At 64.2% G+C, this 112,723-nt stretch carries 112 protein-coding genes, 1 tRNA gene, 1 other RNA gene, 2 pseudogenes and 1 riboswitch (1 of these 117 cut by a window edge); of the genes and pseudogenes, 79 read left to right on the top strand and 37 right to left on the bottom strand.

Features of this window, described 5'->3' with window-relative positions:
• Together pepP and RT582_RS02265 are read right to left on the bottom strand one after the other, a co-directional pair.
• On the bottom strand, positions 1-1,311 hold the 5' portion of the coding sequence (gene pepP / locus RT582_RS02270) for a Xaa-Pro aminopeptidase (RefSeq protein ID WP_313476397.1). Its footprint begins 24 nt before the window's first position; 1,311 of the gene's 1,335 nt are visible here — the first part of the coding sequence; its start codon is at positions 1,309-1,311; the stop codon falls past the left edge of the window.
• A gap of 16 nt (positions 1,312-1,327) precedes the next feature.
• Positions 1,328-1,882, bottom strand: coding sequence for a YecA/YgfB family protein (locus RT582_RS02265; RefSeq protein WP_014818649.1), 555 nt, complete (start codon positions 1,880-1,882; stop codon positions 1,328-1,330).
• 130 nt (positions 1,883-2,012) lie between these two features.
• Between RT582_RS02265 and RT582_RS02260 the strand changes: the two genes are divergently transcribed.
• The 4 genes from RT582_RS02260 (at position 2,013) to RT582_RS02245 (ending at position 3,354) form a co-directional block, all read left to right on the top strand.
• Positions 2,013-2,222, top strand: coding sequence for a TIGR02449 family protein (locus RT582_RS02260; protein WP_003303302.1), 210 nt, complete (start codon positions 2,013-2,015; stop codon positions 2,220-2,222).
• Complete coding sequence (locus RT582_RS02255) at positions 2,219-2,533, top strand: cell division protein ZapA (protein ID WP_003303305.1); 315 nt, start codon at positions 2,219-2,221, stop codon at positions 2,531-2,533. The genes RT582_RS02260 and RT582_RS02255 overlap by 4 nt, the downstream gene beginning before the upstream one ends.
• Before the next feature lie 33 nt (positions 2,534-2,566).
• A non-coding RNA gene (gene ssrS / locus RT582_RS02250) (6S RNA) lies at positions 2,567-2,745 on the top strand.
• Positions 2,746-2,751: 6 nt separating this feature from the next.
• Complete coding sequence (locus RT582_RS02245; protein WP_023444013.1) at positions 2,752-3,354, top strand: 5-formyltetrahydrofolate cyclo-ligase; 603 nt, start codon at positions 2,752-2,754, stop codon at positions 3,352-3,354.
• 28 nt (positions 3,355-3,382) lie between these two features.
• Here the strand turns inward: RT582_RS02245 and RT582_RS02240 are convergent, their stop codons facing one another.
• Entirely contained in the window at positions 3,383-3,535 is a 153-nt protein-coding gene (locus RT582_RS02240; RefSeq protein ID WP_014818647.1) for a hypothetical protein, read from the bottom strand.
• 195 nt (positions 3,536-3,730) lie between these two features.
• On the opposite strand from RT582_RS02240, the gene RT582_RS02235 reads away from it, so the two are divergent.
• The gene (locus RT582_RS02235) at positions 3,731-4,180 is read left to right on the top strand and encodes an EVE domain-containing protein (protein WP_313476394.1); all 450 of its coding nucleotides are present in this window, start codon (positions 3,731-3,733) and stop codon (positions 4,178-4,180) included.
• Position 4,181: 1 nt separating this feature from the next.
• Here the strand turns inward: RT582_RS02235 and RT582_RS02230 are convergent, their stop codons facing one another.
• Positions 4,182-4,568: a flagellar basal body-associated protein FliL gene (locus RT582_RS02230; RefSeq protein ID WP_031297169.1), complete on the bottom strand. Its 387-nt coding sequence runs from the start codon at positions 4,566-4,568 to the stop codon at positions 4,182-4,184.
• Positions 4,569-4,799: 231 nt separating this feature from the next.
• On the opposite strand from RT582_RS02230, the gene RT582_RS02225 reads away from it, so the two are divergent.
• On the top strand, positions 4,800-5,780 hold the full coding sequence (locus RT582_RS02225; protein WP_313476392.1) for an NADPH:quinone oxidoreductase family protein: 981 nt from the start codon (positions 4,800-4,802) through the stop codon (positions 5,778-5,780).
• Between the two features lie 55 nt (positions 5,781-5,835).
• Here the strand turns inward: RT582_RS02225 and secB are convergent, their stop codons facing one another.
• The 3 genes from secB to RT582_RS02210 form a co-directional block, all read right to left on the bottom strand.
• The gene (gene secB, locus RT582_RS02220) at positions 5,836-6,330 is read right to left on the bottom strand and encodes a protein-export chaperone SecB (protein ID WP_014818643.1); all 495 of its coding nucleotides are present in this window, start codon (positions 6,328-6,330) and stop codon (positions 5,836-5,838) included.
• Positions 6,331-6,394: 64 nt separating this feature from the next.
• Positions 6,395-6,649, bottom strand: a complete 255-nt coding sequence (gene grxC / locus RT582_RS02215) for a glutaredoxin 3 (RefSeq protein ID WP_102832361.1) — start codon at positions 6,647-6,649, stop codon at positions 6,395-6,397.
• Positions 6,650-6,651: 2 nt separating this feature from the next.
• Positions 6,652-7,065 (bottom strand): rhodanese-like domain-containing protein, encoded by a 414-nt coding sequence (locus tag RT582_RS02210; protein ID WP_014818641.1) that lies wholly within the window; start codon positions 7,063-7,065, stop codon positions 6,652-6,654.
• A 140-nt stretch (positions 7,066-7,205) separates the two neighbouring features.
• Between RT582_RS02210 and gpmI the strand changes: the two genes are divergently transcribed.
• The 4 genes from gpmI (at position 7,206) to RT582_RS02190 (ending at position 12,320) form a co-directional block, all read left to right on the top strand.
• The gene (gpmI, locus tag RT582_RS02205; protein ID WP_313476389.1) at positions 7,206-8,753 is read left to right on the top strand and encodes a 2,3-bisphosphoglycerate-independent phosphoglycerate mutase; all 1,548 of its coding nucleotides are present in this window, start codon (positions 7,206-7,208) and stop codon (positions 8,751-8,753) included.
• Between the two features lie 116 nt (positions 8,754-8,869).
• Positions 8,870-10,129, top strand: coding sequence for a murein hydrolase activator EnvC family protein (locus RT582_RS02200; RefSeq protein WP_313476386.1), 1,260 nt, complete (start codon positions 8,870-8,872; stop codon positions 10,127-10,129).
• 71 nt (positions 10,130-10,200) lie between these two features.
• On the top strand, positions 10,201-11,526 hold the full coding sequence (locus RT582_RS02195) for a S41 family peptidase (protein WP_014818638.1): 1,326 nt from the start codon (positions 10,201-10,203) through the stop codon (positions 11,524-11,526).
• 2 nt (positions 11,527-11,528) lie between these two features.
• Positions 11,529-12,320: a divergent polysaccharide deacetylase family protein gene (locus RT582_RS02190; RefSeq protein ID WP_376781399.1), complete on the top strand. Its 792-nt coding sequence runs from the start codon at positions 11,529-11,531 to the stop codon at positions 12,318-12,320.
• A 3-nt stretch (positions 12,321-12,323) separates the two neighbouring features.
• Here the strand turns inward: RT582_RS02190 and RT582_RS02185 are convergent.
• The 7 genes and pseudogenes from RT582_RS02185 to hisB all read right to left on the bottom strand — a co-directional run bounded on the left by RT582_RS02185 (position 12,324) and on the right by hisB (position 17,282).
• Positions 12,324-13,069, bottom strand: a pseudogene (locus tag RT582_RS02185) (substrate-binding periplasmic protein).
• A 235-nt stretch (positions 13,070-13,304) separates the two neighbouring features.
• A complete protein-coding gene (locus RT582_RS02180) occupies positions 13,305-14,054 on the bottom strand; it encodes a substrate-binding periplasmic protein (protein WP_278397664.1) in 750 nt (249 codons plus the stop codon).
• Between the two features lie 86 nt (positions 14,055-14,140).
• Positions 14,141-14,911: an imidazole glycerol phosphate synthase subunit HisF gene (hisF, locus tag RT582_RS02175; RefSeq protein ID WP_014818634.1), complete on the bottom strand. Its 771-nt coding sequence runs from the start codon at positions 14,909-14,911 to the stop codon at positions 14,141-14,143.
• Between the two features lie 98 nt (positions 14,912-15,009).
• On the bottom strand, positions 15,010-15,753 hold the full coding sequence (hisA, locus tag RT582_RS02170; protein ID WP_313476382.1) for a 1-(5-phosphoribosyl)-5-[(5-phosphoribosylamino)methylideneamino]imidazole-4-carboxamide isomerase: 744 nt from the start codon (positions 15,751-15,753) through the stop codon (positions 15,010-15,012).
• A 36-nt stretch (positions 15,754-15,789) separates the two neighbouring features.
• Positions 15,790-16,050: a DUF2164 domain-containing protein gene (locus RT582_RS02165; protein WP_023444024.1), complete on the bottom strand. Its 261-nt coding sequence runs from the start codon at positions 16,048-16,050 to the stop codon at positions 15,790-15,792.
• Entirely contained in the window at positions 16,051-16,689 is a 639-nt protein-coding gene (gene hisH, locus RT582_RS02160) for an imidazole glycerol phosphate synthase subunit HisH (RefSeq protein WP_003282884.1), read from the bottom strand.
• On the bottom strand, positions 16,689-17,282 hold the full coding sequence (gene hisB / locus RT582_RS02155; protein WP_003303331.1) for an imidazoleglycerol-phosphate dehydratase HisB: 594 nt from the start codon (positions 17,280-17,282) through the stop codon (positions 16,689-16,691). Before hisB ends, hisH begins: the two co-directional genes overlap by 1 nt.
• A gap of 129 nt (positions 17,283-17,411) precedes the next feature.
• Between hisB and RT582_RS02150 the strand changes: the two genes are divergently transcribed.
• The 37 genes from RT582_RS02150 (at position 17,412) to RT582_RS01970 (ending at position 61,032) form a co-directional block, all read left to right on the top strand.
• Positions 17,412-18,722 (top strand): nitrate regulatory protein, encoded by a 1,311-nt coding sequence (locus tag RT582_RS02150; RefSeq protein ID WP_044314857.1) that lies wholly within the window; start codon positions 17,412-17,414, stop codon positions 18,720-18,722.
• Positions 18,723-19,079: 357 nt separating this feature from the next.
• Positions 19,080-20,411 (top strand): CmpA/NrtA family ABC transporter substrate-binding protein, encoded by a 1,332-nt coding sequence (locus RT582_RS02145; RefSeq protein WP_313476380.1) that lies wholly within the window; start codon positions 19,080-19,082, stop codon positions 20,409-20,411.
• 26 nt (positions 20,412-20,437) lie between these two features.
• Positions 20,438-21,307: a nitrate ABC transporter permease gene (gene ntrB / locus RT582_RS02140; protein ID WP_313476378.1), complete on the top strand. Its 870-nt coding sequence runs from the start codon at positions 20,438-20,440 to the stop codon at positions 21,305-21,307.
• A gap of 11 nt (positions 21,308-21,318) precedes the next feature.
• Entirely contained in the window at positions 21,319-22,101 is a 783-nt protein-coding gene (locus RT582_RS02135; protein WP_014818627.1) for an ABC transporter ATP-binding protein, read from the top strand.
• Between the two features lie 89 nt (positions 22,102-22,190).
• Complete coding sequence (locus RT582_RS02130) at positions 22,191-22,589, top strand: acetyl-CoA sensor PanZ family protein (protein WP_313476531.1); 399 nt, start codon at positions 22,191-22,193, stop codon at positions 22,587-22,589.
• A 185-nt stretch (positions 22,590-22,774) separates the two neighbouring features.
• Positions 22,775-24,997 carry an AsmA family protein gene (locus tag RT582_RS02125; protein ID WP_313476376.1) on the top strand — a complete coding sequence of 741 codons (2,223 nt, stop codon included), beginning with the start codon at positions 22,775-22,777 and terminating at the stop codon, positions 24,995-24,997.
• Positions 24,994-26,061: an A/G-specific adenine glycosylase gene (gene mutY, locus RT582_RS02120; RefSeq protein WP_313476373.1), complete on the top strand. Its 1,068-nt coding sequence runs from the start codon at positions 24,994-24,996 to the stop codon at positions 26,059-26,061. The genes RT582_RS02125 and mutY overlap by 4 nt, the downstream gene beginning before the upstream one ends.
• Positions 26,058-26,330 carry an oxidative damage protection protein gene (locus tag RT582_RS02115; RefSeq protein WP_003280779.1) on the top strand — a complete coding sequence of 91 codons (273 nt, stop codon included), beginning with the start codon at positions 26,058-26,060 and terminating at the stop codon, positions 26,328-26,330. Before mutY ends, RT582_RS02115 begins: the two co-directional genes overlap by 4 nt.
• Positions 26,331-26,422: 92 nt before the next feature.
• Positions 26,423-26,498: transfer RNA gene (locus RT582_RS02110), tRNA-Phe, on the top strand.
• A gap of 114 nt (positions 26,499-26,612) precedes the next feature.
• The gene (locus RT582_RS02105; protein WP_104098769.1) at positions 26,613-28,067 is read left to right on the top strand and encodes a class I SAM-dependent DNA methyltransferase; all 1,455 of its coding nucleotides are present in this window, start codon (positions 26,613-26,615) and stop codon (positions 28,065-28,067) included.
• Positions 28,064-29,269, top strand: coding sequence for a restriction endonuclease subunit S (locus tag RT582_RS02100; RefSeq protein ID WP_104098768.1), 1,206 nt, complete (start codon positions 28,064-28,066; stop codon positions 29,267-29,269). The genes RT582_RS02105 and RT582_RS02100 overlap by 4 nt, the downstream gene beginning before the upstream one ends.
• A gap of 24 nt (positions 29,270-29,293) precedes the next feature.
• Positions 29,294-30,286: a RhuM family protein gene (gene rhuM, locus RT582_RS02095; protein WP_313476370.1), complete on the top strand. Its 993-nt coding sequence runs from the start codon at positions 29,294-29,296 to the stop codon at positions 30,284-30,286.
• A 65-nt stretch (positions 30,287-30,351) separates the two neighbouring features.
• Entirely contained in the window at positions 30,352-32,688 is a 2,337-nt protein-coding gene (gene hsdR / locus RT582_RS02090; protein WP_044314862.1) for an EcoAI/FtnUII family type I restriction enzme subunit R, read from the top strand.
• A gap of 240 nt (positions 32,689-32,928) precedes the next feature.
• Positions 32,929-33,708 (top strand): substrate-binding periplasmic protein, encoded by a 780-nt coding sequence (locus tag RT582_RS02085; protein ID WP_023444032.1) that lies wholly within the window; start codon positions 32,929-32,931, stop codon positions 33,706-33,708.
• A gap of 161 nt (positions 33,709-33,869) precedes the next feature.
• Complete coding sequence (locus tag RT582_RS02080) at positions 33,870-34,304, top strand: thermonuclease family protein (RefSeq protein ID WP_313476369.1); 435 nt, start codon at positions 33,870-33,872, stop codon at positions 34,302-34,304.
• Between the two features lie 200 nt (positions 34,305-34,504).
• A complete protein-coding gene (locus tag RT582_RS02075) occupies positions 34,505-35,272 on the top strand; it encodes a substrate-binding periplasmic protein (RefSeq protein ID WP_313476367.1) in 768 nt (255 codons plus the stop codon).
• A gap of 156 nt (positions 35,273-35,428) precedes the next feature.
• Positions 35,429-37,486 carry a BCCT family transporter gene (locus RT582_RS02070; RefSeq protein WP_313476366.1) on the top strand — a complete coding sequence of 686 codons (2,058 nt, stop codon included), beginning with the start codon at positions 35,429-35,431 and terminating at the stop codon, positions 37,484-37,486.
• A 289-nt stretch (positions 37,487-37,775) separates the two neighbouring features.
• Positions 37,776-38,549, top strand: coding sequence for an ABC transporter ATP-binding protein (locus RT582_RS02065; RefSeq protein ID WP_313476364.1), 774 nt, complete (start codon positions 37,776-37,778; stop codon positions 38,547-38,549).
• A 14-nt stretch (positions 38,550-38,563) separates the two neighbouring features.
• Positions 38,564-39,319: an ABC transporter substrate-binding protein gene (locus RT582_RS02060; RefSeq protein ID WP_014818615.1), complete on the top strand. Its 756-nt coding sequence runs from the start codon at positions 38,564-38,566 to the stop codon at positions 39,317-39,319.
• Positions 39,320-39,382: 63 nt separating this feature from the next.
• On the top strand, positions 39,383-40,078 hold the full coding sequence (locus RT582_RS02055) for an ABC transporter permease (protein WP_044314866.1): 696 nt from the start codon (positions 39,383-39,385) through the stop codon (positions 40,076-40,078).
• Positions 40,075-40,764: an ABC transporter permease gene (locus tag RT582_RS02050; protein ID WP_313476361.1), complete on the top strand. Its 690-nt coding sequence runs from the start codon at positions 40,075-40,077 to the stop codon at positions 40,762-40,764. Before RT582_RS02055 ends, RT582_RS02050 begins: the two co-directional genes overlap by 4 nt.
• Before the next feature lie 139 nt (positions 40,765-40,903).
• Positions 40,904-41,806 (top strand): D-hexose-6-phosphate mutarotase, encoded by a 903-nt coding sequence (locus tag RT582_RS02045; RefSeq protein ID WP_313476358.1) that lies wholly within the window; start codon positions 40,904-40,906, stop codon positions 41,804-41,806.
• Between the two features lie 357 nt (positions 41,807-42,163).
• Complete coding sequence (tssA, locus tag RT582_RS02040) at positions 42,164-43,726, top strand: type VI secretion system protein TssA (RefSeq protein WP_228207961.1); 1,563 nt, start codon at positions 42,164-42,166, stop codon at positions 43,724-43,726.
• Between the two features lie 17 nt (positions 43,727-43,743).
• Positions 43,744-44,250 carry a type VI secretion system contractile sheath small subunit gene (gene tssB, locus RT582_RS02035; RefSeq protein ID WP_008567243.1) on the top strand — a complete coding sequence of 169 codons (507 nt, stop codon included), beginning with the start codon at positions 43,744-43,746 and terminating at the stop codon, positions 44,248-44,250.
• Between the two features lie 26 nt (positions 44,251-44,276).
• Positions 44,277-45,755, top strand: a complete 1,479-nt coding sequence (gene tssC / locus RT582_RS02030) for a type VI secretion system contractile sheath large subunit (protein WP_023444045.1) — start codon at positions 44,277-44,279, stop codon at positions 45,753-45,755.
• A 4-nt stretch (positions 45,756-45,759) separates the two neighbouring features.
• Positions 45,760-46,167: a type VI secretion system baseplate subunit TssE gene (gene tssE, locus RT582_RS02025; RefSeq protein WP_313476356.1), complete on the top strand. Its 408-nt coding sequence runs from the start codon at positions 45,760-45,762 to the stop codon at positions 46,165-46,167.
• A gap of 11 nt (positions 46,168-46,178) precedes the next feature.
• A complete protein-coding gene (locus RT582_RS02020; RefSeq protein WP_313476355.1) occupies positions 46,179-48,095 on the top strand; it encodes a phospholipase effector Tle1 domain-containing protein in 1,917 nt (638 codons plus the stop codon).
• On the top strand, positions 48,092-48,730 hold the full coding sequence (locus RT582_RS02015) for a DUF2931 family protein (protein ID WP_014818609.1): 639 nt from the start codon (positions 48,092-48,094) through the stop codon (positions 48,728-48,730). Before RT582_RS02020 ends, RT582_RS02015 begins: the two co-directional genes overlap by 4 nt.
• Positions 48,717-49,079 carry a hypothetical protein gene (locus RT582_RS02010; RefSeq protein ID WP_014818608.1) on the top strand — a complete coding sequence of 121 codons (363 nt, stop codon included), beginning with the start codon at positions 48,717-48,719 and terminating at the stop codon, positions 49,077-49,079. Before RT582_RS02015 ends, RT582_RS02010 begins: the two co-directional genes overlap by 14 nt.
• A gap of 57 nt (positions 49,080-49,136) precedes the next feature.
• On the top strand, positions 49,137-50,927 hold the full coding sequence (tssF, locus tag RT582_RS02005; RefSeq protein WP_014818607.1) for a type VI secretion system baseplate subunit TssF: 1,791 nt from the start codon (positions 49,137-49,139) through the stop codon (positions 50,925-50,927).
• Positions 50,891-51,898, top strand: a complete 1,008-nt coding sequence (gene tssG, locus RT582_RS02000; RefSeq protein WP_313476352.1) for a type VI secretion system baseplate subunit TssG — start codon at positions 50,891-50,893, stop codon at positions 51,896-51,898. The genes tssF and tssG overlap by 37 nt, the downstream gene beginning before the upstream one ends.
• An 11-nt stretch (positions 51,899-51,909) precedes the next feature.
• Positions 51,910-54,501: a type VI secretion system ATPase TssH gene (tssH, locus tag RT582_RS01995; RefSeq protein ID WP_313476350.1), complete on the top strand. Its 2,592-nt coding sequence runs from the start codon at positions 51,910-51,912 to the stop codon at positions 54,499-54,501.
• 10 nt (positions 54,502-54,511) lie between these two features.
• A complete protein-coding gene (locus RT582_RS01990; RefSeq protein ID WP_313476529.1) occupies positions 54,512-56,020 on the top strand; it encodes a sigma-54 interaction domain-containing protein in 1,509 nt (502 codons plus the stop codon).
• Between the two features lie 15 nt (positions 56,021-56,035).
• Positions 56,036-58,192 (top strand): type VI secretion system Vgr family protein, encoded by a 2,157-nt coding sequence (locus tag RT582_RS01985; protein WP_313476349.1) that lies wholly within the window; start codon positions 56,036-56,038, stop codon positions 58,190-58,192.
• Positions 58,165-59,019, top strand: a complete 855-nt coding sequence (locus tag RT582_RS01980; RefSeq protein WP_313476347.1) for a DUF4123 domain-containing protein — start codon at positions 58,165-58,167, stop codon at positions 59,017-59,019. The genes RT582_RS01985 and RT582_RS01980 overlap by 28 nt, the downstream gene beginning before the upstream one ends.
• Before the next feature lie 5 nt (positions 59,020-59,024).
• Positions 59,025-60,272, top strand: a complete 1,248-nt coding sequence (locus RT582_RS01975) for a LysM peptidoglycan-binding domain-containing protein (protein WP_278401266.1) — start codon at positions 59,025-59,027, stop codon at positions 60,270-60,272.
• Between the two features lie 553 nt (positions 60,273-60,825).
• Positions 60,826-61,032 carry a hypothetical protein gene (locus RT582_RS01970; protein WP_278401265.1) on the top strand — a complete coding sequence of 69 codons (207 nt, stop codon included), beginning with the start codon at positions 60,826-60,828 and terminating at the stop codon, positions 61,030-61,032.
• A 20-nt stretch (positions 61,033-61,052) separates the two neighbouring features.
• Here the strand turns inward: RT582_RS01970 and RT582_RS01965 are convergent, their stop codons facing one another.
• From RT582_RS01965 to RT582_RS01950, 4 genes are read right to left on the bottom strand one after another with little or no spacing between them, the layout of a single operon-like run.
• Entirely contained in the window at positions 61,053-61,514 is a 462-nt protein-coding gene (locus RT582_RS01965; protein WP_090520683.1) for a DoxX family protein, read from the bottom strand.
• Between the two features lie 10 nt (positions 61,515-61,524).
• Positions 61,525-62,301 (bottom strand): HvfC/BufC N-terminal domain-containing protein, encoded by a 777-nt coding sequence (locus RT582_RS01960; protein ID WP_090520681.1) that lies wholly within the window; start codon positions 62,299-62,301, stop codon positions 61,525-61,527.
• Positions 62,298-63,125: an MNIO family bufferin maturase gene (gene bufB, locus RT582_RS01955; RefSeq protein ID WP_303878934.1), complete on the bottom strand. Its 828-nt coding sequence runs from the start codon at positions 63,123-63,125 to the stop codon at positions 62,298-62,300. The genes RT582_RS01960 and bufB overlap by 4 nt, the downstream gene beginning before the upstream one ends.
• A gap of 16 nt (positions 63,126-63,141) precedes the next feature.
• Positions 63,142-63,414, bottom strand: a complete 273-nt coding sequence (locus tag RT582_RS01950; RefSeq protein ID WP_014818595.1) for a BufA1 family periplasmic bufferin-type metallophore — start codon at positions 63,412-63,414, stop codon at positions 63,142-63,144.
• Between the two features lie 191 nt (positions 63,415-63,605).
• Between RT582_RS01950 and RT582_RS01945 the strand changes: the two genes are divergently transcribed.
• From RT582_RS01945 to RT582_RS01935, 3 genes and pseudogenes are all read left to right on the top strand, one after another.
• Positions 63,606-64,175 (top strand): sigma-70 family RNA polymerase sigma factor, encoded by a 570-nt coding sequence (locus RT582_RS01945; protein ID WP_003281903.1) that lies wholly within the window; start codon positions 63,606-63,608, stop codon positions 64,173-64,175.
• A complete protein-coding gene (locus tag RT582_RS01940) occupies positions 64,172-64,813 on the top strand; it encodes a DUF1109 domain-containing protein (RefSeq protein WP_312915083.1) in 642 nt (213 codons plus the stop codon). Before RT582_RS01945 ends, RT582_RS01940 begins: the two co-directional genes overlap by 4 nt.
• Positions 64,814-64,871: 58 nt before the next feature.
• Positions 64,872-65,789, top strand: a pseudogene (locus RT582_RS01935) (LysR family transcriptional regulator).
• Positions 65,790-66,088: 299 nt separating this feature from the next.
• On the opposite strand, the gene RT582_RS01930 reads toward RT582_RS01935, so the two are convergent.
• From RT582_RS01930 to RT582_RS01845, 18 genes are all read right to left on the bottom strand, one after another.
• A complete protein-coding gene (locus tag RT582_RS01930; RefSeq protein WP_313476342.1) occupies positions 66,089-67,348 on the bottom strand; it encodes a D-amino acid dehydrogenase in 1,260 nt (419 codons plus the stop codon).
• Positions 67,349-67,508: 160 nt separating this feature from the next.
• A riboswitch (glycine riboswitch) is annotated at positions 67,509-67,596 on the bottom strand.
• A 158-nt stretch (positions 67,597-67,754) separates the two neighbouring features.
• Positions 67,755-69,677: a HAMP domain-containing methyl-accepting chemotaxis protein gene (locus RT582_RS01925; RefSeq protein ID WP_023444064.1), complete on the bottom strand. Its 1,923-nt coding sequence runs from the start codon at positions 69,675-69,677 to the stop codon at positions 67,755-67,757.
• A 79-nt stretch (positions 69,678-69,756) separates the two neighbouring features.
• Positions 69,757-70,521: a malonate transporter subunit MadM gene (madM, locus tag RT582_RS01920; protein ID WP_101276791.1), complete on the bottom strand. Its 765-nt coding sequence runs from the start codon at positions 70,519-70,521 to the stop codon at positions 69,757-69,759.
• A gap of 3 nt (positions 70,522-70,524) precedes the next feature.
• Positions 70,525-70,923 (bottom strand): malonate transporter subunit MadL, encoded by a 399-nt coding sequence (gene madL / locus RT582_RS01915; RefSeq protein ID WP_313476340.1) that lies wholly within the window; start codon positions 70,921-70,923, stop codon positions 70,525-70,527.
• A gap of 124 nt (positions 70,924-71,047) precedes the next feature.
• Positions 71,048-71,974 carry a malonate decarboxylase subunit epsilon gene (gene mdcH / locus RT582_RS01910; protein WP_313476337.1) on the bottom strand — a complete coding sequence of 309 codons (927 nt, stop codon included), beginning with the start codon at positions 71,972-71,974 and terminating at the stop codon, positions 71,048-71,050.
• Positions 71,971-72,588: a malonate decarboxylase holo-ACP synthase gene (locus RT582_RS01905; protein ID WP_313476335.1), complete on the bottom strand. Its 618-nt coding sequence runs from the start codon at positions 72,586-72,588 to the stop codon at positions 71,971-71,973. The genes mdcH and RT582_RS01905 overlap by 4 nt, the downstream gene beginning before the upstream one ends.
• Positions 72,589-72,660: 72 nt before the next feature.
• Positions 72,661-73,446: a biotin-independent malonate decarboxylase subunit gamma gene (mdcE, locus tag RT582_RS01900; RefSeq protein ID WP_313476333.1), complete on the bottom strand. Its 786-nt coding sequence runs from the start codon at positions 73,444-73,446 to the stop codon at positions 72,661-72,663.
• The gene (locus tag RT582_RS01895; RefSeq protein ID WP_090520677.1) at positions 73,443-74,309 is read right to left on the bottom strand and encodes a biotin-independent malonate decarboxylase subunit beta; all 867 of its coding nucleotides are present in this window, start codon (positions 74,307-74,309) and stop codon (positions 73,443-73,445) included. The genes mdcE and RT582_RS01895 overlap by 4 nt, the downstream gene beginning before the upstream one ends.
• Entirely contained in the window at positions 74,302-74,601 is a 300-nt protein-coding gene (locus RT582_RS01890) for a malonate decarboxylase subunit delta (protein ID WP_045423103.1), read from the bottom strand. The genes RT582_RS01895 and RT582_RS01890 overlap by 8 nt, the downstream gene beginning before the upstream one ends.
• 2 nt (positions 74,602-74,603) lie before the next feature.
• Positions 74,604-75,482: a triphosphoribosyl-dephospho-CoA synthase gene (locus tag RT582_RS01885; RefSeq protein WP_090520675.1), complete on the bottom strand. Its 879-nt coding sequence runs from the start codon at positions 75,480-75,482 to the stop codon at positions 74,604-74,606.
• Positions 75,482-77,149: a malonate decarboxylase subunit alpha gene (gene mdcA / locus RT582_RS01880; protein ID WP_042925790.1), complete on the bottom strand. Its 1,668-nt coding sequence runs from the start codon at positions 77,147-77,149 to the stop codon at positions 75,482-75,484. Before mdcA ends, RT582_RS01885 begins: the two co-directional genes overlap by 1 nt.
• A 114-nt stretch (positions 77,150-77,263) precedes the next feature.
• Positions 77,264-78,811, bottom strand: a complete 1,548-nt coding sequence (locus RT582_RS01875; protein ID WP_090520673.1) for a methyl-accepting chemotaxis protein — start codon at positions 78,809-78,811, stop codon at positions 77,264-77,266.
• Between the two features lie 113 nt (positions 78,812-78,924).
• Positions 78,925-80,244, bottom strand: a complete 1,320-nt coding sequence (locus tag RT582_RS01870) for a DUF1329 domain-containing protein (protein ID WP_042925793.1) — start codon at positions 80,242-80,244, stop codon at positions 78,925-78,927.
• A gap of 18 nt (positions 80,245-80,262) precedes the next feature.
• Complete coding sequence (locus tag RT582_RS01865) at positions 80,263-82,149, bottom strand: DUF1302 family protein (RefSeq protein WP_312966579.1); 1,887 nt, start codon at positions 82,147-82,149, stop codon at positions 80,263-80,265.
• A 42-nt stretch (positions 82,150-82,191) separates the two neighbouring features.
• Positions 82,192-84,648: an efflux RND transporter permease subunit gene (locus RT582_RS01860; RefSeq protein WP_208607451.1), complete on the bottom strand. Its 2,457-nt coding sequence runs from the start codon at positions 84,646-84,648 to the stop codon at positions 82,192-82,194.
• Between the two features lie 11 nt (positions 84,649-84,659).
• A complete protein-coding gene (locus RT582_RS01855) occupies positions 84,660-85,676 on the bottom strand; it encodes a YCF48-related protein (protein ID WP_313476327.1) in 1,017 nt (338 codons plus the stop codon).
• A gap of 120 nt (positions 85,677-85,796) precedes the next feature.
• On the bottom strand, positions 85,797-86,084 hold the full coding sequence (locus tag RT582_RS01850) for a hypothetical protein (protein ID WP_042925798.1): 288 nt from the start codon (positions 86,082-86,084) through the stop codon (positions 85,797-85,799).
• Positions 86,085-86,250: 166 nt separating this feature from the next.
• Positions 86,251-87,942: a sigma-54-dependent Fis family transcriptional regulator gene (locus RT582_RS01845; RefSeq protein ID WP_042925801.1), complete on the bottom strand. Its 1,692-nt coding sequence runs from the start codon at positions 87,940-87,942 to the stop codon at positions 86,251-86,253.
• A gap of 421 nt (positions 87,943-88,363) precedes the next feature.
• Here RT582_RS01845 and RT582_RS01840 point away from each other — a divergent pair, with 421 nt between their 5' ends.
• From RT582_RS01840 to RT582_RS01765, 16 genes are all read left to right on the top strand, one after another.
• Positions 88,364-88,633, top strand: a complete 270-nt coding sequence (locus tag RT582_RS01840; protein ID WP_042925802.1) for a phenol hydroxylase subunit — start codon at positions 88,364-88,366, stop codon at positions 88,631-88,633.
• 43 nt (positions 88,634-88,676) lie between these two features.
• A complete protein-coding gene (locus RT582_RS01835; RefSeq protein ID WP_313476323.1) occupies positions 88,677-89,678 on the top strand; it encodes an aromatic/alkene monooxygenase hydroxylase subunit beta in 1,002 nt (333 codons plus the stop codon).
• Positions 89,675-89,947 carry an MmoB/DmpM family protein gene (locus tag RT582_RS01830; protein ID WP_313476322.1) on the top strand — a complete coding sequence of 91 codons (273 nt, stop codon included), beginning with the start codon at positions 89,675-89,677 and terminating at the stop codon, positions 89,945-89,947. The genes RT582_RS01835 and RT582_RS01830 overlap by 4 nt, the downstream gene beginning before the upstream one ends.
• A 10-nt stretch (positions 89,948-89,957) precedes the next feature.
• Positions 89,958-91,511 carry an aromatic/alkene/methane monooxygenase hydroxylase/oxygenase subunit alpha gene (locus RT582_RS01825; protein ID WP_313476321.1) on the top strand — a complete coding sequence of 518 codons (1,554 nt, stop codon included), beginning with the start codon at positions 89,958-89,960 and terminating at the stop codon, positions 91,509-91,511.
• 71 nt (positions 91,512-91,582) lie between these two features.
• Positions 91,583-91,942, top strand: a complete 360-nt coding sequence (locus RT582_RS01820) for a phenol hydroxylase subunit P4 (protein WP_313476319.1) — start codon at positions 91,583-91,585, stop codon at positions 91,940-91,942.
• A gap of 10 nt (positions 91,943-91,952) precedes the next feature.
• The gene (dmpP, locus tag RT582_RS01815; protein WP_042925808.1) at positions 91,953-93,014 is read left to right on the top strand and encodes a phenol 2-monooxygenase reductase component DmpP; all 1,062 of its coding nucleotides are present in this window, start codon (positions 91,953-91,955) and stop codon (positions 93,012-93,014) included.
• A gap of 7 nt (positions 93,015-93,021) precedes the next feature.
• Positions 93,022-93,360 carry a 2Fe-2S iron-sulfur cluster binding domain-containing protein gene (locus RT582_RS01810; RefSeq protein ID WP_048512662.1) on the top strand — a complete coding sequence of 113 codons (339 nt, stop codon included), beginning with the start codon at positions 93,022-93,024 and terminating at the stop codon, positions 93,358-93,360.
• Positions 93,357-94,280, top strand: a complete 924-nt coding sequence (locus RT582_RS01805; RefSeq protein ID WP_042925810.1) for a catechol 2,3-dioxygenase — start codon at positions 93,357-93,359, stop codon at positions 94,278-94,280. Before RT582_RS01810 ends, RT582_RS01805 begins: the two co-directional genes overlap by 4 nt.
• Positions 94,281-94,313: 33 nt before the next feature.
• Positions 94,314-95,774, top strand: a complete 1,461-nt coding sequence (locus tag RT582_RS01800; protein ID WP_042925812.1) for a 2-hydroxymuconic semialdehyde dehydrogenase — start codon at positions 94,314-94,316, stop codon at positions 95,772-95,774.
• A 10-nt stretch (positions 95,775-95,784) separates the two neighbouring features.
• A complete protein-coding gene (locus RT582_RS01795) occupies positions 95,785-96,633 on the top strand; it encodes an alpha/beta fold hydrolase (RefSeq protein WP_313476315.1) in 849 nt (282 codons plus the stop codon).
• Between the two features lie 11 nt (positions 96,634-96,644).
• On the top strand, positions 96,645-97,430 hold the full coding sequence (gene dmpE / locus RT582_RS01790) for a 2-oxopent-4-enoate hydratase (RefSeq protein ID WP_042925816.1): 786 nt from the start codon (positions 96,645-96,647) through the stop codon (positions 97,428-97,430).
• Positions 97,431-97,456: 26 nt separating this feature from the next.
• Entirely contained in the window at positions 97,457-98,380 is a 924-nt protein-coding gene (locus RT582_RS01785) for an acetaldehyde dehydrogenase (acetylating) (RefSeq protein ID WP_042925818.1), read from the top strand.
• Between the two features lie 11 nt (positions 98,381-98,391).
• Positions 98,392-99,432 carry a 4-hydroxy-2-oxovalerate aldolase gene (gene dmpG, locus RT582_RS01780; RefSeq protein ID WP_009397183.1) on the top strand — a complete coding sequence of 347 codons (1,041 nt, stop codon included), beginning with the start codon at positions 98,392-98,394 and terminating at the stop codon, positions 99,430-99,432.
• The gene (gene dmpH / locus RT582_RS01775) at positions 99,429-100,223 is read left to right on the top strand and encodes a 2-oxo-3-hexenedioate decarboxylase (RefSeq protein ID WP_042925821.1); all 795 of its coding nucleotides are present in this window, start codon (positions 99,429-99,431) and stop codon (positions 100,221-100,223) included. The genes dmpG and dmpH overlap by 4 nt, the downstream gene beginning before the upstream one ends.
• Positions 100,224-100,271: 48 nt before the next feature.
• Positions 100,272-100,463, top strand: a complete 192-nt coding sequence (locus RT582_RS01770) for a 4-oxalocrotonate tautomerase (RefSeq protein WP_042925823.1) — start codon at positions 100,272-100,274, stop codon at positions 100,461-100,463.
• Between the two features lie 7 nt (positions 100,464-100,470).
• A complete protein-coding gene (locus RT582_RS01765; protein ID WP_090520667.1) occupies positions 100,471-100,893 on the top strand; it encodes a GlcG/HbpS family heme-binding protein in 423 nt (140 codons plus the stop codon).
• Positions 100,894-100,923: 30 nt separating this feature from the next.
• Here the strand turns inward: RT582_RS01765 and RT582_RS01760 are convergent, their stop codons facing one another.
• Entirely contained in the window at positions 100,924-101,688 is a 765-nt protein-coding gene (locus RT582_RS01760) for an SDR family oxidoreductase (protein WP_042925826.1), read from the bottom strand.
• Between the two features lie 278 nt (positions 101,689-101,966).
• On the opposite strand from RT582_RS01760, the gene phnC reads away from it, so the two are divergent.
• The 13 genes from phnC to phnP all read left to right on the top strand — a co-directional run bounded on the left by phnC (position 101,967) and on the right by phnP (position 112,543).
• Complete coding sequence (gene phnC / locus RT582_RS01755; protein WP_014818580.1) at positions 101,967-102,797, top strand: phosphonate ABC transporter ATP-binding protein; 831 nt, start codon at positions 101,967-101,969, stop codon at positions 102,795-102,797.
• Positions 102,798-102,844: 47 nt separating this feature from the next.
• Positions 102,845-103,849 (top strand): phosphonate ABC transporter substrate-binding protein, encoded by a 1,005-nt coding sequence (phnD, locus tag RT582_RS01750; protein ID WP_042925828.1) that lies wholly within the window; start codon positions 102,845-102,847, stop codon positions 103,847-103,849.
• Positions 103,850-103,912: 63 nt separating this feature from the next.
• Positions 103,913-104,707 (top strand): phosphonate ABC transporter, permease protein PhnE, encoded by a 795-nt coding sequence (phnE, locus tag RT582_RS01745; protein ID WP_041013869.1) that lies wholly within the window; start codon positions 103,913-103,915, stop codon positions 104,705-104,707.
• A 34-nt stretch (positions 104,708-104,741) separates the two neighbouring features.
• A complete protein-coding gene (phnF, locus tag RT582_RS01740; RefSeq protein WP_042925830.1) occupies positions 104,742-105,449 on the top strand; it encodes a phosphonate metabolism transcriptional regulator PhnF in 708 nt (235 codons plus the stop codon).
• Positions 105,450-105,460: 11 nt separating this feature from the next.
• Positions 105,461-105,907 (top strand): phosphonate C-P lyase system protein PhnG, encoded by a 447-nt coding sequence (gene phnG, locus RT582_RS01735; protein ID WP_104098721.1) that lies wholly within the window; start codon positions 105,461-105,463, stop codon positions 105,905-105,907.
• Positions 105,907-106,515 (top strand): phosphonate C-P lyase system protein PhnH, encoded by a 609-nt coding sequence (gene phnH / locus RT582_RS01730; RefSeq protein ID WP_102833583.1) that lies wholly within the window; start codon positions 105,907-105,909, stop codon positions 106,513-106,515. The genes phnG and phnH overlap by 1 nt, the downstream gene beginning before the upstream one ends.
• Positions 106,515-107,624, top strand: a complete 1,110-nt coding sequence (locus RT582_RS01725) for a carbon-phosphorus lyase complex subunit PhnI (RefSeq protein WP_313476307.1) — start codon at positions 106,515-106,517, stop codon at positions 107,622-107,624. Before phnH ends, RT582_RS01725 begins: the two co-directional genes overlap by 1 nt.
• Entirely contained in the window at positions 107,621-108,490 is an 870-nt protein-coding gene (locus tag RT582_RS01720) for an alpha-D-ribose 1-methylphosphonate 5-phosphate C-P-lyase PhnJ (protein ID WP_313476304.1), read from the top strand. Before RT582_RS01725 ends, RT582_RS01720 begins: the two co-directional genes overlap by 4 nt.
• Positions 108,487-109,299, top strand: coding sequence for a phosphonate C-P lyase system protein PhnK (phnK, locus tag RT582_RS01715; RefSeq protein WP_125940278.1), 813 nt, complete (start codon positions 108,487-108,489; stop codon positions 109,297-109,299). Before RT582_RS01720 ends, phnK begins: the two co-directional genes overlap by 4 nt.
• A gap of 11 nt (positions 109,300-109,310) precedes the next feature.
• Entirely contained in the window at positions 109,311-110,015 is a 705-nt protein-coding gene (gene phnL, locus RT582_RS01710) for a phosphonate C-P lyase system protein PhnL (protein ID WP_278401246.1), read from the top strand.
• The gene (locus RT582_RS01705; RefSeq protein WP_313476300.1) at positions 110,005-111,150 is read left to right on the top strand and encodes an alpha-D-ribose 1-methylphosphonate 5-triphosphate diphosphatase; all 1,146 of its coding nucleotides are present in this window, start codon (positions 110,005-110,007) and stop codon (positions 111,148-111,150) included. Before phnL ends, RT582_RS01705 begins: the two co-directional genes overlap by 11 nt.
• 98 nt (positions 111,151-111,248) lie before the next feature.
• On the top strand, positions 111,249-111,803 hold the full coding sequence (phnN, locus tag RT582_RS01700) for a phosphonate metabolism protein/1,5-bisphosphokinase (PRPP-forming) PhnN (RefSeq protein ID WP_278412283.1): 555 nt from the start codon (positions 111,249-111,251) through the stop codon (positions 111,801-111,803).
• Entirely contained in the window at positions 111,794-112,543 is a 750-nt protein-coding gene (gene phnP, locus RT582_RS01695) for a phosphonate metabolism protein PhnP (RefSeq protein WP_313476298.1), read from the top strand. The genes phnN and phnP overlap by 10 nt, the downstream gene beginning before the upstream one ends.
• The last annotated feature ends 180 nt before the right edge of the window (positions 112,544-112,723 follow it).

Here is a 112,723-nt window from a genome sequence, read left to right as displayed (position 1 = left end):
GGCCATCAGCGCCTCGATCTCGGCGACGCTCTTCGGCACGCCACCAGTGAGGATTTCGCAGCCGGTCCGTGTCACCACCACGTCATCCTCGATGCGCACGCCGATGCCGCGCCACTTCTTGGCGACGTTCTGATTGTCCACGGCGATATAGATGCCCGGCTCGACGGTCATCGACATGCCCGGCTCGAGCACGCGCCACTCGCCGCCGATCTTGTAGTCGCCGACGTCATGCACGTCCATGCCCAGCCAGTGCCCGGCGCGGTGCATGTAGAAGGGTTTGTAGGCCTCGCTTAGGATCAGTTCGTCGACCTCGCCCTGCAGCAGGCCCAGCTCGACCAGCCCGGCGGTGATCACCCGTACGGTGGCCTCGTGGGCCTCGTTCCAGTGCTTGCCGGGTGCGATGTGCTTGAAAGCCTCTTCGTTAGCCTTGAGCACCAGTTCGTAAATGGCCTTCTGCTCGGGCGAGAAGCGGCCGTTGACCGGAAAGGTGCGGGTAATGTCGCTGGCGTAGCAGTCGATTTCGCAACCGGCGTCGATCAGCACCAGGTCGCCATCCTTCAGCGGCGCATCGTTCTCGCGGTAATGCAGGATGCATGCATTGCGACCCGCGGCGACGATGCTGCCGTAAGCGGGCATCTTCGCCCCGCCCTTGCGGAACTCGTAATCCAGCTCGGCTTCCAGGTGGTACTCGAACAGGCCCGCGCGGCTGGCCTGCATGGCACGGATGTGCGCACGGGCGGAAATCTCCGCGGCATGCTTCATCACCTTCACTTCGTTACTCGACTTGTACAGACGCATGTCGTGCAGCAAGTGATCGAGCGCGACGAACTCGCTGGGCGGCTGCGCGCCCTGGCGCGCTTTGGCGCGAATGGTCTTGATCCACTCCATCAGCCGATGATCGAAGGCTTCGTTGGTGCCGATGGCGTAGTAGACACGGTCGCGGCCTTCGATCAGCCCGGGGAGGATGTCGTCGATGTCGCCGATGGGAAAGGCATCGTCGGCACCGTATTCACTTATCGCGCCGTCCTGCCCGGCACGCAGGCCATCCCACAGCTCGCGTTCGGGGTCGCGTTCGCGGCAGAACAGCACGTATTCGCCATGCTCACGCCCGGGAATCAGCGCGATCACCGCCTCCGGTTCGGGGAAGCCGGACAGATACTGAAAGTCGCTGTCCTGGCGGTAGACATGCTCGACATCGCGGTTGCGGATATACATCGGCGCCGCCGGCAGGATGGCGATACTGTTGGGTTCCATCTGCTCCATCAGCGCCTTGCGCCGACGGGCGTATTCCGATTTCGGGATGCGAGTCATGAGCGGAACGATTTCCTCAATGCAGGGAAGGTTTCGGAGCAGCAGGTACCGGCTTGGCGCACTCGGTGAACAGCAGCAACGGCGCCACGCGCAGGTACTCCATCACTTCCATGTAATCGGTCTCGCCGTCTTCGGACTCTTCCAGCGAGTCCTGAATCTGCGCGATGGCCGAGAGATCCTGCAGTACTTCCATGGCCTCGGCGCTCAGCGCGCGGTCGCCAGCGGTCAGACCGAAGCCGGCGAGAAAGCCCTGGCACCACTGGCCCAGCGCGACAGCGCGCTCGGCCAGCGGCGCATCATCGCTGGGCAGCAGCAGAACGACGGCGATGTCGTCGCCGGCGAGCTCACCCTTGACCATCTCCTGCAGGCCGATCAAGGCCTGACGGATATTGTCCTGCGGCGCTTCGCCAAGCAGGTCCGAGGCATCGGTCAGCCAGGGTTCGACATCGAAGCCGGCACCGGCGCAGCTACGCCCAAGCAACAGGCCATGCAATTCGGCAGGAGAAACAGTTTGCGGTGCGCCAGCCAGAAGTGTGGCGAAAGCGGCATATGGGGAATTCTGAATGGACATGGCGGCTAGGCGCACGATGGCGCAATGACTAGAATGAAGGCTTCGTATCCTAGCACCGGCGGCCGCGGCAAGACCATCGAAGCCCCCGGGCATCGCCTCCGTCTTCACTCAGTGCCCCAACAGGAATCCCATGGAAGACGCCGATCTGAAAGCGCTGACCACCAAGCTGGAGCAGCTGATTCAGCGCATCGAACAGCTCAAGGCGCAGAACCACCTGCTACTGGCCAACGAGCGGAACTGGCGTGAAGAGCGCGCTCATCTGATCGAAAAGAACGAAATGGCCCGCTTGAAGGTCGAATCAATGATTTCGCGCCTGAAAGCCCTGGAGCAGGACTCATGACCCAGCCGAACACCGTCACAGTGCACATCATGGACAAGGAATATTGCATTGCCTGTCCGCCAGAGGAACGCAGCAATCTGGAAGGCGCGGCCCGCTATCTGGATCGCAAGATGCGCGAGATCCGCAGCAGCGGCAAAGTCATCGGCGCCGACCGCGTTGCGGTGATGGCCGCGCTGAACATCACCCACGAACTGCTACACAAGCATGATCGCCTGGATGCCGAAGCCAACAGCGCGCGCGAGCACGTACGCATGTTGCTGGAGCGCGTCGACAGCGCACTGGCCACCGACCCGAACCCTTCCGGCAACTGATCAACGGCAGCCGGTTTGCGTTATACTCCGCCCAACTCCCTGGCATGTTCGCCAGTCGGCGATGACCCTCTCCCGATAAGCAACACCATGGAGGCTACACGTGGTGCCGGTGTGCATGTCCGCCTGACGGAAAGCCTTAAGGTACTCTGTAGTCGCCACCTTGAACTCTCGGGTTCAAGGGCCTACGCTGGCAGCGGCATGCTGGGGAGCCACTTCTTATGATCGTAGCCGAAGGCCTTTCGCGCCCGGCGCTACGCCGCAAGCTGCGCCACGCTCGACGCCAACTGACACCCGCCCAGCAGCGCCTGGCCGCTCGCCGTCTCTATCGGCAGCTGGCTCAGCATCCCCGGTTTCGGCGCGCCCGGCATATCGCCCTGTACCTACCCAATGATGGCGAAATCGATCCGCGCCTATTGCTGCAAGCGGCTCAGCGCCGCGGCAAGGCAACCTATCTTCCGGTACTCAACCCCTGGCCACGTACGCGCATGGTGTTCCAGCGCATCGAGCCCGGCGAACAGCTGCGCCGCAACCGCTTCGGCATTCTGGAACCCGTGATCCGGACCGCTCGGCAACGCCGCGTCTGGGCGCTGGACCTGCTGCTCATGCCACTGGTGGGCTTCGACGGAAAGGGCGGACGGCTTGGCATGGGCGGCGGCTTCTATGATCGCAGCCTGGCGTATCGCGCCATGCGCAAAAAAAGTCACAAACCGACATTGTTGGGACTGGCTCATGAATGTCAGCGCGTCGATCGACTGCCGCTGGAGAGCTGGGATGTAGCGCTTCAGGCTACGGTGACGGACCAGGGCTGGTACGCCGGGTGATGGAACGCCGCGTCCATGCGGCACGAGGTCATCGCTGCTGAGCCTGCTGCACCTGAATGACCGGGGCCATGCCGGCCGCGCCATCGTGCTGATCCCACAGACTCTGCGTATAGCCCGTGGTGACTACGCCGAGACCAAAGATAAAGACCAAAATCCACAGAATATCGGGCTTACGTTTCATTTGTGTTCGCCTCCCCCTACCAGGCGAAATGCTTGCGTCGAGTCGATATGTTTTCGTTCTAGGACTCGATAGGCCACCTTACAGCTGCGGCATTTTCCGTTAAGCGTCGGCACCGCGCAAACAGGTATTGCAGCCGATTGTCGGAGATTTTGCCATCATGGTCTGATCGAACCGCCTGATAGGAGAGCAAGGTTCATGCCTTACTGGCTAATGAAGTCCGAACCCGACGAATTTTCCATCCGGGACCTGAAAAAAATGGGTCACGGACGCTGGGATGGTGTACGCAACTACCAGGCGAGAAACTTCATGCGCCAGATGCAGGAAGGCGATCAGTTCTTCTTCTATCACTCCAGTTGCGCCGAGCCAGGAATCGCCGGCATCGGCAGGATCAGTCGCAGCGCCTATCCCGATCCCACTGCCCTCGACCCTGCCAGCCCCTATCACGAAGCCAAGGCTCGCGATGATGCGAATCCGTGGAGCGCGGTCGATGTCGAGTTCGTCGACGCCTTTGCGACACCGTTGAAATTGGCGCTTCTGAAAACCGAGCCAGCACTGCACGAACTGGCACTGGTGAAGAAAGGAAGCCGCCTGTCGGTGATGCCGGTCAGCGAAGACGAATGGCAGGCGATCCTGGCGATGCGCTGAGCTACTGGATGATCAGATTGTTGAACAACAGATCATCCACCAGCGGTTTGCCTTCTTCCTGCTCCAGCACCTCGCGCACCTGGCGCAAGGCTTCCTGACGCAACTGTTCCTTGGCTTCGGGGCCGCTCAGCGTCTCGTCGGTCTGCTGGGAAAACAGCATCACCAGCTGATGGCGAATCAGCGGCTCGTGATGCTTGACCCGATCCTCCACCTCCTTGCTGGAGATACGCAGCGCAACATCGGCCTTGTAGTACTTCAGTCGCTCGCCGGAGCCGTAGTTGCCAACCATCGCAGGCGTCAGCGCGTAATAGAGTGTCTGCGTGGCGACGGCGTCTTCGGCCGGCTCCTCAGCCAGCGCGGGCCCAGCCAGGGCGAGGCAGAAAAACATCGAGATGAGGTATTTCACGCGGTACTGCTCCAAGGGATTCCTGCGCCAGCATAACCAGTCGCCGCGGCCCACCCAAGCCTATCGCGCAACCGCCTGCCACTTATACGCCGCCATTACAGTGAACGATGCTGATTGCCTCGCCACGCAGCGCTCCTAGACTGGAAAGTCCTGAGCAGTCGAGCCATCCCATGTCGGGCGGCAAGCGTCCGACCAGTCGAACAAGGAAAAGCGATGAAAGCCGTCCTGTGCAAAAGCTTCGGCCCGCCCGAAAGCCTGGTTGTCGAAGATGCCCCCTCCCCTCAGATCAAGCCGAGCGAGATCCTGCTCGACGTGCATGCCGCCGGGGTGAATTTCCCTGACACGCTGATGATCGAGGGCAAGTATCAGTTCAAGCCGCCGTTCCCGTTCTCGCCCGGCGGCGAGGCGGCCGGCGTGATTGCCGCAGTCGGAGAGAAGGTCAGCCACCTCAAGGTCGGCGACCGGGTCATGGTGCTAACCGGCTGGGGCAGCTTTGCCGAACAGGTTGCCGTGGCCGGTACCAACGCACTGCCGATCCCGCCGAGCATGGACTTCGAGACCGCTGCCGCCTTCAGCATGACCTATGGCACATCGATGCATGCGCTCAAGCAGCGCGCCAATCTGCAACCCGGCGAGACCTTGTTGGTGCTCGGTGCCTCCGGAGGCGTCGGCCTGGCTGCCGTGGAGATCGGCAAGGCCATGGGCGCGCGAGTCATCGCCGCCGCCTCCAGCGCCGAAAAGCTGGAGGTGGCGAAGAATGCCGGCGCCGACGAACTGATCAACTACAGCGAAGTCAGCCTGAAGGAGCGCCTGAAGGAACTCACCGGCGGCCAGGGTGTGGATGTCATCTACGATCCGGTGGGCGGCAAGCTGTTCGAGGAAGCCTTCCGCAGCATCGCCTGGAACGGCCGCATGCTGGTGGTGGGTTTCGCCACCGGTGGCGACATTCCGGCGTTGCCGGCCAACCTGCCGCTGCTCAAGGGTGCCGCACTGATCGGCGTGTTCTGGGGCGCCTTCGCCCAGCGTCAACCGCAGGAAAACGCCGCGAATTTCCGTCAGCTGTTCGCCTGGCATGCAGAAGGCAAGCTCAAGCCGCTGGTATCGCAACGCTTTGCGCTGGAAGAGGCTGGCCAGGCGATCGCCACGCTGGGGCAGCGCAAGGCGGTCGGCAAGCTGGTGGTGCAGGTGCGCTAATGCGCAGAAGGGAAATGCAGGAAGCGTCAGACGCTTCCTGCATGATCCGCATGGATCAGTGGGCGGTGCTGGGGGCTTCGCCGGCGCTCTGCATGCGCGCCATTTCCTGGGCGTAGAGTGCGTCGAAGTTCACCGGAGCCAGCATCAGCGCCGGGAACGAACCGCGGGTCACCAGGCTGTCCAGCGCCTCACGGGCGTAAGGGAAGAGGATGTTCGGGCAGAACGCGCCAAGGGTGTGGCTCATCGCAGCCGCTTCCAGACCCTTGATCAGGAAGATCCCGGCCTGCTGCACTTCGGCAATGAAGGCAACTTCTTCGCCGGTCTTCACGGTGACCGAAAGGGTCAGCACGACTTCATGGAAGTCGCCCTCAAGCGCCTTCTGCTTGGTGTTCAGGTCCAGCGCGACACTCGGATTCCATTCCTGACGGAAAATTTCCGGGCTCTTCGGCGCTTCGAAGGACAGGTCGCGGACGTAGATGCGCTGCAGGGAGAACTGCGCGCCCTGTTCGTTCTGCGATGCTGCGCCGCCGTTGTTAGCTTGTTCGGTCATTTCTGCAACCTTCTATCCAGTTGTGCGTGTCGTTTGAATTGTTCGCAGACCCGCGTTGCCGGCCTCAAGCCTGCAGCAACGGGTCGAGACGTCCAGCGCGCTCCAGAGCGTGCAGCTCATCGCAGCCGCCGACGTGCTTGTCGCCGATCCATATCTGCGGCACCGAGGTGCGTCCGGCCTTGCTGGCCATCTCGGCACGCAGGGACGGGTTGCCATCCACGGGAACTTCCTCGTAGGCGACACCCTTGCGATCGAGCAGCGCCTTGGCGCGGATACAGAACGGGCACCAGGCGGTGGTATAGATGACGACGTTGGGCATGATTACTTGACCACTGGCAGATTGTCGCCGCGCCAGCTGGAAATCCCTCCCGACAACTTGGCGGCGGTGAAGCCTGCCTTCTGCAGCTCACGGCAGGCCGTTCCGGCGTGCTGCCCCATGGCGTCGACCACGATGATGGTCTTGGCCTTGTGCTTTTCCAGCTCGCCTGTGCGGCTGACCAGCTTCTCGTAGGGAATGTTCAATGCATCGACGATATGACCGGCGTCGAACTCCTTCTTGACGCGCACGTCCAACACCACGCCCTCGCCACTGTTGACCAGTGCCGTCAGTTCGCGATTGCTCAGGCTCTTGCCACCCTTGCGGGTCTCGGTGATGAACAGAAGGATCAACAGCACCACGAACAGGCTGCTGAGTACATAGTGGTTAGAGACAAATTCAATCAGGTTAGCGAGCATCAACGGGTACCCGGACGATAAAATGCGGGCCAGTATACACAGCCCCTCCTACCGGCTGAACCCTGATGATTCGTGACCTCGCCCCGGCCAGCCAGTAGACTGGCTGCCCTTTTCCGCCCCCGTGCAAGGAGCCCGAAAGCATGTCCGTCGCCCCCACCGCCGCGCCCAAACCCCTGGTACTGATCATTCTCGATGGCTTCGGGCACAGCGACAGCCCGGACTTCAACGCCATCCACGCCGCCCGCAAGCCGGTCTACGATCGCCTGCTGGCCAGCCAGCCGCACGGATTGATCTCTGGCAGCGGCATGGATGTCGGTCTGCCGGACGGGCAGATGGGCAACTCCGAGGTCGGCCACATGAACCTGGGCGCCGGGCGTGTGGTGTATCAGGACTTCACCCGGGTGACCAAGGCGATCCGCGACGGCGAGTTCTTTGCCAACCCGACCATCTGTGCCGCCGTCGACAAGGCCGCGGGGGCCGGCAAGGCGGTGCACATCCTCGGCCTGCTTTCCGACGGTGGCGTGCACAGCCATCAGGATCATCTGGTCGCCATGGCCGAGCTGGCGGCCCAGCGCGGCGTTGAGAAGATCTACCTGCATGCCTTCCTCGACGGCCGCGACACCCCACCGAAGAGCGCACAGCACTCCATCGAACTGCTTCAGGCCACCTTCACCCGCCTGGGCAAGGGCCGTATCGCCAGCCTGATCGGCCGCTACTTCGCCATGGACCGCGACAACCGCTGGGACCGCGTGCAGCAGGCCTACGAGCTGATCGTCGACGGCAAGGCGGAGTACCGCTCCGACTACGCCGTGGATGGCCTGATCGCCGCCTACGAGCGTGGCGAAAGCGACGAATTCGTCAAGGCGACCACCATCGGCGAACCGGTGCGCGTCGAGGATGGCGACGCCGTGGTGTTCATGAACTTCCGTGCCGACCGCGCCCGCGAGCTGACCCGTTGCTTCGTCGAACCCGGCTTCAATGAATTCGAATGCGCCCGGGTGCCGCAACTGGCCGAGTTCGTCATGCTCACCCAGTACGCCGCGAGCATTCCCGCGCCGGCAGCCTTCGCCCCGGAAGCACTGACCAACGTGCTCGGCGAGTACCTGGCCAACAACGGCAAGACCCAGCTGCGCATCGCCGAAACCGAGAAATACGCCCACGTCACTTTCTTCTTCTCCGGCGGCCGGGAAGAGCCCTTCCCCGGCGAAGAGCGCATTCTGATCCCCTCGCCTCAGGTCGCCACCTACGACCTGAAACCCGAGATGAGCGCGCCCGAGGTCACCGATCGTATCGTCGATGCCATCGAGAACCAGCGCTACGACGTTATCGTGGTCAACTACGCCAACGGCGACATGGTCGGTCATACCGGCGTGTTCGATGCCGCGGTCAAGGCGGTGGAATGCCTGGACAGCTGCGTCGGGCGGATCGTCGAGGCGCTGGACAAGGTCGGTGGCGAAGCGCTGCTGACCGCCGACCACGGCAACGTCGAACAGATGGAAGACGTCATGACCGGCCAGGCGCACACCGCGCATACCTGTGAGCCAGTGCCTTTCATCTATATAGGCAAGCGCAACGTCTCGATCCGCGAAGGCGGCGTGCTGGCCGATGTCGCGCCAACCATGCTGACCCTGCTCGGCATGCCGGTACCGCCGGAGATGACCGGTCGCTCGATCGTCGAGCTGAGCTGATCGAGCCGGGCGGGAAGCGGCTGGCGCCAGCCGCCGTTTCCCGCTACAGGCTTCAAGCTTCCAGCTTGCTTTTTAGGCATACTACGTCGGTCATAACGCTCGGTTGACGCCCTCCAATGCCTCGTACCTTTCTCGCCCTCGCCTTCCTCTGCCTGCTCGGCCCCGCCGTGGCGGACGAACGTACCGCAGCGCGGCAGCAGATCGAAGCCGCTCGCCAAGACATCGCCGAACTGCAGAAACTGCTCAAGCAGATCGAGCAGGAGAAATCCGGCGTTCAGAAGCAGCTGAAGACCACCGAAAGCGAGATGGGTCAGCTGGAAAAGCAGGTCGACACCCTGCAGCAGGAGATCGACCGCAGCGAGGCTGAGCTGGAACGCCTGAACGAGGAGAAAACCACCCTCGAAGGCGCACGCCTGCAGCAACAGCGCCTGATCGGGCTGCAGGCCCGCGCCGCCTATCAGAATGGGAGGCAGGAATACCTCAAGCTGCTGCTCAACCAGCAGAACCCGGAAAAATTCAGCCGCACCATCACCTATTACGACTACCTGAACAAGGCGCGCCTCGAACAGCTCGACAGCTTCAACGAGACCCTGCGCCAACTGGCCGGAGTCGAGACTGACATCGAAGCGCAGCAGAACCTTCTGGCGGAAAAGAAGGACGGCCTGCTGGAGCGGCGCGAGCAACTCGCCGAGGTGCGCAAGGAGCGCCAGCAAACGCTGGCCAAGCTCAACAGCGACCTGTCCAGCCGCGAACAGAAGCTGCAGGCCCGCCGTCAGGAGCAGGCCCAGTTCGAACGGGTACTCAAGACCATCGAGGAAACTCTGGCCCGCCAGGCTCGCGAAGCCGAGGAAGTCCGACAACGCGAACTGCTTGCCGAGCGCCAGCGTCAGGAGCAACAACAATCCCGGTCCGGCACCAGCACTGCGCCGAGCGGTCCATTGGTTTCCAGTGCCGGCGGCAACTTCGGCGGCCCGTTCGCCAAGGCCAAGGGCAAGCTGCCATGGCCGGTGGATGGACGTCTCGTCGCCCGCTACGGCACTCCGCGCGGCGGCGACGCTCGAACCAAGTGGGACGGCGTACTGATCGGCGCCAGCGTCGGTACTCAGGTCCGCGCCGTCCATGGCGGACGCGTAGTGTTCGCCGACTGGCTGCGCGGCGCTGGACTGCTGGTAATCCTCGACCATGGCAATGGTTATCTGAGCCTGTATGGCCACAACCAGAGCCTGCTGCGCGACGCCGGCGATATCGTCAAGGCCGGCGACGCAATTGCCACGGTAGGCACCAGCGGCGGCCAGGAAACTGCCGCACTGTATTTCGCCATTCGCCAGCAGGGGCGCCCCAGCGATCCTGCCCAATGGTGCCGCGCGCAAGGCTAGCGAGCAGCGGCGTTCGGTCCTGCCGAGCCGCCCGCACCACCAAGCGCGCCCTCTCATAATTGGAGTTCGACATGTTGCACCTGCGCCGTTTCGCCCGCCCATCCACGCTCGCCCTGGCCGTATTGCTGGGGATGCAGGGCGGCGCATGGGCCCAGCAGCCCATGGAGGAGGCCGCGGCGCCAAGTGCCAGTGCCAAAGCCCCGCTGCCGCTGGAGGAACTGCGCACCTTTGCCGAGGTACTGGACCGCATCAAGGCTGCCTATGTCGAACCAGTGGATGACAAGACCCTTCTGGAAAATGCCATCAAAGGCATGCTCAGCAATCTCGATCCTCATTCCGCCTATCTCGAGCCCGAAGCGTTCGCCGAGCTGCAGGAAAGCACCAGCGGCGAATTCGGTGGTCTCGGCATCGAAGTCGGCATGGAAGACGGCTTCATCAAGGTCGTTTCACCGATCGACGATACCCCGGCGTCCAAGGCCGGCATCGAAGCCGGCGACCTGATCGTCAAGATCGACGGCCAGCCGACCAAGGGGCTGTCGATGATGGACGCCATCGGCAAGATGCGCGGTAAGCCGGGCAGCAGCATCAGCCTGACGCTGGTGCGCGAAGGCGGCCAGCCGTTCGACGTGAAGCTGACCCGCGCGGTCATCAAGGTGCGCAGCGTCCGCAGTCAGATCCTGGAGCCAGGCTACGGCTACCTGCGCGTCACTCAGTTCCAGGTCAACTCCGGCGAGGAAGTGGGCAAGGCGCTGGCGAAGCTGAAGAAGGACAACGACGGCAAGAAGCTCAACGGCCTGGTCCTCGACCTGCGCAACAACCCTGGTGGCGTGCTGCAGGCGGCTGTCGAGATTTCCGACCACTTCCTGACCAAGGGCCTGATCGTCTACACCGAGGGTCGCATCGCCAATTCCGAGCTGCGCTTCAACGCCGACCCGGCAGATGCCAGCGAAGGCGTACCGCTGGTGGTGCTGATCAACGGCGGCAGCGCCTCGGCCTCGGAGATCGTCGCTGGCGCGCTGCAGGATCACAAGCGTGGTGTGGTGATGGGCACCGACAGCTTCGGCAAGGGCTCGGTACAGACCGTGCTGCCGCTGAACAACGATCGTGCACTGAAGCTGACTACCGCGCTGTACTACACCCCCAACGGCCGCTCGATCCAGGCCCAGGGCATCGAGCCGGACATCAAGGTCGAGCGTGCCAAGCTGACCCGCGAGCAGGCCGCCGATGGCTTCCGCGAGGCCGATCTTGCTGGCCACCTGGGCAACGGCAACGGCGGTCCGGACCGTCCCACCGCCACCCAGATCGCCAGCGACTCGCCGCGGCCGCAGGACGATGACTACCAGCTCGGTCAGGCCCTGAATCTGCTCAAGGGATTGAACCTCACCCGCGGCCAGTGAAGATGTCAGGCTGGGTAGCAGGGCTGGCGCTGCTGGTGTTGCTCGCCAGCCAGGCGCTGTATGCCAGCGAGCCCGCAGCCACGCCGGACCATGTCCCGCGACCGCGGTTGACCCTGATAATCGACGACCTCGGGCAGAACCCGGCACGCGACCGCCGCGTGCTGCAACTGCCGGGGCCGGTCGCGCTGGCGATCCTTCCCGACACCCGCCATGCAGCCGACCTGGCCGAGCAGGCTCATCGCGCCGGCAAAACGGTCATGCTGCACATGCCGATGGCGCCTGCCCAAGGCCGTTTCACCTGGCATCCCCAACTACCTCATGACGAACTGGCGCGCCGTCTCGACGCAGCGCTTGCGGCGGTACCGCATGCCAGCGGGCTGAACAACCACATGGGCAGCGCCATGACCGATCAGATACAGGCCATGACCTGGCTGATGGGCGAACTGCAGCGCCGCCACCTGTTCTTTCTCGACAGCCGCACCAGCCCGCGCACCGTGGCCGCCGCCAGCGCCCAACGCACGGCACTGGCCAGCCTGTCGCGGGACATCTTTCTCGATGACGATCCCGCACCGTCCGCGGTAGCCGAACGCTTTCACACGGCAGTCGCGCTAGCGCGCAAGCAAGGCTCGGTCGTCATCATCGGTCATCCCCACGAGAGCACGCTGGCCGTGCTCGAACGCGAACTGCCGCGCCTCTCGGCGCAGGGCATCGAATGGGTCGATGTCGGGCAGATGATCGCCACCCGCAGCAACCGCGCGATGGCCGCCCACGGTCGTGGCGGCGTCTACCGCTGAGCTTCAGAGATAGCGGCGCAGCATCGCATCCACCGTGCCGTCGGCACGCATCGCATCCAGCGCCCGCTGCAGACGCTCAACCACCTCGTCCGGTGTCGCCCGGTTGAGCGCGAGGAACAGCCGCGCTTCATTGAAACGCAGCACCGGTTTCAGGCCGGTCACACCTTCCTGCTTGGCCAGGTAGGGCCCGACCGGATCGGCGGTGGCCCAGACGTCGATCTGACCCTTGAGCAGCTTGCCGATGTTCTCCTGATCACGCAGCGAGTTGATCGGCGCCAGGCCCTTGCCCTCCAAGTGCTGGCTGACCGCATCGTTCTTGTAGGCACCGATGCGCAGGTCGTGTGCCTGCTCCAGTCCGGTCAGCCGCAGAGGACTGTCGGCGGGCGCCAGCAGCACCCAGCTGATGCTCGCCAACGGGCCGACCCATTTGAACTGCTGCTCGCGCTCAGCCGTGAAGGTGGTGGAGAACAGCCCCTGATCCGGCTGTTCGAGCACCTGCTTGTAGATGCGATCCCAGGGGAAGCGCAGGGTCAGCTCGTAGCGGATTTCGCGCGGCGGAACATCTCGCGCACGATGTCGGCGTTGATGCCGTGGATGCGCGCGTCGGCGGCGTAGTTCTTGCCGTCCTCGGCCATGTTGAATGGTGGAAAGTTCTCGGTCAGCAGCACGACTCGGTAGTCGTCAGGCAGCGCGGCGTGCGCGTGAGCGCAGAGCAGCAGCAAGACGACGGCAATGATTCGCTTGAACATGGATCGCTCCCTTCTTCTCGATTCCCTGGCCCACCCCTCCGCGAGCCAGAGCCGGGGGCTGTCCAAAGCAAGATGCGAACCAGCGAAGCGCCGCGGCGCCAGCGGCTGAGCGCCCGCTGAATCAGGGAAGCGTGCATGCGCCAGGACGGCGCGAGCAGGAGGATCGTTGCACGCTACTGGCGCACCGCCATCACCGAGAAAGTCGGCGCAGGAGATGCGCCGACTACGGGAAGGCTCAGAGGTAGCGCGCGTTGATCTCGTCGATTACACCTTCGCTGCGCATCTGGTCGAGCGCTTTCTGCAGCTTCTGCACCGTCTCATCGGCGACCTGCTTGTTCAGCGCCAGGTACAGCTCGGCACTGTCGAAACGCAGCACGCGCTTGAGTCCGGTCACGCCGTCCTGGCGGGCGAGGTAGCGGCCAGCGGGATCACCAGTGGCCCACAGGTCGATCTTGCCGTCGATCAGCTTCTTCACGTTTTCCTGATCGCGCAGGGCGAGCTGCGGCTGCAGTCCCTGACCGTCCAGGTGTTCGGCAATGGCATCACCCTTGTAGGCGCCGATGTTGTACTGGCGCGCCTGATCCAGACTGGTCAGGTTGATCGGACTGTCGCCACGAGCCAGCAACACCCAGTCGTCCGGCCCGATCGGACCAACCCACTTGAACAGCTCTTCGCGCTCGGGCAGGCGCGCCGTGACGAAAACCCCGTAGTTCGGCTGCTCCAGCGCCATGCCGTAGATGCGCTCCCAGGGGAAGCGCAGCGTCAAGGTGTAGTCGATGCCGGCACGCTTGAACATCTCGCGCACGATGTCCGCGGCGATCCCGCTGATGTTTTCATCGCGGGCGAAGTTCTTGCCGTCGGCCGCCATGTTGTAAGGCGGAAAGTTCTCCGTCAGCAGATCGATCTTCACCGGTGTCTGCGCATGACCCAGCGTGGCGCCGAACAGCAGTGCCGCAGCGGCGAGGGAAGCGATGGTCTTGAGCATGCGTGAAATCTCCTGATTGTTTGTCCGCAACAGCCGCGGACATGTCCTTATTTCGGCATTAAGCCTTGTTCAGCTGCACGTTGAGATCAACGCATCACGATGCCGCGGGCGGCCAGATAGGCCTTGGCTTCCGGAATCGTGTATTCGCCGAAGTGGAAGATGCTCGCGGCTAGCACCGCATCGGCCTTGCCTTCGAGAATGCCGTCGGCCAGGTGCTGCAGATTGCCGACGCCACCGGAGGCGATCACCGGAATGCACAGCGCTTCGCTGATGGCCCGGGTGACGCCCAGGTCGTAGCCGCTCTTCACGCCGTCCTGATCCATGCTGGTCAGCAGGATTTCGCCGGCGCCGAGGTCTTCCATCTTCTTCGCCCAGGCCACCGCATCCAGGCCGGTGGGCTTGCGCCCGCCATGAGTGAAGATTTCCCAGCGACCCGGCTCGCCCGGCGCGGAGACCTTCTTCGCATCGATGGCGACGACGATGCATTGCGAGCCGAAGCGGTCCGCGGCCTCGCCGACGAAGTCCGGGTTGAACACCGCGGCGGTGTTGATCGAGACCTTGTCCGCGCCGGCATTGAGCAGGTTGCGGATATCCTGCACGCTGCGCACGCCACCGCCCACAGTCAGCGGGATGAACACCTGGCTGGCCATGCGCTCGACGGTGTGCAGGGTGGTGTCACGGTTGTCGACACTGGCGGTGATGTCGAGGAAGGTGATCTCGTCGGCGCCCTGCTCGTCGTAGCGGCGGGCGATTTCCACCGGGTCGCCGGCGTCGCGAATGTTCTCGAACTGGACGCCCTTGACCACGCGGCCGTTGTCCACGTCGAGGCAGGGAATGATGCGTTTGGCCAGGGCCATGGCTTTCTCCGAAAGCGGCTTATTCAAGCCGCAGGCTTCAAGCTGCAGGTAGCGTGTAGGGTGGATCGCGCTTCACCGATCCACCGCAGTTCAGCGAATCACCCGTCCTTGTACTTCAGGTCGCAGAGCGCCTGCGCCTCGGCGACGTCGAGCGTGCCTTCGTAGATCGCCCGGCCGGTGATGGCGCCGACAATGCCCGGCGTGTTGGTGTCGAGCAGCTTCTGGATGTCGCCGATGTTGTGGATGCCGCCGGAGGCGATCACCGGGATGCGGCTGGCGTTGGCCAGCGCCACGGTCGCCTCGACGTTGCAGCCCTGCATCATGCCGTCCTTGGCGATGTCGGTATAGACGATCGCCGCGACGCCATCGGCCTCGAAACGGCGCGCCAGGTCGACGGCCTGCACGCTGGAGACTTCGGCCCAGCCATCGGTGGCGACGAAGCCGTCCTTCGCATCCAGGCCAACGATGACCTTGCCCGGAAAGGCGCGGCAGGCCTCGGTAACGAACTCCGGCTCTTTGACCGCCTTGGTACCGATGATCACGTAGCTGACGCCGGCGCGCACGTAATGCTCGATGGTTTCCAGGGTACGGATGCCGCCACCGATCTGGATCGGCAGGTCCGGGTAGCGCTTGGCGATGGCGGTGACCACCTCGCCGTTGACCGGCTGGCCTTCGAAGGCGCCGTTGAGGTCGACCAGGTGCAGGCGACGGCAGCCGGCCTCGACCCACTTGGCGGCCATGGCCACCGGGTCGTCGGAAAACACCGTGGCATCGTCCATCAGGCCCTGGCGCAGACGCACGCAGGCGCCGTCCTTGAGATCGATAGCGGGGATAATCAGCATGGCTTGAACCTGTTCAAATCAAGTGTCGGTTAAGGGTCAGCTCTTCTCGAGCGCCCACAAGTCGCTTTCGATGCTTTCGAACCTTTCTTTCAGGTGGCTCTGCACGTCGAAGATCGCCTTGTTGTAATACAGCGGCGCGATTTCCCGGGCGAACAGATCGAGCACTTCCTGCGCCTCGAACGAGCCCAGCTCGAGTTCGAAGCGCTCTTCCAGAAAGCGCTTGATGACCTGTTGCGCTGCCTGCTCCTGAGCAGGATCCAGCGTCAGGACCGGCGGCTTGAGCTTGGCCCGGCTCATTTACCAGCGACCATCCCAGGCGGCGAAGTTCTGCAGCAGCTGCAGGCCGTGGGTGTGGCTCTTCTCCGGGTGGAACTGCACCGCGAAGCGCGAGCCATCGGCCAGCGCGGCGGCGAAGTCGTTGCCGTAATGGCCGCGACCGACCACCTGGCGCGGATTGCCGGCCTCGATGTAGTAGCTGTGCACGAAATAGAAGCGCCCATTGTCCGGAATCGCGTGCCAGAGCGGGTGGTCGACCACCTGCTTGACCTCGTTCCAGCCCATGTGCGGCACCTTCAGGTGCTCGCCGTCCTCGTGCAGGTCCTTGCCGAAGAAGCGCACCTGACCGGGGAACAGGCCGATGCAATCGACACCATCGTTCTCCTCGCTGCGCTCCATCAGCGCCTGCATGCCGACACAGATGCCGAGAAATGGGCGGTCCTGGCTGACTTCACGGACCAGTTCGTCGAAGCCCAGCCGGCGGATCTCGGCCATGCAGTCGCGAATCGCGCCGACGCCGGGAAACACCACGCGGTCGGCCTCACGGATGACCTGCGCATCGCTGGTGATCAGCACGCGGCCAGCGCCGACGTGTTCCAGCGCCTTGGCCACCGAGTGCAGGTTGCCCATGCCGTAGTCGATGACGGCGACGGTCTGCATTACAGGCACCCTTTGGTCGACGGCATCTGCCCGGCCATGCGCGGATCGAGCTCGACGGCCATGCGCAGCGCGCGGCCGAAGGCCTTGAACACGGTTTCGATCTGGTGGTGGGTGTTGATGCCGCGCAGGTTGTCGATGTGCAGGGTGACCAGGGCGTGATTGACGAAGCCCTGGAAGAATTCCTGGAACAGGTCGACGTCGAACTTGCCGACCACCGCGCGGGTGTAGGGCACGTTCATGGTCAGCCCCGGGCGCCCGGAGAAGTCGATCACCACGCGCGACAGCGCCTCGTCCAGCGGTACGTAGGAATGCCCGTAGCGGGTCATGCCCTTCTTGTCGCCGATAGCCTTGGCGAAGGCCTGGCCGAGGGTGATGCCGACGTCCTCGACGGTGTGGTGGTCATCGATGTGCAGGTCGCCGTTGCACTCGATATCCAGGTCGATCAGCCCGTGACGGGCGATCTGGTCGAGCATGTGCTCCAGGAAGGGCACGCCGATGGCGAAGCGCGCCTTGCCGGTGCCATCCAGATTGATGGTGACCTTGACCTGGGTTTCCAGGGTGTTGCGCTCTACGTAAGCCGTACGTTCGGACATCAACAGCTCCGCTGATCGTGGGCGAAAAGGGGCACATTATAGGCGCAAACGCCGCAGCACGGATACGCGCCGGGTTTACTGGACTGCATCTTGCAGGAACCTGCGCGACAACCCGCGGAGGTGCCGCCCATGCACGGACGGAAAATGCCTGCGACCCTGCGCTTCATGCTGGCGTCCCGGCGCAGCGAACTGCTCGGCCTGGAAGACCTGGCGCGCACCTGCGAACTGGTCACCCGTATCAGCCAGCTGGTGCACGCGCTGCAGAAAGAGCGCGGCTACTCGAACATCTACCTCAGCGGCAACGCCGCCCATCAGCGCCAGCAGCTGGACGTGCTCAGCCTGGAAGCCGAGGCGCTGGAGCGCGGGGTGCGCCTGGATCTGGATCGCATCGACCTGGATGCCGTCAGCACTGCGGACAAAACCCGGCTGTTCACCCGCATCGCCTATGCCCTGCACAGTCTCGACGAGCTGCCGGCTCTGCGCCGGCGCATCCGCGAGCACGCCATCAGCATGCAGGACGCCACGGCAACACTGGTGCGGCTGATCGGCGGGCTGCTGGCAGTGGTGTTCGAAGCGGCCGACACCGCCGCCGACCCGGACATCACCCGCTGCCTGGTGGCGCTGTTCAATTTCATGCAGGGCAAGGAACTGGCCGGCCAGGAGCGCGCGCTCGGGGTCGTCGGCTTCGCCAGCGGCTATTTCCGCGCGGACATGCTGGAGCGCCTGGAGCATCTGCTCGAAGGCCAGGAGCGCTGCTTCGCCACCTTCAGCCGCTTCGCCAGCCCGGCAGCGCAGGCGCTATGGCAAGCGTTGTGCGCCAGCGAGACGAACATCAACGCCTGCCGCCTGCGTGACATCGCCCGCCGTACCAGCCCCGGCGCGGCGGTCGAACCGCAGCTGTGCGAGCTCTGGTTCGAGCTGCACACGCACCGCATCGACGCAATGAAGCAGGTCGAGACGCGCCTGGAGCAGGATCTGTTGCAACAGTGCCGGTACAGCATCGAGCGTATCCGCAAGGACCTGCAGAGCCATCGCAAGCTGCTCGACGGCATCGCCGACATGCACGCCGCCGCCGAGCAGGCCAAGCTGTTCAGTGTGCAGGCCAGCGATCTGGACGCGCCACCGCCGGACGGCATGACCGCGATGGTGGCGCGCTCGACCCTGGAACTCTTGCTAACCCAGAGCGTGCGCCTGCAGGGTCTCAATGAAGAATTGCGCGAGGCGCGTCAGGCGCTGGACGAACGCAAACAGGTGGAGCGGGCCAAGCAGCAGCTGATGCGCCAGCAGGGCTTCTCCGAAGGCGAGGCCTACGGCTGGCTGCGTCAGGCGGCAATGAATCAGGGCCTGCGCCTGGAGGAGGTCGCCCAGCGCCTGCTGGCACTGGCACAGCCCGCCGAGCGCGCCCCGGCCCGCACTCTGGGCCAGCGCTCCAAGCACTGAAAACAGGCACGCCGCACCATCAGCACAGCATGCCTGCCCCGCGGATGTGCATGCGCCGCCAGTCCCGCAGGATCGCCAAGCGCAATTCATCTCGAGCAAGCCAATCACGGAACTGGTCGCGCTCTGTTTGCGCCCCGCCGCAAGTGCTTGATTCGATGGAAACCTCCCGGCGATTCGATGCCGCGGCAGCACCCGTTCCGCGCCGCCTGAGCAGTTCTGGCACAGCTTTCGCAAAGCTCAGGCAAGGCCGGATCCTTCGGCTTTCACAACTCCTCATTAGGACAACGGTGTCCACGCTCTCCGGCTCCAGCCGGGCGGTGTGGCGCCGTTTTTTTTCGCCCAAAGGAAAACCCGACCATGACCGACAAGCCGAACAACGACCAGCCCAGCAGCGTAACGCTGGCCTCGCGCCGCAGCTTTCTCAAGCACTCGATCATTGCCGCCAGCGGCGTCGCCCTGTTCGGCGGCATGTCCCTGGGCATGCGTTCGGCCGCCTGGGCGGCGGGCGGGGATGTGGAGACCAGCAAGGCCAAGCTCGGCTTTATCGCCCTGACCGACGCCGCGCCGCTGTTCGTCGCCGCCGAGAAGGGCTTCTTCGCCAAATACGGGATGACCGAAGTCGAGGTGCTCAAGCAGTCCTCCTGGGGCACCACTCGCGACAATCTGGTGCTCGGCTCGGCGAAGAATGGCATCGACGGCGCGCATATCCTCACGCCCATGCCGTACCTGATCAGCGCTGGCATCGTCACGCCGAACAGCCAGCCGGTGCCCATGTCGATCCTGGCGCGGCTCAACCTGTCCGGCCAGTGCATTTCGGTCGGCGAGGAATATCGCGACCTGAAGATCGGCCTCGACAGCACCCCGTTCAAGGCCGCGCTGGAAGCGAAGAAGGCCAGCGGCAAAAAAGTCAGTGCGGCGATGACCTTCCCCGGCGGCACCCATGATCTGTGGATGCGCTACTGGCTGGCGGCCGGCGGCATCGACCCGAATGCCGATATCAACACCATCGTCGTGCCGCCGGCGCAGATGGTCGCCAACATGAAGGTCGGCAGCATGGACACCTTCTGTGTCTGCGAGCCTTGGAACGCCCAGCTGATCAACCAGAAGATCGGCTACACCGCCAACACCACCGGCGAGCTGTGGCACAACCACCCGGAAAAGGCCTTCTCCCTGCGCAGCGACTACGTGGCCGCCAATCCCAACGCAGCCAAGGCGCTGACCATGGCGATCATGGAAGCCCAGCAGTTCTGCGAGAAGCCGGAGAACAAGGAGGAAGTGGCAAAGATCTGCTCGCAGCGCAAGTGGATCGGCGCGCCCTACAAGGACATCGTCGACCGCATGAAGGGCAACTTCGCCTACGGCACCGGCAAGGTCATCGAGAACCATCCCGAGCAGATGCGCTACTGGGACGACCACGCCTCCTACCCCTTCCAGAGCCACGACCTCTGGTTCCTCACCGAGAACAAGCGCTGGGGCTACCTGCCGGCCGACTTCGACAGCCAGGCGCTGATCGCCAAGGTCAACCGCGAGGACATCTGGCGCGCCGCCGCTGGCGAACTGAACCTGCCCGCCGAGCTGATCCCGGCCTCCACCTCCCGCGGCGTGGAGAAGTTCTTCGACGGCAAGGTGTTCGACCCCGAGAACCCGCAAGCCTATCTGGACAGCCTGACCATCAAGGCCATGGCCTGATAACCGCAACCCGCGAGGAAAAGCCCATGAATGCCAACGTCAAACTGCAGCCCGCCAGCGCCGAGCCGGTGTCCATCGCCCGCCCTTCCCGGCTCGCCGCACTGGCTCGGCGCAGCGGCCGCTACGCTGTGCAGCAGCTGGTGCCGCCGCTGGTGATCCTGCTGCTGCTCGGCTTGATCTGGGAGATGCTCTGCTCCGGCGCCGATGCCGCGCTGCCGCCGCCCTCGCAGGTGGTCGCGGAAACCTGGGAGCTGATCATCGATCCGTTCTACGACAACGGCGGCAATGACGTGGGCCTGGCCTGGCAGCTGCTGGCGAGCCTGCAGCGGGTTGCGGTGGGTTATATGCTGGCGGTGGTCGCCGGGGTCGGCCTCGGCGTGCTGATCGGCCAGTCGGACTGGGCCATGCGCGGCCTCGATCCGATCTTCCAGGTGCTGCGCACCGTGCCACCACTGGCCTGGCTGCCGCTATCGCTGGCGGGCTTCCAGGACAGCCACCCCTCGGCGCTGTTCGTCATCTTCATCACCGCGATCTGGCCGATCATCATCAATACCGCAGTGGGCATCCGCAACATCCCGCAGGACTACCGCAACGTCGCCCAGGTGCTGCAGCTCAACGGCTTCGAGTACTTCAAGACCATCATGCTGCCGGCCGCCGCGCCGTACATCTTCACCGGCCTGCGCATCGGCGTCGGCCTGTCGTGGCTGGCGATCATCGCCGCGGAAATGCTCATCGGCGGCGTCGGTATCGGCTTCTTCATCTGGGATGCGTGGAACGCATCGCGCATCAGCGACATCATCCTCGCGCTCGTCTACATCGGCGTGGTCGGCTTCGTGCTCGATCGCCTGGTGGCCTTCGTCGGCCAGCGCATCACCCGCGGCATTCCGGCCAACTGAGGAGCAACGCCATGAGCTATCTCTCCATCGAACACCTGGACAAGAGTTTCGTGCGCGGCAACCTTGCCTCGCAGGTGCTCAAGGACATCAACCTGAACATCGCCAAGGGCGAGTTCATCTCCATCATCGGTCACTCCGGTTGCGGCAAGTCGACGGTGCTGAACATCGTCGCCGGGCTGCTCGACCCCAGCCTCGGCGGCGTGATCCTCGACGGCAAGGAGGTCCGCGGCCCAGGCCCAGACCGCAGCATGGTGTTCCAGAACCACTCGCTGCTGCCCTGGCTGACGGTCTACGAGAACGTCGAAGTGGCAGTGAACAAGCTGTTCAAGCGCAGCATGAACAAGCGCGAACGGCGCGAGTGGATCGAGCACAACCTGGCGCTGGTGAACATGGGCCACGCACTGAACAAGTATCCGCAGGAAATCTCCGGCGGCATGAAGCAGCGCGTCGGCATCGCCCGCGCGCTCGCAATGAAGCCCAAGGTGCTGCTGCTCGACGAGCCCTTCGGCGCCCTCGATGCACTGACCCGCGCGCACCTGCAGGACGAGGTGATGAAGATCCAGAAGGACCTGGGCAACACCATGATGATGATCACCCACGACGTCGACGAGGCCGTGCTGCTCTCCGACCGCATCGTGATGATGACCAACGGCCCTTCGGCGACCATCGGCGAAATCCTCGAGGTGAAACTGCCGCGCCCGCGCGATCGCATCGCCCTGGCCGACGACCCCGAGTACAACCACTACCGCCGTGCGGTGCTGAGCTTCCTTCACGAGCGGCATCGCCTGCACTGAGCGAACGCGCCAACCGCCGCCGTCTCGTGCGCTGGCGGCGGTTCGGCGTATCCTTGCCGGCACTTCTGCTCAGCCGTCGCAAGGTCGCCATGCCCGTCTACGTCGAATCCGTCACCCAGCCCAGCCCGCAGGATTTAACCGATCTGGCGAAAATCTACGCCGACGCCCCCGAGTGGCTGCTGACGCCCTATGCCAGCGCCGAAGCGCTGATTGAGGCGGCGCTGGCCGATGGCAGCCTGATCGCAGGCCGCTTCAATGACCGTCTGCTCGGCGCCGCCCTGCTGAGGCGCGGCGACGAAGCCTGGCGCCTGTCACACCTGTGCGTACGCAAGATCACCCGCAAGCGCGGCGTCGGCCGCCGCCTGCTGGAAGAAACCCAACGGCTGGCCAGTGAAGCCGGCAAGCCGTTGCGCCTTGCCGCACCCGCCGGTCATCTGGAAGCCAGCGCCCTGGCCGCGCGAACGCATCTGCCGCTGGATTCGCTCTAAGTCGCCCACGCGATATCCGCTGCGCCCTGCCTGATCCGCCGACGGGGGGCGCTTGCCGCCCCGCCGCGGCCATCTGTGGAACCCGCACCCGCAACGGCACTCCAACGCCGACCGCGTTCCCGACAAGTGCAGGCACGGGGCTATACTCGGCACTTTTCAGATCGTTCATCTACAAGGACTCGTCCATGAAATCGCTCGGCAAAATCCTGGGTCTGGTCTTTCTCGGGCTGTTGCTGATCGTCGTGGCGGCGGGCTTCGCCCTGACCCACCTATTCGATCCCAACGACTACAAGGACGAGATCCGCGACCTGGCACGCAGCAAGGCCGGCCTCGAACTGGACATCAAAGGCGACATCGGCTGGAGCCTGTTCCCCTGGCTCGGCCTGGAGCTGCACGAGACCACCCTGGCCAGCGCACAGACACCCGAGCAGCCGTTCGCCGACCTGCGCATGCTCGGCCTGTCGGTGCGGGTAATGCCGCTGCTGAGCCGCGAAGTGCAGATGAGCGACATCACCGTCAACGGCCTCAACCTGACGCTGAGCCGTGACGAACAGGGCCGCGGCAATTGGGAGGGCGTCGGCCAGCCGGCCAGGCAGGCCGAACAACCCGCGCCAGCCGCCGAGGCCAGCGAACCACCGGCCGAACCGGATGCAGCCCCCGCCTCGCGCAGCAAGCCACTGACCCTGGACATCGACAGTCTGACCGTCAGCGATGCCCGCGTTACCTACAGCGACGCCAAGACCGGCCAGCAGTACAGCGCCGAAAGCATCGAGCTCACGACCGGCGCGATCCGCGAAGGCAGCCCGATCCCGCTCAAGCTCAACGCCTTCTTCGGCAGCAACAAGCCGGTGATGCGCGCGCGCACCGAACTGCAGGGCGCGCTGCGTTTCGACAACCAGCTCAAGCGCTACCAGTTCGAAGACATGCGCCTGTCCGGCGAGGCTTCCGGCGAGCCGCTGCAAGGGCAGACACTGACCTTCAGCGCTCAGGGCCAGCTGCTGGTCGATCTCGCCGCGCAGATCGCCGAATGGAACAGCCTCAAGTTCACCGCCAACCAGCTGCGCGGGCTGGGCGAGCTGAAGGCACGCGATCTGGACAAGGAACCGAAGATCAGCGGCGCCCTGACCGTCGCGCAGTTCAACCTGCGTGAGTTCCTCCAGGGCACCGGCCAGCAGCTGCCGGCCATGGCTGACGCTGCCGCACTGAGCAAGGCCGAACTGGTCAGTCGTCTGAGCGGTACGCCGAACAGCCTGGCGCTGGAAGAGCTGACCCTGAAACTCGACGACAGCACCTTCACCGGCCGCCTCGCCATCAGCGACTTCACCCGCCAGGCGCTACGCGTCGACCTCAAGGGCGACCGCTTCGATCTGGACCGCTACCTACCGCCGCCGAGCAAGGAGCAGGCGGCCGAGGCAGCGCGCAAGAGCGAGGTCAAGAGCACCCAGGCCAGCGCGATCGGCAGCGGCACCACACCATTGCCCAACGCGCCGACCCAACAGGCCTGGAGCGAGGCCTCAGTGTTGCCGGTGGATCAGCTGCGCAAGCTCGACACCGAGATCAACCTGGCCATCGGCAGCCTGACCGCAATGAAGATCCCGCTGGACGGCTTCAACCTCAAGGCTCGTACCCGCAACGGCCTGCTGACCCTGCAGGAAGTGCGCGGCGGACTGTATGGCGGCCGCCTGGACGGCTCGGCCAGCCTTGACGTGCGCCCGGCACTGCCATTGCTGACCGTGCAGAACCGTTTTAACGGCGTACCGGTCGAGCGCCTGCTGGAAAGCCAGGGCGAGGACGTGGTGGTCAAGGGGCTACTCAACCTGGATGCCGACCTGCGCACCCAGGGCAACAGCGAGAAGGCCTGGATCGACAACCTCAACGGCAAGGTCGGCTTCATCATCGACAACGGCGTGCTGGTCGATGCCAACCTCGAGCAGCAGCTGTGCCGCGCCATCGCCACGCTCAATCGCAAGCCGCTCGCCAGCGACCCACGCAGCAAGGACACGCCGTTCCGCGAACTCAAAGGCAACCTGACGCTGCGCAACGGCGTGGCCAGCAACCCCGACCTCAAGGCCAGCATTCCTGGGCTCACCGTCAACGGCAACGGCGACGTCGATCTTCGCGTACTGGGCATGGACTACCGCGTCGGCATCGTCATCGAAGGCGACAAGGGCGCCATGCCGGACCCGGCCTGCCAGGTCAACGAGCGCTACGTCGGCATCGAATGGCCGCTGCTCTGCCGCGGCCCGCTGGAGCTGGGCGCCAAGGCCTGCCGCTTCGACAACGACGCGCTGGGCAAGGTCGCAGCGCGGCTGGCCGGCGAGAAGCTCAACGAAAAGATCGAAGAGAAGCTCGGCGACAAGGTCAGCCCCGAGCTCAAGGACGCCCTCAAAGGCCTGTTCAAGCGATGAGCCCGGAGCAGTTCGGCGCGGCGGTCCTCGACTGGTTCGACCGCCACGGCCGCAAGGATCTGCCCTGGCAGCAGAACATCACGCCGTACCGGGTGTGGGTGTCGGAGATCATGCTGCAGCAGACCCAGGTCAGCACCGTGCTCGGTTACTTCGACCGCTTCATGGAGGCGCTGCCCAGCGTCGAGGCGCTCGCCGCCGCCGAGGAAGATGAGGTGCTGCACCTGTGGGCCGGCCTCGGCTACTACAGTCGCGCACGCAATCTGCACAAGACCGCGAAACTCATCGTGGCCGAATATGGCGGCGTGTTTCCGGCGGATGTCGACCAGCTCGCCGAATTACCGGGCATCGGCCGCTCCACGGCCGGCGCCATCGCCAGCATCAGCCTGGGCCTGCGCGCGCCGATCCTCGACGGCAACGTCAAGCGCGTGCTGGCCCGCTACGTGGCGCAGGACGGTTATCCCGGCGAGCCGAAGGTGGCCCGCCAGCTGTGGGAGGTGGCCGAACGTTTCACCCCGCAGCAGCGCGTCAACCATTACACCCAGGCGATGATGGATCTCGGCGCCACGCTGTGCACCCGCAGCCGCCCGAGCTGCCTGCTCTGTCCACTCAAGGACGGCTGCCGCGCCCATCTGCTCGGGCGCGAAACCGACTTCCCAGTGCCCAAGCCACGTAAGGCGCTGCCGCAGAAACGCACACTGATGCCGCTGCTGGCCAATCGCGACGGCGCCATCCTGCTCTATCGGCGCCCGTCGACGGGCCTGTGGGGCGGGCTCTGGAGCCTGCCGGAACTGGACGACCTCGCCGCCCTCGACCCACTCGCCGCGCGGCATGCGCTGCAGCTCGAGGAGCGCCGCGAACTGCCCGGCCTGACCCACACCTTCAGCCATTTCCAGCTGGCAATCGAACCCTGGCTGATCAGGGTCAAGTCCGCGCCCGACGCCGTGGCCGAGGCCGACTGGCTCTGGTATAACCTCGCCACCCCGCCGCGCCTCGGCCTTGCCGCGCCAGTAAAGACACTGCTCAAGCGCGCCGCCGCTGAATTGAATGCAGGAGAAACCTCATGACCCGCACCGTGAACTGCCGCAAGTACAACGAAGAACTCCCCGGCCTCGAGCGCCCGCCGTTTCCAGGCCAGAAAGGCGAGGACATCTACAACAACATCTCCAAGCAGGCCTGGGACGACTGGCAGAAGCACCAGACCATGCTGATCAACGAGCGCCGGCTGAACATGATGAACGCCGAAGACCGCAAGTTCCTTCAGGGCGAGATGGACAAGTTCTTCTCCGGCGAAGATTACGCCAAGGCCGAAGGCTACGTGCCGCCGAGCGAATGACCGTCGGCTGCGCTAAGCGCCCGTCCGGATTAAATATTTTTCCGGACCACGCTTGACAGGCAAAAGCCAAATCCGTCTAATAGCGCCCCGTTGCCCAGGTAGCTCAGTCGGTAGAGCAGGGGATTGAAAATCCCCGTGTCGGCGGTTCGATTCCGTCCCTGGGCACCACTAATACCGAAAAACCCCAAGCGAAATTAACCTCCTTGGGGTTTTTTATTGCCTGCGATTTGTGCCAGCGGCCCGCTATGATCCAGCCGGCACTTCACGGAATAGCTGCCCGCCATGTTTGAACAGGCCTTCAAGAACATCGACGACATCCTGCACAAGGATGCCGGCTGTACCAGCGAGCTCGACTACACCGAGCAAACCTCCTGGCTGCTTTTTCTCAAGTACCTCGACGCGCTGGAGCAGGAAAAAGCCGTGGAGGCACAGCTTGAGGGCAAGTATTACCTGTACATACTCGACCCGGAATACCGTTGGGAGCGCTGGGCGGCGCCCAAGACCGCGAATGGCCAGATCGACCACAACAGCGCACTGACCGGTGATGACCTCAAGGATTTCGTTAATACCAAGCTGTTTCCCTACCTGCATGGCTTCAAGCAGAAGGCCGAAGGTCCGGACACCATCCAGTACAAGATCGGCGAGATATTCGGCGAGCTGAAAAACCGCATTCAAAGCGGTTACAACCTGCGCGAAGTGCTGGAGATCGTCGATGGCCTGCGCTTTGGCTCGCAGACCGAGAAACACGAGCTCTCGCACCTCTATGAAGTCAAGATCAGAAACATGGGCAACGCCGGGCGCAACGGCGGCGAGTACTACACCCCGCGCCCGCTGATCCGCGCCATGATCAAGGTGGTCAATCCGCAAATCGGCCAACGCATTTACGACGGCGCGGTCGGATCGGCAGGCTTTCTCTGCGAAGCCTTCGATTACCTCAGCAGCCAGCCGAACCTGACCACCCGCCAGCAGGAAACCCTGCAAAAGCACACCTTCTACGGCAAGGAGAAAAAGAGCCTCGCCTACGTCATCGCCATCATGAACATGATCCTGCATGGCATCGAAGCGCCGAACATCATCCACACCAATACCTTGACGGAAAACCTCAGCGACATTCAGGACAAGGACCGTTTCGACATCGTGCTGGCCAACCCGCCGTTCGGCGGCAAGGAACGCAAGGAAGTCCAGCAGAACTTCCCGATCAAGACCGGCGAAACCGCATTCCTGTTTCTCCAGCACTTCATCAAAATCCTCAGGGCCGGCGGCCACGGCGCGGTGGTCATCAAGAACACTTTCCTCAGCAACAGCGACAACGCTTCGGTTAGCTTGCGCAAACTGCTGCTGGAAAGCTGCAACCTGCATACCGTGCTCGACTGCCCGAGCGGCACCTTCCAGGGCGCAGGCGTCAAGACCGTGGTGCTGTTCTTTACCAAGGGCGCGCCGACGCGCAAGGTCTGGTACTACCAGCTCGACCCCGGCCGCAATATGGGCAAGACCAACCCGCTGGCGGACACTGACCTGGCTGAGTTTATAGAGCTGCAAAAGACCTTTGCCGATTCGCCGAAGAGCTGGAGTGTCAATGCGACCGACATTGATCAGGCGAGCTACGACCTGTCGGTGAAAAATCCCAATGGCGCTCAAGACGCAGCCTTCCGCAGTCCTCAGGAAATCCTGGGCGAGATTGCGGCACTGGATGCAGAGAGCGCGCAAGTGCTGGCGGTTATCAGGGGGCTGCTGTGAAAGCAGTTTGGCAAACTACCCGATTGGCCGAAGTCTGCCAGACAGCGTCCGGCGGTACTCCGCTGAAGTCTAATAAGGACTTTTACGAAGGAGGAAAAGTCCCTTGGCTTCAGAGTGGCGAAGTAAGTCAGCGCGAAATTTCAGCGGCAAAAACCTTTATTACAGAGCTCGGATTAAAAAGATCATCGGCCAAATTATTTCCGGCCAACACAGTCTTGGTCGCCATGTACGGGGCTACAGCTGGACAAGTGGGCATATTGCGCTTTGAATCCGCGACAAATCAGGCGGTATGCGGGATTCTTCCTAACAAAACGTTTATCCCTGAATTTCTTTACTACCTGTTGCTGTCACGAAAGAGTGAATTGGTGGCCCAAGCAGTCGGAAACGCTCAGCCTAATATTTCACAGCAAAAAATCCGGGACATGTATGTCCCTCTCGTGACAATTCCCGAGCAGCGCCGCATCGTCTCCACCCTTGCCCAAGCCTTTGGCAAGATTGCCAAGGCCCGCGCCAACGCCAAAAAGAACCTGCAAAACTCCCGTGAGGTTTTCGAAAGCTATTTGAATTCGCTTTTCATACGAAAGGGAGAGGGTTGGCTGGAGAAACCGTTAAATGAGCTGTGCGAGTTTAAACATGGTTTTGCATTCAAAAGTGAATACTTTTCGACCAAGGGCGACTACATACTGCTAAGCCCTGGCAATTTTCATGAGCGCGGCGGATACAAGGATCGGGGCGGAAAGCAAAAATATTACGAAGGCGCTATACCTGCCGGTTACATACTTGCTGAGGGCGATTTGCTGATCGCTATGACTGAGCAGGCTGCAGGATTACTCGGCAGCCCGATACTGGTGCCCAAGGTTGGTAGATTTCTACATAACCAGCGTTTAGGGTTAGTCGCAGCGAAGAATGGAGCGCCTTGGTGCAATGAGTTTTTTTTTCACGTTTTCAATACGCAGCGAGTTAGGAAAGAAATACACGACAGCGCGTCTGGTGTAAAAGTACGCCACACATCACCCAGCAAGATGGGTGATGTTGTCGTGCCGTTTCCCGCAAACACAGCCGAGCAGTTGGCAATAGTCCAAAAGATCAATGCTCTCGCGAAAGAAACCCAACGCCTCGAATCCATCTACCAACGAAAAATCGTTGCCCTCGACGAACTGAAGCAATCCCTGCTACACCAAGCCTTCAGCGGCCAGCTTTAACTGCATCGACGCAAGGCGCACACGATGGATAACGCTCAGCAGGAACTGGTGATCTTTCAGGAAGCGGGCCAGCCGGTCGAGGTTCGGCTGGATGCCGGGCGCGATACGGTATGGATGACTCAGCGACAGATGGCGGAGCTGTTCGAAACCTCGAACGACAACATCAGCCTGCACCTGAAGAATATCTTTGCCGATGGCGAATTGGTCGAGGCGGCAACTACCGAGGATTCCTCGGTAGTTCGCCAGGAAGGCAAGCGGCAGGTCAGCCGCGTGGTGAAACACTACAACCTCGACGCCATTATCTCGGTGGGCTATCGGGTCAGTTCCAAGCGCGCCGTGTCGTTCCGCCAATGGGCCACACGCTTGCTGCGCGAACACCTTACCCAGGGCTACACCCTCAATCGCCAACGCTTCGAGGCCAATGCCCTGGAGCTGGAAGCCGCACTGCAGCTGGTGAGAAAGGCGGCGCAAAGCCCTGAGTTACTCAGCGACACCGGCCGAGGGCTGGTGGATATCGTTACCCGTTATGCGCAGACCTTCCTCTTGCTTCAGCGGTATGACGAAGGCCTGCTGGCCGACCCGCCCACCATCGCCGGCGGCGCGCTGCCTACGCTGGACGAAGCCCGCCAGGCGCTGGCTCGCCTGAAAGCCGAGTTGATGGCTCGCGGCGAAGCCACCGAGCTATTCGCTCTGGAACGCGGCGACGGGCTGGCGGGCCTACTGGGCAATCTGGATCAGACGGTGTTCGGCGAGCCGGCCTACCCCAGCGTGGAGGCCAAGGCTGCGCATCTGCTGTACTTCGTGATCAAGAATCACCCGTTCGCCGACGGCAACAAGCGCAGCGGTGCGTTTCTGTTCGTGGACTTTCTCAACCGCAATGGTCGCTTGCTGGACGCTACCAACCAGCCAGTGATCAACGATATCGGCCTTGCCGCCCTCGCTTTGCTCGTAGCGGAGTCAGACCCGGCGCAGAAAGACACGCTGATTCGCCTGATCATGAACATGCTCGCAGGTTGATTCCGCCTTCTAAACCCACGCCGCCGAGGGTTATGCTCCGGGCATGATGCCAAAGGGATATTGCCGTGAACGAAGCTGAAACCCGCGCCGAACATATCGACCCCGCCTTGCGTGAAGCCGGCTGGGGCGTGGTCGATGGCAGCCGCGTACTACGCGAGTTTCAAATCACTCATGGCCGCATCCAAGGTGCGGGGCAACGCGGCAAGGCGGAGATCGCCGATTACGTATTGGTATACCGCAACACTCAGCTGGCCGTGATCGAGGCGAAAGCCTGGGACAAGCACTACACCGAGGGTGCAGGCCAGGCCAAAAGCTATGCAAAGAAGCTGGCGATCCGCTTCACCTACGCAACCAATGGCCAGCGTATCTACGCTATCGACATGCTCACTGGCGCAGAAGGCGACTTGCTCAGCTTCCCCACGCCGGAAGAACTGTGGAACCTGACCTTCGCCGAGCACAATGAATGGCGCGAGCGCTTCGCCGCCATTCCGTTCGAAGACAAGGGAGGCACCTGGGGTGCGCGCTACTATCAGGACATTGCGATCAAGCGGGTGCTGGAAGCAATCGCAGCGCAGCAGTCGCGAATTCTGCTGACGCTGGCGACCGGCACAGGCAAGACATTTATCGCCTTTCAGCTGGCCTGGAAGCTGTTCAAAAGTCGCTGGAACCTCAAGCGCGACGCCCAGCGTCAGCCACGCATTCTGTTCCTGGCGGACCGCAACATCCTTGCGGATCAGGCTTACAACTCGTTTTCGGCCTTCAGCGAAGACGCGCTGGTGCGCATCGCCCCGGACGAAATTCGCAAAAAGGGCAAGGTGCCGAAGAACGGCAGCATCTTTTTCACCATTTTCCAGACCTTCATGAGCGGGCCGAACGGCACGCCTTACTTTGGCGAGTACCCGGCGGATTTCTTCGATTTCATCATCATCGATGAATGCCACCGTGGCGGCGCCAACGACGAGGGCAACTGGCGCGGCATCCTTGAGTATTTCACCCCAGCGGTGCAGCTCGGTCTGACTGCCACGCCCAAGCGCAAGGACAATGTCGACACCTATGCCTACTTCGGCGAGCCGGTGTATGTGTATTCGCTGAAGGAAGGCATCAACGACGGTTTCCTCACGCCGTTCAAGGTCAAGCAGATCGCTACAACGCTTGATGAGTACGTGCATGTGCCAGGTGACGGAATAGTCATCAAAGGCGAGGTTGAGGCGGGACGGCGCTATCTCGAGGCGGACTTCAATCGAGTCATCAAGATCCCGGAGCGGGAGGCCTATCGGGTCAAACTGTTCATGGAGCAGATCGCGCCAAACGAGAAGACGCTGGTGTTCTGCGCCACCCAACAGCATGCGCTGGAAGTACGTGACCTGATCAACCAGATGAAGCGCAGCAGCGAGCCGGACTACTGTGTGCGGGTGACCGCCGATGATGGTGCGCGGGGGGAAGAACACCTGCGGCATTTCCAGGACAACGAGAAGACCATACCGACCGTTCTCACTACCTCGCAGAAGCTCTCCACCGGCGTGGATGCGCGTAACGTCCGCAATATTGTGCTGATGCGGCCGGTGACCAACATGATCGAGTTCAAGCAGATCATCGGTCGTGGTACGCGCTTATTCGACGGCAAGGATTACTTCACGATCTATGACTTCGTGAAAGCTCATCACCTATTCAGCGATCCCGAATGGGATGGCGAACCGATAGAGCCTACCGTGACCGGAGGCGTCGCCACCGGAGAGGACAGAGGCGGCTATGAAAACGAACCCAGGCCGCCCAAGCCACCGCGCGATCCACGCCCGGACGTGATCGAGGTCAGACTCAGCAACGGCTCGGTGCGCCGCATCAAGAGCATGATGGCGACGCTGTACCTCGGCGCCGATGGCAAACCGATGTCTGCTGCGCAGTTCCTGGAAAGCCTGTTCGGTAATCTGCCGGAATTTTTTAAAGATGAGGACCAGCTACGCGGGCTTTGGAGCGCCCCGGATACTCGCACTTCGCTCCTACAGGGCCTGGCTGAACGTGGCTTTAGCAACGAGGTACTGCACGAAATGCAGCGCATCATCGACGCCGAGCATAGTGACCTGTTCGATGTGCTGACGTACGTCGCCTTCTCCATCGAACCGCAGACTCGAGAAGAGCGCGCCAGCAGAGCTCGCAGCACGCTGCATGGGCAATTCACTGACAAGCAAGAAGCCTTTCTTGACTTCGTGCTGTCGCAATACGTGAAGGAGGGTGTGGAGGAATTGGGGCCGGAAAAGCTCTCCCCTTTGCTGAAGCTTCGCTACAAGAATGCGATTAACGATGCAGTTGCAGATCTGGGTAGGCCGGAACTGATCAAGAGTCTGTTTTTCGGCTTCCAGAAGCATCTTTATGATGGTGCGCAAGGGAGCAGTGCCCAAACTTAGCGACGCATCAACGTGATATTCCTCTGCGCTCTCGGCGAGCTGGCAAGCCTCAACGGGGCCACTGCAGAAGTGTCCCTCGGCGAATCGCCGCACGTGCCACGCATGCCCGGCCAGGCCTTATCACTTCATCGCTCCGACTTCATTCTGCGCTAGGCTGCTGCTAACTGGGCGGGCCAGAGCCGGATGTTGCCCGGCCGCGTGAACTGCCAAGGAATGCCGCACAGCGCAAGGAGCCGAACGGTGCACAGGATTCTCTCGATTCTGCTGATATGGCTGTTGTCGAACGCCGCCCCGGCCGGCGCGGCGCAGTGGCGTTTCGTGACCGAAGACTTCCCGCCGTTCACCTATCCGGCTGACGCCCCGGCCAGCGAAACCGCAGGCGTTGGTGCGGCCGGCCCGTTTGTAGAGGTGGTACATGCGATCTGCGCACGCTTGCAGCACCAATGCACGATCACCCTGTATCCCTGGCAGCGCGCATTCCGCCTAGCCGAACAGGGGCAGGTGGACGGAATATTCACACTGACACCTTCACCGCAGCGCGAGCAGATGTTCCACATCAGCCGGATGCTGGTCACTTCTCGCTACAGTGTTTTCGCCCAGGCCGAGAGCAGCTTCGTCTTCAACCAACCAGGTGATGTGGCGGGCAGGCTGGTTGGCGTCTATGGCCCATCCGGCACCTCTTACGTGCTATCCGAGCGCCTCAAGTCGGTGCCCGACGTACGCCTGCACCTGACTACCGACAATCGCCGACTGCTGCGCATGCTGCAGTCCGGGCGCTTCGGTGTGGACGGCCTGGCGGTGCTCAATCAGGATGTTGCCTGGCACCTGATCGAGGAAGAGCGACTTGCCGATGTGCGCGAGGCTGGCGAAATGGGCCCGATCAGCTATGGCATCGGTCTTTCGCGCAAGACGGTGAGCGCGGCACAGTTCGAAGCGTTCGAGCAGGCGCTGGACGCGGCAATAGCCGATGGCACGGTGCCGAAGATCCTGCGCCGGCACCAACTCGAAGCCGCCTTCTGAGCGTTACGCGCGCCATGGCAAGGCGGCGGTTCGGCGTATTTCTCGCCATGCGTGATCGACCGCCATTTCGCCAACGCTGACGGTTCATCTGAGACCTGGCGCCGATCAGGGCAGCGACCAGCCTGTTACCCTCGCCCGCCCCGAACCGCATGGATGCCCTCATGCTGCGCTACCTGCTTGCCGCCCTGCTCATAACTGCCATGCCTGCCTCCGCCGAATCGTTCGACTGCCGGGTGATCGGCATCGCCGATGGCAACACCTTCAGCTGCCGGACCAACGTGGGTGAACGGTTCAGGGTCCGGCTGGCGGAAATCGACACCCCGGAGCTCAAGCAACCCTACGGCAGCCAGGCCCGGCAAGCGCTCTCCGACCACATCTTCGGCAAGAACGTGAGGCTCGTAGTCAAGGGCCGCGATGACCTGGGGCGGACCCTGGCGCGAGTCAGCGTTGGCAACATCGACGTCAATTCGGAGATGGTCAGGTCTGGCAGGGCCTGGGCGTATCGCGGTCACCTTGACGACCGCTCGCTGCTCGATCTGGAGGCGGTTGCCCGCGAGTTCAGGCGCGGCCTGTGGTCATTGCACAAGACCGAATAGCAACCGCCATGGGAATGGCGCGAGCAGATGCGCAAGAGCCGCTAGCCCGGGGGGCTCGCATCGATCGACGCCACTCGCCAGGAAGTCCGGCCTGCTGCGCTGGCTACCCTGATTCGGGGGTCGCGCCGCGGACGGCGACACGCTAGCCTGCAAGGGCGTGGAGCGTATTGCCGCTCTGCCGATCGCCTGGAGCTTGCAGCATGCCCACTCGATGGATTGCGATAGTCGTCGGCCTGGCACTCATGGGCAATTGCCAGGGTGATGAGCTGCGCTTCGTCACCGAGGACTTCCCGCCGTTCAGCTATGCCACGACGGCCACCGGCACCGAGGACCGTGCAGCCGGGCCTTTCGTCGAGATCATTGCAGCCGTCTGCGCGCGACTTCGGATCGACTGTCCGGTGCAGCTGCTGCCCTGGCGACGCGCACTGGCGCTGGCCGAGGACGGTGAAGCGCAGGGGATCTTCACCGTGATCCGCTCACCGGATCGCGAGCGCGCGTTTCACCTCACCCGCATGCTGGTCACCTCCCGCTATGGGGTCTATGCGCGTTCGGCGAGCCGCTTCGTCTTCCATCGCCCCGAGGACCTGGCCGGACGCAGCGTCGCCGTGTACGGGCCCTCCGGAACCTCCTTCGTACTCGGCCAGCATCTGGCCGAGGTCGGCGACGTGACGCTGATCCTGGAGGCGGATAACCGGCGGCTGCTGCGCATGCTGGAGGCCGGCAGGTTCGGCGAACAGGGCGTCGCCGTGGTCAATCAGGACGTCGCCTGGCACCTGATCGATCATGAGGGGCATTCCGACATTCACGAGGCGGGTGAGCTGCAACGAGTTTCCTACGCGATCGGCCTTTCCCGCGCCGCGGTCGGCGAAGCCGAATTCGAACGTTTCAACGACGCGCTCGAAGCGCTGATCGCCGACGGCAGCGTTGCGGCCATTCTGCGGCGCCATGGCCTGGAGCCCGCGTTCTAGCACCGGCGCTATAGATCAATCGACACCCAACCCATCTTTTCGCTGAATCATTCGGTGCTTCGGGCCGTCTACCCCAGAGGCAGCGTTCGGGCTCTCCGGAGGTTTCGCCGCGTACATCCCGCTCATCACCCATTCGCAAAGGGAGGCTGACCGCCCATGGACGCCGCCAAGAAAATGCCCAAGGCCATCATCCTGTTCCCCGTGTTCATTCCAGCCGTGATCGTCACGCTGCTGCTGGTGATCGGGACCATCAGCAATCCGGAGCTGGCCGGTGAGGTGTTCAGCTCGACGCTGGCGTTCATCACGACCAACTTCGGCTGGTTCTACATGCTCTCGGTAGCCTTTTTCCTGGTGTTCATCGTCGGCATCGCGATGACGCCCTGGGGCAGCATCAAGCTGGGCCCGGATCACGCCGAGCCGCAGTACAGCTTCCCGGCCTGGTTCGCCATGCTCTTTTCCGCCGGCTACGGCATTGCCCTGCTGTTCTTCGGCGTGGCCGAACCCGTACTGCACTACGCCTCGCCGCCCGCCGGTGCGGGGGAAACCGTCGACGCGGCCAAGCAGGCCATGCAGATCGCCTTCTTCCACTGGGGCTTTCATATCTGGGCCATCTACGGACTGACCGGTCTGGTGCTGGCGTACTTCTCGTTCCGCCACGGCCTGCCGCTGTCGATGCGCTCGGCGCTGTACCCGATCATCGGCGAACGCATCTACGGGCCGATCGGCCATGTGGTGGATGTCTTCGCGATTCTCGGCACGCTGTTCGGCATCGCCACCACGCTGGGCCTGTCCGTCACCCAGATCAACGCGGGCATCAACTACCTCTGGCCGTCGATACCGATCAGCATCAACGTGCAGATCATCGCCATTGCGATCATCACCGGCCTGGCGATCTGCTCGGTGGTCGCCGGTCTGGACAAGGGCGTGAAGAACCTGTCGCTGTTGAACATGATCCTGGCGATCGGCCTGATGCTCTTCGTGTTTCTGGTCGGGCCTACCATTTTCATCCTCGAAACGTTTCTGCAGAACACCGGCAGCTATCTGAACAACATCATCGAGCGCACCTTCAACCTGCAGGCCTACAGCCGCAGCGACTGGATCGGTAACTGGACGCTGTTCATCTTCGGCTGGACCATCGCCTGGTCGCCCTTCGTCGGCCTGTTTATCGCCAAGATCAGCCGCGGCAGGACCATTCGCCAGTTCGTCTTCGGCGTGATGTTCGTGCCGACCATCTTCACCTTCCTCTGGTTTTCGGTATTCGGCGACACGGCGCTGCACATGATCATGGTCGAAGGCTACACCTCGCTGATCTCGGATGTGCAGGCGGACAACGCCATCGCGCTGTTCAAACTGTTCGAACTGCTACCGATGACGTCCATCGCCTCGTTCCTGGCGGTGGTGCTGATCATCACCTTCTTCGTTACCTCGTCGGACTCCGGCTCCCTGGTCATCGACTCGCTGGCCGCCGGCGGCGCGCTGCACACGCCGGTCTGGCAGCGTGTGTTCTGGGCCAGCATCGAGGGCGTAGTTGCGTCCGCCCTGCTCCTGGCCGGCGGCCTCAGCGCGCTGCAGACTATGACCATCGCCAGCGCACTACCCTTCGCGATCATCATGATGATCGCCGCGCTGGGCATGTGGCGCGCTCTGGTGATCGAAGGCCACCACGAAACCAGCCTGCAAAGCCACATGCAGGGCAGCCGGCTGGCGAGTAACGCCGGTCCCGGCCTGTGGAAGAAGCGCCTGGCGGGGATGGTCAGCTTTCCCAGCAGGGAACAGGTCGACGACTTCATGAGCACCACGGTACTGAAAGCCATGCGCCGCGTGCAGCGCGAACTCAGTGGCCAGGAATGGGCTGCCGAAGTGCACACCGATGAAGCCCACTCGCGGCTCTACCTGGAGGTCATCAGGGACGACCAGGTCGACTTCATCTACGAGATTCGTGCGGTCGGTTACGCCATGCCGGCGTTCGCGCTGACCGAAGGGCCGGAGGCCGACGAGCAGTACTACCGTGCCGAGGTGTTCCTGCGCCGCGGCGGCCAGCATTACGACGTCTACGGATACGACCAGGCGGACATCATCAGCGACATACTCGACCAGTTCGAAAAGTACCTGCACTTCCTGCACATCTCGCCGGGCAGCTTGCCGTGGAAGATGGCCGAGCACGACGAAATGCTCTCCGACGACCAAAACACGCCCAAGCCGGAAGCGAGCTGAGACCGTGGCCGCTTCGGGCCGCACGGAAGCGGACCGAGCCTGCCGTTTACGCAAGGCACCGGAGTGTGCCTGCGCGTACAGCGCCGATTTCATCTATATAAATAGGGGCGCATCGGCGGGCAGCGAAACGTGACCGATTGGTCACACCGCTCAACGCCGCATCGCGCTTGGCGCATGCCGCATCGCATGCTAGGTTTGCGCCTCGCCAGGACGGCGAGCAGTTCGCGCGGAGCGCACCATCAGATATCTAGACCATGGCGGCCTTCGCCGGTCTGTAAGAGGACCCCTCATGGCCGAGGCCATCCCTGCACTGGAAATCCGCAATCTGCACAAGCGCTACGGCGATCTGGAAGTTCTCAAAGGCATTTCGCTGACCGCCCGCGATGGCGATGTGATTTCCATCCTCGGCTCTTCAGGCTCCGGAAAATCCACCTTTCTGCGCTGCATCAACCTGCTGGAAAACCCCCACGAGGGCGAGATTCTGGTGGCCGGCGAGCAGCTCAAGCTCAAGCGCGACAAGCAGGGCGACCTGGTCGCCGCCGACGGCAAGCAGCTCAATCGGATTCGCAGCGAACTGGGTTTCGTGTTCCAGAACTTCAACCTCTGGCCGCACATGACCATCCTCGACAACATCATCGAGGCACCGCGCCGCGTGCTCGGCCAGAGCAAGGCCGAAGCCACCGAGGTGGCCGAGGCGCTGTTGGCCAAGGTCGGAATTGCCGACAAACGCCACGTCTATCCCAATCAGCTTTCCGGCGGTCAACAGCAGCGCGCGGCCATTGCGCGGACGCTGGCGATGCGCCCCAAGGTGATCCTGTTCGACGAGCCGACCTCGGCACTCGATCCGGAAATGGTACAAGAAGTGCTTGCAGTGATCCGGTCGCTCGCCGAAGAAGGCCGCACCATGCTGCTCGTCACCCATGAGATGAATTTCGCCAAGCAGGTATCCAGCGAAGTGGTATTCCTCCACAAGGGCCTGGTCGAGGAGCAAGGAACGCCCGAGCAGGTATTTGACAATCCTCAATCGGCGCGCTGTAAACAATTCATGTCCAGCCATCGCTAATGGAGCAACACCGCATGAAGAGCTATAAGAAGATCCTGCTGACCGCTGCTGCATCGTTGATCATCGGCACCCAGGCATTCGCCGCGGAAAAACTACGGATTGGTACCGAAGGCGCCTACCCGCCCTTCAACCTGATCGATGCCAGCGGCAAGGTGGTCGGTTTCGACCTCGACATCGCCCACGCCCTCTGCGCCAAGATGCAAACCGAATGCGAAGTGGTCACCTCGGACTGGGACGGCATCATCCCGGCGCTGAATGCCGGCAAGTTCGACTTCCTCGCCGCCTCGATGTCGGTGACCGAAGAGCGCAAGAACGCAGTGGACTTCACCGACCACTACTACACCAACAAGCTGCAGTTCGTGGCACCCAAGTCCACCGATTTCAAGACCGACAAGGGCTACCTGGACGGCAAGGTGATCGGCGCCCAGCGCGCGACCATTGCCGGCACCTGGCTGGAAGACAACCTGGACGGCGTGGTCGACATCAAGCTCTACGACACCCAGGAAAACGCCTACCTGGACCTGGCCTCCGGCCGTGTCGATGGCATTCTGGCCGACACCTTCGTGCAGTGGGAATGGCTCAAGAGCGATGCTGGCAAGAACTTCGAGTTCAAGGGCGAGCCGGTATTCGATGACGACAAGATCGCCATCGCCGTGCGCAAGGGCAACGACGAGCTGCGTGAGAAGCTGAACAAGGCGCTGGCCGAGATCATCGCTGACGGCACCTACAAGCAGATCAACGACAAGTACTTCCCGTTCAGCATTTACTGATCCAACCGAGCCGAAGCCCGGTCGCCTGAAACTGGCCGACCGGGCTTTGGTGTTTGAGCTTCTATGATTCCTGACCTTCACGGATTCGGTCCGGCGCTTATCGCCGGCACCTGGATGACCATTCAACTGGCCCTCGCCTCCCTGGCGCTGGGGCTGGTGCTCGGTCTGCTCGGCGCTCTCGCCAAGACCTCGCCCTACAGCGCGCTGCGCTGGCTCGGCGGCACCTACTCGACCATCGTGCGCGGCGTACCCGAACTGCTCTGGGTGTTGCTGATCTATTTCGGCACCATCAGCCTGATTCGCGGCATCGGCGAGCTGTTCGGCATCGAGAACCTGGCCCTCAGCCCGTTCGCCGCCGGCACCATAGCCCTTGGTCTGTGCTTCGGCGCCTACGCCACCGAAGTCTTCCGCGGGGCGCTGCTGGCCATTCCCAAGGGACACCGTGAGGCTGGCCTGGCCCTGGGGCTGGGCAAACGGCGGATCTTCACGCGGCTGATCCTGCCGCAGATGTGGCGCCTGGCGCTGCCGGGTCTGGGCAATCTGTTCATGATCCTGATGAAGGACACGGCACTGGTATCCGTCATCGGCCTGGAAGAGATCATGCGCCGCTCGCAGATCGCCGTGACCGCCAGCAAGGAGCCTTTCACCTTCTTCCTGGTCGCCGCCTTCATCTACCTGTGCCTGACCATCGTCGCCATGATCGGTATGCATGTTCTTGAAAAACGTGCCGGCCGCGGCTTCGTGCGGAGCGCAGCATGACCTGGGAAATCTTCATCAAGTGGCTGCCGAGCTTCATCGAAGGCGCCTGGCTGACGCTGCAACTGGTCGGCGTTTCGGTCGTCGCCGGGCTGATCCTCGCCGTGCCGCTGGGCATTGCCCGCTCCTCCCGCCTGCTGGCCATACGCGCGCTGCCCTATGGCTACATCTTCTTCTTCCGCGGCACCCCGCTGCTGGTGCAACTGTTCCTGGTCTACTACGGCATGGCGCAGTTCGAAATCGTGCGCCAGAGTGCGCTCTGGGTCTACCTGCGTGACCCTTACTGGTGCGCAATCATCACCATGACACTGCACACCGCCGCCTATATCGCCGAGATCATTCGCGGGGCGATTCAGAACGTACCACCCGGCGAAATCGAAGCCGCACGGGCGCTGGGCATGTCGCGTGCACAGGCGTTGCTGCACATCATCCTGCCACGCGCCACACGCATCGGCCTGCCGGCGTACAGCAACGAAGTGATCCTGATGCTCAAGGCCAGCGCCCTGGCCAGTACGATCACGCTGTTGGAGCTGACCGGCATGGCGCGCAAGATCGCTGCGCGCACCTATCAGCATGAGGAGATGTTCCTCACCGCCGGCCTGATCTATCTGCTGATCGCCTTCGTATTGATGCAGGGCTTCAAGCTGCTGGAACGCTGGCTGCGTGTCGACGCCTGCCAGGGCCGTTGATTCCGTAAAAGGCCTCCTCGACCGCGGCGAGGGGGCAACAGTACCAGCAGCGCTGCCGACCACCCATGTCGGCCCTATCGGCTGAATCCCGCCGCAGCCCTGCGGTCAGACGAAACCCGAACCCATCACGAGATTGCCCATGCCTATCGATATTCAACGCATCGAAATGGACCAACTCGCCTGCTGGCGAGTCCGCCGCGGCGAAGACGAACTGTTGATCACCGAACAAGGCGCGCAGATCCTCAGCTATCGCCAGGGCGACGCGCCGCCGATCATCTGGCTCAGCGAAGAGGCCACCTTCCAGCGGGGCCAGTCGGTACGCGGCGGGGTGCCGATCTGCTGGCCCTGGTTCGGCGACCTCGCGCGCAACCCGCAGACGGTGCAGGAAAGCTACCAGGGCGAACAGCCAGCGCCCTTCCACGGGCTGGTGCGCACCCTGCCCTGGCAACTGCACGAACAGCGCAGCGAAGGCGACGTTGCCATTCTCGAATTCCATTGCCCCCAAGCAATCGGCGAACTACCCGGCTGGCCTCATCAGGTCGAACTGGCTCTGCATGTGCGCCTCGCCGACGATCTCCAACTGACACTCAGCAGCCGCAACAACGGCAGCGTAGCCGTCAACATCAGCCAAGCGCTGCACACCTACTTCGCCATCAGCGACATCCATCAGGTCCGGGTGGAAGGCCTCGCCGGTTGCCCCTACATCGATACCCTTCAGAGCTGGGAAGAACACCAGCAACAGGGCGACCTGCAGTTCGGCAGCGAGACCGACCGTATCTATCAGAACCTGCCCACGGTCCTCACGCTCGTCGACTCGGGCTGGAACCGGCGTATCCAGCTGACCACCCGCGGCTCGACGTCCGCCGTGCTGTGGAATCCCTGGATAGACAAGGCAAGACGTCTGTCCAGCTTTGCCGACGACGCTTGGCAGCGGATGCTGTGTATCGAAACGGCGAACGTGATGGCAGACGTTGTGGTGCTCGAACCGGGGCAGCGACACGAGACTGCACTGTCGATCCAAACTCGTGACACTGGCCTATAACAATTAACCAGTTTGGCTCCATGAAAGGATAGCCATTTGCCTGTAAGTTATCTCCTACGGGCAAATATCTTATCTCCTACACATTCAGTTACTTCTGGATAAAGGCTCTTCCCCCTCTTTCGAATTAGTTCCGTAAAGCGCCACATAATATTTCTCGTTGCAACACGGGTCACACTTATTGCCTTGAACGGCACATACCCCACGTCTAGGATGCCCATCCCATAAGGGCTTTGCGCAAGTAGTTGCGCAAAGCAAGTGTGCAAGAAGTTGCGCACCCCCTCTCGGAAACATGCTCTCCAACTATGGAAAACATGTTTCAAAGTTCACGGATCGAACTTGAGCGTCACGGAAGACCCAATGCACGCCAGCGCACTCAGCAAGCATTATCTGGAACTTGCCAGAAAGCCGGTCAATGACAGCAATTTCGCTGGCGACGATATTCGCTACAGCAGCGAATACGAATTGCTCGAGGCTGAACTTGCCAAGGCCGGGGCACTTCATCAGACCACCGGCATCGACTGGCAGAAGGTCCGCGAAGGCAGCGAAGTGCTGCTCGCTTCGCTGTCCAAGGACCTGCGTGCTGCAGCCTGGCTCACATGGAGCCTGTTCCAACGCGAATCCTTCGCTGGGCTGCAGGCTGGCCTGAGCCTGCTGCAATACCTGTGCAGCAATCACTGGGACGAGCTGCACCCACGCAAGCCACGCACCCGCGCCGCCGCGATCAACTGGTTGCTGCCGCGCCTGGAGCAGACCTTTTCCGAAGACGTGCCGGTTGGCGAACAGCTGCCACTGTTTCGCAGCCTCGCCGAGCAATTGCATGCGCTGGAGCAGTGCCTGTCCGGCCATCTGGGCGAAGACGCACCGCTGCTGCTGCCGCTGTGCCGCCAGCTCGACGGCATGGTCAAACGCGCCAGTCAGGGACAGGCGCAGCCAGGTACGGTGGGGGCGGCCATTGCCCAGGTCAAGCAGGTCGCCAGCCAGGTCTTCGCTCCCGGCTCGCCGATAGAGAACGACAAGGAAGCGCTCAAGGCCGTGCGCAACCTGCAGGAGCAGGCGCGCCCACTGACCGCCTGGTGGCTCAAGCAGCGCACCAGCGATCTGCGCCCCCTGCGCCTCGCGCGCACCCTACTCTGGCTGAGCATCGATAGCCTGCCGGAGCACAACAGCGAGCAGATCACCGCGCTACGTGGCGTACCCGCCGACAAACTGGCGAGCTACCGCGAACGCTTCGCTCAGGGGCAGTACGCCGACCTGCTGGTGGACCTCGAAAACAGCACCGCGCGCGCGCCGTTCTGGCTGGACGGCCAGCGCCTGGCCTGGGAGTGCCTGCAGGAGCTGGACGCCGCGCAGGCCATGCGCGAAGTGGAGATCCAGCTCGCGCTGTTCCTGCAACGCATACCGCGTCTGGAAGAACTGTGCTTTCACGACGGCACCCCGTTTGCCGATGCCGAAACCCGTGCCTGGATCAGTGGCCAGGTCATGCCCCATGTGCAGCCGACAACGGCCGCCAGACAGGAGGAGCCGCCCGTAGCCGGCACCCTGCAACCGAGCTGGGAGCTCGCGCTGCAGGAAGCTGTGCCGCTGCTGCGCAAGGACGGCCTCAAGCCCGCCGTGCAGCAGCTCAAACAGGGCCTGGCTCGCGCCCGAGGTGGCCGCGAGCGCTTCTTCTGGCAGCTGAGCCTCGCCCGCCTGTGCTACCAGGCCAAGAAATACGAGCTGGCCAAAACCCAGCTCGAAGCACTCGACCAGCAGCTCGAAGCCAGTGGCCTGGGCAGCTGGGAACCCGATCTCGCCCTCGAGGTACTGCGCCTGCTGCACAGCTGTTGCGAGCTGCTGCCGCAGAACCACGCCGTGCGTGAAAGCAAGGATGAGATTTACCGCAGGCTGTGCCACCTCGATCTCGAAGTGGTGCTGGATTAACCGCAAAGGAGAACACCATGGCCAAAGAAGGCTCGGTTGCACCCAAGGAACGCATCAACGTCACGTTCAAGCCGGCCACCGGCAATGCTCAGGAAGAGGTCGAGCTGCCCCTCAAGCTGATGGTGCTGGGCGATTTCACCCAGCGCGCCGACGATCGCAAGATCGAAGACCGCAAGCCCATCGCCATCGACAAGAACAGCTTCGACGAGGTCCTGGCCAAGCAGGAGCTGAACCTGACCTTCGGCGTGCCGAACCGTCTGCAGGACGAGCAGACCGATGACGAGCTGGCCGTGCAGCTGCGCATCAATTCGATGAAGGACTTCAACCCGGCCAATCTGGTCGAGCAGGTCCCGGAGCTGAAGAAACTGATGGAACTGCGCGACGCCCTGGTCGCCCTGAAAGGCCCACTGGGCAACGCCCCGGCCTTCCGCAAGGCCATCGAAAGCGTACTCGCCGACGACGATTCGCGTGACCGCGTACTCGGCGAACTGGGCCTGGCGGCCAAAGAGAAGCTGGACGCCTGATATCACCGACAAGGAAGCACATCTACATGACCACTAGCGCAGCCGCCGTCGAGCACGGCAACCACCTCGCCGAAGGCGGCATCCTCGACCGCATCATCGCCGAAACCCGCCTGACCCCGGACGACGAGGCCTACGACATCGCCAAGCGCGGCGTCTCGGCCTTCATCGAAGAACTGCTCAAGCCGCAGAACGAAAACGAGCCGGTGAAGAAGGCCATGGTCGACCGCATGATCGCGGAGATCGACGCCAAGCTCAGCCAGCAGATGGACGAAATCCTTCACCACCCGCAGTTCCAGGCCCTGGAGTCCTCCTGGCGCGGCCTCAAGCTGCTGGTCGATCGCACCAACTTTCGCGAGAACATCAAGCTCGAGCTGCTCAACGCCTCCAAGCAGGACCTGCTCGACGACTTCGAGGACAGCCCGGAGATCGTTCAGTCCGGCCTGTACAAGCACATCTACACCGCCGAATACGGCCAGTTCGGCGGCCAGCCGGTCGGTGCGCTGATCGCCAACTACTTCTTCGACCCCAGCGCGCCCGACGTGAAGACCATGCAGTACGTCGCCAGCGTCGCCAGCATGTCCCACGCGCCATTCATTGCCGCTGCCGGCCCGAAGTTCTTCGGTCTGGAAAGCTTCACCGGCCTGCCGGACCTGAAGGACCTGAAGGATCACTTCGAGGGCCCGCAGTTCACCAAGTGGCAGAGCTTCCGCGAACAGGAAGATGCCCGCTACGTCGGACTGACCGTACCGCGATTCCTGCTACGCAACCCCTACGATCCGGAAGACAACCCGGTGAAGAGCTTCGTCTACAAGGAAAACGTCGCCGGCAGCCACGAACACTACCTGTGGGGCAACACCGCCTACGCCTTCGCCAGCCGCCTGACCGACAGCTTCGCCAAGTTCCGCTGGTGCCCGAACATCATCGGCCCGCAGAGCGGCGGAGCAGTGGAAGACCTGCCGCTGCACCATTTCGAAAGCATGGGCGAGATCGAAACCAAGATCCCGACCGAAGTGCTGGTTTCCGACCGTCGCGAGTACGAGCTGGCCGAGGAAGGCTTTATCGCCCTGACCATGCGCAAGGGCAGCGACAACGCCGCGTTCTTCTCCGCCAACTCGGCGCAGAAGCCCAAGTTCTTCGGTAATAGCGAGGAAGGCAAGACCGCCGAGCTGAACTACAAGCTCGGCACCCAGCTGCCCTACCTGTTCATCGTCAACCGCCTGGCGCACTACCTGAAGGTGCTGCAGCGCGAGCAGATCGGTGCATGGAAGGAGCGCACCGACCTCGAACTGGAACTCAACAAGTGGATCCGCCAGTTCGTCGCCGACCAGGAGAATCCGAGCTCCGAAGTACGCAGCCGTCGTCCGCTGCGCGCCGCCCAGGTCAACGTCAGCGACGTCGAGGGCGAACCGGGCTGGTACCGCGTCAGCCTCAGCGTGCGTCCGCACTTCAAATACATGGGCGCGGATTTCACCCTGTCGCTGGTCGGCAAGCTGGACAAGGAATAAGCACTTGAACGGATACGGCAGCCTCTTCGAACGCCTCGGCGGTGACGCCGCACGGCGCTCTGGCTGGAGCCGCGAAGTCGCGGCGATGGCCTCGGTGGCTGCCCATCTGGCCAAGATGCTCAGCACCCGAGCGGGCAGCGTGCAGACGCTGCCCGACTACGGGTTGCCCGATCTCAACGATATGCGCCTGTCGCTGCACGACTCGCTGCAGCAGGCGCGTATCGCCATCGAACGTTTCATCGAAGCGTACGAACCCAGGTTGACCCAGGTGCGCGTGCTGCCGCTGCCGCGCACCCACGATCCACTGACCCTCGCCTTCACCATCGAAGGCCTGCTGGAAGTGGATGACCTCAAGCGCCAGGTCAGCTTTTCCGCCAGCCTGGATGGCAGCGGACAGGTCAAGGTCCAGTAAGGAGACAACGGATGTCCGGTAAACCCGCAGCCCGCCTCGGCGATCCTACCGCCTGCCCGAAGACAGGCCACGGCACCAACCCCATCGCCGCCGGCTCACCCGACGTGCTGTTCGACGGCCTGCCGGCCGCACGCATGGGCGACGCCTCCGCCTGTGGCGGAGCGATGGCCAGCGCGGTGATCCCCAACGTGTTGATCGATGGCAAGCCGGCGGCAGTGGTGGGCAGTGTGGGCGACCATGGCAACGTCGTCACCGCCGGTTCGGGTACGGTGGTCATCGGCAGCAGCCATAGCGCGGCGCCCTTTCTCGCGCCTGCCGTCCTTGGAGTTGCCAAGACAGTTACTGCAGCAGCCGCTGCCGCCGAGGCCTTTCGCTCATCTGCACCGCTGGCCCGAGCCTGGCAGGAAGAGCCGGGGGACCTAGCGCCTTTGGGCCTGGAAGAAGAAGACGAGGAAGAGGAGCTGGTCGAGCAGCCGCAGCAACAGGCGCGCCAGGGCATCACCCTGCGAATCGGCGTGTTCTTCGATGGCACCGGCAACAACCTGGCTAATGCTGCCGTGACCGAGCAATGCCGCCAGGACGACCTGACCCTGCTGGACGAGCGCACCCTCGGCGAAGTCGTCGAGTATTGCCGGGCTCATGGCTTCAGCGACAGCGAAGGCAAAGGCTTCTTTATCCAGACACCGGACAACAGCTACGGCAACGCGCCGAGCAACGTAGCGCGGTTGTTCGACCTGTACAAGGACGATGCGACCCGGAGCCTGGCTAAGGACGAGCGTAGCGCCAGCATCAAGGCGTATCTCGAAGGCATCGGCACCAGCAGCGGGGAAGAAGACTCGGTGTACGGGCAAGGGACTGGTATGGGCGATACCGGCGTAGTGGCCCGGGTGATGCAAAGTCCGCAGAAGATCCAAGAGTCGCTGGGTCGCCTGCTGGGTAATAACCCCAATCTGGAAATCGAAGGGTTGGAAATCGACATCTTTGGATTCAGTCGCGGGGCTGCTGCGGCCCGTCACTTCGCCAACGAAATACTCAAATCGGAAAGCGGCATCCTGGCGAGTTTATTCAATGCGCAGGCGCCGGGGTTTAACGCGAAATTCGACTGGGCCACCAACGTTCAGATTAACTTCATCGGTCTGTTCGATACGGTGGCGGCCGTGGCCGACCCGTTGAGCTGGGACTTCAGCCCTGCGGACCACCACAATCCAGGTGTCAACCTGTACCTCCCACCAAATTGCGCGCGCAAAGTGCTTCAGCTGAAGGCTCGTGACGAGATGCGCTGGAACTTCGCGCTCAATAGCGTGGCCCCACATCATCAAGAGATAACCCTCCCCGGCGCGCACTCGGATATCGGTGGCGGCTATCTTCCGGTTGTGCAGGAAAAGCTGATCCTCAGTCGTCCGGTCAGCTCCACGGTGCCCGCGGACACACCAACTGAACGTACTCACGCCTGGCGCGAAACCGAGCGCCAATACGAAAAGTGGAAGGCTTTTGGGCTGCCGGAGGATCAGCTTAAAAAAGACGTTCGCCGCATCCGCAAACTCCACCCCCGCGGCGTCAACCATCCACCGGAGGATTGGGTGTTAGGCCTGGTAACCATTGAGCGCCCGATACGCGGCGAGCTTTCGCTGGTGTATTTGCGTGTGATGCGGGAACTGGCTGCCGAACATGGGGTTCCGGTCAAAGCCGTTCCCGACACGCCGAGTTTGGCGATTCCGTTTGAGCTCCAAGACATTGCCAAAAAAATGATGGCCTATGCCAACGGCAGCCGGTATGACCTAAACGAAGACGAAGAGCATTTGCTCCGATCGAGGTATATCCACCTATCCGCGCACTGGAAGCCCACCAGCGGCCTGCTTATCAGCAAGCCAGCGCCCAATGTGCGCTTGGTCTACAACAACAAGCCACAGCAGGGCTATCCGGAATGAAAACTCTTGTTCTCGCTTGCGCAATCCTTTTGCTCAGCGGCTGCACCAGCAGCCAGGCTCAACCGAAACTGCCCTATAACGCCTGGTATGTCGGTGTATTCGCACCTGAGCACATGGAAGTCTGGGTGGAAAGCGTGGATGTGATCGACCGCCGGGGGCTGGCCTACGAGCGCGTCAGTGGCGGGGTCCCTTCCTATACAGGCAAGGTCGTCGGCTGGCCCAAGCATCCAGCGGGGGGTGCAGGCAAGGACCTGCCAGGCATCGACCTGCCGGAAATCGTATTTGTGCGCTGGCAGTCGTTCGTTGAGCCGCAGACCTACAACGTACGCATCAATATTCCCGAATGGGTGCGCAAGGAGATGCTCAAGCCTCAGCGTGGCTATTGCCACTTTCAGGGCAAGTGGTTGGATGGACAATTTCGCAAAGACATAACCATCGGCTTGGCCCCGGGTGGCATCGCCAAAGCCTGGGTAGGCGGACCCTGCCTGCAATCCATCGAGATTGGCCGCTTCAAGGCTGCAGTTAGCAAGCTAGGGCCGAGCCTTGGACAGAACGAGGGACGCTACGCCTATCCCCTCTCGGACGAGGCCAAGGCCTATGTCGAGCAACACGGGGTGCCCTATGACTCGTGGTAAACCCTCCCCACGCCGCGCCCGCCTGGCACTCGCCGCCCTCGCGCTGACATTGGCCGCCTGCACCAGCACTTCCCCGTCGCCGCGCGAACTGGCCGGGCGCTACGAACTGGTCGGCGTGGTGGAAATGGGCTCGCAGCTGCTGCTCCATGAGCAAGGCACGTTCGAGGCGGTGCTTTACTACGGCAGCCTCGACATCCAGGGTCGAGGGCGCTGGGCAATGGTGGACGGGCAGATCGAGTTGCGCGAACGCGGGCCGAGGGCCTTTTTAGACGGGATGAGACTTGTGCCAAGCGGTAACTGCCTGCTCGTGGACATGGACACCATCACGGGATGCTACCGCCGACTCTAGGAGAGTCCCGCCGCGCAAGCGCGTCGGACACGAAACGACAAGGATGAATCGTTAGACATGTCTTTCAACCACTACTACCAGAGCGAGCTCACCGCCCTGCGCCAGCTGGGCAAGCGCTTCGCTGAGCGCAGTCCGGCACTGGCGCCATTCCTCGGGCAGGCCGGGCGCGATCCGGATGTCGAGCGGCTGCTCGAAGGTTTCGCCTTTCTCACCGGGCGGCTGCGGCAGAAGCTCGATGACGAGCTGCCGGAGCTGACCCACTCGCTGATGCATCTGTTGTGGCCGAACTACATGCGCCCGCTGCCGGCCTTCAGCATGCTGCAGTTCGATCCGCTGAAGCGACCCGGCCCGGCGCTGACGGTGCCGCGCAATACGCCGGTGGAATCCAATCCGGTGCAGGGCGTGAGCTGCTGCTTTCGTACCGCCTACGCCACCGAGGTGCTGCCGCTGGCGTTGCAGGCGCTGGAGTATTCGGTCAAGGGCACCGGGGCGCTGCTCAGCCTGCGCTTGCAGATGAGCGCCGATGGCCATCTCGGCGAGATCGGTCTCAACCATCTGCGCCTGCACCTGGCAGGCGAGCCCTATATCAGCCAGCTGCTCTACCTGAGCCTGTTGCGGCATCTGGGCGGCATCGAGCTGGTGCCGCTGGACGCGCAGGGTCATCCGCTGACCGGTCCGGATGGCCGACCGCTGACGCCCTTGCAGCTCAACGCCAAGCAGGTCGAACCGGTGGGATTCGCCGAGGATGAGGCGCTGATCCCCTACCCGCTCAATACATTCCGCGGCTATCGCTACCTGCAGGAATATTTCGCCTTCCCGGACAAGTTTCTCTTCGTCGACCTTAAGGGCCTGGAGATCATTCAACGCATCCCCGAGGATTTGCTCAAGCAGGCCCGCGGCCTGGAGCTGCGCTTCGACATTCACAAGGCCGGCGTACAGCGCATCCGCCCGACGCTGGACAACGTGCGTCTGTACTGTACGCCGGTGGTCAACCTGTTCCCGCACGATGCCATCCCGATCCGCCTGGACGGCAAGCAGGACCAGTACCTGCTGCTGCCAGCAGAGTATGACTCGCAGCAGTGCGGCGTGTTCTCGGTGGACCGGGTGACCGGCTGGAAACCCGGCGGCATGGGCTACGAAGAATACGTGCCGTTCGAATCCTTCGAGCACGACGCCAGCTTCGATGTGCCGGTGGCGCGCCCGCACTACAGCGTGCGCCAGCAACCTTCGCTGCTCGGAGAAGGGCAGGAAACCTGGCTCAGCTTCGGCCTGCGCAACCTCGACCAGCACGAGACGCTGTCCATCGAGCTGACCTGTACCAACCAGAACCTGCCGCGCCAGCTGAAGCTCGGCGACATCTGCAAGCCCAGCGAAGACACGCCGGAATTCCTCAGCTTCCGCAACATCTCGGCGGTCACCCCGAGCTACGCGCCGCCGCTGCAGCGTGACTATCTGTGGAAGCTGATCAGCAACATGTCGCTGAACTACCTGTCGCTGGCCAACGTCGAGGCGCTCAAGGTGATCCTCGAGACCTACGACCTGCCGCGCTATTACGACAAGCACGCCGAGAACGTCAGCCGGCGGCGCCTCGGCGGCCTGACTCACATCGCCCACCAGCACGTCGATCGCCTGCATCGCGGGCTGCCGGTGCGCGGCGTACGCACCGAACTGACCATGAACCAGGACGGCTTCATCGGTGAGGGCGATCTGTTCCTCTTCGCCTCGGTGCTCAACGAATTCTTCGCCCTCTACGCCAGCCTCAACTCATATCACGAGCTGCGCGTGCAGAGCACACAGGGAGAGGTGTACCAATGGACGCCGCGCATGGGTCAGCAACCGCTGCTCTGAAACCGCTCAACCGCGGCATCCGCGAGTACAGCCTGTTCCAGGGTGTGCTGCTGGTGCTCGATCGCCTGCGCCAGCTCAACCCTGGCCTGGACGACGAGGCGCTCTACGAGCGCCTGGAGTTCCAGGCGAACCCGAGCCTGGGCTTTCCCGGCAGCGATATCGAGCAGGTGCAGTTCTTCCAGGAGCACGACGAGTGGCGCGCGCGCCTGCGCATCAACCTGGTCAGCCTGTTCGGCGCCGGCTCGCCGCTGCCGGCTTTCTACGGCGAACAGGCGCTTGGCGACAGCGAGGACGGCAACCCGACCCGCGACTTTCTCGACCTGTTCAACAACCGCCTGCAGCGCCTGCTGTTGCCGATCTGGCAGAAATACCGCTACCGGGCCCGCTTCACCAGCGGCGCCCATGACCCCTTCTCGGAGCAGCTGTTCGCCCTGGTCGGGCTCAGCGGCGAGGCCATCCGCAACGCGCCGGAGCTGAACTGGAAGCGCCTGCTGCCCTATCTCGGCCTGCTCAGCCTGCGCGCGCACTCGGCGGCATTGATCGAATCGGTGCTGCGCTACTACTTCAAGCACGCCGAGCTGAACATCGAACAATGCCTGGAGCGCCAGGTGGAAATCCTCGGCGAACAACGCAACCGCCTCGGCCAGGCCAACAGCCAGCTGGGCGAGAGCCTGGTGCTCGGCGAGCGGGTCCGCGACCGCGGCGGCAAGTTCCGCATCCATATCCGCCAGCTGGACTGGAATCGCTTCCACGAATTCCTGCCCATCGGCAGCGGCTACCAGCCGCTCTGTGCGCTGGTGCGCTTCACCCTGCGTGATCCGCTGGATTATGACCTGCGCCTGGAGCTTCGCCCGGACGAGATCCGTGAGCTGCGCATCGGCGCCGACAACAACTGCCGCCTCGGCTGGACCAGCTGGCTCGGACGCGACCGCGCCGACGGCCTGGTCACCCTGGGCAGCCAGACTCATTAAGGAAGATGAAAATGATCAATGTCGACTTACAGCAACTGGTGCAAGCCCTGGATGCCCCCAGTAAACAGGATCTGGAAGGCGCAGCCGAACGCTGCGTGGTACGTGGCGGCAGCAAGGTTCTCGTCGAGGACCTGCTGCTCGGCCTGCTCGAGCGTCCCGATGGACTGCTCAAGCGAGCCTTGCTGGATGCCGAAGTCGATACCGGCGCACTGGCGCAGGCGCTGCAACCGCGAGGCGAGCGCAGCGAATCGCGCAACCCGGTGTTTTCCACAGAACTGGTGCAATGGCTACAGGATGCCCTGCTGGTGGCCAGCCTGGAACTCGGCCAGAGCCAGATCGACCAAGCCGCACTGATTCTCGCGCTGCTGCGCAATCCGCTGCGCTATGCAGGCAGTCATTACCAGCCATTGCTGGCCCGGCTGGATGCCGAGCGCCTGCGCGACTTCGCCCTCAGCCAGCAGCCGCAGACTGCGAACGGCAAGCCGGCCGCCGGTGGCGAGTCGAACCTGTCACGCTTTACCCACAACTTCACCCAGCAGGCCCGCGACGGCAAGCTCGACCCGGTGCTCTGCCGCGACTCGGCAATCCGCCAGATGATCGACATCCTCGCCCGACGGCGGAAGAACAATCCGATCGTGGTCGGCGAGGCCGGGGTCGGCAAAACCGCCATCGTCGAAGGCCTGGCACTGCGCATCGCCGCTGGCGAAGTGCCTGTGGCACTGAAGGGCGTCGAGCTGCTCTGCCTGGACCTCGGCCTGCTGCAAGCCGGTGCCAGCGTGAAGGGCGAATTCGAACGCCGTCTGCAGGGCGTGATCGACGAGGTGAAGGCCTCACCCAAGCCGATCATCCTGTTCATCGATGAGGCGCATACCCTGATCGGCGCCGGCGGCCAGGCCGGAAGCGGCGATGCGGCCAACCTGCTCAAGCCGGCACTGGCACGCGGCGAGCTGCGCACCATCGCGGCGACGACCTGGACCGAGTACAAGAAATACTTCGAGAAGGACCCGGCACTGGCCCGGCGCTTCCAGCCGGTGCAGCTGCACGAGCCGAGCGTTCCGGAAGCCGTCACCATCCTGCGCGGCCTGGCGCCGGTCTACGAAAAGAGTCACGGCATCTACCTGCGCGATGATGCGGTCACGGCCGCCGCCGAGCTGTCGGCGCGCTACCTGGCCGGCCGGCAGCTGCCGGACAAGGCCGTCGACGTGCTGGATACCGCCTGCGCGCGGGTGCGCATCAGCCTCGCCGCTGCGCCCGAGGCGCTGGAACGCCTGCGTGGTGAGGTCGCCGAAGGCGAGCGCCAGCGTGAAGCCATGCGCCGCGATCTGGCCGCCGGCCTGCCGGTCGACGCGGCTGCCCTCGAGCGGCTGGAACAACGCCTGATCGCGGCCGGGGACGAGATCGAGCAGCTCGAATCCCGCTGGACCAAGCAGCGCCTGCTCGCCGAGCACTTGCTCGAGCTGCGCAAGCGCACGGCCGAAGCCCGCGGCGATGCGAGCGAGGACGGCGTGGCCACATCGCTCGATGAGCTGGAGGCCGAGCTGCGCGCCGTGCAGGCCGAACTTGCCGCAGCCCAGGCCGAGCAGCGACTGGTCAGCCATGAGGTCTGCCCGCGCCTGGTGGCCGAGGTGATCAGCCACTGGACCGGCGTGCCGCTGTCGCAGCTGGCCCGTGAACACAACGCACAGGTCGCCAACTTCGCCGCCGACCTGCGCGCCCGGGTGCGCGGGCAGGAGCAGGCCGTCGAAGCGCTGGATCGTGCCATGCGTGCGGCAGCAGCCGGGCTGAACAAACCCGACGCTCCGGTGGGCGTGTTCCTGCTGGTCGGCCCCAGCGGCGTCGGCAAGACCGAAACCGCACTGGCCCTGGCCGACCTGCTGTACGGCGGCGAACGCTTCCTCACCGTGATCAACATGTCCGAATTCCAGGAGAAACACAGCGTTTCCCGCCTGATCGGCGCACCTCCGGGTTATGTCGGCTACGGCGAAGGCGGCATGCTTACCGAAGCCGTGCGGCAGAAACCCTACTCGGTGATCCTGCTCGACGAGGTGGAGAAGGCCGACCCGGATGTGATGAACGTCTTCTACCAGATCTTCGACAAGGGCGTGGCGAATGACGGCGAGGGCCGCGAGATCAACTTCCGCAACACCCTGATCCTGATGACCAGCAACCTTGCCAGCGAGCGCATCGCCAGTTTCTGCAGCGCCGGGCAGCGGCCGGCGGCCGAGGATCTGGAACTGGCCATCCGCCCACAGCTGTCGCAGCACTTCAAGCCGGCGCTGCTGGGGCGCATGCGGGTGGTGCCCTACTACCCAATCGCTGGCGCGGTGCTCGACGAACTGGTCGCGCTCAAGCTTGCGCGCTTCGGTGAGCGCCTGCAGCGCCGCCAGCTGCGGTTCAGCCATTGCCCGGCATTGGTCTCGCACCTCTCCGAGCGCTGCGGCGACAGCGACAGCGGCGCGCGACTGATCGACCACCTGATCGAGCAGCACCTGCAACCGCTGGTGGTTGATCGCTTGCTCGATGCCATGGCCGGTGGCGAATCCCTGCAGCAGGTGCACGCCACGCTGGATGGCGACGGCGCGCTGATCTGTGAGTTCGCCTGAGATGTCCGCGATGTTCAATCAGGTGCCACAACCACTGCGCTATGCCGAGGCCCTGCTGGGGTGTTTCGCCGGGCTGGCACGCGCGGCGAACGCCGACAGCCTGCTCGGCGGGCTGGTGGAAACCGCCGCGCAGCTGAGCGACTGCCAGCTCAGCCAGCTCTATCTGCTGGATGCCACCCATACCCGCCTGACGCTCTGCGCTGAATGGCACAACGGCCTGTTACAGCCGCGCGAAGCCACTAGCCTGCCGAGCGATTACGACGGCGAGCAATTGCTGCAGTACTGCCTGTGCCAGAACCAGACCCTGTGCCTCAGCGAACTGGATAGCAGCCTGCATGCTTCGGGTTTCCTGCCGGATAGCCCGAAGCCGTGGCGCAGCCTCCTCTGCCTGCCGGTGCAGGACGAGCAGCAGCGCGTCGCCGGCCTGCTGCTCACGGCCAGTACCGAGTCGCGCGAGCTACAAGGCTTCAGCGGCTTCTTGGCCCAACTCGGCGCCTTCGGCCTCGCCCAGCTGCGTCTGCTCCAGCGCCTGCGCGCACCCGGCAGCACGACGCCGCCCGCCGCACCGGTCAGCCCCTGCGCCAGCGGTTACGGCCTGATCGGCGACAGCCCACGCATGCGCGCGGTCTACCAGCTGATCGGCAAGGTGCTGCACAGCCCGGTCAACGTGCTGCTCACGGGAGAAACCGGCACCGGCAAGGAACTGGTGGCGCGCGCCATCCATGACTGCGGTTTCCGCCGTAGCAAGCCCTTCATCGTGCAGAACTGCGCTTCGCTGCCTGAGCAGCTCTTGGAAAGCGAACTGTTCGGCTACCGCAAGGGCGCCTTCACCGGCGCCGACCGCGACCGCAGCGGCCTGCTCGATGCGGCGAACGGCGGCACGCTGTTTCTCGACGAGATCGGTGACATGCCGCTGCTGCTGCAGGCCAAGCTGTTGCGCGTGCTGCAGGAAGGCGAAGTGCGCCCGCTGGGCTCCACCGAGACCCACAAGGTCGACGTGCGCGTCGTTGCTGCCACCCACCGTGACCTGCGCAGCCAGGTGGAGAACGGCCTGTTTCGCGAGGACCTGTTCTACCGCCTCTCGCACTTCCCCATCGAACTGCCGCCGCTGCGCGAGCGTGACGAGGACATCCTGCGCCTGGCCCGGCATTTCGCCGACAAGGCCTGCGCGTTCCTCCAGCGCGATCTGTGTCGCTGGTCCGACGCCGCGCTCGAACGTCTGGCAGGCTATGCCTTCCCCGGCAACGTGCGGGAGTTGAAGGGTCTGGTGGAGCGCGCCGTGCTGCTTTGCGAGGGCGGTGAGCTGCTGCCGGAACACTTCAACCTGCATGTCGAAGCGAGCCTGGACAGCAGCCTGAACCTGCGCGAACGCATGGAGCGGGTCGAACGCAGCCTGCTCATGGATTGCCTGCGCAAGAACGGCGGCAACCAGAGCCAGGCCGCCCGCGAACTAGGCCTGCCGCGGCGCACCCTGCTGTATCGCATGGAACGGCTGAATATCAGCCCGGCCGATCTCTAAGGAAGGAAAGACGCCATGTTCAACCCAGCCAACCAGGCCCACTTCACGCTTTCCCTCGAAGGCGTTGAGCACGACTTCAAGGTGCTCGAGTTCCAGGGCCGCGAGGCCGTCAGCCAGCCTTATCGCTTCGACCTGGAACTGGTCAGCGAGCGCCCCGACCTGGATCTGGAAAGCCTGCTGCATCGCCCGGCCTTCCTCGCCCTCGCCCCGGACGGCAGCGGTATTCATGGGCTGGTGCATCAGGCCGCCCAGGGTGAATCCGGCCAGCGCCTGACCCGCTATCGGCTGACGCTCGTGCCGCAGCTGGCCTATCTCGCCCATCGCACCAACCAGCGCATCTTCCAGCACCTCAGCGTGCCGCAGATCGTCGCCCAGGTGCTCGAGGAGCACGGCGTCCAGGCCGACGCTTACCGCTTCCAGCTCGGCCCGGTGATCTACCCCGCGCGTGAATACTGCGTGCAGTACGACGAAACCGACCTGCACTTCATCCAGCGCCTGTGCGAGGAAGAGGGCATTCACTATCACTTCCAGCACAGCGCGGCCGGTCATGCCCTAGTCTTCGGCGATGACCAGACGGTCTTTCCCAGGCTCGCTGCCACCGCCTATCAGCAGGACAGCGGTCTGGTCGCCGACCAGCCGGTGATCAAGCGCTTCGGCCTGCGCCTGGAAACCCGCACCAGTCGCGTCACGCGCCGCGATTACGATTTCGAGAAGCCACGTCTGACCATGGAGACCGCGTTTTATAGCGACTTCCAGCCCGACCTTGAAGACTACGATTACCCCGGCCGCTTCACCGAGCGCACCCGCGGTAAGCACCTGTCGCAACGCGCCCTGGAGCGCCACCGCCACGACTATGAACTGGCCGAAGGCGAAAGCGACCAGCCGCGGCTGGCGAGCGGGCACTTCCTCCCGCTCGGCGAACACCCCCGCAGCGACTGGAACCAGCTCTGGCTGCTGACCGAAGTCCTGCATGAAGGCAAGCAGCCACAGGTGTTGGAGGAGTCAATTACCAATGTCCCGGCTCACCACGAACTGGCCTTCTCTCCCCTATGGGGAGAGGGCTGGGGTGAGGGGGCTCTTGCCAGCTCCGACTTCCAGCAAGGCTACCGCAACCACTTCACCGCCACGCCCTGGGACATTCCTTTCCGCCCGGCACTGGTCCATATGAAGCCGAAGGTGCTGGGCAGCCAGACCGCCGTGGTCACCGGTCCTGCGGGCGAAGAAATCCACTGCGACGAGTACGGCCGCATAAAAGTCCAGTTCCACTGGGATCGCAAGGGTCAGGCCGACGACAAAACCAGCTGCTGGCTGCGCGTGTCGTCCAGCTGGGCCGGCGACCGCTACGGCGGCATCGCGATCCCGCGGGTCGGCATGGAGGTGCTGGTGACCTTTCTCGAAGGCGACCCCGACCAACCGCTGGTGACCGGCTGCCTGTATCACAAGGAACACCAGGTCCCCTACGACCTGCCGGCAAACAAGACCCGCACGGTGTTCAAGACCCTGAGCAGCCCGGGTGGTGGCGGCTACAACGAGCTGCGTATCGAAGACCGCAAGGGCGCCGAACATATCTACATCCACGCCCAGCGCGGCTGGGACGAGAACATCGAGCACGACCAGAAGATCCGCATCGGTCACGAACGCCACGACACCGTCGAGGCCAACAGCTACAGCGAATTCAAGGCCGAAGAACACCGCACCACCCACGTCGACCGCAGGACCGAAGTCCGCGCCAACGACCACCTCACCGTGGGCAATACCCAGCACCTGAAGATCGGCACTGGGCAATTCATCGAGGCGGGCAACGAGATCCACTACTACGCCGGCAGCAAGGTCGTCATCGACGCCGGCATGGAGCTCACCGCCTCCGGCGGCGGCAGTTTTCTCAAGCTCGACCCCAGCGGCGTGACGCTGAGCGGTGCGACGATCCGGATGAATTCGGGTGGCGCTGCCGGAAAGGGGTCGGGGCTGAATATTCTGGCGCCGGTAACGCCATGGCTGGCAACCAGCGCCGTTGCCGGCAGCCTCACCTTGCCTGCCCTGATCAACATGTCGCGGCAACTCAAACAGGCCGCGGCCGCCAAACTGCTGTTGGTCAAGCAGTGCGGAATGCAAGCCGATGGCTCATGCCAGTTGGAGGTTTGCCCATGCGGCAAGAACGCGAGCACCGCCTGATGCAGGCTGTAGAAGAACCGGATATCGAGCGAGACGACCTCTACCTGCTGCTCGATGGTGCCGCATTACCGGCTCTGCAGATCATCTACCAGCACGACGAAGAACCCCGCCTGGAGCCGCTGTACCGAGGTACGCGCCATGAGTCCATGCTGGAATGCAGCCCCGTCCTGTACAGCCTCGCGGGGCAGCATCTGATGTGGCAGAACCGGGAGCGCTGGCAATCGGCAGGGCTGTTGTTGGAAAGCGCGGCGAGCATCGATGATCTGGCGAACCATTTACGCAGCCTTCTCAGCGTCAGATTGCCCTCCGGTGAACTGGCGTTCTGCAGGTTCTACGACCCGGCCTTGAGCGAACGCTTCTTCGACAGCCTCACGCAAGAAGAGCTGGGCGCTTGGCTCGGCCCGATCAGCGGCATCTGGCTGACCACCGAGCAGAGCGAATGGCGAGGTTTCACCACAAACCAGATTTCTCCCGGCAGAACTGCTGACGACGAGGGCTGGTTTTCGATCCGTCCCGAGCACCTCGCTCATTGGCAACAACAGGAGCGACAGCGCTTCATCCAGCGCCTGATCAACCACTTTTCTGCGGATGACTTTCATGAAAAGTCCGCCCCGGACCTGGAAGCGGTCGTCAAGCAGCGCGTGCACGAAGCCGAGGCATTCGGTATCGAGGCCGAACAGCACCTGTTCGCCTATGTTGAATTAGCACTGCAGTTTCCCGATGCCATCGACAGCCCCGAAGTTCGAATGGGGCTGGCCAACATGGAAGAACCTGCCGAGCACCGGCTGGCTCGAATCGAAGCCTGCCTGCTTGGACTGCATGGATAAAGCGAATGGAATACACGATACAAAGGGGTGACAGCCTGACCCGGATCGCCAGCGACCACGGCACCACCGTCAGCAGCCTGCTACGCCTGAACCCGCAGATTGAAGACCCCAACCAGATCCAGGCTGGCCAGATGTTACGCATGCCTGCAACGAGCAGCCCGGCACGCCCCGGCTGCGCCAACGGACAGATCATGCAGGACAGCCAGTGCAGCGGGGCTGCATTCGACGTCGCCTTCTACTGGAACGAAGAGGTGCAGAGCCGCCAGGCGATCTATGAGGCGATCTACGGGCGTGAAATGCACTTCCTCCACCGCTCGTTGTTCCAGCGTAATAACGAGCATCTCAAGGAGACGGTACTGCCTGGAGAGATCGTGATCATCTCCAACATGCCGCGCACCGACGCCGACCGACATCGTCTGGAAGCCCTCAGGGAACAGGCGCGCCTCGCAAGTGAAGGCATTCAACAGCTGTCACCCGCCGAAGCCATGACGGTCAAGCGGCATTTGGAAGTTCTGGACTACGTCTCGCTGGAAACCGTCGCATCCCACCAGAGCACCGCGCTGGGTGTACTGAGTGCCGCAGCCGGACGCCAGCTAGGGGACGTCAGGAGCACGCTGGAAAAGATCAACGTCGCGTATGTCGACGAGCTTAGCCGCACCGGAAACCCCAACCGATTTTCGCCGGAGTTCTATGCGAAGCGCCAGCAGCTATTCGGCCAGCTGAATCATTCCCTTGGCCGCCTGACCCTTTCAACTGTCAATATCCGTAACTACGACAGCATCAAGACCACGCTCGGCCTATCGACCAAATCGATCCTGCATAACGCTTCTGCGATTACTGAAAGAGGCGAAGTTCCGCAGCTTGGGCAACGCATCAATACGGTTTCGAATTGGGCGAAGGGTGCTAGCCGCTTAGGTTATTTGGGCATCGCCATCGACGGAGGCGTTCGATTGAATGCGATTCAAGAAGCCTGCACGGTGGGCAATGACCAAGTCTGTACTCAAACTAGCTTCAAGCAGGTAACCGGATTCTTTGGCAGTGCGGGAGGGGGTGCCGTAGGAGGTTTCGCAGGTGCCAAAGTAGCGACTGCCGTGGTGGGAGGAATTGCACTTGCGTTCGGTGTCACGATTGGAGCTCCTGTCCTCGCAGTGATCGCAATCGCTGGCGCCGCTGCCGGCGCCTATTACGGAGGGTCTGAAGGCGGCAGTTTTGGCGAAGAGGTGGGCACTATTATTTATCGGGGAATTTACTGATATGAACGCAGCCTCGGTGCTTGAGCGAATCTTATATCTCGGATGGCTGCTACTATTCGTAGCCGGAGGCATTAATGGCATTTATATCTGCTTCCACGGAATTCGTCGGCTCGACCCGTACTTCTCTCGGCTGCCCAATGTCAAGTGGGAATCCTATAGTCCGTTTGATACCTTCTGCCGAATGCACCGATATAGTTTTCTTTACGCATTCGGTGTGACTCGACCAAAGGTAAGCCGCCCTATAACTGCCTGGCTTTACTTCACCTGCATAACACTTACCGTGTACTGGATCAGCATGTTTATCGGCTTCCTTCGTCATCAATTCGATATAAATATTATCTCCTGATTGAAAACTGCATTCGATTGCAATCGGGCCTACAAATAAGCCAACTGGCAATGAGCGGGATGTAGTGGTGTTCGGTCTCCACCGCTCGCTAACCGTTCGGCAGAGAAAAGCGCTCGGGCGATGAACGGACAGGGATTAAGCCGCGCGAAGTGACAAAATGACATCACAGCTGCGGATGCAGCCCTTCCGATGATCAGAGTCACTTTCATGTCCGCCAATCGACGCTATTCCATCATCCTCGAACACACCGGCCAGGTCCTGCTCGAGCAGGCCCCGCTTGAGCAGGTCGAGGCGTTCTGGGACGCCAATGATGCCCGTTACTTCGGCCTGCGCATCGACGACGCGCTGAGCGATCACGCCACCGTGTTCGTCACCGATGAGATTCCCGAGGATGAAGACGTCGTGCCTGCCTGAGGTGGCGATTAAGGTCGGTGCTAGCGAATTCTCCACAGGTGATCGAGCGAGAGCCGGCCGGCGCCTCGACCTATCAGCAGTAGTAGCAGCGCCGCCCAGCTCAGGTGAGTCGACCAGGCGTCCGGGTAGACGAACAGCTGGATCACCAGCGTCATCAGCAGCAGTGCCAACGCCGACAGCCGCGTGAACAGGCCGAGCACCAGCAGCAGCGGGAAAAGATGCTCGGCATAGGTCGCCAGGTGCGCCGCGATATGCGGTGGCAGCAAAGGCAATGCGTATTCGCTGCGAAACAGCTCGAACGTGCCCGGGGTGATGTCCAGCACCCCGTTCACTTTGGTGCGCCCGGAGAGCAGGAAGATCGCCGCGATGGCCAAGCGTGCCAGCAGATTCAGCAGCGAATCGCCGAGCAGTTGCTGCAACCGCTGCGCGGCTGCGTTCCATTGTTGACGCAAACGCAGCGGCTGGTTGTGCATGGCGTTCATGACGGTTTCCTCACGTGGATGGCGTCGTCGGCGCCAGCGCGGCGAACGCGCCCGCCGCCAGCAGCCGGCCTAGCAGGTCGTTGAAGTCGAGTTGCGGTTGAACCGCCAGCGCCTGTTCCGAGGCCTGCTCCAGTGACCGGCCAGCGGCACAGGCATCGAGAAATGCACAGCCGGCGCGTTCGAGTGGCTGCCAGCCGATGCGGCCGGCGCTTCGGCTCAGCAGTACCCCTTCGCCTTGCCAGACCAGCTCTGCCGGCACCACACGTCCTTCACGGGTGCAACTCCAGATGCTGAAAACCGGCAGCTCGGCGAACCACCGCCAACGCAGCGCGGCGCGCGGAACGAGCGTCTGCCGGGCAAGCTGCTGCGGGGTTTGTTTCGCCAAGGCAGCGAGCGCAAGGACCGGTTGTTCCACGGCGCTGAATACCTCGAGCCAGAGCAGGTCCAACTGCGCGACACCAGACAGATAGGGCAGCTCACGCGCCGGTTCGAAGCCCTGCAGGAGCGCCGGAAAATCCTCACCGTACTCAAGCAACGGGCCACTGCGCGGCGGCATCTCGCGAGCGTACAGCGTCGCGGCGGCGGCAAACCATTCCTCCCCCACCAATCGTTCGACGGCAGGGAAATTGGCGCGCAGTGCATCGACACAGCCCTTGGCCAGCGTGTTGCGGTAGACCGCGAAACCCGGCTGCCCGACCAGCGCAGCGACCTCGCCCGCCGCACTGCCGAGCGCGTCGGTCAGCGCCGCGACGAAGGCGTCCTGAAATGCCGCCAGCGAGCCGCTCATTGCCAGCCCGCCACTTCATCGAGCGTCTGCTGGGCACGATCGCGCTCGACCATTAGCGTGTCGAAAGCCGGCAGCTTGTCGTCGCGTTCGATCAGCGTCGGGCGCGGGCCGATACGCTCGATCAGTTGCCGATAAAGTGCCCAGACCGCCGCGTCCACCGGCGCATCGTGGGAGTCGATCAGCAACGAAGACGCGTCATCCCGACTGTGCCCGGCCAGGTGGATCTCCATGATCGGCGCGGCCGGAAAACGCCGCAGGTAGGCGGCCGCATCGAAACCCAGGTTGTGTGCGCTGACCTGCACGTTGTTGACGTCCAGCAGCAGGCCGCAGCCGGTGCGCTGGCTGAGTTCGGCGAGAAAGTCGATCTCGTCCCACTGGTGCTGCTCGAAGCGCAAATAGTGGCTGGGATTCTCGATGGCGATGCGCTGCCCAAGCATCTCCTGGGTGCGCTCGATGTTCGCCGCGATTCGCCTCAACGCCGACGTTTTCCGCGGAAATGGCAACAGATCAGGATGGTAATTGCCGCGCCAGCTCGACCAGGCCAGGTGTTCGGAGATCAACGCCGGCCGCACACGTTCGGCCAGCGCCTTGAGCCGCTGCAGGTGCGTCTCATCCGGTGCACAGTCGGCAGCCAGCGACAGCGATACACCGTGCAGCGACAGCGGGTGCCGCGCGCCCACTGCCTCCAGCCAGTCGAGCCGTGGGCCGCCGCCGACCATGTAGTTTTCCGGATGGACCTCGAACCACAGCCCGTCCGCCACGCAGGCGCAGGCGTCCGTGTAATGCTCGGGTTTTAGCCCAAGTCCTGCTCCGAGAATCTGCATGGCCGGCACGCTACGCTCAGCGTTCGACCGGCGTCAGCGAGCCCATCCCCTTGGGCGTCTCGATCGAGGTGCAGGTTCCGGCGGGCACCAGTTTCCAGGCGTTGCCCTGATAATCGCGCTTGGAACTGCCGGCGCAACTGGTGCCGGCACCGGCCTTGCAATCGTTCTGTCCGGCCAGCGCGACGCCGTAGCATTTTTCCATGTCGCCTTTGTCGTTCTCGCCTGCCTGAGCGCCAGCGGCGATCGAAGCCAGGGCAATGGCGGCAGCCGCAAGGTTGAGAGCCTTCATGTTGGATTCTCCGCAATCGTTGAGTGGCCATCGGCGAATCTGCAGATGGCTCGTGAGGTAATTCGCTGCGTCAGTCGTGGTGGTTACAGCCGGCGAAAAATTATTTTGAGATTTTCTCGCGACGTCCCTACCGTGACCCTGGTCGACGGGCGGCGGACATTTCGCGATTCCACCTGTAACCAGAGCAGCCGATGGAACGAATTACCTCTCAGGAGACACTCCAGGCCCGCGAGAACGAGCTGCGCGCGCTGCTGCTGCGCGGGCTCGATGGCGATGCGAAGGCCTACCGGGCATTCCTCGACCAGCTCGGCGGCCATCTGCGCGGTTTTCTGCGTCGCCGCCTGCCGCAGCCGGACGAGCTGGAAGATGTGCTGCAGGAGGTTCTGCTGGCCGTACACAATGCGCGGCAGACCTATCGTGCGGAGCAGCCGCTGACGGTCTGGGTGCAGGCGATCTGTCGCTACAAGCTGGCCGACCACTACCGCACCCGTGGCCGTCAGGCCGCGCAGACGGACTGGCTGGACGAGGCCGACGAGCTGCTCGCCGTACAGGACAACGCGCAGGCCGAGGCCCGACGCGACCTGGGCAAGCTGCTCCAGCAGCTGCCGCCACGCCAGCGACTACCCATCGTTCACGTCAAACTGGAGGGCCGCTCGGTGGAAGAAACTGCGCGTCTGACCGGGCTTTCCAGCTCGGCGATCAAGGTCGGCATCCATCGCGGGCTCAAGGCCCTGGCGGCGAAGATTCGAGGTGGCGCATGAAAACCGATGACCTGATCGCCCTGCTCGCCAGCGAGGTTGCACCGGTGGACCGGCACGTCGTCGCCAAGCGCTTCGCCATGGCGCTGCTGTGCGGACTGGCCGGCGCACTGTTGCTGATCGCGACTGCTTACGGCATTCGCGCCGACCTGGCGGCAATCGCCGGGACACCACTGTTCTGGGCCAAGCTGGCACTGCCGGCGACCCTGCTCTTCGGTGCGCTGTTGCTGACCACGCGCATGGCCCGCCCCGGCACGCAGGTGGGTCGTAGCTGGGCGCTGCTGGCGGCACCGGTGGTGATCGTCTGGGTCGCCGCACTGACGATTCTGATTGCCGCCCCGGCCGACACGCGCGTGCCGCTGCTGCTCGGCAACACCTGGCGCGAGTGCCTGGCGAATATCGCGCTGCTGTCGATCCCCGCCTTCATCGCCGCGTTCTGGGCGTTGCGCGGGCTGGCACCGACGCGCCCGCGCCTGGCCGGCGGCGCTGCCGGCCTGCTCGCCGGCAGCATCGCGGCCCTCGCCTACAGCCTGCACTGCCCGGAGATGGCGGTGCCGTTCTGGGCGCTCTGGTACCTGCTCGGCATCTTGCTGCCCGGCGTGCTTGGTACACTCCTCGGGCCGCGCCTGCTGCGCTGGTGAGGCGCCGCAGTGCGCCCTCGTCCGGCATAATCGTCGACCCGCCCGCGGAGCCGAAGCCATGCAGATCGACGAAGAACTGACCCTGAAGAAGCTGGAAGTGTTTCTGGCCTTCATGCGCAGCGGCAATCTGGGCAAGGCCGCGGTGGAGCTGAACACCAGCAACGTCAGCGTGCACCGCGCCATCCACTCCCTGGAAAGCGCGCTGCGCTGCCCGCTGTTCAAGCACGAGGGGCGCAACCTGATCCCGCTGGAAAGCGCCTACGTGCTGGAAGAACGCGCCCAGCAGCTGGTCAAGGACGTGCTCGAGACGATACGCCAGACCCGCGAAGCCGCCGGCTTCTCGGCCGAGCGCTTCAAGCTCGGCGCGCTGTATTCGCTGACGGTGAAGACCGTGCCGCAGCTGATCATGGGTCTGAAACTGCGCCGCAGCGAACTCAACATCGACCTGATCCTCGGCTCCAACGTCGACCTGCTCTACAAGCTGAAGAACATGGAGCTGGACGCCATTCTGGTGTCGCTCAACGAGAGCGTCGCCGATCCGGACTGTGCCCAGGTGCAGCTGTTTTCCGACGACATCTTCCTCGCCGCGCCGGCCGACTCGCCCTTCGCCAATTAGAGCGAGGTGGACCTCAGCGACCTGCGCGACGCCACCTTCATCACCCTGTCGCAGGGCTTCGCCACCCACCAGGACGGCAACCGGGTGTTCCAGCTGGCGGGCTTCGAGCCGAAGGTGGCGATGCAGGTGAACGACATCTTCACCCTGCTCAGCATGGTCAATTCCGGGGTCGGTTACGCATTGCTGCCAGGGCGCGTGGGGATGGTCTACGAATCGCGGGTGCGGCTGATCCCGCTGCAGGCGCGTTATCACCTGCAACAGCACATCGGCGTGGTGTTCCTCAAGGCCAAGGAGCGCGACCCCAACCTGCTGGCGCTGCTCGCCGAATGCCGGATGTACAGCTTGAAACATCCGAGCTGAAGCGGCGTCCGCATGCGGCCGAGCGGGACGGGAAGATGATTAGATAGGCGCCGCAGCGGTGGAAGAGGCTTCGCCGTCTTCCACCCTACGACCTCTGTGGGGCAAAACGTAGGGTGGATAACGCGAAGCTTATCCACGCAGTCTTTCGCAACGACGCCGAGTCGTGATACGGCCACTCAAAACCGCACGCCGGAAAGCACGGTCTGCGCCGAGCGTGAAGGTAGCCACACCGTGGGTGCAGAGCCGGCGCCGCAACGGTGGAAGAGGCTTCGCCGTCTTCCACCCTACGGCCGACTGCGTTATGCGACGGCTGTCTGCCCGGACGCTACCGGAGCCGGCCGGCCCAGGCTTTGCGCCACCACGTCACCGACCATGTCCGCGGTGATCGCGCTCAGCGTCCAGCCCAGGTGCCCGTGGCCGGTGTTGTAGAACACGCAGGGCGAACTGCCACGGCCGACCTTGGGCATCATGTTCGGCATCATCGGCCGCAGGCCGGCCCAGGGCACTACGCTGCGGGTGTTGACGCCGGGGAAGCACTGGTTGACCCAGTCCACCAGCGGGCGGATGCGATCGGCACGGATGTCGCGGTTGTAGCCGTTGAACTCGGCGGTGCCGGCGACGCGGAAGCGGTCGTCGCCCAAACGGCTGCTGACCAGCTTGGTTTCATCGTCGAGCAGGCTGACGATGGGTGCCGAGGCACGGCTGACTTCGTCGGTCAGGTTGACGGTGATCGAGTAGCCCTTGACCGGATAGATGTTCACCCGGTCGCCGAGCTGCGCGGCGAGATCACGGCTGGCGGTGCCGGCGCAGATCACCAGGCCGTCGAACTCCAGCCGCTCGCCACCGGCAACGCCGCCCAGCTTCACGGTAGCGCGCTTGCCGTCAGTGGCCACCGCCTGCACGTCCTCGCCATACAGACAACGCACGCCGAGTCGCTCGATCGCCGTGGCCAAGCCATGGGTGAATTTGTGGATGTCGCCGGTGGAGTCGCACTCGGTGAAGTAGCCACCGTAATAGGTGCCGGCCAGGGTCGGTTCGATCGCGCGCATCTCCTCCGGCGTCACGCTGCGCCGCGGCAGGCCGCCTTCGGCAAGCAGGCGTGAGACCAGCCCGGCATGCTCGAAACCGGCCTTGTCGCGGTAGATGTGCAGGATGCCCTTCTTCTTCAGGTCGAAGTCGATACCTTCGGCCTCAGCCCAGGCAAAAAGATGCTCGCGCGCGGCGATGGCCAGACGTGCGGTTTCGATGGTGTTCTGCCGGTAGTTGGGGATCGAACCGATGAATTCGGCGAACCAGGAGAGCTTGTGCCAGCTGGGCTTGGGATTGACCAGCAGCGGCGCATCGCTCTTGAGCATCCACTTGAGGCCCTTGACGATGGTCGACCAGTGGTTCCAGACCTCAGCATTGGAGGCCGACAGCTGGCCGCCGTTGGCGAACGAGGTTTCCATCGCCGCGTAGCGGTGCTTTTCCAGCAGGGTGACCGAGAAGCCGCGCTTGGCCAGGGCATAGGCGGTGGTGACGCCGGTGATACCGCCACCGATGACTGCGATTGTTTTCATTGTTGCGCTCCAGAACGTCAAGGGGGGTCATAGCCCGTGCGCCCAACGCGCGGCGGGCGCCCCCTCTGTTCTGGACCTGAGAGATTCACGAGCGCGTGACGGCTCGCTTGCTCCTTCGGTGCGCCCGGCGACGAAAACCGGGCGGCTCTTCAGAGTGTCAGCAGTGATAGCGGTCCTTTTGCCTGAGAGTTTCCGGGGCGGTTGCTCCTTCGGCGCTGCCATGCGGCAGTCTCTCCCGCAATCACATCGATTCACGTCGACCGCCAGCTGTGGCAAATCGTCACGCAATCGCAGAGACACCCTGCCAGAAAAACCTACCGCTGTAACCCCCGACGTTGGGCCGAGGAGACGAGAGGCCGGGCGAGGGCGCAGCCGCTCGCACCCCGCACCGGCTGTGCGGATCGCTTCAGACCTGGAAGCGCGCGGTCAGCTCCTGCAGCTCGCTGCCCAGCCGCGCCAGCTGCACCGTCGAGGCCGCGGTCTGCTGCGCGGCGGCAGCCGACTGCTCGGCCACATCACGCACGCTGAGCACGCTGCGGTTGATGTCCTCGGCCACCGAGCTCTGCTCTTCCGACGCGGTGGCGATCTGCAGGTTCATTGCCTGGATGGTCGAGATCGTGCGGGTAATGGCCTGCAACTCGTCGCCGACATCACGCGCCAGCCTGACCGTCTCATCGGCCAGGCCACGGCTGCTGTCCATCAGCGACGAGGCATGCAGCGCGCCCTTCTGCAGATTGCCGATCAGCTCCTCGATCTGCGCCGTCGACTGCTGGGTGCGCAACGCCAGGCCGCGCACCTCGTCGGCCACCACGGCGAAACCGCGACCGGCGTCACCAGCGCGGGCCGCCTCGATGGCGGCATTGAGGGCGAGCAGGTTGGTCTGTTCGGCAATGCCGTTGATCACCGTGAGCACGGTGCTGATGCCCGCCGTTTCCTGGTTCAGCTGCGCCATTGCCTCGGCCGACAGCCCGACCTGGGAGGACAGGCGGTCTATCTGCGTCAGGGCCCGCTGCACCACCACATCACCCTGCGCCGCCTGGCGATCGGCATGCTGCGCGGCGCTGGACGCCTCGTCGGCATTGCGCGCCACCTCCTGCACGGTCGCGGCCATCTCGTGCATGGCGGTAGCGACCTGATCGGTTTCCAGGCGCTGGCTCTGGATGCCCGCGCTAGTCTGTTCGGTCACCGCCGAAAGCTCCTCCGCCGCGCTGGCCAGCTGGCCGGTGATGCCGCTCATGCGGCCGATCAGGTCACGCAGATTGTCACGGGTGCGGTCCAGCGCATCGAGCAGCTGACCGAACTCGTCGCTGCGCTGCTGTCGCGGCTGCTCGGTCATGTCGCCGGCACCGATGCGCGCGGCGATCGCCACGGCCTGGGCCAGCGGTTGCGTCAGCTGACGCACGATGAGCCAGCTGATCAGCGATCCCAGCGCCACCGCCAGCAGTGTGATTGCCAGCAGCAGCGCCTTTTTCTGCCCGGCTTCGGCGCTGCGCTTGTCGGTCTGGGTCTGCACGATTTCGCTGGTGTTGCGGTAGATGCTGTCGAAGATGCTCTGCATTTCTTCGCGCGCCTGCGCCTGGGCGGCGACGATCGGCGGCAGCTGGCCGAACTGGCGGATATAGGTCGCCACCGAGTCACGCAGAGGCTGCAGATCGACGCCGGGGGTACCGGCCAGCTGGGCATCCAGCCTGTCCACCGCCGCCTGCAGCGTGCTGAACTGTTGCTGCAATTGCTGCAGCGACTGCTCGGTCTCGGTCATCAGGTAGCCGCGCACCATGAAGCGCACCATGCGGTTGTGCTTGGAAACTTCACCGGCCTGCAGGCCGATGGCTGCGCTACGCGGATCCTCATGCATGACCGGTGCGTCCGGCGTGCCGGACCAGCGCGCCTCCAGCTCGGCGATCAGTGCATCGGACGTGTTGCCGGCCTCGACCCAACTACTGCGCGTCTTCACCTTGCGCTCCCAGAGCCCGGCCAGTTCGAGAAAGCGCTGGCGGTAGTGCTGGGCCTCACTGGCGATGGCGTCCAGGCGCTGCAGGTCCTGCGGATCGCTGAATTCAGCCTTCTGCTGCTGCACCAGCTCGACGACCCGGGCCACCGACTGCTCGACCGCTTCCACATGACGGGGATCGCCGCGGGTCTCAAAGCTGATCTGGGCGTAACGGATGCGATTGGCCTCGTCGAGCAGCCTGGCTGCGCTCTGCGCCTTGTCGCTGCGAGAGATCAATGCATCCATGCCATAGATACCGATCAGTGCGACGGCGATGGTCAGTGCCAGAACGGCGGCGAAGCCAAGGGCCAGTTTGTGGCTGACCTTGAGAGAGTTCATCTTTCGGCATTCCTTGATGAACGCAAACGCGCCCTGACGGGCGCGCTGCGTATGGCGGGGAACTACAGCGGGGGGCAGCTCAGCCCAACAATCCGCGCATGACGAAGAACAGCAGCGATGGCCCGAGCAGGCAGCCCAGCGCGGTGTAGAAAGCCGCAGTCAGGCAGCCGTAAGGCACCAGGCGGGCATCGGTGGCCGCCAGGCCGCCGGCCACACCGCTGGAGGTACCGATCAGGCCGCCGAAGATCACCGCGGCACGGGGGTTGTTCAGGCCGATCATCGGCGCCACGAACGGCGTCGCGATCATCACCAGAATCGCCTTGACCAGGCCTGCGGCGATCGACAGCGCCATAACTTCGGAGCTGGCACCAATCGCCGCGCCGGTGACCGGGCCGACGATGTAGGTCACAGCGCCCGTGCCGATGGTGGTCAGGCTGACCGCGTCGGTGTAGCCGAACGCCATGGCCACCGCGACGCCGGCGATAAAGGAGGAGAACACGCCGACGAACAGCGCCAGCACACCCACCAGACCGGCGCGCTTGAGCTCCTCGACGCTGACGCCGAAGCCGGTGGCGACGATGGCGAAGTCGCGCAGCATCGCGCCGCCGAGCAGGCCGATGCCGGAGAACAGGGCGATATCCACCAGGCCCTTCTGCCCGCCGGTCACCACGCCGCCGATGTACGACAGCAACAGGCCGATGAGGATGGCGACCGCCGAGCCATGCAAACGGCCCTTGGTGAGCTTGTCCGACAGCCAGTAGGAGATCCACATGGTCGCGCCGATGATGGCGAAGCCGCTGATCAGGCCGTAGCCGGAGATCACTTTCATCAGAGATTCGTACATGGATCAACCCTCCGTGGTCAGTGGCTTGGCTTCATCGGCTTCATGCTTTTTTCGGCCGATCCGGTCGAGCACCGGCACCAGCGCGAAGGCCACGGCGACAGCCGCCACACCGGCGAGAATGGCCATCGGGCCGCCGCTGAGGGCGCCGTAGACGTTCTGTTGCGCCGCCATCGCGACCACGATGGGGATGTACACGGCGCTCCAGAACTTGATGCCCTGCTCGGACTCCGGATTGAACAGACCGCGTTTTTTCAGATAGCTGCCGATGAGGATCAGCAGCACCATGGCGATACCCACGCCGCCGACGTTGGCCGGCACGCCGATCGCCTTGCCGAGCAGCTCACCGACAAAGATGCCGGTGAGGGTACACAAGGCCAGAAAGGCCACACCAAAGATGATCATTGTTCTTGTCCTTTTGGTTGCGCTGCAGCTTGCAGAGGGCTGAGCGCGTGTTGTCGAGGTAGTTGTTTTTATCCATCGATCAGCCGGCGAGGTAAGGCTTGCTCGCGCTGAATGTGCACGCGGTCTATCGGCTCTGGCTGCCCTCCTGACGCAGCAAGGCGTCCAGTGTGTCGAGCCGGGCGCCGTCGAATGCGGCCAGCGTACCCTGTTCGAAAACCCGTCGTGCCAGGCCGGTCAGTACCGAGCCCGGGGGCAGTTCGATATGCAGACGCACGCCGCGTTCGTAGGCGGTGCGCAGGGTGCCGTGCCAGTCGACGACGCGGCACATGTTGAAGGCCAGGTCGTCGCGCAGACGCTCGATATCGAATATCGGGCGTGCGGACGAGCTGCTCAGATAGCGAACTTGCGGAGCGCGCAGGCTGACGTCGGCGAAGGCTTCGGCCAGCTCACGCGCCGGCTGCTCGAGCAGCGCGCAATGCGAGGGCACGCTCATCGCCAGGCGCCGCGCACAGGAGGCGCCGAGAGCCTTGGCGCGGGCGGCGACTGCGGCCATGGCGGCATCGCTGCCGGCGATGACGAGCTGGTTGTCGGCGTTGATATTGGCCAGGTAGGCAGGTTCCTCGGCTTCGGCCAGCAGGCCTTCAACTGCAGTCAGTGACAGGCCGAGGATGGCCGTCATGCCGTAGCCGTGCGGGTAGGCCCGCTGCATCAGCTCGCCACGCAGCGCAACCAGCCGCACCGCATCGCGATAGTCCAGCGCCCCGGCGACCACCGCCGCGGCATAGGCACCGATGGACAGCCCGGCGACATAGTCCGGCCGCTGGCCATCGCGCATCAGCAGCCGCGCTCCGGCGACACCGGCGATCAGCAGGCAGAGCTGCACGGCACGGGTCGATTGCAACGCATCGGCCGAATCGAGCAGCAGCGCATCCTCACCCAGCACCGCACTGGCTTGCGTCAGGCATTCGTGCACTTCGGGCTCCTGCGGCAGGCGCTGGAGCATGCCGGGTTTCTGCGCGCCCTGGCCGGGAAAGGCGAACAGGCTGCTCATGCCGCACGCTCCGCTTGCCAGGGATCGCCGACCAGCCGGGGGCCGTCCGCGGTCTTGACCATCACCCGCGCGGCGCCACCGGTCCATTCCCTGAGCGCCACACCGCCCAGCGGGGTTTCCAGCTGCAGATCGACGCGGCAGGCGCGGCCTTCCAGCAGCTGCAACAGCGGGCGCGCTTCGCTGCGTGGCAGCGGGCGCTCTGCTCTGAGCAGCAGATCGAGATCGCTGTCCGGGTGCGCCGTCGGCAGCCCGGTGGCGAGTTGAAAACCGGCCGATCCGGTGACGCCCCAGGCGTGGCCCAGCGCATCGAGCAAGGGGCGTAGCTCGGCCAGCACGCGGAACACCGGCAGATCCTCACTGGCCTGTCGAGCGAGCAGATCTTCCGGCGCCAGCCGATGACCGATCGCCTCGATCGGCATCAGCGCGGCCAGGCGTTGATCACGCGTCGCCCCCCGCAACCCGACCGCAACCAGGCCGGCGGCCACACGCGCACGCCGCACGACCACCGGCTGGCCAGCGGCGAGCACAGCGACCGCCCAGGCGGGCGCATCGCCCGGCAGCTGCTCGGGACGCATGCCCCAGAGCAGGTCGTGGGGGCGTGGAGTGTCGTGCATCTACAGCCTCCTCGTGATTGTTGTTGTCGAGTCGCTGATCGGTTCGGCGGATACGCCCGCTTCAGGTGTTCGCTACCACTGCGCGCGCAACAGCTCGCGCACACGCGACGACGCTTCGCGATTCGGCGCGCCGAGGCGGCCGCGCAGGTCGGTGCTGCCGCCGATGTCCGCGACGGCCTTGTCCAGGCAGTCGCGCACCCGCTGCAGGTCGGCCGCCGAAGGCTGCTCGATGCTGTCCACCGAAAGGGTTTCCCAGAGCAGGCCGAGGGTCGCGTAGTTATCGATGTCGTAGGCCATCGGCGGCACCGATTCGGCCAGGGCTTCCAGCTCCTCGACGCTGCGCAGGGTGATGCGCGCCGCGGCGGCCTTGCCCATGGCATGCACCATCACGCCCGGATCGCGCAGGGCGATGATCCTCTGGGCCTGATAACCGTGGGCGAGAAAGGCACCGGACATGGCCTTGCCCACCAGCAACGCGATCACCGGGTGCCCGGCCAGCCGTGCGCGGGCATAGCCGTCCACCGCACCGGCCAGCGCCTGGTGAATGCCCAGCGCCTCCTCGCGGCGGCCATAGGCCTGGCTCGGCACGTCGACCACGGCGATTACCACACGCTTTTCCGCCTTGTCGCGATCGGCGGCGATCACCTCGTCCAGCGCCTGGCCCAGCGCCCAGCCTTCGAGCAGGCCGACCTCGCCATTGCGCGCGCGCGGGAATGGATTCTCGGCGTCCGGCACCACGGCGATATAGCGGGCGGCACGCTCACCGAGGGTGCCATCGACCACCTTTACCGAGGCCGGGTAGCCGGCCAGTGCCTGACCGCCGGCCAGGGCTTGCAACCAGTTCAGTCCACGGCTCATTGGGCATCTCCTTCGTAGAGGGCACGCACGGCGGCAGCATCGAGCTGCGTGCGGGTATCGACGTCAGCAAGCCGCTGGAGGAACCAGGCGTGGCGGCGGCTGCGCGGCTGCACCGGCTTGCCGAGTGCGAACAGCTCGTGCAGCTGCGCGCGGATGGCGTCGGTGTCGTCGGCGACATAGGCGTCCACCAGACCCGAGGCGTAGCGCTGCTCGCCACCGGTCAGGCTCCAGATGAACGGGCGGTCGCGCGAGTCGTACTCGTCGAGCCCGGCTTCCTGCTCGATCACCTGCGGACCATTGAGGCCGACGCGGGCCTCGCGGGTGACGACCAGATAGCTGCACAGCCCGGCGGCGATGGACATGCCGCCGAAGCAGCCGACGGAACCGGCGACCACGCCGATCACCGGCTGGTAGTCGCGCAGCTCGACGATGGCAGCCTGGATCTCGGCGATGGCGGCCAGGCCCAGGTTAGCTTCCTGCAGGCGCACGCCACCGGTTTCCAGCAAGAGCACGGCGCGGGTCGGGATGCCGTTGCGGTTGTCTTCGGCAGCCAGTTCCAGCGCGCCGGCAATCTTCGCGCCGCCGACCTCGCCCATGCTGCCGCCCTGGAAGGCGCCTTCGATGGCGGCAATCACCGCCGGCTGGCCGTCGATGGTGCCCTTGGCGACCACCACGCCGTCGTCGGCCTGGGTGACGATGCCCTGCTTCGGCAGCCAGGGCGAGGTGACGCGATCGAACGGATCGAGCAATTCGCGGAAGCTACCTTCGTCCAGCAGTGCGCGGGCACGCTGGCGGGCGCCGAGTTCGACGAAGCTGCGCGACTCAAGTAAACGGGCCACGGTGTTAGCGGACACATCAGTCATGGCCGACCTCCTCCAGTCCCTGCTCCAGGCGCAGACGCACTACGCCGGGCGTGGCCCCAAAATCGTGAATGTCGATGTTCAGTGCCGGCAGGTTCTGCTCGCGGAACATCCGCTCGAACAGCTGCTGCCAGCGCTGCTCGGCGCCATTGACCGAGGTGACCACCTGGATCGCCAGCTTGCCGGCCTGGCCGGGTTCGAGCAGCACTTCCAGATCGCCCGAGCCGACCACGCCGACCAGGGCCTTGCCGCGGGCAGGTTGCCCGGCGGGGAATTCGAAAGACAGGGTTTCCATGTTCAGTTGCTCCCAGTCGGCGCCGGCGCGGCGGGCGCCAGGCGGTCGAGGAATAAGGTGGCGGCGAGCAGGTCGGCGGCGCCGCCTGGCGAGGCACGCAGTGACAACATCTCGCCTTCCAGTGCGCGCAGCTGGCGGCGCCCGGCGAGGCTTGCGCAACCGCCGGCAGCCAGCACGGCACGAGCGCCCTGCTGCATGCGGGTCAGGCCATCGAGGCCCGCGCGGTGCAGCACGCAGGTGTCGCTGAGCTCGGTCATGATCGCCAGCAGCGCATCGAGCCGGGCGTTCTGCTCGCCTATCCCGGCACGTCGGCTGACCAGCAGCTGCGGCAGGCCCTGATCGATGACGGCAGGAAAGCCATGCTGCGCCTGCTCCCTCGCACCGAGCACACCATAGGCACGGCAGACTCGCGCGCCGTGGCTGTCGGAAGTGACCGGTACGGCCGGGTCGCTCAAACGGGCCAGTCTCGCGGCCGTTGCCGCAACGCATCGGGCGTCAGGCGCGTCGGCCTCCAGCGCCGCCGCCGCACTGAGCAGCCCCAGCGCCCAGATCGCCCCTCGATGGGTATTTACGCCACCCGTCACGCGGAGCATGTCGGCTTCGCCGTCGCGGCCGAGCTGGCCGAGGGTTTCGCGCAAGGGCTGGCCAAATTCGCCAATCTGCTGCGCCGCTTCGGCCATCGCCTTGAACGCCGGCCACAGCGCATGGGCCGAGGCGTGCATCAGACCCAGATGCAGATCGCTGTGCGCGCCACTACCGCGCCGGTCGACCAGCCCCGGCTTGGGCGACAGGTCGGCCTCGTCGATCAGCGCCTGCACCGCCGTATCCGCCAACCGCTCGGCCAGTGATGGCTGCGCCTGTCTTGCAATGAGTGCGCTCATCACCAGCTCCTGAACTTGGCGGGCGGGTTGTAGAGGCCGCCGGACCAGTCGACCAGCTCGGCGATGCTCTTGGCCGCGAGCAGCTCGCGGGTCGCGTCGTTGCGACGGATGCCGAGGTCTTCCGGCAGCGCGATCAGCCCTTCGCGGCGCATGCGCTCGGTGTCCTTCGGGTTGTGCCGCAGGCCGATGCTGGTGACGCCGGCCACCGCGGCGATCATCGCCTGGCGCTCTTCCAGCGAGCGTGCCTTGTACAGGTAGGCGATGCCTTCCTCGGTAAGCAGATGGGTGACGTCATCGCCATAGATCATGATCGGCGCCAGCGGCATGCCGCTTTTCTTCGCCACCTCGACCGCGTCGAGCTGTTCGACAAAGGTGGGTTTGCCGCCTTCCTGGAAGGTCTCGACCATCTGCACCACGAGCTTCTTGCCGCGCTCGAGCATGGTCACCGGGGCTTCGCCGCCGGGCATGGCCATGTCCAGCCAGGCCGGAGTCGGGTGGCGGCGACCGCGCGGGTCGTGGCCCATGTTCGGCGCACCGCCGAAACCGGCCAGGCGGCCGCGGGTCACGGTGGAGGAATGGCCGTCGCCATCGACCTGCAGGGTGGCGCCGATGAACAGGTCCACCGCGTACTGCCCGGCCAGCTGGCACATCATGCGATTGGAGCGCATCGAGCCGTCGCGCCCGGTGAAGAACACGTCCGGGCGCTGGGCGATGTAGTTCTCCATGCCCAGCTCGGTGCCGAAGCAATGCACGCTCTCGACCCAGCCAGTCTCGATCGCCGGGATCAGCGTCGGGTGCGGGTTGAGCGTCCAGTTGCGGCAGATCTTGCCTTTCAGGCCGAGGGATTCGCCGTAGGTCGGCAGGATCAGCTCGATGGCGGCGGTATTGAAGCCGATGCCATGGTTGAGCGACTGCACGTTGTGTTTTTCGTAGATACCGCGAATCGCCATCATCGCCATCAGCACGTGCACCGGCTTGATGTGGCGCGGGTCGCGGGTGAACAGCGGCTCGATATAGAACGGCTTGTCGGCGACCACGACGAAGTCGACCCAGCTGGCCGGGATGTCCACGCGCGGCAGCTCGTCGACGATCTCGTTGACCTGGAAGATCACGATGCCATCGCTGAACGCGGTGGGCTCGACCAGCGCCGGGGTGTCTTCCGTGCTGGGACCGGTGTAGATGTTGCCGTGGCGGTCGGCCTGGAAGCCGGCGACCAGCGCGACATTGGGGATCAGGTCCACCAACAGACGCGAATAGAGCTCGATGTAGGTGTGGATGGCGCCGACTTCCAGCAGGCCGTCCTCGAGCAGCTGGCTGATGCGCAGGCTCTGCGGGCCGGCGAAGGAAAAGTCGAGCTTGCGCGCGATCTGCCGCTCGAACAGATCCAGGTGCTCGGCGCGGCTGACGCTCGGCATGATCATGTGCAGGTCGTGCAGCTTGCCGGGGTCGGCCTTGGCCAGGGAGCGGGAGAGGAAGTCCGCCTGCTTCTGGTTGTTGCCCTCGAGCACCACCCGGTCGCCAGGGGCGATCAGCAGTTCCAGGGCCTCGACGATCCGCTCGCTGGGCAGTACCACGCCATCGGCGAGGCTCTGCACCTGATCGAGACGACGGGCTTTTTCAGCGCGACGACGCGACCACTGCGGCGGTGGGGAGATTGTTGTTGTCATGGCGACTCCACAGGTTTTCCGCTTTGTGGAGCGCACAGTAGGGAGGTGACCGAGGGGTCATCAATCAAGCTCGGAGACCTATCGTTACGTTGATCGTAACGATAGGTGCGGCGATCAGCCCATCTTTGCCAGCAGGGCGCGCTGGCGACCCGCCTGGCGACTGACTTCGTCGGCCACCTCGAAGCTTTCGTGCTGCAGCTGCAGGCTGTGCCGGGCCAGTTCCTGCAGCGCGCAGAGCTTCTGGTTGATCTCCTCGGCGGCGGCGCTCTGCTGGGTGCCCGCCTCGGCAATCTGCCCGCCGGCCTCGGCGATCTCGCCCACCAGGCCGGTGATCTCGGCCAGCGCCTGCGCGGTGGCGGCGACCTGCTCGACGCTGGCGCGCGACTGCTGCAGGCCCTGCTGCATGCTGCCGACCACCTGCCCGGTGCCCTGGCGCAGCGCTTCGATCATCTGCTGGATCTCGTCGGTGGAGGCCTGGGTGCGCTGCGCCAGCGAACGCACCTCGTCGGCCACCACGGCGAAGCCGCGGCCGTTGTCGCCGGCCCGCGCCGCCTCGATGGCGGCATTCAGCGCCAGCAGGTTGGTCTGCTCGGCGATGCTGCGGATCACTTCGAGGATGCCGCCGATGGCCTGGCTGTGGCGGCTCAGCACGGCCACCGCCTCGGCGGACTGGTCGAGGGTGCCGGCCAGGCTGCCGATGCGCTGCCCGGCCACCTCGACCCGCTGCTGGCCCTGGCTGCCAAGCGCCAGCGCCTGGCGGGTCAGCGCCGCGGCGCTGGCGGTGTTGCCGGCCACCTCGCGGATGGTGGCGCTGAGTTCCTCGACCGCGGCGCTGATGGCATCCAGCGCCTGTTGCTGCTGTTCGGCCGCGCGATTGCCGGTGCCGAGCAGTTCGCGGGTGCGCTCGGCGAGGCCGGCGACCCGGCCGCTGCTGTCGCCGACCCGCGCCAGCATCGAGGCCAGTTGCGCTTCGAGCAGGCGGTTGCCCAGTTGCAGCTGGCCGATCTCGTCGATCCGCCCGGTGTAGATCAGCTGCTTGATCGGGTGCTCGACCCGCTGGCGGCTCTGCGCCACCAGTTGCGCGAAGGGGCGCGCGTGCAGGCCGAGCAGCAGCGCGCAGGCGGCGATACCGCCGAGCAGCAGCGCCAGCCCGAGCGCCGGCGCCTGGCTCGAGGCGAGCACGCCGAGCGGCGTGAAGGCCAGGCTGGCGAGCAGGACCTGCTGGCGGCTGCGGTCCAGCCAGCGCCAGCGCAACGCCGTCGGGTGGCGGCCCTGGCTGCGCAGGCGGTAGATGGCTTCGGCGCGCGCGATGGCCGCGGCGTCCGGCAGGCGGTAGATCGCCTGGTATTCGCTGACCACGCCGTCATCGAGCACCGGGCTGATGAAGGCATCGACCCAGAACTCGCGACCATCGGCGCGACGGTTCTTCATCATGCCCATCCAGCTCTGGCCGCGGCCGAGGGTGGCCCAAAGGTCCTTGATCGGCCCGCCGGGCATGTCCGGATGGCGCAGCAGCGAAGCCGGCCTGCCCTCGAGGGTGGCCTCGGGATGGCCCAGCTGGCGGCACAGCGCCGGGCTGGCGTAGAGGATGTTGGCCTGGCTGTCGGTCAGCAGTACCAGCTGTTCGCCGGGCGCGTGGGCACCGTTGCGGTCGTTGTGCATGGCTTTTTCCTGAACCAAGTTCCTGAATCAAGGGCGGCCCGCCGGCGAGTGAACGTCGGTGGGCCGGGGAGAATGGGAAGCGGCCGCCCGGCAGGACGCCGGACGGCGAAGGCTCAGTTACCGGTGGCGCGCATGTGCTGCACGCTGAACATCTCCGGCGGGCTCAGCTTGGCGTCGACCACGCCCTTGAACTGCCCGGAGGTGCAGTGCATGGCCTGCACGTCGATCATGCTGAAGCTGTCGTCGATCGACACCCCGCTACCTTTGTTGACCGGCAAATGGTGGTCCGGATGGGCCTGGCCGATGGTGAAGGTCTTCCACAGACTGCCCTTGCGGTCGTAGGAGATGGTGCGCGGCACGGTGAAGGTTTGTGCGTCCATATAATGCACACGCTTGGCCAACGGGTGGCCGGCGTCCACCGGTGCGGCTTCCACTTCATAGACCTTGCGCAGTTGCCAGGTGATGTTGGGGAAGCAGCCGCCCTGGCCGCCGAACGCCACCACCTGGTAGCCCTCGCTGTCCTTGTGGGTTTCGCTGTCCAGGCTCAGGTCGTTGTGGTTGTAGAACGGCATCAGCATGAAACGGGTGCCCTTGTAGGTCCACTTCATGTCGGAGATGCGCCCGTTGTAGCCTTCGAAGTCCTCGATCATCAGGTCCGAGCCGAGGAAGGCGTCGGTCACCTGGCCGGTGGCCAGACGCCGCACGCGGCGCTGGAAGCCGAGGTACAGCCAGGAATTGTCGCGCTTCAAGTCATCCTGGGCGCGGTGGATCAACAGCTGGGTGTTACGCACGTCGTGCGGCTCCAGCACGTTCACGTAGATACCGCGGAACAGATCCGACGGGTTCGGCGTGATCGCCGGCATCGGGTCCTGGTTCACCCGGCCGGTGAAATTCAGGAAGTGGAAGTTGAACTTGATGGTCCGCTCCACCTTGCCCGAGTTCATGTCGCGGAATTTCCAATAGAACGGCTGGATCGCCGCACTGTCGCCCCAGTTGTAGCCGTACTTATAGTTCCAGGCGAGCTTTTCGCCGGCACGCGGATCGTTGACGTCCGGCTCCTGGGGAAACGGCCGGCCGGCGACCCAGCCCTTGATCTCGCCCGGCTTGGCGCCGAGTTGGATCTTGTCCATGCCTTGGCGGGTAGCCTCGACGTAGTTGGGGTGCAGATCGAAGGAGGTGGTTTCGCCAACCTTCAGCTCGGCCCAGCCCTTCTCGATGAAGCCATAGAAGGCCGGATCGAGGATGTCCTTGAACTGGGCAACATTGCCCTGGTTGATGGTCATGCCGGCGCTCAGCCCGGCAAAGCTCGGCTTGTCCTTGGCATAGGGCCGGAAGGACTGCTCGATCACGGTTTCGTCAGCGGCCTGGGCGCAGGCTGCGGCAGCAGCCAGCGTCAGCATGGCCAGGCGCAAAGTGTTCTTGTTGTTTTTCATGAGGCTCTTTCCTTGTGATCAGAAGCTGTAGCGCAGGGTGAGTTGCAGTTCGTCTTCCTTCTGGGCCATGCCTATGGGGCCGGCGCGGAAGCGCCCAAGTGGCTCATAGCCGCCAAGGCCAAGTGTATAGCCCTCCGGCTGGCCGGCGCTGGTGAAGGGATCCCATGGGTTGCAGCTGCGGCAATCGTCGTACTCGCGCGCGCCGCGGCCGACCTTGACGTTGGCACCGGCAATGATTCGCAGGTTGTCGTTGAACAGGTACTCGACGCTCGGAGCGATGGCGGTGGCGCGGGCCTTGAAGTCATGGGCGGCGAGCAGTTGCGGGCTGAGGCGGTCGTTCATCCACCAACCCTTGAGCAGCAAGGTGGCGATCCAGTTCTGCTCCCAGTCCGGCATGCCAGCTTTACCCCATGCCCGCTTCTCCTCTTGGTGCTCCTGGATGTGCTGGCCGAACAGCTGGCCGGAGATAAGGAACGCACGGCCTGGGTTGAGGAAGGGAATGAAGACGTTTTTGTCCGCGCCGATCACGTAGCGGGTCACGTCGGATTCGGAGAACAGCCGCGACTGCAGGGTGTTGGCGAACTCCTCGCCTGAGGTGTGCGCCACTTCGAAGCGGAACACAGTGTCGATGGCCTGCGAGTAGTAGTCCAGCGAGCCGCCGATCAGGTTGACCCGTGGGAAGTGGATATCGAAGGCAATCAGGCTTGGCCACGGCGCCACTTCGCCGGTGAAACCATTCTGCCCAGACACGCCACGCAGGGATGGCAGCTGCGAGCGGTAGGTCAACGCATTGAGGCTGAAGCCAAGGTCACCGTAGACACCTTCCAGCTTGATTCCGAACTGGGTGTTGGACAGGCTCCAGGAGGGCATATGTGCCTTGCGGATGCCGATCTGTCCGGGACCGAAGTCGGTGGCAAAACCACCAGCCGGGCTGGCACCAGCGAAGCTGGCCACGGTGCCACCGTTCTCCCAGAGGTTGTTCATGCCGCGGAAGAAACAGCCCGCATCGAGGATCGAGTTGGGCGTACCGCACTGGCCAAGGTTGTGCGGACGGAACTTGTCGAAATTCCACACGAACGACAGGTTGAGGTCGTCGAACACCTCGCCGGCGCCCATGCGCCAATCAGCCTTGGCGATCCACATCGGGATGCGAATGTCCTCCAGCTCGTCGTAGATGTTGTTGCGCGAGTAGTCTACCGGGTTGATCACGTCGAGCACGCGGAACAGGTCGGTGCGGCCCCAGATCACCTGCTGCTTGCCGACCCGCCAGCTGACCATGTCGCCGTTGGGCAGGCCGTGGTCGAAGTCCATGTACAGCTCGCGGATGAAGTCCAGCCGCTCGTTGAACTCGGGGAAGCGCAGGTCGTTGCTGTCGGCGTCCAGGTAGTCGTCGATGCAGCCGCGGCTGTCCTTGTCGCAGGGCCGTACCGGCACGCCGAAGGCGACCCCGCCACGGGTCTTGTGCAGCCTCTCGCCGAGCACCAGCATGCCTTCGTTGGGGTTGTTGGCCGGATCGAAGGTATACGGCAGCTGCAGTCCGCCACCGTGGGGCACGCTGTTGCCCGCCGCGCTGTTTTCCAGGGTAATGGCACCGCCCGCACCACTGCCGTATTCGCTGGAATTGAGGTCGTAGACCCCGTCGTAGCTGCCGCGGAAGGTGCCATGAAACTTGATGTTGCGAAATGCTCCGCGGTCATCCAGGGCACGGTCGGCGTTGAGCTGCAGCGTGTTGCGGAATTTCGACAGGCCGGCCGAGTCACGCACGTGGGTGGCGTTCTCATAGAAGCCGGTATAGCGGGTTTCCTCCTCGGCCAGCGCGCTGGCCAGCGGCATCAGGGCCACGCCGGTACCGCCGAGCATGGCGAATCCCAGGTTGCGCAGGTTTGTTTTTTTTGTTGTCTGCATGGCAGTTCCTCTTGCGATCATGGTTGAAGCCGCGCACCCGGTTCAAGCCGGATGCGTAGCCCCCTCTAGCAACCCACCCTCGACCCGTTGGGCCGGGGACAGGGATTCGGTGGGCAGGTCGTGGCCGGCATGGATGATGCCGTCTTCGTCCGCATAGGCATCGGTGATGAAGCGAGGCTTGAATACCAGCACCCAGGCGGGCACCAGCAGCATCGAGGTGAAGCCATTGAGGACGATCATCACGCACAGCAACAGCGCGGCGTCGGCCTGGAAGCGCAGGTCGGAAAGCAACACCCACATGATGATGCCGGCCATCAAAGTGATCGCCGTGAAGCTCACGGCCATGCCGGTGGTGGCGATGGCACGGTGCACGGCGCTGGCGAGACTGCCGCTCTTGACCATCTCCTCGCGTATGCGGTCCATCATGTATATCGAGTAGTCGATGCCTACACCGATACCGACAGCGATCACCGGCACCGTGTTGATGTCGATGCTCATCCCCGCCAGGCCCATGTAGGCATAGGTCAGCACGGTGGCGAAGAGCATCGCCATCAGCATCATCAGCCCGGCGTGCCAGCTGGTGTAGAAGACCATGACGAAGGCGAAGATCAGCAGGAACACCAGCGGAAGCACCAGCAGGTTGGTGTCGAAGGCCGACTCGTTCATCGCCGCGGCCACACCCAGGGTGCCGCCGGCCAGGCGGATGGACAGGCCGGGAACTTCCTCGCCGTGCTCGGCGATCCACTGTTTGGCCATATGGATGGCGCGGCGGATGGTCTCGCCCTGGCGATCCTTGTAGTAGAACACCAGGTTGGCGATGCGGTCGTCGGTGTCGTTGAACTCGTTGAGCGCGCCGGGAATCGGGCTGGAGGCCATGTAGGTGAACATCAAACCACCCACGTAATCGGCATCGTGGGGAATCTGGAACCAGCGCGGATCGTCGTTGTGCATCAGCCGGTTGACCTGCTTGACCAGGTCCGGCAACCCCTTGCTGCCGCCCACCGAGGGATCGCCGAGCATGTGCGCCTGCAGCGACTGCAGTGCCTTGAGTACCTCGGGACGCTTGATGCCGCCGGCTTCCGCATGCTCGGCGATGATGTACAGCTCTTCGGAACCGGGGAAGCGCTCGTTGATCTCCTTGGATGAGACGTTGTAATCATGCTCCGGATAGAGAATCGGCGAACCCGGCTCGGAGTCACCAATGGTCACCTTCGAGGAGGCCCAGAGTCCGGCGAGGATTGCCAGCGCGGCGATGATCAGCAGCTTGCCGGCCGCACCGGGACGCGCGACGGTCGCGGCGCAGGTTCCTCCGACATGCCGCAGGAAGGTTTCCTTGATTTCGGGATTCTTTGGCGTTGGCAGGATGGACAGCAGCAGTGGCACGCCGATCAGCACGGAGAAAATCACCGTTGTCGCCCACAGCGAGGCATAGATACCAAGCTTGGTGTTCAATGCGATGGATCCGATGGCGATCAGCGCCAGCCCGATGGCGTCCGAAGCAATGCCCAGGGTGCCCGGGCGGAACAGACTGTCGAAGGTCGCCCGCGCCGCCAACTGGCCATCGCCGAGTACACGCACTTCCGCATAGTAGCGCTCGACCAGTTGCACGCCATGGCTCATGGCTCGCGCCGCGATCAGGAAGGGGATCACCAGCCCCAGCGGATCGAGGTTGTAGCCCAGCAGGCTGATGATGCCCAGGCCCCAGACGGTCGAAATCATCACGCCGCCGAGTGGGATCAGCACGCCGTAGGCCTTGCGGAAATGGAACACCAGCAGCGCCAGCATCGCCAGCACGGTGAACAGGAAAATCTGCAGGATCTGGTCCATGTAGGTGTAGGCCCAACCCACCAGCACCGGTTGCCCGGTCGCGTAGAGGGTCACACCCTCGCGCGTCTCGGCCTGGCGCAACGCCTGCAACTGGGCGAACGTCTGCTCGTAGTCGAGCTGGCCTTCGATCAACTGCGCCTTGACCAGAGCCACCTTGAGGTCCGGTGAAACCAGAGGGCCGTAGACCCGCGGATTAGCCACCACGTCGGCCTTCATTGCGCTCAGTTGGGCCTCGTCCAGCGGGCCGAATTCGGCCTGGTAGTAAGGCTCGGAATTGATGCTGCCAACCTCGGTCAACCAGATCTTGCGCGAGTTGCGGTGGGTCAGGCTGCTGACCAGGTTGTGGTTGACCCCCGGCAGGCTGTCCACCGCCTGGGTGACACGATCGATGGTGGCCAGGTTTTCGTTGCTGAACAGATCGCCCTCGGTGAACTCGACGCCAATCACCAGTACGTTGGCGCCGCCGAAGGTGTCCTTGATGCTGTTGTGCAACTGAATATAGGGATGTTCCTGAGGCAGCAGGTCGGCGAAGTCGGTATAAATCTTCAGCGCCGGAATGCGCATCGCGAACAGCAGCGTCAGGGCAGCGATGATCATTAACACGCTACGCGGATGGCGAAACAGCCAGACCTTGACCAGATAGAAGACATGCGTGAAGTGATGCAGGGACATGGGCATTGGCCTCACTGTTCTTGGACGGCGGTCAGGGACGGACGGGTATCCAGGCTCAGCAGCAGCCCCTTACCCCCCGCGACGGTCAGACGGTGGTCGGCCGTCATCGTGGCGGCACGCAGATAAACCGGCTCGCTGGGTGTCGCCATGGCCTGCCAGCGATTGCCGACCAGGCGCAGTACGCTGCTGTGATCGCCGATGGCGAACAGACCATCGGCGTTGGCGCTGAAGGAGAAAATCGGGGCACTGACCGGAGCCTCCTGGCGCTCCCATGTCTGCCCACCATCGGCGGTGTGGTAGATGAAACCGTTGAGGCCGCCGACCCAGCCTTCGCTGAGGCTGCGGAAATGGCTGGCATGGGGATAGAACTCGTCCGGCAGGCTGCCGGCCGGATCCCAGTTCTGGCCACCGTCGGTGCTGGTGAAAACCAGCCCGAACTCGCCAGTCACCACGGCCTCCTTCTGGTTTAGGAACTGCAGAGTCGTCAGCATCGCGTCTTCGTCAAGGCTGCTCTGCGCCCAGGTCGCACCTTGGTCGCGGCTGCTCAACAGCGTGCTGTAGCTGCCGGCTACCCACCAGGCGCCATCGGGCGCACAGGCAGTGGTAAGCATCTGCTCCTCGGTCTGCAGGGCATGTTCACGCCAGCTCTGGCCGCGGTCCGCGCTGTGCCACAGTCGGTTGTCGAAGCTCAGGGCAATGAAGCTGCCGTCGGAGCAGGCATCGAGAGCGATCAGGCTGGGATGTCCGGGCAGCTGCTGGCGCTGCCAGTTGCGGCCTTGATCCTGGCTGACCAAGATCACGCCATCGTTACCGACCAGCACGCTGGTCCCGGCGTCGCTGGCGACCGCCTGGTAATAATCGGTGCGCAGGCTGGCCTGGGAGGTTGTTGCGGTAACCCCCGCCAGGTTCAGATCGGCCTCACAGCCAGCCAGCAGAACGGGCAACAGCAGGGCAACGGTGGAACGAGGCACGCGAGTCAAGGCTTTCGCGCAGGTCAGGCCCTTGCGCGGGTTGGAGATGAAGCTCATTACGGATCACCACTCGATTGTTATTGTCTTGCAGCGGTTGATGACCCTGGAGCAACGCCTGTGCCAGTCCTCGATATCCGGCCGGAGCTTGAGCTTAACCCAATGATTTAGTTGAAATTTTTATATGAGTACGTGCACCCCGTGGCCGTCCAGCAGCCATGCTTCTTCGAAGCGGGGGTTCAGCAAATAGTCAAAACCGGCGAGGGGTTGCTCATTTGGTGAAATGCCGTTTGCGGTAAGGCATCCTGCAACGCGAACGTGGCCGAACGGCGCCCTCCTCAACAACGGCATGGCAGTGCCGATCAGCACCATTTCCGTAGCTGGCAGCGAGTCATCCGCCGGTTCGGATCGATCCAGAGCGGCACCTGTGGTGTCCGTCCGAGGCAACGCCAAGGGCGAGATGTCCATGGCAAGCGCTACTGAACGACGAGCAACGGAAGCTAAGATCTTGCTGCACGGCAATGCGTACAAGCGCAGGAAACATTTCGAAGGCCGCAGCCCCTTTTCGCCAGAACTCACCTACCCTCCGCCCCCCCCCAGAGCTGAAGGGAAGCACCTGGCCGGCCCTGACCGCTCAGCTCTCGATGCCGATTTTCCTCAGCCGATAGGCCAGCGCCGGGCGACTGAGACCGAGCAGACGCGCGGCGCCCGAGACATTTCCGTTGGCCTGCCGCATGGCTTCCTGCATCAAGCTCTGCTCGATTTCGTCAAGGCTCAGGCCGCTGCTTAGCAATTGACTTACCCAGTTGCCGCGGCCACTGCTCGGTGAAACCAATACTCCGTCCGACGATACCCGTGCGCTATCGATCGAGTGTTCCTCGGGCGGGCGGGTAAACAGGGCGGGTACGCTGATACTTTCGTTCGGATCGGTAAGGATGATGCCGCGCTCGATGATGTTTTCCAGCTCGCGGATATTGCCCGGCCAGCTGTAATGCAGGCAGGCCTCGAGCGCGCGGTCCGACAGGCCGAGGGTTATCTTGCCGTATTCCTCGTGAAAGCGCTGGATGAAATGTTCCGCCAGCAGCGGGATGTCCTCGCGACGTTCACGAAGCGCCGGGATCGCTACCGGAAAGACATTCAGCCGGTAGTACAGATCGGCGCGAAAACGTCCGGCCTTGACCGCCTCGGACAGATCTTCGTGAGTCGCCGCGATGACCCGTACGTCGATCGTGCGCGTACGGTTGTCCCCCACCCGCTCCAGCTCGCCTTCCTGCAGGACGCGCAGCAGGCTGGCCTGGGCGCGCGGACTGAGTTCGACCACTTCGTCGAGGAAGATGGTGCCTTTGTCGGCCCGCTCGAAGCGGCCCATGCGCGACTGGGTGGCGCCGGTAAACGCGCCTTTTTCAACGCCGAACAGTTCCGATTCGATCAGATCGGGCGGAATCGCCGCGCAGTTCACCGCGACGAAGGGCTCGGCGGCGCGCTTGCTGCGCAGATGCACGCTGCGCGCGATGACTTCCTTGCCGACGCCGGTTTCGCCGAGCAACAGCACCGAAACCTTACTCTGCGCGGCCTTCTCCATCATGTTGCGCACGGTCTGGTAGGCAGGCGTCTGGCCGATGCCATAGTACTGGCCTGCCTGCTTGTCGAGGTTGGTGCGTAGCGAAACCAGTTGCGACTGCAGATCGTAGAGTTCCTCGATGATCGGGTCGCTCTGGAAATAAGCCTTGAAGGCGCTGGTGTCGCCCCATTCCTCTGCGGTCTTGCCGATGATGCGGCACTTGTCGTCGCCACGGCCGCGGCAGCTGACCTCTTGGAAGATGATCTCGCGCCCCATGAACGCCGAGCTGTAGCTGCAGGCGTAGCCAATGAGCGTCCAGCAGGCCGGTTGATCCATCAGGCCCAGCTCGGTCTGGCAGATTTCCACTTCGAAGGAGTCGATCCACTCCACCTCGCAGTAAAACCTTCCGCTCGCCATGTCGATGTCCACCTCGATTGGGCGCACCTTGACCATGCCCTTGAGCGAGTGCAATTGAGGCCCCGCGAGGAACATCTCGTATTCGGTGGCATTCGGCCGCAGCTTGCGCGCCAGCTCGGCGTCCTTCAGCCCGGACTGGTAACCCATGCGTAGGAATAAACCCTTGGCCCGCTCGGTGCCCAGCGTATTGACCATCTCCCGGCGAAAATTGGCCATCGCCGAGATCTGCAACAGCAGCATGCGCTGCTCTCCCAGCCAGATCTTGCCTTCGGTGCTCTGGAAATGGATGAGATTGGTGAGGTCGTTGAAATCCGTGTACCGCAGTTGAGGTTTGTATTGGATCGACATGAGCTTCCAAATCCCCTGATTTATTGTTGTAGGGGGCCGCTGACACGACGTCGAAAACGACAGTGCAATCCGCACATTCAGCGAGCGGATCGGGCGGCTTTTTCACCGCATGGGCGCAAAGCTAGTCAACCATATTCGCTTTGTTCGACAGAAGAAAGGTGACCATATGATGTATTTCCGGGTCCCTCGGCCGTGCTGCGCTACGCCCTGCGCAACGGCTGTGAGCATTTGCTCAAGTATTGAAATTCATTTGATCAAATGCTGAAAAAAGAACCAGATGCAGCCTCCTTTCCCCTCCTTCATACCGCCCCATTCATAGACAAAAAATCCTTTAAATACAAAGACCTGAAAGGTGTATCCCTGGCTTGGCATATGCGTTGCTTTAGCCCCTTTGCCCGCAACCTGCCAGGAGCCAGCTTCGATGACAGAGCCAGACATTCCCTTCGATCAGCTACCCCGCTTTGTCCGGGTGCGCAGTGACCCCGACGCCAGATTCGTCGAGTTCGATTTCGCCATTGGTCATCCGGAGCTGTTCGTCGAGCTGGTGATGCCATGCGCAGCCTTCACCGCGTTCTGCCAGCGCCAGCGCGTCGTGCAGATGGACGCGGCAATGTGCCGGGCGGTGGATGAGGACGCGGCCAAATGGCGCTACGGCGATATCGGCCGACGCGAGGCGCACGGTCGAGAGTGAGTACGAGCGACAGCCGAATACATAACAAGAAGGTACGGTTGAAATGAGCGTAGAGATCAAGACCAATACGGTGGAAACCCTCCGCCACACCTATGGCAACCTGCAACGCCGTTTCGGCGACAAGCCGGCGAGCCGCTATCAGGAAGCCAGCTACGATATCGAAGCGACGACCAACTTCCACTACCGGCCGTTGTGGGATCCGCAGCGGCAGCTCAACGACCCCAGCCGTACGGCGATCCGCATGGCCGACTGGCACGCGGTCACCGACCCGCGCCAGTACTTCTACGGTGCCTACGTGCAGGCCCGGGCGCGTATGCAGGAAGCCACCGAGCATGCCTACGGCTTCTGCGAAAAACGTGGCCTGTTGAGCCGCCTGCCCGAGGCGCTGCAGCACAAGATCCTGCGTTGCCTGGTGCCGCTGCGCCACGCCGAGATGGGCGCCAATATGAACAACAGCGGCATTGCCGGCGACTGCATCGCCGGCACCATGACCCAACTGCATATCTATCAGGCCATGGATCGTCTGGGCATTGGCCAGTACCTGTCGCGCATCGGCCTGCTGCTCGACGAGGGCAGCGGCAGTGCGCTGGTTCAGGCCAAGGCTTACTGGATGGACGATCCGATCTGGCAAGGTCTGCGCCGCTACGTAGAAGACAGCCTGGTGATCAAGGACTGGTTCGAGCTGACCCTGGCGCAGAACCTGCTGCTCGACGGCATGAGCTATCCGCTGATGTACCAGCGCTTCGACCAGCAACTGGGCGAAGAGGGCGCCGCCGACCTGTCGATGCTCACCGAGTTCATGCGCGACTGGTACGCCGAAAGCACCCGCTGGGTCGACGCCATGCTCAAGGTGGTGCTGGCCGAAAGCGCAGAGAACCGCGAGCAGATCCAGGTCTGGGTGGATACCTGGGAAGCGCGTGCCTATGCCGCCCTGCAACCGCTGGCCGAAGCCGCCACCGGCCAGGCCGCCCTCGACGACGTGCGTGCCGCGCTGGCCGCGCGCCTGCACAAGCTCGGGCTGCGCAGCCCAGGAGTAGCCGCATGAAACAACTGGCTTTCATCGTGTTCCAGGACAACGACAACGCACGTTACCTGGTGGACGCCATCACCCAGGACAACCCCCACGCCGAGGTCCAGTACCAACCCGCGATGATCCGCATCCAGGCCGAGAAGCGCCTGGAAATCCGCCGCGAGACAGTGGAGGAAATGATCGGTCGCGAGTGGGACGTCCAGGAAATGCTCATCGACGTGATAAGCATCGGCGGCAACGTGGCCGAGGACGACGACAGCTTCGTCCTCGAGTGGAAGAACTAGGAGGCAGACCATGACAACCCAGAAGAAAAAACTCAGCCTGAAAGACAAGTACCAGTACCTGACCCGTGACATGGGCTGGGAGCCGAGCTACCAGAAGAAGGCCGACATCTTCCCCAACGAGGATTTCGAGGGCATCAAGATCACCGACTGGGACAAGTGGGAAGACCCGTTCCGCCTGACCATGGATGCCTACTGGAAATACCAGGCCGAGAAAGAGAAGAAGCTCTACGCGATTTTCGACGCCTTCGCGCAGAACAACGGCCACCAGAACATCTCCGATGCACGTTACGTGAATGCCCTGAAGCTGTTCCTCACCGGCGTTTCTCCGCTGGAATACGGCGCCTTCCAGGGCTTCTCGCGGGCTGGCCGGCAGTTCAGCGGCGCCGGCGCGCGGGTCGCCTGCCAGATGCAGGCGATCGACGAGCTGCGCCACGTGCAGACGCAGATCCATGCGATGAGTCACTACAACAAGCACTTCAACGGCCTGCATGATTTCGCCCACATGTACGACCGGGTGTGGTTCCTCTCGGTGCCCAAGTCGTTCTTCGACGACGCGCGTTCGGCCGGCCCATTCGAGTTCCTCACCGCCGTCTCGTTCTCCTTCGAGTACGTGCTGACCAACCTGCTGTTCGTGCCGTTCATGTCCGGCGCCGCCTACAACGGCGACATGGCCACGGTCACCTTCGGCTTCTCCGCGCAGTCGGACGAAGCGCGGCACATGACCCTCGGCCTGGAAGTGATCAAGTTCATGCTCGAACAGCACGAAGACAACGTGCCGATCATCCAGCGCTGGATCGACAAGTGGTTCTGGCGCGGTTATCGCCTGCTCAGTCTGGTCGGCATGATGATGGACTACATGCTGCCGAACAAAGTGATGTCCTGGGCCGAAGCCTGGGAGGTGTATTACGAGCAGAACGGCGGCGCGCTGTTCAAGGACCTCGAGCGCTACGGCATCCGCCCGCCGAAGTACCAGGACCAGGCCACCATCGGCAAGCAGCACATCACCCACCAGATCTGGGCGACCTTCTACCAGTACTGCCATGCCACCAACTTCCACACCTGGATTCCCAGCCAGGAAGAGCAGCAGTGGCTCGCGGAAAAGTACCCGGACAGCTTCGACAAGTACTACCGCCCGCGTTTCGACCACTGGCAGGAGCAGCATGCCAAAGGCCAGCGCTTCTACAACTACACCCTGCCGCAGCTGTGCCAGGTGTGCCAGGTGCCGGCGCTGTTCACCGAGCCGGACGACCCGACCACCCTAAGCCACCGGCAGATCGAGCACGAGGGCGAGCGCTATCACTTCTGCTCGGATGGCTGCTGCGACATCTTCCAGCACGAACCGGAGAAGTACATCCAGGCCTGGCTGCCGGTGCACCAGATCTACCAGGGCAACTGCGAGGGCGGCGACGTGCAGACCGTGGTGGAGAAGTACTACCACCTGAAAATCGGGGTGGACAACCTCGAGTACGTCGGCTCGCCCGAATACCTGCGCTGGCTGGCCTGGAAGAAACTCGGCACCCCGGCAGTGCCCGCCGGTACGGACAACACGCGCGACGCCGCCTGATGCGTCACCCCGGGTCGGGGTGGCGCTGCCGCCCCTGACCACCCAGATTCCAAGAACAAGAGGGTCAGCTCATGACTGTTAATGCGATCAGCGAATACCGCGCCACGCCGCGCGACCTGCAAGCCAATTTCCATGGCATGCAGATGCTCTACGTCTACTGGGAAAAACACCTGATGTTCTGCTCGCCCTTTGCCTTCCTCGTCGCCCCGGCGATGACCTTCGCCGCGTTCGTCGAGCAGTTGCTCAGCGATGCGATAAAGGCCCACCCGGACAGCGCCAGGGTCGATTTCAACGAAGCCGTCTGGACCCTTAACGGCGAGCGCTTCGTACCGGATTACGCCGCCAGCCTGGAGGCCAACGGTATCGACCATAAAAGCATGCTGCGCCTGAATACCCCAGGGTTGAATGGCGTCCAGGGTTCGTGCAGCTGAGAGGTGTGCCATGACATACAACGTCACCATCGAACCCACCGGCGAAGTGATCGAAGTAGAGGAAGGCCAGACCATCCTGCAGGCCGCGCTGCGCCAGGGCGTATGGTTGCCGTTCGCCTGTGGCCACGGCACCTGCGCCACCTGCAAGGTGCAGGTGCTCGAAGGCGAAGTGGATATCGGCGCGGCCTCGCCGTTCGCCCTGATGGACATCGAGCGCGACGAGCGCAAGATTCTGGCCTGTTGCGCCCTGCCTCAGTCCGACATGGTGATCGAGGCCGATATCGAGGCCGACCCGGATTTCCTCGGCCACCCGGTGGAAGACTACCGTGGCGCGGTCACCGCCCTGATCGATCTCTCGCCGACGATCAAGGGTCTGCATATCAAACTGGACCGGCCGATGGCCTTCCAGGCCGGGCAGTACATCAACCTGGCGCTGCCCGGCATCGACGGCACCCGCGCCTTTTCCCTGGCCAACCCGCCGAGCAAGGCCGATGAAGTCGAGCTGCATGTTCGCCTGGTCGAAGGCGGTGTCGGCACCGGCTTCATTCATAAGCAACTGAAGGTCGGCGACTCGGTGGAGCTGTCCGGCCCCTACGGGCAGTTCTTCGTTCGCGACTCCCAGGCCGGCAACCTGATCTTCATCGCCGGTGGCTCCGGCCTGTCCAGCCCGCAGTCGATGATCCTCGATCTGCTGGCGCGCGGCGATACCCGGCAGATCACCCTGTTCCAGGGCGCCCGCAACCGTGCCGAGCTATACAACCGCGAGCTGTTCGAGACGCTGGCCGCACAGTACCCGCAGTTCAACTACGTGCCGGCACTGAATCAGGCCAATGACGATCCGCAATGGCAGGGCTTCAAGGGCTTCGTGCATGACGCGGCCAAGGCGCACTTCGACGGCCGTTTCAGTGGCCAGAAGGCCTATCTCTGTGGCCCGCCACCGATGATCGACGCAGCCATCACCACCCTCATGCAGGGACGGCTGTTCGAGCGGGACATCTTCATGGAGCGCTTCTTCACCGCCGCCGATGGTGCCGGTGAGAGCACCCGTTCGGCGTTGTTCAAGCGCATCTGAGGTGAGCATGAACAGTGCCGGCTACGAGGTGTGCGAAGTGCTAAGCGGTCAGTCATTCCGCTGCGCGGAGGGCCAGTCGGTGTTGCAGGCGATGGAGGCCCAGGGCAAGCGTTGCGTGCCGGTGGGCTGCCGTGGCGGCGGTTGCGGGCTGTGCAAGGTGCGGGTGTTGGGCGGCGATTACCGCCGCGGTCGCATGAGCTGCCATCACGTGCCGCCCGGGTTGGCGAGCCAGGGCCTGGCGCTGGCATGCCAGGTATTTCCGCAATCCGATCTGAGCATCGAATGCCTTCGCCGAAATGGCGAAGGCGACAAAAACAACAAGATGAAAAAAGAGGTGCCGTCATGAAAAAAGGCGTTATGCGACCCGGCCACATCCAGCTGCGCGTACTCAATCTAGAGAGTGCCCTGGCCCATTACCGCGACCTGCTCGGCCTGATCGAAGTGGACCGTGATGACTTCGGTCGCGTCTATCTGAAGGCCTGGACCGAAGTGGACAAGTTCTCCCTGGTGCTGCGTGAAGCGGATGAGCCGGGCATGGATTTCATGGGTTTCAAGGTGGTCGACGACGAGTGCCTGGTCCGTCTGACCCAGGACCTGATCGACTACGGCTGCCTGATCGAGACCATTCCCGCCGGAGAACTCAGGGGCTGCGGGCGTCGCGTGCGCTTCCAGGCGCCGTCCGGACACTTCTTCGAGCTGTATGCCGACAAGCAATACACCGGCAAGTGGGGCGTGGAGGAAATCAACCCTGAAGCCTGGCCGCGCAATCTCCAGGGCATGCGCGTGGTGCGTTTCGACCACGCCCTCATGTATGGCGACGAATTGCCGGCGACCTATGACCTATTCACCAAGGTGCTCGGCTTCTATCTGGCCGAACAGGTGCTGGATGAGGATGGCACGCGCGTCGCCCAGTTCCTCAGCCTGTCGACCAAGGCCCACGACGTGGCCTTCATTCATCACCCTGAGAAGGGTCGCTTCCATCACGTCTCCTTCTACCTCGAAACCTGGGAAGACGTACTCCGCGCCGCCGACCTGATTTCCATGACCGACACCTCCATCGATATCGGTCCGACCCGCCATGGCCTCACTCACGGCAAGACCATCTACTTCTTCGATCCTTCTGGAAACCGCAACGAGGTGTTCTGCGGCGGCGATTACAACTACCAGGATCACAAGCCGGTGACCTGGATGGCCAAAGACCTGGGCAAGGCGATTTTCTATCACGACCGCGTGCTCAACGAACGCTTCCTCACGGTGCTCACCTGAAGGCCGGCCCGAATTTACATAGAGATTGCACACATGCAAGAAATCAAGCATTTCATTAACGGCGAGTACGTCGGCTCGGCCAGCGGCAAGCGGTTCGACAACGTCAACCCGGCCAACGGCCAGGTGATCGCCAGGGTCCATGAAGCCGGCGAGGCCGAGGTCGACGCGGCGGTCAGGGCGGCACGCGATGCGCTGAAGGGCCCCTGGGGCCGGATGACCCTGGCCGAGCGCAGCGAGATCCTGCATCGCGTCGCCGACGGCATCAATGCGCGCTTCGACGAGTTCCTCGAGGCCGAGTGCCTGGACACCGGCAAGCCGAAGTCGCTGGCCAGCCACATCGACATCCCGCGCGGCGCAGCGAACTTCAAGGTGTTCGCCGACCTGATCAGGAACGTGCCGACCGAGGCCTTCGAGATGGTCACCCCGGACGGCAGCGGCGCGATCAACTACGCGGTGCGCCGGCCCAAGGGGGTGATCGGTGTGATCAGCCCGTGGAACCTGCCGCTCTTGCTGATGACCTGGAAGGTCGGTCCGGCGCTGGCCTGCGGCAATACCGTGGTGGTCAAGCCGTCGGAGGAAACCCCCAGTACCACCGCACTGCTCGGCGAGGTGATGAACGCCGCCGGGGTGCCGCCGGGCGTCTACAACGTAGTGCACGGTTTCGGCGGCGACTCGGCCGGCGCCTTCCTCACCGCCCACCCGGACGTCGACGGCATCACCTTCACCGGGGAGACCGGCACCGGGGAGCTGATCATGCGCGCCGCGGCCAAGGGCGTGCGCCAAGTGTCGCTTGAACTGGGCGGCAAGAACGCCGGCATCGTCTTCGCCGACTGCGACCTGGACAAGGCCATCGAAGGCACCCTGCGCTCGGCCTTCGCCAACTGCGGCCAGGTCTGCCTGGGCACCGAGAGGGTCTACGTCGAGCGGCCGATCTTCGACGAATTCGTCGCCCGCCTGAAGGCCGGCGCCGAAGCGCTGAAGATCGGCGAGCCGAACGACCCGGAGGCCAACTTCGGCTCGCTGGTCAGCCACAAGCACCGCGAGAAGGTCCTTTCCTACTACCAGAGGGCCCGGGACGAAGGTGCCACCCTCGTCACCGGTGGCGGTGTGCCCGAGATGCCGGCGCACCTGGCCGGCGGCGCCTGGGTGCAGCCGACCATCTGGACCGGCCTGCCAGACGATTCGCCGGTGGTCACCGAGGAAATCTTCGGCCCCTGCTGCCACATCCGGCCGTTCGACAGCGAGGCAGAAGCCATCGAACTGGCCAACGCCCTGCCTTACGGCCTGGCCTCGGCGATCTGGACCGAGAGCGCCTCGCGGGCGCACCGCGTCGCCGGGCAGATCGAGGCTGGGATCGTCTGGGTGAACAGCTGGTTCCTGCGCGACCTGCGCACCGCCTTCGGTGGCGCCAAGCAGTCGGGTATCGGCCGCGAAGGCGGGGTGCACTCGCTGGAGTTCTACACCGAGCTGAAGAACATCTGCGTGAAACTCTGAGGACCTGACCATGAACGCACCGCAGCAAGGCCCTGAAATCGGTCGCGAAATTCTCGCCGCCGGCTACCGCACCAACCTGCATGATCAGGGCGAAGGCTTCCCGGTCCTGCTGATTCACGGCTCCGGGCCGGGCGTCACCGCCTGGGCCAACTGGCGCCTGGTGATACCCGAGCTGGCCAGGCAGCGCCGGGTGATCGCGCCGGACATGCTCGGCTTCGGCTATAGCGAGCGCCCGGCCGACGGCCAGTACCACCAGCAGCGCTGGGTCGAGCATGCCATCGGCGTGCTGGATGCGCTGGGTATCGCCCAGGCCGACATCGTCGGCAACTCCTTCGGTGGCGGCCTGGCGCTGGCGCTGGCCATCCAACATCCCGAGCGGGTGCGGCGGCTGGTGCTGATGGGCAGCGTCGGGGTGAGTTTTCCAATCACGCCGGGGCTGGATGCCGTCTGGGGCTACGAGCCGTCCTTGGCCAACATGCGCCGGCTGATGGATGTTTTCGCCTACGACCGCAGCCTGGTCACCGACGAGCTGGCCGAGCTGCGTTACCAGGCCAGTATCCGCCCCGGCTTTCAGGAATCCTTCGCCCAGATGTTCCCGGCCCCGCGCCAGCGCTGGGTCGACGGACTGGCCAGCGACGAAGCGGACATCCGCGCCTTGCCCCACGAAACACTGGTGATCCATGGCCGCGAGGACCAGGTGATTCCGCTGGCGGCCTCGCTGACCCTGGCCGAATGGATCGCCCGCGCCCAGTTGCACGTATTCGGCCAGTGCGGCCACTGGACCCAGATCGAACACGCCGAGCGTTTCGCCCGCCTGGTCGAGAATTTCCTCGCCGAGGCCGACGCCCTCCATTGCTGAGAGAGACCGATATGGACAAGACATTGATCAACGAGCTCGGCGACGAGCTCTACCAGGCGATGGTCCAGCGCGAGACCGTCACGCCGCTGACCAGCCGTGGCTTCGACATCAGCGTCGAGGACGCCTACCACATTTCCCTGCGTATGCTGGAACGGCGCTTGGCCGCCGGCGAGCGGGTGATTGGCAAGAAGATCGGCGTCACCAGCAAGGCCGTGCAGAACATGCTCGGCGTGCACCAACCGGACTTCGGCTACCTCACCGACGCCATGGTCTACAACAGCGGCGAAGCCATGCCGATCAGCGAACGGCTGATCCAGCCACGGGCCGAAGGCGAGATCGCCTTCATCCTCAAGAAGGACCTGATGGGCCCCGGCGTGACCAATGCCGACGTGCTGGCCGCCACCGAATGCGTGATCCCCTGCTTCGAGGTGGTCGATTCGCGCATCCAGGACTGGCAGATCAAGATCCAGGACACCGTGGCGGACAACGCCTCCTGCGGCCTGTTCGTGCTCGGTGATCAGGCCGTGTCGCCGCGCCAGGTCGATCTGGTCACCTGCGGCATGCTAGTGGAAAAGAACGGCCAGTTGCTCTCGACCGGTGCCGGCGCCGCGGCGCTCGGCTCGCCGGTCAACTGCGTGGCCTGGCTGGCCAACACCCTCGGCCGGTTCGGCATCGGCCTGAAGGCCGGCGAGGTGATCCTGTCCGGCTCGCTGGTTCCGCTGGAGCCGGTCAAGGCAGGCGATTTCATGCGCGTCGAGATCGGCGGCATCGGCAGCGCCAGCGTGCGCTTCACCTGATTAGAACAAGAACAGGGGAAACACCCATGAGCAAGAAACTGAAAGCCGCGATCATTGGCCCGGGCAACATCGGCACTGACCTGGTGATGAAGATGCTGCGTTCCGAGTGGATCGAGCCGGTCTGGATGGTCGGCATCGACCCCGAGTCCGACGGCTTGAAGCGCGCCCGCGAGTTCGGCCTGAAGACCACCGCAGAAGGCGTCGACGGCCTGCTGCCGCACGTGCTCGACGACGACATCCGCATCGCCTTCGATGCCACCAGCGCCTACGTGCACGCCGAGAACAGCCGCAAGCTCAACGAACTGGGCGTGCTGATGGTCGACCTGACCCCGGCCGCCATCGGCCCCTACTGTGTGCCGCCGGTGAACCTCAAGCAGCACGTCGGCACCCTGGAAATGAACGTCAACATGGTCACCTGCGGTGGCCAGGCGACCATCCCGATGGTCGCCGCGGTGTCGCGCGTGCAGCCGGTGGCCTACGGCGAGATCGTCGCCACCGTGTCCTCGCGCTCCATCGGCCCGGGCACCCGCAAGAACATCGACGAGTTCACCCGCACCACCGCCGGCGCCATCGAGCAGGTCGGCGGGGCGAAGGAAGGCAAGGCGATCATCGTGGTCAACCCGGCCGAGCCGCCCTTGATGATGCGCGACACCATCCACTGCCTGACCGAAACCGAGCCGGACCAGGACGCCATCACCGCATCGGTCCACGCCATGATCGCCGAGGTGCAGAAGTACGTGCCCGGCTACCGGCTGAAGAACGGCCCGGTATTCGACGGCAACCGCGTCTCGATCTTCATGGAAGTCGAGGGCCTGGGCGACTACCTGCCCAAGTACGCCGGCAACCTCGACATCATGACCGCCGCAGCGCTGCGTACTGGCGAGATGTTCGCCGCGGAAATCGCCAGCGGCACCATTCAACTGCCACGTCGTGAAGCGGCCCTGGCCTGAGGAGTAGCACCATGAATCTGCAAGGCAAGAACGTCACCCTGCACGACATGAGCCTGCGCGACGGCATGCACGCCAAGCGCCACCAGATCAGCCTCGAGCAGATGATCGCGGTCGCCACCGGCCTCGACGCCGCCGGCATGCCGCTGATCGAGATCACCCACGGCGACGGCCTCGGCGGTCGCTCGATCAACTACGGTTTCCCCGCGCATAGCGACGAGGAATACCTGCGTGCGGTAATCCCGCGCCTCAAGCAGGCCAAGGTATCCGCCCTGCTGCTGCCGGGCATCGGCACGGTCGACCACCTGAAGATGGCGCTCGACTGTGGCGTCTCCACCATTCGTGTGGCCACGCATTGCACCGAGGCCGACGTCTCCGAGCAGCACATCGGCATGTCGCGCAAGCTGGGCGCCGATACCGTCGGCTTCCTGATGATGGCGCACATGATCAGCGCGGAAAAAGTGCTCGAACAGGCCAGGCTGATGGAAAGCTACGGCGCCAACTGCATCTACTGCACCGACTCGGCCGGCTACATGCTGCCCGATGAGGTCAGCGAGAAGATCGGCCTGCTGCGCGCCGAGCTGAACCCCGCCACCGAGATCGGCTTCCACGGCCACCACAACATGGGCATGGCCATCGCCAACTCGCTGGCCGCCATCGAAGCTGGCGCCTCGCGTATCGACGGCTCGGTCGCCGGCCTCGGCGCCGGTGCCGGCAACACCCCGCTGGAAGTCTTCGTCGCGGTGTGCAAGCGCATGGGCGTGGAAACCGGCATCGACCTCTACAAGATCATGGATGTGGCCGAAGACATCGTCGTGCCAATGATGGACCAGCCGATCCGCGTCGACCGCGATGCGCTGACCCTGGGCTATGCCGGGGTGTACAGCTCGTTCCTGTTGTTTGCCCAGCGCGCCGAGAAGAAATACGGCGTACCGGCCCGCGACATTCTGGTCGAGCTGGGGCGCCGCGGCACCGTCGGCGGCCAGGAAGACATGATCGAAGACCTCGCCCTGGATATGTCCCGGGCCCGCCAGAACCAGAAGGTGAGTGCATGAACCGTACCCTCAACCACGAGCAGGTGCTGGCCCTGGCCGAGCACATCGAGAACGCCGAATTGCAGGCGCACGATATTCACAAGGTCACCAACGATTATCCCGAGATGACCTTCGCCGATGCCTACGACATCCAGTGGGAAATCCGCCGCCGCAAGGAGGAGCGCGGCAACAAGATCGTCGGCCTGAAGATGGGCCTGACCTCTTGGGCGAAGATGGCGCAGATGGGCGTGGAGACGCCGATCTACGGCTTTCTCGCCGACTACTTCAGCGTGCCCGATGGTGGCGTGGTGGATTGCTCCAAGCTGATCCATCCGAAGATCGAGGCGGAAATCTCGGTGGTCACCAAGGCGCCGCTGCAAGGCCCCGGTTGCCACATCGGTGACGTGATTGCAGCGATCGACTACGTGATCCCCACCGTCGAGGTGATCGACTCGCGCTACGAGAACTTCAAGTTCGACCTGATCAGCGTGGTGGCCGACAACGCCTCCTCGACCCGTTTCATCACCGGCGGCCAGATGGCCAATCTGGAGGACGTCGACCTGCGCACCCTCGGCGTGGTGATGGAGAAGAACGGTGAGGTGGTAGAACTTGGTGCCGGCGCCGCAGTGCTCGGCCATCCGCTGTCCAGCGTGGCGATGCTCGCCAACCTGCTGGCAGAGCGCGGCGAACACATACCGGCCGGCACCTTCATCATGACCGGTGGCATCACGGCGGCGGTATCGGTGGAGCCGGGCGACAACATCACCGTGCGCTATCAGGGGCTTGGCAGCGTCTCCGCGCGCTTCATCTGAGCCATTCGGCCGCCCTGCCCGGGCGGCCTCTTCTTCAGGAGACACACCATGCCCATTGCCCAGATCCATATCCTCGAAGGCCGCAGCGACGAGCAGAAGGAGACCCTCATCCGCGAAGTCAGCGAAGCCATCGCGCGCTCGCTGGATGCACCGCTGGCCAGTGTACGGGTAATCATCACTGAAATGCCGAAAGGTCATTTCGGCATCGGCGGCGAGTCAGCCAGCAAGCTCAAGCGTTGAGGCCGGCATGATCGTCTCGACACTCGAAGCGAACCTCACCTGGCAAGCGGCGCTGCAGGCTGCCCAGGCGGCGACCGATCACGCCACCGCGCTGGGCATTCGCATCCACGTCGCGGTGGTGGATCGCGCCGGCCTCAATCTGGCGTTCCTGAGCATGAACGGTGCCTTCCTGCACTCCGCAGACATCGCGCGTGACAAAGCCTACACCGCGGCCAGCTTCGGCTTTCCCACCGGCCAGTGGCTGCAGGTGCTGGGCGATAACGAACGCCTGCGCATCGGCATTCCGGTGCGCGAGCGGCTGGTAGTATTCGGCGGCGGGTTGCCCGTCCTGCTGGACGGGCAGTGCATCGGCGGGATCGGCGTTTCCGGCGGATCGGAAGAGCAGGACGAGGCCTGCGCCGAAGCGGGTCTGCGGGCAATGCTCGGCTGAGCCCGTCCGACCCCGCGAACAGGACGTGACTTATTTGTCGCGATCGATATTGAACGGCGACCAGGCCTGACGCGTCGGCATCACTTCCAGGCGGTTGATGTTGATGTGATCCGGCAGGGTGGCGACGTAGAAGATCTGCTCGGCGATGTCCTCGGCGGTCAGCGGCGTGGTGCCGCGGTAGAGCCGGTCGCTGGCGTCCTGATCGCCCTTGGTACGGACCAGGGTGAACTCGGTTTCGGCCATGCCCGGCGCGATGTCGGTGACGCGCACGCCGGTGCCGAGCAGGTCGCAGCGCAGGTTGTAGCCGAACTGCTCGACGAAGGCCTTGGTCGCGCCGTAGACGTGGCCACCCGGATACGGCCAGTGGCCGGCCACTGAGCCGATGTTGACGATGCTGGCACCCTTGCCAGTGGCGATCAGCGTCGGCAGCAAGGCATGGGTGACGTTGACCAGGCCGGTGATGTTGGTATCGATCATGGTGTGCCAATCGGCTAGATCGACTTTTTGCGCGGGCTGCGGCGCCAGCGCCAGGCCGGCGTTGTTGACCAGGCAATCGATCTGGCGGAACTCGGCGGGCAGCTGCTCGACCACCTCCGTCACCGCGCCGGCATGGCGCACGTCGAGGGTGGCGATATGCACCGGCACCTTCGCTGACAGCTCGCTCTGCAGCTCTTCCAGGCGCTCGCTGCGCCGCCCGGTGAGCACCAGCGCCCAGCCGGCCTCGGCGAAGCGACGGGCAGTGGCGCGGCCAAAGCCGGAGGTGGCGCCGGTGATGAATACGATCTTCTGTTTCATGCTCTTCCTCTTTCTCTTCAATGCCTGACGGTCGCGTAGACGACGCGCCAGCACGGGACGCAATGACGGCGTCCAGCTTAGGGGGCCGCGCCGCGAAGGCAAAGCGCCGCGTGCGCTGATCGCGCGCCAGCCGGCCGCCGCTGCGCTGACCATCGAAGCTTCACCGAATGGTCATCGCAGGTTCACGGACGCTTAGCGGGACTGCAACAGAGCCTGACTACCTTCTCGTCTAGACAAGTTGGCCGACCTCCCCGGCCGCGCAGACGAGAGGGCAAGACATGAATGCGGCTATTCGAGTCGAGCGACTGAACAAGACCTTCGCCGGCAAGCAGGCGCTGTTCGACCTGGGCCTGGCGATACAGCCGGGCGAGATGGTGGCGCTGATCGGCGCGTCCGGTTCCGGCAAGTCCACGCTGTTGCGCCACCTGGCCGGACTGGCCTGCTGCGACCGCTCCGCCGGCGGGCGCATCGAGGTGCTCGGCCGCGAGGTACAGGCCACCGGCCGCCTGCATGGCGAGGTGCGCCGCCTGCGCGCCGACATCGGCTACATCTTCCAGCAGTTCAACCTGGTCACCCGCCTCAGCGTGCTGGACAACGTCCTGCTCGGCTTTCTCGGCCGCATGCCGCGCTGGCGCGGATCGCTGGGCATGTTCAGCGACGAACAGAAGCGCCAGGCCATGGCTGCACTGGAGCGCGTCGGCCTGGCCGAGCGCGCCGCACAGCGCGCCTCGACGCTCTCCGGCGGCCAGCAGCAGCGGGTGGCGATCGCCCGTGCGCTGACCCAGCAGGCCGAGGTGATCCTTGCCGACGAACCGATCGCCTCGCTCGACCCGGAGTCGGCGCGCAAGGTCATGGAAATCCTCGCCGACATCAACCGCCAGGACGGCAAGACCGTGGTGGTAACCCTGCATCAGGTCGATTACGCCCTGCGCTACTGCTCCCGCGCCGTGGCGCTCAAGGGCGGGCGCATCCATTACGACGGCCCCTCGGCGGCGCTCAGCGACCGCCTGCTCAACGACCTCTACGGCGCCGATCTGGACGCCAGCCTGCTGTTCTCCGACCGCGCCCGCAATGCCGAGCCGCGGTCTTTGCAGCTGGTCAACGGCTGAGCCCCACGCCACCCGACAACCAACGCCACACCTCAGGAGTGACCTCCATGTTGAAACGCTTCAGCCGCGCTCTCGCCGCCTCCACGCTGCTGGCCGGTGCCCTCGCCGGCACCGCTCAAGCCGCCGAGACCATCACCTTCGGCATCATTTCCACCGAGTCCTCGCAGAACCTGCGCAGCGTCTGGGAACCCTTCCTCGCCGACATGAGCAAGCAGACCGGCTACGAGGTGAAGGCCTTCTTCGCCCCCGATTACGCCGGGGTCATCCAGGGCATGCGCTTCGACAAGGTCGATCTGGCCTGGTACGGCAACAAGTCGGCGATGGAAGCGGTGGATCGCGCCGGCGGCGAAATCTTCGCCCAGACCGTCGCCGCCAACGGCAGCCCGGGCTACTACAGCCATCTGATCGTGCACAAGGACAGCGCCCTGAACTCCGTCGATGACGTGCTGAAGAACGCCAAGAGCCTGACCTTCGCCAACGGCGACCCGAACTCCACCTCCGGCTACCTGGTGCCCGGCTATTACGTGTTCGCCAAGAACAAGGTCGACGCCGGCCAGGCCTTCAAGCGCAGCCTCAACGGCAGCCACGAAGTCAACGCACTGTCGGTGGCGAACAAGCAGGTCGATGTCGGCACCTTCAACAGCGAAGGCATGGAGCGTCTTGAAATCACCGCGCCGGACAAGGCCGCGCAACTGAAGATCGTCTGGACCTCGCCGCTGATCCCGGCCGACCCGCTGGTGTGGCGCAAGAGCCTGAGCGACGAGCAGAAGAACCGGCTGCGCGAGTTCTTTATGAGCTATGGCGCCAAGCCGGCCGAGAAGGAAATCCTCGCCGGCCTGCAGTGGGCACCGTTCCGCGCCTCCGACAACGACCAGCTGCTGCCGATCCGCCAGCTGGAACTGTTCAAGAAGCGCAGCGAAGTCGCTGCCGACAGCAAGCTCTCCGACAGCGACCGCCAGGCGCAGCTGCAGGGCATCGACCAGGAGCTGGCCAAGCTGGAGCAGCGCATGGCCGAGCGCGAGCAGAAGAACGCCGCCGCCAAGGCCAGCTGAGCAACGCCGGGCGTGGCGCGCTGGCGCCACGCTCCCGTCCGCGCCGTTTTTTGAGAACCGAACATGACCACTCTGAGCACCACACCGCCACTGGCGGGCAACGACAAGCGCAGCTGGCTGCGCCTGTTCGGCTGGGGCCTGTGCCTGGCCGTGCTGGCCTGGTCCTGGCAGGGCGCGGAGATGAATCCGCTGCTGCTGATCCGCGACAGCGCCAACATGGCGACCTTCGCCGCCGACTTCTTCCCGCCGGATTTCAGCAACTGGCAGCTGTACCTCAAGGAGATGGTCACCACGGTGCACATCGCCCTCTGGGGCACCCTGCTGGCGATCGTCTGCGCCATCCCGCTGGGCATCCTCAGCTCCGAGAACATCGTGCCCTGGTGGGTCTACCAGCCGGTGCGCCGACTGATGGACGCCTGCCGTTCGATCAACGAAATGGTCTTCGCCATGCTCTTCGTCGTCGCCGTCGGCCTCGGCCCATTCGCCGGCGTGCTGGCGCTGTGGATCAGCACCACCGGCGTGCTTGCCAAGCTGTTCGCCGAAGCCGTGGAAGCCATCGAGCCGGGCCCGGTGGAAGGCGTGCGTGCCACCGGTGCCAGTGCGCTGCAGGAAGTCATCTTCGGAGTGATTCCGCAGGTGCTGCCGCTGTGGATTTCCTACTCGCTGTACCGCTTCGAATCCAACGTGCGCTCGGCCACCGTGGTCGGCATGGTCGGCGCCGGCGGCATCGGCGTGATTCTCTGGGAAGCCATCCGCGGTTTCCAGTTCGGCCAGACCGCCGCCCTGCTGCTGATCATCATCGCCGTGGTGAGCCTGATCGACCTGCTCTCCCAGCGCCTGCGCAAGCTCTTCATCTGACGGAGTGAGGGCCTGCGCGGCCTTCGAAAAAACCATGCAGTTGTCTAGACAACCCAGCGAACCGCTCTACCTCGAACTGGCCCAGGTGCTGCGCGGCGAGTTGCGCCACTACCGCATCGGCGACTTCCTCCCCGGCGAGATGCAGCTGGCCCGGCGCTTCGCGGTCAACCGCCACACCCTGCGCCGCGCCGTCGACGAGCTGGTACAGGAAGGCCGCCTGCTGCGCCGCCAGGGCAAGGGCACCCAGGTGCTGCGACGCCCGCTGGTCTATCCGCTGCAGGCCGACAGTGCCTACAGCGATGCGCTCGCCGCCCTCGGCGTGCGCACCGAAGCGCGCCTGCTCGCGCGTCGCCAGCTCAGCGCCAGCGCCGAGGAAGCGCGCCACCTGCAACTGGCCGAGGGCGCTGCGCTGATCGAGCTGAGCACCCTGCGCCTGCTCGACGGCGAGCCGGTCAGCCTGATCCGCCACCGCTACTGCGCCAGCCACGCCGAACGGCTCGCCGACTACCAGGGCGGCTCGCTGCGCCGCTACCTCGGCGAACGCGGCCTGCCGCTGACGCGCCGTTTCAGCCTGATCGGCGCACGCCTGGCCGATCGCGACGAGGCCGCACAGCTGCTGATGCCCCTGCGCATGCCACTGCTGTCGGTGTTCACCCTGTCCTGCGATGCCACCGGGCAACCGGTGGAGATCGCCCTTTCGGCCAGCCGTTCCGACCGTTTCCAGTACCAGGTCGCCACCTGATGGAGAACCCCATGCACACCCGCGAACAATCCCCCCGCCAGCGCTGGATGGCCGTGCTGGCCGGCGCCAGCGCTGCCGAACTGGCGCCTTTCGAGAGCGCCCTGCGCGACTGCACCTACCAGTTGATCCGTCCCGCGGAAATCGGCATGACCCTGGTGCGCGGCCGCATGGGCGGCACCGGCGCGCCGTTCAACCTCGGCGAGATGAGCGTCACCCGCTGCGTGGTGCGCCTGGCCGACGGCAGCACCGGCTACAGCTACCGCGCCGGCCGCGACAAGCGCCAGGCCGAGCTCGCCGCCCTCGCCGATGCCCATCTGCAAGGGCCGCAGCAGAGCCGCTGGCTGAATGAACTGATCGAACCGCTGGCCGCCGCGCAGGCCCGACGCGCCGCGCAAAAGGCTGCCGAAACCGCCACTACCCGCGTGGAGTTCTTCACGCTGCTGCGAGGAGAAGACTGATGAATCGCGCCCCATCCGACCTGTTGCAGGCCGCCTTCGCCGACCCGGTGCTGGACGCGCAGAAGTGCTTCCGCGCCGCGCTCAAGGCTTTGTCCGAGCCAGGCACGCGCCAGACGCTGGTCAGCGTCGCCGCCATCGAGCCGCTGCAGGCCGCCGGCTATGCGCTGTGCCTGAGCCTGCTGGATAACGACACGCCGCTGTGGCTGGCGCCGGCCTTCGACACTCCGGCGATTCGCGCCAACCTGGCCTTCCACTGTGGCTGTCCGATCGTCGAGGCACGCGAGGAGGCGATGTTCGCCCTGCTTGATGCCGCTGCGCTGGACGACCTCTCCGGCTTCTACGCCGGCAGCGAACGCTACCCGGACCAGTCCTGCACGCTGCTGATCCAGCTCGAGCGTCTCGACCGCGGCCCGGCGCTGAGCTGGCAGGGCCCGGGCATCGACGGCAGCCGCCTGGTCGGCCTGCCGCTGAAACCGGCGTTCTGGCAGCAGCGCGCCGCACGCAACGACTTCCCGCGCGGGCTCGACGCACTGTTCTGCGCCGAAGGCGAAGTGCTCGGCCTGCCGCGCAGCACCCGCATCGGCGATTCGCTGCAGGAGGTGGCCTGATGTACGTCGCAGTCAAGGGTGGCGAACAGGCCATCGACAACGCCCACGCCCTGCTGGCGAAGAAGCGCCGCGGCGACACCGCTATCGCCGAACTCGCCGTCGAGCAGATTCGCCAGCAGCTGCCGCTCGCCGTGGCGCGGGTGATGAGCGAAGGCTCGCTGTATGACGAGGAGCTCGCCGCGCTGGCGATCAAGCAGGCCGCCGGCGATCTGGTCGAGGCGATCTTCCTCTTGCGCGCCTACCGCACCACGCTGCCGCGCTTCGCCGAAAGCCTGCCGCTGGACACCGGCGCCATGCAGCTCAGCCGACGCATTTCAGCGACCTTCAAGGACGTGCCCGGCGGCCAGCTGCTCGGCCCGACCTTCGACTACACCCATCGCCTGCTCGATTTCGCCCTGCTCGCCGAAGGCGAACGCGCCGGCCCGCCGGTGGATGAAAGCGCCACGCTGGGCAACTGCCCGCGGGTACTCGGCCTGCTCGGCGAGGAAGGCCTGATGACCCCGGAAATCGACCGCGGCGAGCCGGTGCCGGACCTCACCCGCGAGCCACTGGAGCTGCCGACGAGCCGCGCCGAACGCCTGCAGGCGCTGGCGCGTGGCGACGAGGGCTTTCTCCTGGCGCTGGGCTATTCGACCCAGCGCGGCTACGGCCGCAACCACCCGTTCGCCGGCGAGATTCGCATCGGCACCGCCGAGGTCTGGATCGAGCCGCAGGAGCTGGGTTTCCCGGTCTGCCTCGGCGAGATCGAGCTGACCGAGTGCGAGATGGTCAACCAGTTCGTCGGCGTGAGCGCCGAGCAGGCACAGTTCACCCGCGGCTACGGCCTGGCCTTCGGTTACGCCGAGCGCAAGGCGATGGGCATGGCGCTGGTCGACCGCGCGCTGCGTGCCGGCGAGTACGGCGAGGAAGTGCAGGGCCCGGCGCAGCAGGAAGAATTCGTCCTGATGCACTGCGACAACGTCGAGGCCGCCGGTTTCGTCTCGCACCTGAAGTTGCCGCACTACGTCGACTTCCAATCCGAGCTGGAGCTGATCCGCAAGCTGCGCCAGCCGCAGGCCGAGCAGACCGAAGCCGACGCCGAGACGCCAGCGAAGGAGAAACGCGCATGAACGCTCACGCCATTCCCTCCAGCGAGGCGGGCTACAACTTCGCCTACCTCGACGAGCAGACCAAGCGCATGATCCGCCGCGCACTGCTCAAGGCGGTCGCCATACCCGGCTATCAGGTGCCCTTCGGCGGCCGCGAGATGCCGCTGCCCTACGGCTGGGGCACCGGCGGCATGCAGCTGACCGCCGCCATTCTCGGCGCCGACGACGTGCTCAAGGTGATCGACCAGGGCGCCGACGACACCACCAACGCCGTGTCGATCCGCCGTTTCTTCGCCCGCACCGCCGGGGTCGCCACCACCGAACGCACACCCGCGGCGACGGTGATCCAGACCCGCCACCGCATCCCGGAAACCCCGCTCGCCGCCGGGCAGATCATGGTCTATCAGGTGCCGATTCCCGAGCCGCTGCGCTTCATCGAGCCGTCGGAAACCGAGACGCGCACCATGCACGCGCTGGGCGACTACGGCGTGATGCACGTGAAGCTCTACGAGGACATCGCCACCTTCGGCCACATCGCCACCAGCTACGCCTACCCGGTGACAGTGGACGGGCGCTACGTGATGGACCCGTCGCCGATTCCCAAATTCGACAACCCCAAGCTGGACCGCAGCCCGGCGCTGATGCTGTTCGGCGCCGGCCGCGAGAAGCGCCTCTACGCCGTGCCGCCGTACACCCGCGTGGTCAGCCTGGATTTCGAGGATCACCCGTTCCAGATCCAGCAATGGGAGCAGTGCTGCGCCATCTGCGGCAGCGGCGATTCCTACCTCGACGAGCTGATCGTCGACGACGCCGGCAGCAAGCAGTTCGTCTGCTCGGATACCGACTATTGCGCGCAGCGCGCCCAGCAACAGGAGAGCCGCCCATGAGCGCCGCCGAACAACTGCTGCCCGCCACGAGCGTCGGCACCGAGCCGCTGTTCGCGGTGCGCGACCTGACCCGCCTGTACGGCCCGGACAAGGGCTGCCAGGGCGTGTCCTTCGAGCTCTACCCCGGCGAAGTGCTGGGCATCGTCGGCGAGTCCGGCTCGGGCAAGTCCACCCTGCTCTCGCTGCTCTGCGGCCGCTGCCCGCCGGATCGCGGCAGCGTGCAGTACCGTGATGGTGCCGGCGACTGGCTCGACCTCTACGCCGCCAGCGAGGCCGAACGGCGCACGCTGCTGCGCACCGAATGGGGCTTCGTCGAACAGAACCCGCGCGACGGCCTGCGCATGGGCGTTTCCGCCGGCGCCAACATCGGCGAGCGGCTGATGGCCCAGGGCGTGCGTCATTACGGCCAGCTGCGCGCCGCCGGGCTGGACTGGCTGCAACAGGTGGAGATCGACCCGGCGCGCATCGACGACCTGCCGCGGACCTTCTCCGGCGGCATGCAGCAGCGCCTGCAGATCGCCCGCAACCTGGTTTCCAGCCCGAAGCTGGTGTTCATGGACGAACCCACCGGCGGCCTCGACGTGTCGGTGCAGGCACGCCTGCTCGACCTCTTGCGCGGGCTGGTGCGCGAGCTGGACCTGGCGGTGGTGATCGTGACCCACGACCTCGCCGTGGCACGCCTCCTGGCCGACCGGCTGATGGTGATGCGCCGTTCGCGGGTGGTGGAGTCCGGTCTGACCGACCAGATTCTCGACGACCCGCAGCATCCCTATACGCAGCTGCTGGTGTCCTCGGTGCTACAGCCATGAAGGAATCCCCCATGAACACGCTGATCGAGGTCCGTGACCTCGCCAAGACCTTCACCCTGCACCAGCAGCACGGCGTCAGCCTGCAGGTGCTGCGCGGGCTGAACTTCACCGTCGCCGCCGGCGAGTGCCTGGTGCTGCACGGCCAGTCCGGCGCCGGCAAGTCGACCCTGCTGCGCACGCTGTACGGCAACTACCTGCCCGCCGGCGGCAGCATCCACATCCGCCATGCCGGCGACTGGCTGGAGCTGGTCGGCGCCGAGCCGCGCCAGGTACTCGCGGTGCGCCGGCAAACACTGGGCTATGTCAGCCAGTTCCTGCGGGTGATTCCGCGGGTTCCGGCGCTGGAGGTGGTGATGGAACCGGCGCTGGCGCGCGGCTGGAGCCGTGCCGACGCCGAGGCGCGGGCCAAGGCGCTGCTGACCCGGCTGAATATTCCCGAGCGGCTCTGGCAGCTGGCCCCCGGCACCTTTTCCGGCGGCGAGCAGCAGCGCGTCAACCTCGCGCGCGGCTTCATGGTGAGCTGGCCAGTGATGCTGCTCGACGAACCCACTGCCTCGCTGGACGAGGCCAACGCCGGCGTGGTGCTGGAACTGATCGACGAAGCCAAGGCGGCCGGCAGCGCGCTGATCGGCATCTTCCACGACCGCGCGATCCGCGAGGCAGTCGCCGACCGTTACCTGGACATGACGCAGGAGGACCTGGCCCATGCCAGCTGAACAGATACTCAGCAACGCCCGACTGGTGCTGGCCGATCAGGTGATCCACGGCAGCCTGCTGATCCGCGACGGCCTGATCGCCGACATCAGCGCAGGCGCCAGCAGCCTGCCGCAGGCCCAGGACCTGGGCGGCGACCTGCTGCTGCCGGGGCTGGTGGAACTGCACACCGACAACCTGGAAAAGCACATGAGCCCGCGTCCGGGCGTGGACTGGCCATCCGCCTCGGCAGTGCTGACCCATGACGCGCAGATCGTCGCCGCCGGTATCACCACGGTGTTCGATGCGCTGTCGATCGGCGACATCAATCCCAAGGGCAAGCGCATGCAGCAGCTCGGGGTGATGCTCGAGGCCATCGCCGCGGCCGAAGCGGCCGGGCAGACCCGCGCCGAACACCGCCTGCACCTGCGCTGCGAAGTCAGCCATCCGCAGTGCCTGGAGCTGTTCCGGGAGCTGGTCGAGCAGCCGCTGGTGCAGCTGGTCTCGGTGATGGACCACGCGCCGGGCCAGCGCCAGTTCGCGCGCATGGAGAAGTACCGCGAGTACTACATGGGCAAGTACCACCTGAGCCCGGCGGAGATGGATCATTTCGTCAGCGAGCAGCTGGCCAACTCGGCGCGGCACAGCGACCAGCAGCGCGCGGCCATCGTCGATCTCTGCCGCAGCCGCGAACTGGCGCTGGCCAGCCACGACGACGCGACCCTGGAGCACGTTACTGAGTCGGCCGACTACGGCATGGCCATCGCCGAATTCCCGACCACCTTCGAGGCCGCCGAGGCCAGCCACGCGCGCGGTCTGAAGGTGCTGATGGGCGCGCCGAACATCGTTCGCGGCGGCTCGCATTCGGGCAATATCGCCGCTGCCGACCTGGCGCAACGCGGCGTGCTGGACATCCTCTCCAGCGACTACTACCCGGCGAGCCTGCTGCAGGCGGCGCTGGGCCTGGCCGAGCAGGACAACGGCTACGACCTGCCGCGCGCCATCGCCACCATCAGCCTGGCGCCGGCACGCGCGGCCGGGCTGGATGATCGCGGCGAGATCGCCGTCGGGCTGCGCGCCGACCTGGTCCAGGCACAGGTGCACAAGGGCCAGCCGGTGATTGGCCAGGTCTGGCGCCAGGGCCGGAGGGTGTTCTGATGCGCCGACCACAGCCTGTCGAGCGCGCCGCCCCTGCAACCGCGGCGGGCTCTATACTGCCCGCCCACCCTCGGCTTTCGACCCTCGGGAGTAACCTGATGCAAGGCCGTTTGATCTACCTGACCGGGCCATCCGGCGCCGGCAAGGACAGTCTGCTCGATGCCGCACGCGCAGCGCTCGCCGAGCGTGGCGTGCGCATCGCCCGGCGGGTCATCACCCGCTCGGCCGAGGCCATCGGTGAAGCCGCGCATTCGGTGAGCGCCGAGCAGTTCGAACGCATGGAGGCCGAGCAGGCCTTTGCTCTCAGCTGGCGCGCCAACGGGCTGGCCTATGGCATCCCCGCCGAAATCGACGCCTGGCTGGCGGCCGGCGCGGATGTGCTGGTCAATGGCTCGCGTGGTTATCTGCCCGAGGCGCGCAGGCGCTACCCGGATCTGCTGGCGGTGCTGCTGACCGTCGAACAGGACGTGCTGCGCGAGCGCCTGCTGACCCGCGGCCGGGAGACGCCCGAGCAGATCGAGGCGCGCCTGGCGCGCAACGCGCTGTTCAGCGGCGAGCTGGACGACTACATCCGCCTGGACAATTCCGCCTCGCTGGAGCGCAGCGTCGAGCGCCTGCTGCAGCTGCTCGACGAGCACCGTCAATGCGGCTGACCCTGCTCGGCACCGGCGGCGCCGCGCAGGTGCCGGTGTACAACTGCGCCTGTCCGGCCTGCCGTGCCGCGCAGCTCGACCCGAGTCGCCGCCGCCGTGCCTGCTCGGCGCTGGTGGACTGTGGCGGCCAGCGCTGGCTGCTCGACAGCGGCCTGCCGGACCTCTGCGAGCGCTTCGCCCCGGGCAGCTTCAGCGGCATCCTGCAGACCCATTACCACGCCGATCATGCCCAGGGCCTGCTGCAACTGCGCTGGGGCACCGGGCTGCACATTCCGGTCCTCGGCCCGGACGACGCAGAGGGCCTCGCCGACCTCTACAAACACCCCGGCATCCTCGATTTCAGCGAACCATTCGCCGCCTTCGAACAACGCATGCTCGGCACGCTGCGCGTCACCGCGCTGCCACTGGTGCACTCGAAACCCACCTTCGGTTACTTGCTGGAAGGTCACAGCCGCTGCATCGCCTACCTCACCGACACCGTCGGCCTGCCGGACAGCACGCGCGAACTGCTGCAGGACACCGCGCTGGATGTGCTGGTGCTGGACTGCTCGACACCACCGCACGATACGCCACCGCGTAACCACAACGACCTGACCCGCGCATTGCAGAGCATCGAGGAGCTGCAGCCGGCGCAAGCCGTGCTGACCCATATCGGCCACGAGCTGGATGCCTGGTTCATGCAGGCGTCACGGGAACTGCCGGACAACGTATGCCTGGCATACGACGGGATGACGCTCTAGCGCTTAGGAGAGAAACCGAGCTTGCGGCATCGTCCGGCAGCGGACGAAACACCGAGCCGCCTGCTCGCAACGCCTGGAAAACGCTGCGCGTTCCTCCACCCTACGGGGTCGGGGTCGGGGGTCGGGGGTCGGTGTTCGGGGGCCGGGGCTCGGGGCGAGCGTAGGGTGGATAACGCGAAG

Source organism: Stutzerimonas kunmingensis, assembly GCF_032106285.1.
In the GTDB taxonomy this organism is placed as follows: Bacteria; Pseudomonadota; Gammaproteobacteria; order Pseudomonadales; family Pseudomonadaceae; genus Stutzerimonas; species Stutzerimonas kunmingensis_B.
This window is presented reverse-complemented; position numbering and strand designations above follow the sequence as displayed.

Coding starts and splice junctions, on each gene's coding strand:
- phnG (WP_104098721.1), top strand. CDS start 105,461: ATGCACACCCGCGAACAATCCCCCCGCCAGCGCTGGATGGCCGTGCTG.
- RT582_RS02020 (WP_313476355.1), top strand. CDS start 46,179: ATGTCCGGTAAACCCGCAGCCCGCCTCGGCGATCCTACCGCCTGCCCG.
- RT582_RS02125 (WP_313476376.1), top strand. CDS start 22,775: ATGAAATCGCTCGGCAAAATCCTGGGTCTGGTCTTTCTCGGGCTGTTG.
- RT582_RS01875 (WP_090520673.1), bottom strand. CDS start 78,811: ATGCACAACGACCGCAACGGTGCCCACGCGCCCGGCGAACAGCTGGTA.
- RT582_RS02255 (WP_003303305.1), top strand. CDS start 2,219: ATGACCCAGCCGAACACCGTCACAGTGCACATCATGGACAAGGAATAT.
- RT582_RS02015 (WP_014818609.1), top strand. CDS start 48,092: ATGAAAACTCTTGTTCTCGCTTGCGCAATCCTTTTGCTCAGCGGCTGC.
- RT582_RS01925 (WP_023444064.1), bottom strand. CDS start 69,677: ATGAACTCTCTCAAGGTCAGCCACAAACTGGCCCTTGGCTTCGCCGCC.
- RT582_RS02080 (WP_313476369.1), top strand. CDS start 33,870: ATGCTGCGCTACCTGCTTGCCGCCCTGCTCATAACTGCCATGCCTGCC.
- phnC (WP_014818580.1), top strand. CDS start 101,967: ATGAATGCGGCTATTCGAGTCGAGCGACTGAACAAGACCTTCGCCGGC.
- RT582_RS01950 (WP_014818595.1), bottom strand. CDS start 63,414: ATGAAGGCTCTCAACCTTGCGGCTGCCGCCATTGCCCTGGCTTCGATC.
- RT582_RS01980 (WP_313476347.1), top strand. CDS start 58,165: ATGCGGCAAGAACGCGAGCACCGCCTGATGCAGGCTGTAGAAGAACCG.
- RT582_RS01960 (WP_090520681.1), bottom strand. CDS start 62,301: ATGAGCGGCTCGCTGGCGGCATTTCAGGACGCCTTCGTCGCGGCGCTG.
- grxC (WP_102832361.1), bottom strand. CDS start 6,649: ATGCCCAACGTCGTCATCTATACCACCGCCTGGTGCCCGTTCTGTATC.
- secB (WP_014818643.1), bottom strand. CDS start 6,330: ATGACCGAACAAGCTAACAACGGCGGCGCAGCATCGCAGAACGAACAG.
- RT582_RS01830 (WP_313476322.1), top strand. CDS start 89,675: ATGAAACAACTGGCTTTCATCGTGTTCCAGGACAACGACAACGCACGT.
- tssH (WP_313476350.1), top strand. CDS start 51,910: ATGATCAATGTCGACTTACAGCAACTGGTGCAAGCCCTGGATGCCCCC.
- dmpE (WP_042925816.1), top strand. CDS start 96,645: ATGGACAAGACATTGATCAACGAGCTCGGCGACGAGCTCTACCAGGCG.
- phnL (WP_278401246.1), top strand. CDS start 109,311: ATGAACACGCTGATCGAGGTCCGTGACCTCGCCAAGACCTTCACCCTG.
- madL (WP_313476340.1), bottom strand. CDS start 70,923: ATGATCATCTTTGGTGTGGCCTTTCTGGCCTTGTGTACCCTCACCGGC.
- phnD (WP_042925828.1), top strand. CDS start 102,845: ATGTTGAAACGCTTCAGCCGCGCTCTCGCCGCCTCCACGCTGCTGGCC.
- RT582_RS01770 (WP_042925823.1), top strand. CDS start 100,272: ATGCCCATTGCCCAGATCCATATCCTCGAAGGCCGCAGCGACGAGCAG.
- RT582_RS02240 (WP_014818647.1), bottom strand. CDS start 3,535: ATGAAACGTAAGCCCGATATTCTGTGGATTTTGGTCTTTATCTTTGGT.
- hisB (WP_003303331.1), bottom strand. CDS start 17,282: ATGTCCGAACGTACGGCTTACGTAGAGCGCAACACCCTGGAAACCCAG.
- dmpG (WP_009397183.1), top strand. CDS start 98,392: ATGAATCTGCAAGGCAAGAACGTCACCCTGCACGACATGAGCCTGCGC.
- RT582_RS01785 (WP_042925818.1), top strand. CDS start 97,457: ATGAGCAAGAAACTGAAAGCCGCGATCATTGGCCCGGGCAACATCGGC.
- mutY (WP_313476373.1), top strand. CDS start 24,994: ATGAGCCCGGAGCAGTTCGGCGCGGCGGTCCTCGACTGGTTCGACCGC.
- RT582_RS02010 (WP_014818608.1), top strand. CDS start 48,717: ATGACTCGTGGTAAACCCTCCCCACGCCGCGCCCGCCTGGCACTCGCC.
- phnN (WP_278412283.1), top strand. CDS start 111,249: ATGCAAGGCCGTTTGATCTACCTGACCGGGCCATCCGGCGCCGGCAAG.
- RT582_RS01810 (WP_048512662.1), top strand. CDS start 93,022: ATGAACAGTGCCGGCTACGAGGTGTGCGAAGTGCTAAGCGGTCAGTCA.
- RT582_RS01895 (WP_090520677.1), bottom strand. CDS start 74,309: ATGACTGATGTGTCCGCTAACACCGTGGCCCGTTTACTTGAGTCGCGC.
- RT582_RS01805 (WP_042925810.1), top strand. CDS start 93,357: ATGAAAAAAGGCGTTATGCGACCCGGCCACATCCAGCTGCGCGTACTC.
- RT582_RS02130 (WP_313476531.1), top strand. CDS start 22,191: ATGCCCGTCTACGTCGAATCCGTCACCCAGCCCAGCCCGCAGGATTTA.
- RT582_RS02190 (WP_376781399.1), top strand. CDS start 11,529: ATGTCAGGCTGGGTAGCAGGGCTGGCGCTGCTGGTGTTGCTCGCCAGC.
- RT582_RS01850 (WP_042925798.1), bottom strand. CDS start 86,084: ATGGACATCTCGCCCTTGGCGTTGCCTCGGACGGACACCACAGGTGCC.
- hisF (WP_014818634.1), bottom strand. CDS start 14,911: ATGGCCCTGGCCAAACGCATCATTCCCTGCCTCGACGTGGACAACGGC.
- tssF (WP_014818607.1), top strand. CDS start 49,137: ATGTCTTTCAACCACTACTACCAGAGCGAGCTCACCGCCCTGCGCCAG.
- madM (WP_101276791.1), bottom strand. CDS start 70,521: ATGTACGAATCTCTGATGAAAGTGATCTCCGGCTACGGCCTGATCAGC.
- mdcE (WP_313476333.1), bottom strand. CDS start 73,446: ATGAGCCGTGGACTGAACTGGTTGCAAGCCCTGGCCGGCGGTCAGGCA.
- RT582_RS01945 (WP_003281903.1), top strand. CDS start 63,606: ATGGAACGAATTACCTCTCAGGAGACACTCCAGGCCCGCGAGAACGAG.
- RT582_RS02225 (WP_313476392.1), top strand. CDS start 4,800: ATGAAAGCCGTCCTGTGCAAAAGCTTCGGCCCGCCCGAAAGCCTGGTT.
- phnK (WP_125940278.1), top strand. CDS start 108,487: ATGAGCGCCGCCGAACAACTGCTGCCCGCCACGAGCGTCGGCACCGAG.
- RT582_RS01840 (WP_042925802.1), top strand. CDS start 88,364: ATGACAGAGCCAGACATTCCCTTCGATCAGCTACCCCGCTTTGTCCGG.
- RT582_RS01855 (WP_313476327.1), bottom strand. CDS start 85,676: ATGAGCTTCATCTCCAACCCGCGCAAGGGCCTGACCTGCGCGAAAGCC.
- RT582_RS02260 (WP_003303302.1), top strand. CDS start 2,013: ATGGAAGACGCCGATCTGAAAGCGCTGACCACCAAGCTGGAGCAGCTG.
- RT582_RS01725 (WP_313476307.1), top strand. CDS start 106,515: ATGTACGTCGCAGTCAAGGGTGGCGAACAGGCCATCGACAACGCCCAC.
- RT582_RS01985 (WP_313476349.1), top strand. CDS start 56,036: ATGTTCAACCCAGCCAACCAGGCCCACTTCACGCTTTCCCTCGAAGGC.
- rhuM (WP_313476370.1), top strand. CDS start 29,294: ATGGATAACGCTCAGCAGGAACTGGTGATCTTTCAGGAAGCGGGCCAG.
- RT582_RS02245 (WP_023444013.1), top strand. CDS start 2,752: ATGATCGTAGCCGAAGGCCTTTCGCGCCCGGCGCTACGCCGCAAGCTG.
- tssC (WP_023444045.1), top strand. CDS start 44,277: ATGACCACTAGCGCAGCCGCCGTCGAGCACGGCAACCACCTCGCCGAA.
- RT582_RS02230 (WP_031297169.1), bottom strand. CDS start 4,568: ATGTTTTTCTGCCTCGCCCTGGCTGGGCCCGCGCTGGCTGAGGAGCCG.
- RT582_RS01970 (WP_278401265.1), top strand. CDS start 60,826: ATGTCCGCCAATCGACGCTATTCCATCATCCTCGAACACACCGGCCAG.
- RT582_RS02200 (WP_313476386.1), top strand. CDS start 8,870: ATGCCTCGTACCTTTCTCGCCCTCGCCTTCCTCTGCCTGCTCGGCCCC.
- RT582_RS02055 (WP_044314866.1), top strand. CDS start 39,383: ATGATTCCTGACCTTCACGGATTCGGTCCGGCGCTTATCGCCGGCACC.
- RT582_RS02050 (WP_313476361.1), top strand. CDS start 40,075: ATGACCTGGGAAATCTTCATCAAGTGGCTGCCGAGCTTCATCGAAGGC.
- RT582_RS01720 (WP_313476304.1), top strand. CDS start 107,621: ATGAACGCTCACGCCATTCCCTCCAGCGAGGCGGGCTACAACTTCGCC.
- phnF (WP_042925830.1), top strand. CDS start 104,742: ATGCAGTTGTCTAGACAACCCAGCGAACCGCTCTACCTCGAACTGGCC.
- phnE (WP_041013869.1), top strand. CDS start 103,913: ATGACCACTCTGAGCACCACACCGCCACTGGCGGGCAACGACAAGCGC.
- RT582_RS02195 (WP_014818638.1), top strand. CDS start 10,201: ATGTTGCACCTGCGCCGTTTCGCCCGCCCATCCACGCTCGCCCTGGCC.
- RT582_RS02105 (WP_104098769.1), top strand. CDS start 26,613: ATGTTTGAACAGGCCTTCAAGAACATCGACGACATCCTGCACAAGGAT.
- RT582_RS02075 (WP_313476367.1), top strand. CDS start 34,505: ATGCCCACTCGATGGATTGCGATAGTCGTCGGCCTGGCACTCATGGGC.
- tssG (WP_313476352.1), top strand. CDS start 50,891: ATGGACGCCGCGCATGGGTCAGCAACCGCTGCTCTGAAACCGCTCAAC.
- RT582_RS01870 (WP_042925793.1), bottom strand. CDS start 80,244: ATGAAAAACAACAAGAACACTTTGCGCCTGGCCATGCTGACGCTGGCT.
- RT582_RS02115 (WP_003280779.1), top strand. CDS start 26,058: ATGACCCGCACCGTGAACTGCCGCAAGTACAACGAAGAACTCCCCGGC.
- RT582_RS02135 (WP_014818627.1), top strand. CDS start 21,319: ATGAGCTATCTCTCCATCGAACACCTGGACAAGAGTTTCGTGCGCGGC.
- bufB (WP_303878934.1), bottom strand. CDS start 63,125: ATGCAGATTCTCGGAGCAGGACTTGGGCTAAAACCCGAGCATTACACG.
- RT582_RS01885 (WP_090520675.1), bottom strand. CDS start 75,482: ATGAGCGCACTCATTGCAAGACAGGCGCAGCCATCACTGGCCGAGCGG.
- RT582_RS02060 (WP_014818615.1), top strand. CDS start 38,564: ATGAAGAGCTATAAGAAGATCCTGCTGACCGCTGCTGCATCGTTGATC.
- RT582_RS01965 (WP_090520683.1), bottom strand. CDS start 61,514: ATGAACGCCATGCACAACCAGCCGCTGCGTTTGCGTCAACAATGGAAC.
- RT582_RS01940 (WP_312915083.1), top strand. CDS start 64,172: ATGAAAACCGATGACCTGATCGCCCTGCTCGCCAGCGAGGTTGCACCG.
- phnH (WP_102833583.1), top strand. CDS start 105,907: ATGAATCGCGCCCCATCCGACCTGTTGCAGGCCGCCTTCGCCGACCCG.
- RT582_RS02180 (WP_278397664.1), bottom strand. CDS start 14,054: ATGCTCAAGACCATCGCTTCCCTCGCCGCTGCGGCACTGCTGTTCGGC.
- tssB (WP_008567243.1), top strand. CDS start 43,744: ATGGCCAAAGAAGGCTCGGTTGCACCCAAGGAACGCATCAACGTCACG.
- ntrB (WP_313476378.1), top strand. CDS start 20,438: ATGAATGCCAACGTCAAACTGCAGCCCGCCAGCGCCGAGCCGGTGTCC.
- dmpP (WP_042925808.1), top strand. CDS start 91,953: ATGACATACAACGTCACCATCGAACCCACCGGCGAAGTGATCGAAGTA.
- RT582_RS01890 (WP_045423103.1), bottom strand. CDS start 74,601: ATGGAAACCCTGTCTTTCGAATTCCCCGCCGGGCAACCTGCCCGCGGC.
- RT582_RS01930 (WP_313476342.1), bottom strand. CDS start 67,348: ATGAAAACAATCGCAGTCATCGGTGGCGGTATCACCGGCGTCACCACC.
- RT582_RS02070 (WP_313476366.1), top strand. CDS start 35,429: ATGGACGCCGCCAAGAAAATGCCCAAGGCCATCATCCTGTTCCCCGTG.
- RT582_RS01800 (WP_042925812.1), top strand. CDS start 94,314: ATGCAAGAAATCAAGCATTTCATTAACGGCGAGTACGTCGGCTCGGCC.
- tssA (WP_228207961.1), top strand. CDS start 42,164: ATGCACGCCAGCGCACTCAGCAAGCATTATCTGGAACTTGCCAGAAAG.
- RT582_RS02150 (WP_044314857.1), top strand. CDS start 17,412: ATGCACGGACGGAAAATGCCTGCGACCCTGCGCTTCATGCTGGCGTCC.
- RT582_RS01990 (WP_313476529.1), top strand. CDS start 54,512: ATGTTCAATCAGGTGCCACAACCACTGCGCTATGCCGAGGCCCTGCTG.
- RT582_RS01820 (WP_313476319.1), top strand. CDS start 91,583: ATGACTGTTAATGCGATCAGCGAATACCGCGCCACGCCGCGCGACCTG.
- RT582_RS02045 (WP_313476358.1), top strand. CDS start 40,904: ATGCCTATCGATATTCAACGCATCGAAATGGACCAACTCGCCTGCTGG.
- RT582_RS02145 (WP_313476380.1), top strand. CDS start 19,080: ATGACCGACAAGCCGAACAACGACCAGCCCAGCAGCGTAACGCTGGCC.
- RT582_RS01795 (WP_313476315.1), top strand. CDS start 95,785: ATGAACGCACCGCAGCAAGGCCCTGAAATCGGTCGCGAAATTCTCGCC.
- RT582_RS01760 (WP_042925826.1), bottom strand. CDS start 101,688: ATGAAACAGAAGATCGTATTCATCACCGGCGCCACCTCCGGCTTTGGC.
- mdcH (WP_313476337.1), bottom strand. CDS start 71,974: ATGAGCAGCCTGTTCGCCTTTCCCGGCCAGGGCGCGCAGAAACCCGGC.
- hisH (WP_003282884.1), bottom strand. CDS start 16,689: ATGCAGACCGTCGCCGTCATCGACTACGGCATGGGCAACCTGCACTCG.
- RT582_RS01865 (WP_312966579.1), bottom strand. CDS start 82,149: ATGCAGACAACAAAAAAAACAAACCTGCGCAACCTGGGATTCGCCATG.
- RT582_RS02165 (WP_023444024.1), bottom strand. CDS start 16,050: ATGAGCCGGGCCAAGCTCAAGCCGCCGGTCCTGACGCTGGATCCTGCT.
- phnP (WP_313476298.1), top strand. CDS start 111,794: ATGCGGCTGACCCTGCTCGGCACCGGCGGCGCCGCGCAGGTGCCGGTG.
- RT582_RS01835 (WP_313476323.1), top strand. CDS start 88,677: ATGAGCGTAGAGATCAAGACCAATACGGTGGAAACCCTCCGCCACACC.
- RT582_RS01905 (WP_313476335.1), bottom strand. CDS start 72,588: ATGCACGACACTCCACGCCCCCACGACCTGCTCTGGGGCATGCGTCCC.
- mdcA (WP_042925790.1), bottom strand. CDS start 77,149: ATGACAACAACAATCTCCCCACCGCCGCAGTGGTCGCGTCGTCGCGCT.
- RT582_RS01765 (WP_090520667.1), top strand. CDS start 100,471: ATGATCGTCTCGACACTCGAAGCGAACCTCACCTGGCAAGCGGCGCTG.
- RT582_RS02265 (WP_014818649.1), bottom strand. CDS start 1,882: ATGTCCATTCAGAATTCCCCATATGCCGCTTTCGCCACACTTCTGGCT.
- RT582_RS01860 (WP_208607451.1), bottom strand. CDS start 84,648: ATGTCCCTGCATCACTTCACGCATGTCTTCTATCTGGTCAAGGTCTGG.
- hisA (WP_313476382.1), bottom strand. CDS start 15,753: ATGCTGATTATCCCCGCTATCGATCTCAAGGACGGCGCCTGCGTGCGT.
- RT582_RS02210 (WP_014818641.1), bottom strand. CDS start 7,065: ATGCTCGCTAACCTGATTGAATTTGTCTCTAACCACTATGTACTCAGC.
- RT582_RS01845 (WP_042925801.1), bottom strand. CDS start 87,942: ATGTCGATCCAATACAAACCTCAACTGCGGTACACGGATTTCAACGAC.
- RT582_RS01825 (WP_313476321.1), top strand. CDS start 89,958: ATGACAACCCAGAAGAAAAAACTCAGCCTGAAAGACAAGTACCAGTAC.
- dmpH (WP_042925821.1), top strand. CDS start 99,429: ATGAACCGTACCCTCAACCACGAGCAGGTGCTGGCCCTGGCCGAGCAC.
- RT582_RS01975 (WP_278401266.1), top strand. CDS start 59,025: ATGGAATACACGATACAAAGGGGTGACAGCCTGACCCGGATCGCCAGC.
- RT582_RS02235 (WP_313476394.1), top strand. CDS start 3,731: ATGCCTTACTGGCTAATGAAGTCCGAACCCGACGAATTTTCCATCCGG.
- gpmI (WP_313476389.1), top strand. CDS start 7,206: ATGTCCGTCGCCCCCACCGCCGCGCCCAAACCCCTGGTACTGATCATT.
- RT582_RS01705 (WP_313476300.1), top strand. CDS start 110,005: ATGCCAGCTGAACAGATACTCAGCAACGCCCGACTGGTGCTGGCCGAT.
- RT582_RS02065 (WP_313476364.1), top strand. CDS start 37,776: ATGGCCGAGGCCATCCCTGCACTGGAAATCCGCAATCTGCACAAGCGC.